The organism is Streptomyces sp. NPDC002467 (genome assembly GCF_042889825.1).
Lineage (GTDB): Bacteria > Actinomycetota > Actinomycetes > Streptomycetales > Streptomycetaceae > Streptomyces.
This window is the reverse complement of record NZ_JBIARJ010000009.1, coordinates 1-112732: the sequence shown is the minus strand read 5'-3', so window position 1 is coordinate 112732 and position 112732 is coordinate 1. Positions and strand designations below refer to the sequence as shown.

Annotated in this window: 100 protein-coding genes and 1 riboswitch (1 of these 101 cut by a window edge); of the genes, 60 read left to right on the top strand and 40 right to left on the bottom strand. The window is 73.1% G+C overall.

All coding sequences use genetic code 11. The annotated features are described in order from the left end of the window. From ACFYYJ_RS20075 to ACFYYJ_RS19995, 17 genes are all read left to right on the top strand, one after another. Positions 1-306: the 3' portion of an ATP-binding protein gene (locus ACFYYJ_RS20075; protein ID WP_385128311.1), read on the top strand. 150 nt of this gene lie to the left of the window's left edge; 306 of the gene's 456 nt are visible here — the last part of the coding sequence; its start codon lies off the left edge, out of view; its stop codon occupies positions 304-306. Then, positions 288-1547, top strand: coding sequence for a PP2C family protein-serine/threonine phosphatase (locus ACFYYJ_RS20070; RefSeq protein ID WP_385128312.1), 1260 nt, complete (start codon positions 288-290; stop codon positions 1545-1547). Before ACFYYJ_RS20075 ends, ACFYYJ_RS20070 begins: the two co-directional genes overlap by 19 nt. Next, entirely contained in the window at positions 1547-2311 is a 765-nt protein-coding gene (locus ACFYYJ_RS20065) for a P-loop NTPase (protein WP_385361953.1), read from the top strand. The genes ACFYYJ_RS20070 and ACFYYJ_RS20065 overlap by 1 nt, the downstream gene beginning before the upstream one ends. Before the next feature lie 69 nt (positions 2312-2380). Next, the gene (locus tag ACFYYJ_RS20060) at positions 2381-3121 is read left to right on the top strand and encodes a type 1 glutamine amidotransferase domain-containing protein (protein ID WP_385361955.1); all 741 of its coding nucleotides are present in this window, start codon (positions 2381-2383) and stop codon (positions 3119-3121) included. 34 nt (positions 3122-3155) lie between these two features. After that, entirely contained in the window at positions 3156-4640 is a 1485-nt protein-coding gene (locus tag ACFYYJ_RS20055; protein ID WP_385128315.1) for an aldehyde dehydrogenase family protein, read from the top strand. A 38-nt stretch (positions 4641-4678) separates the two neighbouring features. Further along, positions 4679-5293 (top strand): NADPH-dependent F420 reductase, encoded by a 615-nt coding sequence (locus ACFYYJ_RS20050; RefSeq protein ID WP_389134147.1) that lies wholly within the window; start codon positions 4679-4681, stop codon positions 5291-5293. Next, entirely contained in the window at positions 5278-5799 is a 522-nt protein-coding gene (locus tag ACFYYJ_RS20045) for a (2Fe-2S)-binding protein (RefSeq protein ID WP_385361957.1), read from the top strand. Before ACFYYJ_RS20050 ends, ACFYYJ_RS20045 begins: the two co-directional genes overlap by 16 nt. A gap of 4 nt (positions 5800-5803) precedes the next feature. Next, positions 5804-8248, top strand: a complete 2445-nt coding sequence (locus ACFYYJ_RS20040; RefSeq protein WP_389134144.1) for a xanthine dehydrogenase family protein molybdopterin-binding subunit — start codon at positions 5804-5806, stop codon at positions 8246-8248. Further along, entirely contained in the window at positions 8245-9075 is an 831-nt protein-coding gene (locus ACFYYJ_RS20035; RefSeq protein WP_389134141.1) for an FAD binding domain-containing protein, read from the top strand. Before ACFYYJ_RS20040 ends, ACFYYJ_RS20035 begins: the two co-directional genes overlap by 4 nt. A gap of 26 nt (positions 9076-9101) precedes the next feature. Beyond that, positions 9102-10358 (top strand): MFS transporter, encoded by a 1257-nt coding sequence (locus ACFYYJ_RS20030; protein ID WP_389134139.1) that lies wholly within the window; start codon positions 9102-9104, stop codon positions 10356-10358. Then, on the top strand, positions 10355-11860 hold the full coding sequence (locus ACFYYJ_RS20025; protein WP_389134136.1) for an ATP-binding protein: 1506 nt from the start codon (positions 10355-10357) through the stop codon (positions 11858-11860). The genes ACFYYJ_RS20030 and ACFYYJ_RS20025 overlap by 4 nt, the downstream gene beginning before the upstream one ends. Positions 11861-11941: 81 nt before the next feature. Next, entirely contained in the window at positions 11942-12283 is a 342-nt protein-coding gene (locus ACFYYJ_RS20020) for a nuclear transport factor 2 family protein (RefSeq protein WP_030830361.1), read from the top strand. 104 nt (positions 12284-12387) lie between these two features. Continuing rightward, positions 12388-13038, top strand: coding sequence for a TMEM175 family protein (locus ACFYYJ_RS20015; RefSeq protein ID WP_385128322.1), 651 nt, complete (start codon positions 12388-12390; stop codon positions 13036-13038). Between the two features lie 72 nt (positions 13039-13110). After that, positions 13111-14427 carry an IS701 family transposase gene (locus ACFYYJ_RS20010; protein ID WP_389134132.1) on the top strand — a complete coding sequence of 439 codons (1317 nt, stop codon included), beginning with the start codon at positions 13111-13113 and terminating at the stop codon, positions 14425-14427. Then, positions 14427-15563 (top strand): XdhC family protein, encoded by a 1137-nt coding sequence (locus tag ACFYYJ_RS20005; protein ID WP_389134129.1) that lies wholly within the window; start codon positions 14427-14429, stop codon positions 15561-15563. The genes ACFYYJ_RS20010 and ACFYYJ_RS20005 overlap by 1 nt, the downstream gene beginning before the upstream one ends. A 137-nt stretch (positions 15564-15700) precedes the next feature. Continuing rightward, positions 15701-17143, top strand: a complete 1443-nt coding sequence (locus tag ACFYYJ_RS20000; RefSeq protein WP_384586073.1) for a GuaB1 family IMP dehydrogenase-related protein — start codon at positions 15701-15703, stop codon at positions 17141-17143. Between the two features lie 399 nt (positions 17144-17542). Beyond that, on the top strand, positions 17543-18088 hold the full coding sequence (locus ACFYYJ_RS19995) for a sigma-70 family RNA polymerase sigma factor (RefSeq protein ID WP_385365214.1): 546 nt from the start codon (positions 17543-17545) through the stop codon (positions 18086-18088). On the opposite strand, the gene ACFYYJ_RS19990 is transcribed toward ACFYYJ_RS19995, so the two are convergent. The 9 genes from ACFYYJ_RS19990 to ACFYYJ_RS19950 form a co-directional block, all read right to left on the bottom strand. Further along, positions 18040-20862, bottom strand: a complete 2823-nt coding sequence (locus tag ACFYYJ_RS19990) for an ATP-binding protein (protein WP_389134125.1) — start codon at positions 20860-20862, stop codon at positions 18040-18042. The genes ACFYYJ_RS19995 and ACFYYJ_RS19990 overlap by 49 nt on opposite strands. Positions 20863-20933: 71 nt before the next feature. Then, positions 20934-22169 (bottom strand): histidine kinase, encoded by a 1236-nt coding sequence (locus ACFYYJ_RS19985; protein WP_389134122.1) that lies wholly within the window; start codon positions 22167-22169, stop codon positions 20934-20936. Next, complete coding sequence (locus ACFYYJ_RS19980) at positions 22166-23896, bottom strand: cation acetate symporter (protein WP_389134119.1); 1731 nt, start codon at positions 23894-23896, stop codon at positions 22166-22168. The genes ACFYYJ_RS19985 and ACFYYJ_RS19980 overlap by 4 nt, the downstream gene beginning before the upstream one ends. A 241-nt stretch (positions 23897-24137) precedes the next feature. After that, entirely contained in the window at positions 24138-24413 is a 276-nt protein-coding gene (locus tag ACFYYJ_RS19975) for a hypothetical protein (RefSeq protein WP_385128751.1), read from the bottom strand. A gap of 142 nt (positions 24414-24555) precedes the next feature. Further along, complete coding sequence (locus ACFYYJ_RS19970) at positions 24556-25404, bottom strand: LytR/AlgR family response regulator transcription factor (RefSeq protein WP_385509129.1); 849 nt, start codon at positions 25402-25404, stop codon at positions 24556-24558. A gap of 108 nt (positions 25405-25512) precedes the next feature. Next, the gene (locus ACFYYJ_RS19965) at positions 25513-26430 is read right to left on the bottom strand and encodes an SCO0930 family lipoprotein (protein WP_385128788.1); all 918 of its coding nucleotides are present in this window, start codon (positions 26428-26430) and stop codon (positions 25513-25515) included. 127 nt (positions 26431-26557) lie between these two features. Further along, entirely contained in the window at positions 26558-27601 is a 1044-nt protein-coding gene (locus ACFYYJ_RS19960; RefSeq protein WP_389134117.1) for a GDSL-type esterase/lipase family protein, read from the bottom strand. Continuing rightward, a complete protein-coding gene (locus tag ACFYYJ_RS19955; protein ID WP_385365222.1) occupies positions 27598-28464 on the bottom strand; it encodes an SDR family NAD(P)-dependent oxidoreductase in 867 nt (288 codons plus the stop codon). Before ACFYYJ_RS19955 ends, ACFYYJ_RS19960 begins: the two co-directional genes overlap by 4 nt. Beyond that, positions 28461-29651, bottom strand: coding sequence for an LLM class flavin-dependent oxidoreductase (locus tag ACFYYJ_RS19950; RefSeq protein WP_389134114.1), 1191 nt, complete (start codon positions 29649-29651; stop codon positions 28461-28463). Before ACFYYJ_RS19950 ends, ACFYYJ_RS19955 begins: the two co-directional genes overlap by 4 nt. A 310-nt stretch (positions 29652-29961) precedes the next feature. On the opposite strand from ACFYYJ_RS19950, the gene ACFYYJ_RS19945 reads away from it, so the two are divergent. The 3 genes from ACFYYJ_RS19945 to ACFYYJ_RS19935 all read left to right on the top strand — a co-directional run bounded on the left by ACFYYJ_RS19945 (position 29962) and on the right by ACFYYJ_RS19935 (position 32474). After that, a complete protein-coding gene (locus tag ACFYYJ_RS19945) occupies positions 29962-31434 on the top strand; it encodes an amino acid permease (protein ID WP_385128755.1) in 1473 nt (490 codons plus the stop codon). Between the two features lie 10 nt (positions 31435-31444). Further along, positions 31445-31900 (top strand): Lrp/AsnC family transcriptional regulator, encoded by a 456-nt coding sequence (locus ACFYYJ_RS19940; protein ID WP_030027017.1) that lies wholly within the window; start codon positions 31445-31447, stop codon positions 31898-31900. A gap of 142 nt (positions 31901-32042) precedes the next feature. Next, positions 32043-32474 carry a hypothetical protein gene (locus ACFYYJ_RS19935; RefSeq protein WP_389134110.1) on the top strand — a complete coding sequence of 144 codons (432 nt, stop codon included), beginning with the start codon at positions 32043-32045 and terminating at the stop codon, positions 32472-32474. Between the two features lie 105 nt (positions 32475-32579). On the opposite strand, the gene ACFYYJ_RS19930 is transcribed toward ACFYYJ_RS19935, so the two are convergent. Both ACFYYJ_RS19930 and ACFYYJ_RS19925 read right to left on the bottom strand, forming a co-directional pair. Next, positions 32580-32882 (bottom strand): WhiB family transcriptional regulator, encoded by a 303-nt coding sequence (locus ACFYYJ_RS19930; RefSeq protein ID WP_385128757.1) that lies wholly within the window; start codon positions 32880-32882, stop codon positions 32580-32582. An 81-nt stretch (positions 32883-32963) separates the two neighbouring features. Further along, on the bottom strand, positions 32964-33680 hold the full coding sequence (locus tag ACFYYJ_RS19925) for a GNAT family N-acetyltransferase (RefSeq protein WP_385364055.1): 717 nt from the start codon (positions 33678-33680) through the stop codon (positions 32964-32966). Between the two features lie 425 nt (positions 33681-34105). On the opposite strand from ACFYYJ_RS19925, the gene ACFYYJ_RS19920 reads away from it, so the two are divergent. The 3 genes from ACFYYJ_RS19920 (at position 34106) to ACFYYJ_RS19910 (ending at position 37327) form a co-directional block, all read left to right on the top strand. After that, on the top strand, positions 34106-34585 hold the full coding sequence (locus ACFYYJ_RS19920; protein WP_389134106.1) for a hypothetical protein: 480 nt from the start codon (positions 34106-34108) through the stop codon (positions 34583-34585). Between the two features lie 189 nt (positions 34586-34774). Next, on the top strand, positions 34775-35575 hold the full coding sequence (locus ACFYYJ_RS19915) for a carbon-nitrogen hydrolase family protein (RefSeq protein WP_385128761.1): 801 nt from the start codon (positions 34775-34777) through the stop codon (positions 35573-35575). Between the two features lie 54 nt (positions 35576-35629). Then, the gene (locus tag ACFYYJ_RS19910; RefSeq protein WP_385128762.1) at positions 35630-37327 is read left to right on the top strand and encodes a flavin monoamine oxidase family protein; all 1698 of its coding nucleotides are present in this window, start codon (positions 35630-35632) and stop codon (positions 37325-37327) included. A 99-nt stretch (positions 37328-37426) separates the two neighbouring features. Here the strand turns inward: ACFYYJ_RS19910 and ACFYYJ_RS19905 are convergent, their stop codons facing one another. The 4 genes from ACFYYJ_RS19905 to ACFYYJ_RS19890 all read right to left on the bottom strand — a co-directional run bounded on the left by ACFYYJ_RS19905 (position 37427) and on the right by ACFYYJ_RS19890 (position 41513). Next, positions 37427-38011: a hypothetical protein gene (locus tag ACFYYJ_RS19905; RefSeq protein ID WP_385364057.1), complete on the bottom strand. Its 585-nt coding sequence runs from the start codon at positions 38009-38011 to the stop codon at positions 37427-37429. A 9-nt stretch (positions 38012-38020) separates the two neighbouring features. Beyond that, positions 38021-38695, bottom strand: coding sequence for a DUF5995 family protein (locus tag ACFYYJ_RS19900; protein ID WP_389134103.1), 675 nt, complete (start codon positions 38693-38695; stop codon positions 38021-38023). A 76-nt stretch (positions 38696-38771) separates the two neighbouring features. Then, entirely contained in the window at positions 38772-40172 is a 1401-nt protein-coding gene (locus ACFYYJ_RS19895; protein ID WP_385128765.1) for a uracil-xanthine permease family protein, read from the bottom strand. A 102-nt stretch (positions 40173-40274) separates the two neighbouring features. Beyond that, positions 40275-41513, bottom strand: a complete 1239-nt coding sequence (locus tag ACFYYJ_RS19890) for an MFS transporter (protein WP_389134100.1) — start codon at positions 41511-41513, stop codon at positions 40275-40277. A gap of 97 nt (positions 41514-41610) precedes the next feature. Between ACFYYJ_RS19890 and ACFYYJ_RS19885 the strand changes: the two genes are divergently transcribed. Further along, entirely contained in the window at positions 41611-42726 is a 1116-nt protein-coding gene (locus ACFYYJ_RS19885) for an ROK family transcriptional regulator (protein WP_389134420.1), read from the top strand. Between the two features lie 190 nt (positions 42727-42916). Here ACFYYJ_RS19885 and ACFYYJ_RS19880 read toward each other — a convergent pair whose 3' ends face one another. From ACFYYJ_RS19880 to ACFYYJ_RS19870, 3 genes are all read right to left on the bottom strand, one after another. After that, positions 42917-43699 (bottom strand): SDR family oxidoreductase, encoded by a 783-nt coding sequence (locus tag ACFYYJ_RS19880; RefSeq protein WP_389134098.1) that lies wholly within the window; start codon positions 43697-43699, stop codon positions 42917-42919. Positions 43700-43752: 53 nt separating this feature from the next. Then, a complete protein-coding gene (locus ACFYYJ_RS19875; RefSeq protein WP_385364061.1) occupies positions 43753-44637 on the bottom strand; it encodes an RNA polymerase sigma-70 factor in 885 nt (294 codons plus the stop codon). Positions 44638-44728: 91 nt separating this feature from the next. Next, positions 44729-47104 (bottom strand): chitinase C-terminal domain-containing protein, encoded by a 2376-nt coding sequence (locus ACFYYJ_RS19870; RefSeq protein WP_385364062.1) that lies wholly within the window; start codon positions 47102-47104, stop codon positions 44729-44731. Positions 47105-47488: 384 nt separating this feature from the next. After that, positions 47489-47619: riboswitch (FMN riboswitch) on the top strand. Positions 47620-47835: 216 nt separating this feature from the next. Here ACFYYJ_RS19870 and ribD point away from each other — a divergent pair. From ribD to ACFYYJ_RS19815, 11 genes are all read left to right on the top strand, one after another. After that, positions 47836-48918 carry a bifunctional diaminohydroxyphosphoribosylaminopyrimidine deaminase/5-amino-6-(5-phosphoribosylamino)uracil reductase RibD gene (ribD, locus tag ACFYYJ_RS19865; RefSeq protein WP_385128791.1) on the top strand — a complete coding sequence of 361 codons (1083 nt, stop codon included), beginning with the start codon at positions 47836-47838 and terminating at the stop codon, positions 48916-48918. Between the two features lies 1 nt (position 48919). After that, positions 48920-49531, top strand: a complete 612-nt coding sequence (locus ACFYYJ_RS19860; protein ID WP_385364063.1) for a riboflavin synthase — start codon at positions 48920-48922, stop codon at positions 49529-49531. A 5-nt stretch (positions 49532-49536) separates the two neighbouring features. Further along, a complete protein-coding gene (locus ACFYYJ_RS19855) occupies positions 49537-50181 on the top strand; it encodes a nicotinamide riboside transporter PnuC (RefSeq protein WP_385128792.1) in 645 nt (214 codons plus the stop codon). After that, positions 50178-51467, top strand: coding sequence for a bifunctional 3,4-dihydroxy-2-butanone-4-phosphate synthase/GTP cyclohydrolase II (locus ACFYYJ_RS19850; protein ID WP_385364064.1), 1290 nt, complete (start codon positions 50178-50180; stop codon positions 51465-51467). Before ACFYYJ_RS19855 ends, ACFYYJ_RS19850 begins: the two co-directional genes overlap by 4 nt. 51 nt (positions 51468-51518) lie before the next feature. After that, positions 51519-52004 (top strand): 6,7-dimethyl-8-ribityllumazine synthase, encoded by a 486-nt coding sequence (gene ribH, locus ACFYYJ_RS19845; protein ID WP_007262951.1) that lies wholly within the window; start codon positions 51519-51521, stop codon positions 52002-52004. Positions 52005-52062: 58 nt separating this feature from the next. Next, positions 52063-52344, top strand: coding sequence for a phosphoribosyl-ATP diphosphatase (locus ACFYYJ_RS19840; protein WP_365172582.1), 282 nt, complete (start codon positions 52063-52065; stop codon positions 52342-52344). A 56-nt stretch (positions 52345-52400) separates the two neighbouring features. Then, a complete protein-coding gene (gene hisG, locus ACFYYJ_RS19835; RefSeq protein WP_384589234.1) occupies positions 52401-53249 on the top strand; it encodes an ATP phosphoribosyltransferase in 849 nt (282 codons plus the stop codon). A 62-nt stretch (positions 53250-53311) separates the two neighbouring features. Then, entirely contained in the window at positions 53312-53776 is a 465-nt protein-coding gene (locus ACFYYJ_RS19830) for a PH domain-containing protein (protein ID WP_385128773.1), read from the top strand. A gap of 200 nt (positions 53777-53976) precedes the next feature. Continuing rightward, positions 53977-55437, top strand: a complete 1461-nt coding sequence (locus ACFYYJ_RS19825; protein WP_389134089.1) for a hemolysin family protein — start codon at positions 53977-53979, stop codon at positions 55435-55437. Further along, positions 55434-56477, top strand: a complete 1044-nt coding sequence (locus ACFYYJ_RS19820) for a hemolysin family protein (RefSeq protein ID WP_385128775.1) — start codon at positions 55434-55436, stop codon at positions 56475-56477. Before ACFYYJ_RS19825 ends, ACFYYJ_RS19820 begins: the two co-directional genes overlap by 4 nt. Before the next feature lie 162 nt (positions 56478-56639). Next, complete coding sequence (locus ACFYYJ_RS19815) at positions 56640-57047, top strand: hypothetical protein (protein WP_389134086.1); 408 nt, start codon at positions 56640-56642, stop codon at positions 57045-57047. A gap of 85 nt (positions 57048-57132) precedes the next feature. On the opposite strand, the gene ACFYYJ_RS19810 is transcribed toward ACFYYJ_RS19815, so the two are convergent. Together ACFYYJ_RS19810 and ACFYYJ_RS19805 are read right to left on the bottom strand one after the other, a co-directional pair. Next, positions 57133-59049, bottom strand: a complete 1917-nt coding sequence (locus tag ACFYYJ_RS19810; protein ID WP_385128777.1) for an AAA family ATPase — start codon at positions 59047-59049, stop codon at positions 57133-57135. 368 nt (positions 59050-59417) lie between these two features. After that, positions 59418-60068 (bottom strand): uridine kinase, encoded by a 651-nt coding sequence (locus tag ACFYYJ_RS19805; protein WP_385364781.1) that lies wholly within the window; start codon positions 60066-60068, stop codon positions 59418-59420. Between the two features lie 120 nt (positions 60069-60188). Between ACFYYJ_RS19805 and ACFYYJ_RS19800 the strand changes: the two genes are divergently transcribed. From ACFYYJ_RS19800 to ACFYYJ_RS19790, 3 genes are all read left to right on the top strand, one after another. Then, entirely contained in the window at positions 60189-61562 is a 1374-nt protein-coding gene (locus ACFYYJ_RS19800; protein ID WP_389134082.1) for a peptidase C39 family protein, read from the top strand. 84 nt (positions 61563-61646) lie between these two features. Next, positions 61647-62081 carry an SPW repeat protein gene (locus ACFYYJ_RS19795; protein WP_385364779.1) on the top strand — a complete coding sequence of 145 codons (435 nt, stop codon included), beginning with the start codon at positions 61647-61649 and terminating at the stop codon, positions 62079-62081. 188 nt (positions 62082-62269) lie between these two features. Next, a complete protein-coding gene (locus tag ACFYYJ_RS19790; protein WP_384581230.1) occupies positions 62270-62422 on the top strand; it encodes an SCO1431 family membrane protein in 153 nt (50 codons plus the stop codon). A gap of 15 nt (positions 62423-62437) precedes the next feature. On the opposite strand, the gene ACFYYJ_RS19785 is transcribed toward ACFYYJ_RS19790, so the two are convergent. Both ACFYYJ_RS19785 and ACFYYJ_RS19780 read right to left on the bottom strand, forming a co-directional pair. Beyond that, positions 62438-63424 (bottom strand): DUF6114 domain-containing protein, encoded by a 987-nt coding sequence (locus ACFYYJ_RS19785; RefSeq protein WP_389134079.1) that lies wholly within the window; start codon positions 63422-63424, stop codon positions 62438-62440. Then, on the bottom strand, positions 63415-64059 hold the full coding sequence (locus ACFYYJ_RS19780) for a DUF6230 family protein (RefSeq protein ID WP_389134414.1): 645 nt from the start codon (positions 64057-64059) through the stop codon (positions 63415-63417). The genes ACFYYJ_RS19785 and ACFYYJ_RS19780 overlap by 10 nt, the downstream gene beginning before the upstream one ends. A gap of 88 nt (positions 64060-64147) precedes the next feature. On the opposite strand from ACFYYJ_RS19780, the gene ACFYYJ_RS19775 reads away from it, so the two are divergent. The 5 genes from ACFYYJ_RS19775 to ACFYYJ_RS19755 all read left to right on the top strand — a co-directional run bounded on the left by ACFYYJ_RS19775 (position 64148) and on the right by ACFYYJ_RS19755 (position 69814). After that, complete coding sequence (locus ACFYYJ_RS19775) at positions 64148-64816, top strand: TetR/AcrR family transcriptional regulator (protein ID WP_385364774.1); 669 nt, start codon at positions 64148-64150, stop codon at positions 64814-64816. A 190-nt stretch (positions 64817-65006) separates the two neighbouring features. Beyond that, positions 65007-66179 (top strand): acyl-CoA dehydrogenase, encoded by a 1173-nt coding sequence (locus ACFYYJ_RS19770; RefSeq protein ID WP_389134077.1) that lies wholly within the window; start codon positions 65007-65009, stop codon positions 66177-66179. Between the two features lie 96 nt (positions 66180-66275). Further along, positions 66276-66674 carry a GNAT family N-acetyltransferase gene (locus ACFYYJ_RS19765; RefSeq protein WP_389134076.1) on the top strand — a complete coding sequence of 133 codons (399 nt, stop codon included), beginning with the start codon at positions 66276-66278 and terminating at the stop codon, positions 66672-66674. An 838-nt stretch (positions 66675-67512) separates the two neighbouring features. Beyond that, complete coding sequence (locus ACFYYJ_RS19760) at positions 67513-68646, top strand: hypothetical protein (protein ID WP_385364770.1); 1134 nt, start codon at positions 67513-67515, stop codon at positions 68644-68646. Between the two features lie 76 nt (positions 68647-68722). Next, complete coding sequence (locus tag ACFYYJ_RS19755; RefSeq protein WP_385364768.1) at positions 68723-69814, top strand: phosphotransferase family protein; 1092 nt, start codon at positions 68723-68725, stop codon at positions 69812-69814. A gap of 37 nt (positions 69815-69851) precedes the next feature. Here the strand turns inward: ACFYYJ_RS19755 and ACFYYJ_RS19750 are convergent, their stop codons facing one another. Next, complete coding sequence (locus ACFYYJ_RS19750) at positions 69852-70310, bottom strand: hypothetical protein (RefSeq protein ID WP_385128787.1); 459 nt, start codon at positions 70308-70310, stop codon at positions 69852-69854. Positions 70311-70527: 217 nt separating this feature from the next. Here ACFYYJ_RS19750 and ACFYYJ_RS19745 point away from each other — a divergent pair, with 217 nt between their 5' ends. The 4 genes from ACFYYJ_RS19745 (at position 70528) to fxsA (ending at position 74554) form a co-directional block, all read left to right on the top strand. Further along, complete coding sequence (locus ACFYYJ_RS19745; protein WP_328303565.1) at positions 70528-70968, top strand: Lrp/AsnC family transcriptional regulator; 441 nt, start codon at positions 70528-70530, stop codon at positions 70966-70968. A gap of 131 nt (positions 70969-71099) precedes the next feature. Continuing rightward, positions 71100-72728 carry an amidohydrolase gene (locus ACFYYJ_RS19740; protein WP_389134072.1) on the top strand — a complete coding sequence of 543 codons (1629 nt, stop codon included), beginning with the start codon at positions 71100-71102 and terminating at the stop codon, positions 72726-72728. Between the two features lie 301 nt (positions 72729-73029). Continuing rightward, positions 73030-73842: a polyprenol monophosphomannose synthase gene (locus tag ACFYYJ_RS19735; protein WP_385129796.1), complete on the top strand. Its 813-nt coding sequence runs from the start codon at positions 73030-73032 to the stop codon at positions 73840-73842. Positions 73843-73957: 115 nt separating this feature from the next. After that, positions 73958-74554 carry an FxsA family membrane protein gene (fxsA, locus tag ACFYYJ_RS19730; protein ID WP_385129794.1) on the top strand — a complete coding sequence of 199 codons (597 nt, stop codon included), beginning with the start codon at positions 73958-73960 and terminating at the stop codon, positions 74552-74554. Positions 74555-74672: 118 nt separating this feature from the next. On the opposite strand, the gene ACFYYJ_RS19725 is transcribed toward fxsA, so the two are convergent. The 3 genes from ACFYYJ_RS19725 to ACFYYJ_RS19715 form a co-directional block, all read right to left on the bottom strand. Then, positions 74673-75047 carry an RNA polymerase-binding protein RbpA gene (locus ACFYYJ_RS19725; RefSeq protein ID WP_007262928.1) on the bottom strand — a complete coding sequence of 125 codons (375 nt, stop codon included), beginning with the start codon at positions 75045-75047 and terminating at the stop codon, positions 74673-74675. A gap of 312 nt (positions 75048-75359) precedes the next feature. Then, positions 75360-76769 (bottom strand): MFS transporter, encoded by a 1410-nt coding sequence (locus tag ACFYYJ_RS19720; protein ID WP_389134068.1) that lies wholly within the window; start codon positions 76767-76769, stop codon positions 75360-75362. Positions 76770-76837: 68 nt separating this feature from the next. Continuing rightward, entirely contained in the window at positions 76838-77608 is a 771-nt protein-coding gene (locus ACFYYJ_RS19715) for a glycerophosphodiester phosphodiesterase family protein (RefSeq protein ID WP_385365701.1), read from the bottom strand. Positions 77609-77800: 192 nt separating this feature from the next. Between ACFYYJ_RS19715 and ACFYYJ_RS19710 the strand changes: the two genes are divergently transcribed. After that, positions 77801-79303 carry a PLP-dependent aminotransferase family protein gene (locus tag ACFYYJ_RS19710; RefSeq protein WP_385365700.1) on the top strand — a complete coding sequence of 501 codons (1503 nt, stop codon included), beginning with the start codon at positions 77801-77803 and terminating at the stop codon, positions 79301-79303. Positions 79304-79364: 61 nt separating this feature from the next. Here ACFYYJ_RS19710 and ACFYYJ_RS19705 read toward each other — a convergent pair whose 3' ends face one another. Both ACFYYJ_RS19705 and ACFYYJ_RS19700 read right to left on the bottom strand, forming a co-directional pair. Beyond that, positions 79365-80996, bottom strand: a complete 1632-nt coding sequence (locus ACFYYJ_RS19705; RefSeq protein ID WP_389134065.1) for a hypothetical protein — start codon at positions 80994-80996, stop codon at positions 79365-79367. A 69-nt stretch (positions 80997-81065) separates the two neighbouring features. Beyond that, positions 81066-81260, bottom strand: a complete 195-nt coding sequence (locus ACFYYJ_RS19700; protein ID WP_136210723.1) for a hypothetical protein — start codon at positions 81258-81260, stop codon at positions 81066-81068. A 303-nt stretch (positions 81261-81563) separates the two neighbouring features. Here ACFYYJ_RS19700 and ACFYYJ_RS19695 point away from each other — a divergent pair, with 303 nt between their 5' ends. Both ACFYYJ_RS19695 and ACFYYJ_RS19690 read left to right on the top strand, forming a co-directional pair. Further along, entirely contained in the window at positions 81564-81980 is a 417-nt protein-coding gene (locus ACFYYJ_RS19695) for an ankyrin repeat domain-containing protein (RefSeq protein WP_385129785.1), read from the top strand. A 320-nt stretch (positions 81981-82300) separates the two neighbouring features. Next, positions 82301-83698 carry a HEAT repeat domain-containing protein gene (locus tag ACFYYJ_RS19690; protein ID WP_389134062.1) on the top strand — a complete coding sequence of 466 codons (1398 nt, stop codon included), beginning with the start codon at positions 82301-82303 and terminating at the stop codon, positions 83696-83698. Positions 83699-83879: 181 nt separating this feature from the next. Here ACFYYJ_RS19690 and ACFYYJ_RS19685 read toward each other — a convergent pair whose 3' ends face one another. From ACFYYJ_RS19685 to ACFYYJ_RS19675, 3 genes are read right to left on the bottom strand one after another with little or no spacing between them, the layout of a single operon-like run. Continuing rightward, entirely contained in the window at positions 83880-84743 is an 864-nt protein-coding gene (locus ACFYYJ_RS19685; RefSeq protein WP_389134059.1) for a biotin-dependent carboxyltransferase family protein, read from the bottom strand. Next, positions 84740-85357, bottom strand: a complete 618-nt coding sequence (locus ACFYYJ_RS19680) for an allophanate hydrolase subunit 1 (protein ID WP_389134057.1) — start codon at positions 85355-85357, stop codon at positions 84740-84742. The genes ACFYYJ_RS19685 and ACFYYJ_RS19680 overlap by 4 nt, the downstream gene beginning before the upstream one ends. Next, entirely contained in the window at positions 85354-86121 is a 768-nt protein-coding gene (locus ACFYYJ_RS19675) for a LamB/YcsF family protein (RefSeq protein WP_389134410.1), read from the bottom strand. Before ACFYYJ_RS19675 ends, ACFYYJ_RS19680 begins: the two co-directional genes overlap by 4 nt. A gap of 181 nt (positions 86122-86302) precedes the next feature. Here ACFYYJ_RS19675 and ACFYYJ_RS19670 point away from each other — a divergent pair, with 181 nt between their 5' ends. The 3 genes from ACFYYJ_RS19670 (at position 86303) to ACFYYJ_RS19660 (ending at position 93553) form a co-directional block, all read left to right on the top strand. Further along, on the top strand, positions 86303-87808 hold the full coding sequence (locus ACFYYJ_RS19670; RefSeq protein ID WP_389134054.1) for a hypothetical protein: 1506 nt from the start codon (positions 86303-86305) through the stop codon (positions 87806-87808). A 94-nt stretch (positions 87809-87902) separates the two neighbouring features. After that, positions 87903-88832: a hypothetical protein gene (locus ACFYYJ_RS19665; RefSeq protein WP_385129779.1), complete on the top strand. Its 930-nt coding sequence runs from the start codon at positions 87903-87905 to the stop codon at positions 88830-88832. 59 nt (positions 88833-88891) lie between these two features. Further along, positions 88892-93553: a hypothetical protein gene (locus ACFYYJ_RS19660; RefSeq protein WP_389134052.1), complete on the top strand. Its 4662-nt coding sequence runs from the start codon at positions 88892-88894 to the stop codon at positions 93551-93553. 373 nt (positions 93554-93926) lie between these two features. On the opposite strand, the gene ACFYYJ_RS19655 is transcribed toward ACFYYJ_RS19660, so the two are convergent. Next, positions 93927-94499 (bottom strand): hypothetical protein, encoded by a 573-nt coding sequence (locus ACFYYJ_RS19655; protein WP_389134048.1) that lies wholly within the window; start codon positions 94497-94499, stop codon positions 93927-93929. A 315-nt stretch (positions 94500-94814) separates the two neighbouring features. Here ACFYYJ_RS19655 and ACFYYJ_RS19650 point away from each other — a divergent pair, with 315 nt between their 5' ends. Genes ACFYYJ_RS19650 through ACFYYJ_RS19635 form a run of 4 tightly spaced genes read left to right on the top strand, consistent with a single transcriptional unit; the run spans position 94815 to position 99108 of the window. After that, positions 94815-97571 carry a nitrate- and nitrite sensing domain-containing protein gene (locus ACFYYJ_RS19650; RefSeq protein WP_389134045.1) on the top strand — a complete coding sequence of 919 codons (2757 nt, stop codon included), beginning with the start codon at positions 94815-94817 and terminating at the stop codon, positions 97569-97571. After that, positions 97568-98005, top strand: coding sequence for a roadblock/LC7 domain-containing protein (locus tag ACFYYJ_RS19645; RefSeq protein ID WP_384585812.1), 438 nt, complete (start codon positions 97568-97570; stop codon positions 98003-98005). Before ACFYYJ_RS19650 ends, ACFYYJ_RS19645 begins: the two co-directional genes overlap by 4 nt. Before the next feature lie 10 nt (positions 98006-98015). Next, positions 98016-98495: a DUF742 domain-containing protein gene (locus ACFYYJ_RS19640; protein ID WP_385129772.1), complete on the top strand. Its 480-nt coding sequence runs from the start codon at positions 98016-98018 to the stop codon at positions 98493-98495. After that, entirely contained in the window at positions 98476-99108 is a 633-nt protein-coding gene (locus ACFYYJ_RS19635) for an ATP/GTP-binding protein (protein WP_385129770.1), read from the top strand. The genes ACFYYJ_RS19640 and ACFYYJ_RS19635 overlap by 20 nt, the downstream gene beginning before the upstream one ends. A 480-nt stretch (positions 99109-99588) precedes the next feature. Here the strand turns inward: ACFYYJ_RS19635 and ACFYYJ_RS19630 are convergent, their stop codons facing one another. The 4 genes from ACFYYJ_RS19630 to ACFYYJ_RS19615 form a co-directional block, all read right to left on the bottom strand. Beyond that, positions 99589-100782, bottom strand: a complete 1194-nt coding sequence (locus ACFYYJ_RS19630) for a lipid-transfer protein (RefSeq protein ID WP_385129768.1) — start codon at positions 100780-100782, stop codon at positions 99589-99591. Then, a complete protein-coding gene (locus ACFYYJ_RS19625; protein ID WP_389134040.1) occupies positions 100779-101240 on the bottom strand; it encodes a Zn-ribbon domain-containing OB-fold protein in 462 nt (153 codons plus the stop codon). Before ACFYYJ_RS19625 ends, ACFYYJ_RS19630 begins: the two co-directional genes overlap by 4 nt. A 62-nt stretch (positions 101241-101302) precedes the next feature. Then, complete coding sequence (locus ACFYYJ_RS19620; RefSeq protein ID WP_385129766.1) at positions 101303-101641, bottom strand: Mpo1-like protein; 339 nt, start codon at positions 101639-101641, stop codon at positions 101303-101305. A gap of 13 nt (positions 101642-101654) precedes the next feature. Next, positions 101655-102344 carry a M15 family metallopeptidase gene (locus ACFYYJ_RS19615; RefSeq protein WP_389134036.1) on the bottom strand — a complete coding sequence of 230 codons (690 nt, stop codon included), beginning with the start codon at positions 102342-102344 and terminating at the stop codon, positions 101655-101657. Between the two features lie 29 nt (positions 102345-102373). Between ACFYYJ_RS19615 and ACFYYJ_RS19610 the strand changes: the two genes are divergently transcribed. Beyond that, positions 102374-102883 carry an NUDIX domain-containing protein gene (locus ACFYYJ_RS19610; RefSeq protein ID WP_385129762.1) on the top strand — a complete coding sequence of 170 codons (510 nt, stop codon included), beginning with the start codon at positions 102374-102376 and terminating at the stop codon, positions 102881-102883. Positions 102884-102896: 13 nt separating this feature from the next. Here ACFYYJ_RS19610 and ACFYYJ_RS19605 read toward each other — a convergent pair whose 3' ends face one another. Together ACFYYJ_RS19605 and ACFYYJ_RS19600 are read right to left on the bottom strand one after the other, a co-directional pair. Next, positions 102897-103487 (bottom strand): HAD family hydrolase, encoded by a 591-nt coding sequence (locus ACFYYJ_RS19605; RefSeq protein WP_385364705.1) that lies wholly within the window; start codon positions 103485-103487, stop codon positions 102897-102899. Between the two features lie 915 nt (positions 103488-104402). After that, positions 104403-106748 (bottom strand): glycoside hydrolase family 31 protein, encoded by a 2346-nt coding sequence (locus tag ACFYYJ_RS19600; protein WP_389134034.1) that lies wholly within the window; start codon positions 106746-106748, stop codon positions 104403-104405. Positions 106749-106960: 212 nt separating this feature from the next. Here ACFYYJ_RS19600 and ACFYYJ_RS19595 point away from each other — a divergent pair, with 212 nt between their 5' ends. Both ACFYYJ_RS19595 and ACFYYJ_RS19590 read left to right on the top strand, forming a co-directional pair. After that, the gene (locus ACFYYJ_RS19595; RefSeq protein ID WP_389134032.1) at positions 106961-108943 is read left to right on the top strand and encodes an acetoacetate--CoA ligase; all 1983 of its coding nucleotides are present in this window, start codon (positions 106961-106963) and stop codon (positions 108941-108943) included. 84 nt (positions 108944-109027) lie between these two features. Further along, the gene (locus ACFYYJ_RS19590; protein ID WP_389134029.1) at positions 109028-109924 is read left to right on the top strand and encodes a hypothetical protein; all 897 of its coding nucleotides are present in this window, start codon (positions 109028-109030) and stop codon (positions 109922-109924) included. A gap of 84 nt (positions 109925-110008) precedes the next feature. On the opposite strand, the gene ptsP is transcribed toward ACFYYJ_RS19590, so the two are convergent. Beyond that, positions 110009-111679, bottom strand: a complete 1671-nt coding sequence (gene ptsP / locus ACFYYJ_RS19585; protein ID WP_385364699.1) for a phosphoenolpyruvate--protein phosphotransferase — start codon at positions 111677-111679, stop codon at positions 110009-110011. A 74-nt stretch (positions 111680-111753) separates the two neighbouring features. After that, positions 111754-112203, bottom strand: coding sequence for a PTS glucose transporter subunit IIA (locus ACFYYJ_RS19580; protein ID WP_385129753.1), 450 nt, complete (start codon positions 112201-112203; stop codon positions 111754-111756). Positions 112204-112732: the final 529 nt, after the last annotated feature.

The window sequence follows — 112732 nt, the reverse complement described above, 5'->3', positions numbered from 1 at the left end:
CTGGCCACGAACATCGTGATGCACGGGTACCGGGGCGGCGACGGACGGATCACCGTCCGCGGCCGCTCCGGCCCGGGCGAGGTGCGCATCGTCATCGAGGACGGCGCACCCGCCTTCGACCCCGTCGAAGGCCGCCTCCCGCCCGCCCCCGGGGTCCGCCCCGAGGAACGGCGGATCGGCGGCCTCGGCATCCACCTGGCGCTGACCAGCGTGGACGGGTTCGCGTACCGACGCACGGACGGCCGCAACATCAGCACGCTGACCGTGAGAGCCGAGGGGACGGACCCATGCCCTCCACGACCGTGATCATCCTCGACGTGTACCCGCCGCCGCCGCCCGAACTGCGGGGCGCGCTGCGGACGATGGACGCGCACCTCGTCACCCGCTCCCTCGCGGAGCTCCGCGAAGGCCCGTTGGAACGGCTGCCCATCGCGGACGTACTGCTCGCCCCGGCCGAGGCCGACGGGGAGTCCGTACGGTTGGCCGTGCGCCGGCTGCGCCGCTGGGCCGGAGAACCCATCGTGGTCGTCTGGACCGTATCGGAGTTCGCCGCACTGGAGGAACACGTACGGCTCGGGCACGACTACCTCGTCCCGCCCTTCCTGCCCGCCCTCGTCGGGGCCCGCCTGCACAGCTGCTCGGAGCGCGCCGGACTCGGCCGCACCCTGCGCGAGGCCGACGCCCGCGCCGAACTCATGGGCTACGAGAAGGAACTGGAGATCGGCCGGGAGATCCAGGCCGGCTTCCTGCCCGAACGGCTGCCCGTCCCGGACGGCTGGGAGATCGACGTACGGTTCCGGCCGGCCCGCCAGGTCGCCGGGGACTTCTACGACGTCTTCGAGATATCCCGCGGCCGCCGGCTCGCCTTCGTCGTCGCCGACGTCTGCGACAAGGGGGTCGGCGCCGCGCTCTTCATGGCACTCATCCGGTCCCTGCTGCGGCACACCGCCGAGAACAGCGGACTCCAGCACCTGGTCGCCGCCGGACGCACCGGCGGCAGCCGCCGCATCCCGGTGGTCGGCGCCACCCCGCTGCTCAACGCGGTCACCGCCACCAACGGCTACCTCACCCGCAACCACCTGCGGCAGGGCTACTTCGCCACCCTGTTCTTCGGGGTGCTGGACCCGCTCACCGGCAGCCTCGTCTACATCAACGGTGGCCACAACCCGCCCCTGATGCTGCCGGCCGACGGCAGCCCGCCCGTCGCGCTGGAGATCACCGGACCGGCCGTCGGGGTCCTGCCCGACTGCGTCTACACCCTCGGCTACGCCCAGCTGGACCCGGGCGACACCCTCTTCGTCTTCACCGACGGAGTCCCCGAGGCACGCTGTCCCCAAGGCCGCTTCCTCGGAGACGAACGCGTGCTGGAACTGCTCACCGGCCCCCCGGTCAGCGGCCGGGAGGTCGTCGACCGCATGGACTGGGCGGTCCGCGAGCACACCGGCACCGCCGAACAGCACGACGACGTCACCATGCTGGCCCTGCACCGGCCACGTGCGGCGCGGGGGCCGCACGCGGACGGCACCGGCTACCGGGTGGTGGCCTGATGACCCGGACCATCGTGGTGCACTCGCACCGAGGTGGCACCGGCAAGTCCTCGGTACTGGCGAACCTCGCGCTGCTCCTGGCGGCCGAGGGGCGCCGCGTCGGGGTGGTGGACACCGACATCCAGTCGCCCACCCTCGACCTGCTCTTCCGGCTCGGTCCGGGTTTCTCCCTGGCCGACTACCTGCTCGGCCGCTGCGAGATCGAGGCCGCGGCCCAGCAGGTGGGCACCGACCGCGGCCCGGGCGGGGCGGGCGGGCTGTACGTCGTACCGGCCCGGACCGGAACGGCGGCCCTGCGCGAGATCATGACCAGCGGGTACGACGTGGGGATGCTCCCGGAGGGCTTCGACCGACTGGCCCGCCACCTCGCCCTCGACGTGCTGCTCCTCGACACCCACGCCGGGCTCAACAACGAGTCGGTGACGGCCATGGCCAGCGCCGACGTACTGATGATCATGGCGAGGGCCGACCGGATCGACCTCTCCGGCGTCGAGGAGACCATCGCCCTCGCCGGACGCCTGCCCTGCCGGCGGACCCTGGTGCTGAGCATGGCCCCCGCCGGCGTCGACCGGGAAGCGGCCCGGCAACGGGCGCGGGAGGTCTACGGGGCACCCCTGGCCGGAATCCTTCCGTACTCGCCGGAAATGGCGGCGCTGTACGGGGAGCGCATATTTGCAGAAGCCCATCCCGACCACCCCCTGGTCGGTGAATTCCGCACCATCATCTCGGCGTTGGACGCACGTGACGAAGTATCGCGGGCCTGACGTCGTCCCCTTACGCCCCCTGCGAGGGGCGTGTTGAATCGGCAGCGAATCCAGAACAAGGAGAGAATCATGAAGATTCTCGTCGTCATGACGGCCAAGGCCACCCTCCACCTGCTGGACGGCGAACAGCACCCCTCGGGATTCTGGGCCGAGGAATTCGTCGTCCCCTATCAGCTGTTCAAGGCCGCCGGGCACGCCGTGGACGTCGCGACCATCGGCGGTCAGGCGCCCACGGTCGACCAGACGAGCATCGACCCCCAGTTCCTGCAGTGGGTCCGCCCCCAGGGTTCGCCCGACGAGGACGCGGCCAACGCCGCCGAGTACGTCCGGGTCATCGGGAACACCCCCGGGCTGAAGGCCCCGATCGCCCTGGAGTCCCTCACCGAGAAGGACATCGCCGACTACGACGGCGTCTACGTCAGCGGCGGCCACGGTGCCATCGGCGACCTGCCCAAGTCCGACGAACTCGCCCAGATCCTGCGCTGGGTCATCGCCCAGGACAAGCCGCTGGCCACCGTCTGCCACGGTCACACCTCGCTGCTCGCCCTGCGCGACGGCGAAGGCCGCTGGCCCTTCGAGGGCTACCGGATGACGGCCTTCTCGCACAGCGAGGAACTGGTCACCAACATGGCCGGCCGGCTCCCGCTGATCCTCGAGGTCGAGCTCACCAGGCTCGGCGCCCGCTACGAGAAGGCCGAGGCGATCTGGGACTCGCACGTGGTCGTGGACCGAAAGTTGACGACAGGTCAGAACCCGTACTCCTCAAAGGCCCTCGCCGAGACGTTCCTGACACAGCTCGCGAAGGGCTGACAGCAGCCCCCGCACCCGAATCCGGAAGGCAGCCATGACACAGCGCGCGCTCAGCGACCAGCCCCTGGCCAACCCCGGGAAGTTGTTCATCGGCGGCAAATGGGTCCCGGCCCGGGACGGCCGGACCGAGCCGGACATCAGCCCCGTGGACGGCCAGGAGATCGTGCCGGTGGCCCAGGCCGCCGCCACCGACGCGGACGCGGCCGTGGCCGCTGCCCGCCGGGCGTACGAGGAAGGTCCGTGGAGCAGACTGTCGGCCCAGGAGCGCGCGCTGCGGCTGAACCGGGTCGGAGAGCTCATCGAGCGCGACCTGGAGGAGATCGCCCTGCTGGAGACCGTGGACATGGGCAAGCCGTTCGCCTTCTCCAGCACGGTCGACGCCCCCATGGCCGCCCAGCTCATGCACTACTACGCCGGCGCCGTGACCCGCGTCGACGGCTCCTCGCGGGCCCCGGCCGGCGGGCAGCTCGCCTACACCCTGCGCGAACCGCTGGGCGTGGTCTGCGCCATCACCCCGTTCAACTTCCCGCTGCTGCTGTCGATGACGAAGATCGCGCCGGCCCTCGCGGCCGGGAACACGGTCGTCCACAAGCCCTCCCCGGCCACCCCGCTCACCGCCCTGAAGATCGCGGAGCTCTTCCAGGAGGCGGAAATTCCCGACGGCGTGTTGAACGTCATCACCGGACCGGGCGTGGAACTGGGAGAGACCCTCACCGGCCACCCGGGCATCGACAAGATCGCGTTCACCGGCTCCACCGCCGTCGGCCAGTCCATCATCCGCAAGTCGGCCGGCACCCTGAAGAAGGTCACGATGGAGCTCGGCGGGAAGTCCGCCAACATCGTCTTCGCCGACGCGGACCTCGACGCCGCCGAGGAGCTCGCCTTCTTCGGCATCTACTACAACAAGGGCGAGATCTGCACCGCCGGCTCCCGCCTGCTGCTCCAGCGCCCCATCCACGACGAACTGGTCGAACGCCTCGTCCGCAGGGCCGCCGCACTCAAGCCCGGAGACCCGCGCGACCCGGCCACCCTGTTCGGCCCCCTGGCCCACCGCGGACAGTTCGACAAGGTCAGCTCGTACATCGAGGTGGGCGAGAAGGAAGGTGCGGTCCTGCGCACCGGCGGCGCCGGCTGGACCCCCGAGGGCGCCTCCAGCCAGGGCCTCTACTTCCTGCCGACCGTCTTCACCGGGGTCGACAACGGAATGCGGATCGCGCAGGAGGAGATCTTCGGCCCGGTCCTGTCGATCATCCCCTTCGACACCGAGGAGGACGCCGTGCGCATCGCCAACGACAGCGCGTACGGCCTCGCCGCCGGGGTCCACACCAAGGACCTGCGCCGGGCCCACCGGGTCGCCTCGCAGATCAAGGCCGGCACGGTCTGGGTGAATTGCTACAACCAGTACGACCCCTCCGTGCCCTACGGCGGCTACAAGGCCTCCGGTTACGGCCGCGAGTGCGGCCCGGAATCCCTGGAGAGCTACACCCAGACCAAGTCGGTCTGGATCGGCATGGACTGACACCGGCGTCGGCCCGGTCATCCCCTTCGAGGAGCGTCATGCGGACAGGCATCATCGGCACCGGCCGGATCGGCTCGACCCTCGCCAGGATCCTCGTGGCGGCGGGCCACGAGATCGTGGTCTCCAACGCCCGCGGCCCCGAGAGCCTCGGCCCGCTCCTGGCCGAACTGGGCCCGGCGGCCTCGGCGGCGCACCCCGCCGAGGCCGCCGCCCGGGCCGACCTCGTGGTGCTGATGGTGCCCTTCGACCGCGTACGGGGACTGCTCCCGCCGCACGCCGTCCAGGACAAGGTGCTCGTGGACGCCACCAACGCCTTCGGCGGCCCCGGAACCCCGGCCGACCTCGGCGGCCGCGGCTCCAGCGACCTCGTCGCCGAGTGGTACCCCGGCGCGCAGATCGTGAAATCCCTCAACACCATGCATTTCGAAACGCTCGCCGTCGCCGGCACCGCACCCGGAGAACGCCTGGCGCATTTCACCGCGGGCGACGACGTGAAAGCGAAGGAAATCGTCGCGGGAATCATCTCGGACCTGGGATTCGCACCCGTCGACACCGGCCCGCTGCACTCCGGAGGAATTCTCCAGCAGCCCGGCGGGCCCCTCTTCAACCGGCCGCTCACGGAAGCGCAGGCGCTGGCATGGACATCACACTGAATGTGAACGGCAGATCGGAGCAGTTCCCGGCACAGCCGAACGAACTCCTCGTGGAACGGCTCCGCGAAGGCCTCGGCCTCACCGGGACCAAGGTCGGCTGCGACACCGGCCAGTGCGGCACCTGCGTGGTCCGGCTCGACGGGAAGTCCGTCAAGAGCTGCCTGATCCTCACCGCCTCGGCCACCGGCTCCGAGGTCACCACCATCGAGGGCGTCACCACCCCCGGCGGCGAACTGAACGGCCTCCAGGAGGCGCTGCGCCAGGAGCACGGAACCCAGTGCGGGTTCTGCACCCCCGGCATGGTCATGGCACTCGGCGAACTCGTCGACTCCACCGCCGGCGGCGAGGCCCCGACCGAGCCCGAGATCCGCGAATGGCTGACCGGCAACCTCTGCCGGTGCACCGGCTACCACAGCGTCGTCCGCGGCGTACAGCGCGCCTGTGCCGCCGCCGGCGGCGAACAGCACGAGCAAGCCGTCGCCGCCGCGGCCGGCCAGGAGGTGTGAGGACATGACCGCAGAGACGGGGGAGCGGACTCAGGAGTCCGTCTCCACCGACAGACACGAGGTCCCGCCGGACCCGGGACACACCGTGCTCGGCAAGCCTCTGGACATCCGTGAGGATCCGCAGCTGCTGCGCGGCGAAGCGAAGTACGTGGCCGACATCGACCTGCCGGGGACCGCCCACATGGCGATCCTGGGCAGCACGGTCGCCCACGCGAAGATCCTGTCCATCGCGACCAAGGCGGCCGAGCAGATGCCCGGCGTCCTGAAGGTGGCCACGGCCGCGGACTTCACCGACGTGATGCCGCTGCCCTGCATCTGGATCCCCGGCGGCGTCGAGAGCCACTTCCCGCCCCACCCCTACGGACTTCCGGGTGCCCGCCCGGTGCTCACCGGCGACGCCGTGCGCCACGTCGGCGACCCCATCGCCGTGGTCGTCGCCGAGACCCCGCGCCAGGCCGCCGCCGCGCTCGCCGCCATCTCCGTCGAGTACGAGCCGCTGCCCGTGGTCACCCGCGCCGACGAGGCCCTCGCCGAGGGCGCGCCCCAGCTCCACGAGGCCGTCCCGGGCAATCTGAACGCGTACTGGACCTGCGGCGACAAGGACCGCACCGACGCGGCCATCGCCGGGGCCGAGGTCACCGTCGAGCTCGACCTGGTGAACCAGCGGACCATCAACAGCCCCATCGAGCCCCGCGGCGCGGTCGGCGACTACGACGCTGCCACCGGCGAGTACACGCTGTACGCCTCCACCCAGGGCCCGCACAACCACCGGTTCCTGCTCTCCGCGCTGGTCCTCGGCATCCCCTTCAACAAACTCCGGGTGATCGCCCCGACCGTCGGCGGCAGCTTCGGCACCAAGGGCTACCTCTACCCCGACATGGCACTGGTCCTGCTGCTCTCCAAGGCGCTCGGCCGGCCCGTGAAATGGGTCGACACCCGCACCGGCCTGATGAACTCCACCGTCCAGGGCCGCGACCACCGCCAGCACGTCACCCTCGCCGGCACCCGCGACGGCCGCATCACCGCCGTGCGCGCCACCAGCTACGCCAACCTCGGCGCGTACCCCTCCACCATCGGCCCCGGCGTCGCCACCGCCCTGATGGGACGCTCCATCAGCGGCATGTACGACATCCCCGCCGCCTTCTGCGAGGTCTACGCCGCCTTCACCAACACCGTCTCGCTCGGCGCCCAGCGCGGCAGCGGGCGAGCCGAGGCCGCCTTCCTGATGGAACGGCTCGTCGACCGGTACGCCTCCGAGATCGGCATGGACCCGGCGGAGGTCCGCCGCAGGAACCTGGTGCCGCAGGAGAAGTTCCCGTACGACAACGGCCTCGGTTGGACCTACGACTCCGGGAACTACCGGCCGAACTTCGACAAGGCCCTCGAACTAGCCGGCTACGCCGACATGCCCGCCCGCAAGGCGGAGGCCCGCACCCGCGGCAAGCGCCTCGGCGTCGGCCTCGCCACCTACGTCGCGATCTGCGGGGTCGGCCCCTCCACCCGGATGTCCCAGGAGGGCATGCTCGGCGGCACCTGGGAGAGCGCGAACATCCGCGTCCACCCCACCGGCGAGGTCACCGTCACCGTCGGCTCGGCCTCCACCGGCCAGAGCCACGCCACCGTCTTCGCCCAGGTCGCCGCCGACGAGCTCGGCATCGACCCCGAGAGCGTCCAGGTCTTCGAAGGCGACACCCAGAAGGCCCCGTACGGGCAGGGCACCTACGGCTCCCGCTCCTACAGCATGGCCGCGCCCGCCGTCGCCCTCACCGCCCGCAAGATCAAGGCCAAACTGGTCCGGGCCGGGGCCGTCTTCCTGGGCATCCCCGAGGAGAAGGTCGTCTACGAGGGCGGCGGCGTCCACGAAGAGGGCAACCCGGAGAACGCCAAGACCTTCGCCGAGCTCGCGATGGCCATGTGGTACGGCTGGGGGCTGCCCCCCGAGATCGAACCGGCCCTCGACGAGACCACCCACTTCGACCCGCCGGACTTCAACTACCCCTTCGGTACGCACGTCGCGGTCGTCGAGATCGACGAACTCACCGGCGAGACCGAGGTGGTGGCCTACACCGCCGTCGACGACGCCGGCCACATCGGCAACCCGAGGATCGTGCACGGCCAGATCGAGGGAAGCATCGTGCACGGCCTCGGCCAGGCCCTCATGGAGGCCGCCGAGTACGGCGAGGACGGGCGGTTGGTCAGCTCCGACCTGAACCACTACGCCCTGCCCCGCGCCGCCGACGTGCCGTTCTTCGCCATCGACAAGACCGTCACGCCCACCCCGCACAACCCGCTCGGCGCCAAGGGCGCCGGCGAGATCGCCACCGTCCCGCCCGCCGCGGCCGTCGTCAACGCGGTCGTCGACGCACTCGGCGACCTCGGCGTCCTCCACATCGACATGCCGCTCACCCCCGAGAAGGTCTGGCGCGCCCTGAGAGGAGAAGCCCGGTGATCCTCACCGCGTTCGACTACGTCCGGCCCGTCGGCCTCGACGAGGCGCTCACCCTGCTCTCCGGGAGCCGCGGCGCCCGGGTGCTCGCCGGCGGCCAGAGCCTCCTGCCCGACCTGCGCTCCGGCACGGAGCGGGCCCGGCTGCTGGTCGACGTACGGCACCTGGAGGAGCTGCGCGGCATCGACGGCGGCTCCGACGGCCGGCGGTTGCGGATCGGCGCGCTCACCACGCTCGCCGAACTCGCCGCGGACCCCCTCGTGCTCGCCGGGGCGCCCGAACTGGCCGCCGCGGCCCGCGCCAACGGCGACCCGCAGGTCCGCAACCTCGGCACCGTCGGCGGGAACCTCGCCGCCGGCGGACGGGCCACCGACCTCCCGGTCGCCGCCATCGCCGCCGACGCGGCCGTGGAACTGGCCGGGCGCGGCGGGCGCAGGACGGTGACCGCCGAGGAGTTCGCCGCCACCGGAGCGCCCGCCGCCACCGTCGTCACCGCGCTGCTGGTGCCCGCCGCCGGACGGGCCGCGGCCTTCGAGAAGACCGCCGACCGGGCCACCCGCTACCCGATCGCCGCCACCGCCGTACGGATCACCCCCGACGGGCCGCGCATCGCGGTCACCGGGGCCACCCCGCGCGCGCTGCGGCTGCGACGGGTCGAGGACCGGCTGCGCGGCGGCCCGTACACCACGGACGCGGTGCTCGCGGCCTTCCGCGCCGAGCCCCGGGAGCTCTTCGTCCCCGGACGCGGCACCTCGGCCGAGTACCTCGGCCATCTCGCGGGGGTCCTGACGGCCCGCGCCTTGCAGAGGGCGGAACAGGCCACCGCCTGACCGTCCGTCACGGGGGAGTTGAAGCAGTGGAACCGTACCGGACGACCACGGGGACGGCCGTGCAACCGGCCGCGCACGCGGCCGGAGCGCAGCCCGGGGGCTCGGGCTTCTGGGTGGTGGGGGCCGTCCTCGTCCTGCTCATGCTCTCCTCCTCCGTGCCCTCCGCCCTCTACGTGCTCTACCAGCAGAGATGGGGGCTGTCCTCCGGCACGATCACTGTGGTCTTCGCCCTGTACGCCGTCACCGTGCTCGCCGGACTCCTGCTGTTCGGGTCCCTGTCCGACACCCTCGGCCGGCGCCCCGTCCTCGGCGCCGGCCTGGTCCTGGCGATCGTCTCGATGGGACTGTTCGCCGGGGCGCAGGGGCTCGGGCTGCTGCTCGCCGCACGCGCCGTGCAGGGGCTCGCCGTGGGCCTCGCCACCGGGGCCATGGGCGCGGCCCTGCTGGAACTCACCCCGCGCACCCGGCCCGCGCTCGGCGCCCAGGTCAACAGCGCCGGGCCGACCGTGGGCATCGGGCTCGGCGGGATCGGGGCCGGACTCCTCGTCCAGTACGCGCCCGCGCCGACCGTCCTGAGCTACCTGCTGCTCGTGGTGGCCTTCGCCGTCACCCTGGTGGGCGTGGTCCGGATGCGTGAGAGCGCTCCCGGGACCGGCGGCCGGCCGCGGGTGGTCCCGCACCGCATACGAGTGCCGGCCGGAGCCCGCCGCCGGTTCGGCATCCTCGTCCTGACCATCGTCGCGGTGTGGTCCGTGGGCGGCTTCTACCTCTCCCTCGGCCCGCACCTGGCCCTCTCCCTGCTCCGCTCCACCAACTACCTCGTCGGCGGGGCCACCGTCGCCCTGCTCGCGGGCGCCGCCACCGTCGCCCAGCTGGTGCTCGGGCGCACCGAGGCGCTGCGCACCGCCGTCCTCGGACTGCTCGGGCTGCTCGCCGGGCTGGCCCTGGTCCTGTTGGCCCTCGGCACCGGCTCGGCCCCCGTCTTCCTGGTGGCCACCGCGGTGCTCGGCAGCGGGTGGGGCGCCGCGTTCCTCGGCTCCTTCCGGGCGCTGTCCGCGCTCGCCGACCCGGCGCACCGCGGCGAACTGACAGCCGCCGTATACGTCTTCGCGTACCTGGCCATGAGCGTGCCGGCGGTGCTCGCCGGGATGCTCACCAACATCCACGGGCTGCACCGCACCTCCGTCGGCTTCATGGCCGCCGTCGCCGCGGTGTGCGCACTGGCCCTGCTGGCCACCTCGCGGCTGGCCGCCCGCACCAGGTCCGAGGGGAGCACCGCATGAACGGCGCGGACGTCGGAGTGGCCGGCCTGAGGTCGGCCCTGCACGGACTGGAGATCTTCGCCGGACTCACCGGGGAGCAGCTGGACTGGCTCGTCTCGGTCTCCGAGCCGCGGGTCCTCGCCGACGGGGAGGTGCTCTTCCGGGACGGCGAGGCGGCGGACCGCTTCCACGTGCTGCTCGCGGGCGGGCTCGTCGTCACCAAGGTCGTCGACGGCCGGGAGGAGGTGCTGACCCGGCACTCCACCGAGGAGGAGAGCGCCGCGGCCGAGGACCACGACGGCAAACCCTCCGCCGCACACCGGTTCACCGGGGACCTGCCCCTGCTCACCGAGGGCTCCTACGTGGCCACCGCGGCCGCGAGCGGACCGTCGACCACCGTCGTGGCGTACGACAAACCCGTCTTCTTCGAGATGCTCTCCCGCTGCCACGGGGTCGCCGCCGTCCTGCTGCCCGTGCTGGCCTGGCGGATCAAGTCCTCCGAGGTCCAGGCCCGCAAGCGGGCCACCGTCGAGGCGCTCGGGACCCTCGCCGCCGGGCTCGCGCACGAGCTGAACAACCCGGCGGCCGCCGTGGCCCGCGCCGCCCAGGAACTGGCCCCCGCCCTGGACCGGCTCACCCGCACCGCCCACGCCTGGGGCGCCGCCGCCTCGGGCGCGGAGCGCTCGGTATTCGACCGGCTCGCCGAGGAACTGGACAAGTTGCCGCCGCCGGTGACCACCGACCCGCTCGCACAGGCCGACGCCGAGGAGGAGATCGCCGACTGGGCCGAGGAGGCCGGCACCGAACGGCCCGGCCTGCTCGGCTCGGGGGTCTCGGACCTCGGGCTCGAACTGGACTGGCTGCGGGAACGGCTGGAGGGGATCGGCGAACAGGCCCTCGCCCCGGCCCTGGACCACCTGGCCGCGCTGCTGGAGATCCGCTCCCTCGCCGCGGAGCTGCGGGCAGCCGGTCCGCGCATCTCCCAACTCGTCTCCGCCACCCGGGATTACGCCAATCTCGACCGGGCCCCCGAGCAGCGGTTCAAGGTGACCGACGGACTGGAGAACACCCTGGTCGTGCTGCGTGCGAAGCTCGCCGGCATCACCATCGTGCGCGCGTACGAAGAGGGCCTGCCCGAACTGACGGGCTACCCGAGCGAGTTGAACCAGGTGTGGACCAACCTGGTCGCGAACTCGGCCGAGGCCATGGAGGGCGCCGGGGTCCTCACCCTGCGCGCACGGGCCGAGGGCGTGTGCATGGTCGTGGAGATAGCCGACACCGGCGGCGGCATCCCCGAGGAATCCCTCCCGAGGATCTTCGAACCCTTCTACACCACCAAGGACGTGGGCAAGGGCACGGGCCTGGGACTGCACCTCAGCTACCGCATCGTGACCCAGCGCCACCACGGGTCCATCACCGCCCGCTCGCGCCCCGGCGAGACCCGCATGGTCGTCCGGCTGCCCTTCGCCGGCAGCGCGCAGGCCTGCGCCCCGGACACCGACGGCCCCGCAGACGGCCCCTGAGACGGCCCCTGAGACGGCCCCGAAGACGCACCACCCGCCGCCACAAGTCCCACCACCACCCGTTGAAGGAATGGAGTCGACATGGCCACGTACGACATCTCCAAGCTCCACCCGGTGTTCGTCCGCCAGATGGAAGCCCTCGCCGCCCTCGACATCGAGGCGGTGATGAAGAACTACACCGACGACGCCGTGCTGCTCCGCTTCGAGGGGGTCTCGGTCGGCATCGAAGCGGTTCGCGAGACGTTCACCGGCTATCTCACGGTGAAGCCCACCCTCGTCGAACTCCAGGAGTACATCGAGACCGAAGACACCATCTTCTACCGGGCGATCATGAACCTCAACGGTGAACCGGAGCACGCGTTCGGGACACTTGTGGTCCGCGATGGCCGAATCTGGCGGCAGACAGCCGGATTCGGCGGCTGAACTCCGAAATCTGGGTAGCGTGTGCGGGGAGGGCGGGGATGTGCGCGCCCTCCCCGTATGCGTAGGCAGCGTAGATATATGCACGGAGCGGAAATGGGGAGGTCATGGAACGCGAAACCGGGCGGGTCGAGGCTTTCAGCGACGGCGTATTCGCCATCATCATCACCATCCTCGTCCTGGAGCTGGAGGCTCCGGAAGAAAAGGGTTGGTCGGGATTCTGGCACGGTGTCCGGGAACAGTGGCCGCATTACGCCGCCTATGTCGTGAGTTTCCTCATCATCGGTGTGATGTGGGTGAACCACCACACCATCTTCAGCCACCTCAAGCGGGTCGACCGCCCCCTGCTCTTCCTGAATCTCCTGGTGCTGATGGTGGTGTCGGTGATCCCGTACACCACCAACGTCCTCGCCGAGCACCTCATGGACGACGGCGGGTCCGCCAGTGCCGCAGCGGTGCTGTACAGCGCCATCACCGTGGCCTATGCCCTCGCCTTCCTGCTCTTCTGGTGGTACGTCACCCGCGTCGGCCACCTCTTCCACGACCACGTGGACAAGGACGGCGCGCGCGCCACCCGGGTGCGATTCGGCCTCGGCGCCATCGCCTACCCGCTCACCGTGGCACTGGCCTTCTTCTCTGCGCCGCTCACACTCGTCGCCCACTTCCTGATCGCGCTCTACTATGCGGCGAACCAGATCCCCATCCCCCTCGTGGTAGAGGAAGAGCGGCTCGAAACCGCCGGCGACCTCAGGAAGTAGACGCCGGGGCCTACGGCCGTTCTGCACGGTCAAGTAGGGTATTGGATCTAGCTGGTCGCGGGGGAGGCCCGGATGGCTCGCGTAGTCCTGCCGGAGGAATCCACGAAGGAAATCTCCGAATTGATCGACGTACTGATCTCTCAGCTCTTCGAGTCCTTACCCCGGCGGGACCAGCGAAACTGGGCCCGCGTTTATCTGAACGGCCTCGTGCAGACCAGCGGGAAGAAAACAATCCGTAACATCGCCGGAACAGGGGCCAGTTCCGTCGAGCAGAGCCTCCAGCAGTTCATCAGCAAGTCCCCCTGGGACTGGACCCCGGTCCGCCGCTCCCTCGCCCAGCACCTCGAACGCACCGCACAGCGCCCCCTGGCCTGGGTGCTCCAGCCCATGGTCGTGGAGAAGGCCGGAGACCGCTCGGTCGGCGTCGGCCGGCAGTTCGTCCCCCAGTTGGGCCGCACCGCCAACTGCCAGCAGGCCGGCGGGATCTGGCTCGCCTCCAGCGAAGCCAGCTTCCCGGTCGAATGGACCCTCACCCTCCCCGGGCCCTGGACGACCGAACTCCTGCGCCGCCGCGCCGGCATCCCCGACACCGCCCGCTCCCTCACCCCCGCCCAGGACGCCGTGCACGCCGTCCAGCGGATGGCCGCCGGCTGGCAACTCCAGCGCCGGCCCGTGGTGATGGAGGTCGCCAACTCCGACCTGGCCCAGAGCGTCGAGTCCTTCGTCCTCCAGGACATCCCCTTCGTCTTCAAGGTCGACGGCTCCCTGCCCGTCTCCTTCGGCGGCGCCGGCCGGCACAAACCCGGACCGCACACCGCGCCCGCCCGCGAACTCATCGACTCCCTGCGCTCCCAGCGCCGCGTCGTCGAATGGACCAGGCACGGCGGCGCCGAGGGAGCGGTCACCCTGCTCACCTCCGCCTCCATCCTCGCCGCCCCCGCCGAGGACCGCCTCCTGCCCGCCCCGACGACCCCGCTGCTGCTCGTCGGCGCCTGGAGCGAAGCCGCCCTGCTGCCCACCGAGTTCTGGATCACCAACATCGGCGACCGGCCGCTCGCCCAGCTCTTCCTCCTCGCCAAACTCACCGACCGGGTCTCCCTCGACTTCACGGAGACCTGCGAGGCCGTGGGCATCCGCGACTTCGAAGGCCGCTCCTTCCGGGGCTGGCACCACCACGCCACCCTCGCCAGCGTCGCCCACGCCGCGAGACTCCTCGCCTCCCGGAGCCAGGAACCCGCTCCCCGCCCCACGGCCCCGCGGCCCGCCGCCGGCCGGGCACCCGCACCCCTCGCGGCCCGGCCCCCCGCCATCCGCCCGGGGCCCCCACCCGCACTGCCCGCACGCGCGTACACCCCCGGCCAGACCCCCCGCCGCGAATACATCCGCTGATGCTCGACATCGCCGACGAGCTACGCGCGTGGTACGCCGCGCAGCGGGAATTCGCCCTCGCCACCGTCGTCTCCGTCACCGGGAGCGCCCCGCGCGGCCCCGGCGCCTCGCTCGCCGTCGACGACCGCGGCACCGCACTCGGCTCGCTCTCCGGAGGCTGCGTCGAGTCCGCCGTCCACGAGCTCTGCCTCGACGCCATCGCCTCCGGCGAAGGCGGCCTGCACCGCTTCGGCTACAGCGACGACGACGCCTTCGCCGTCGGCCTGACCTGCGGAGGAGTCCTCGACGTACTGATCACCCCCGTCCGCGGGGCCGACCCCGTGCGGCCCGTCATCCACCGCGTGCTCGACGCCACCGCCGGCGGCGCCAGAGCGGCCCTCGCCCGGGTCGTCTCCGGCCCCCCGGCCCAGCTCGGCGGGGCACTGGCCGTCCACGCCGACGGCTCCTACGAGGGCGCGCTCGGCGCGGGCCCCGCACTGGACCGGGCCGCGGCCCTGCGCGTACGGGGACTGCTGGCCGCCGGGCGCACCGGCACCGCCGAGCTCGGCACGGCCGGCGGACTGTGCGGGGAGCCGCTGACCCTGCTCGTCGAGTCGGCCGCCGAACCGCCCCGGCTCCTCGTCTACGGGGCCATCGACTTCGCCGCCGCCCTGGCCCGGATCGGCACATTCCTCGGCCACCGGGTCACCGTGTGCGACGCCCGACCCGTCTTCGCGACCCCCGCCCGCTTCCCCGACGCCGACGAGGTCGTCGTCGACTGGCCGCACCGCCACCTGGCCGCGGAATGGGACGCCGGACGGCTGGATTCCCGCACCGCCGTCTGCGTCCTGACCCACGACGCCAAATTCGACGTACCGCTGCTGGAACTGGCGCTGCGGCTGCCCCTCTCCTACGTGGGCGCCATGGGGTCACGGCGCACCCACACCGAGCGGACCCGGCGGCTGCGGGAGGAGGGCGTCCCGGACCGGGCACTGGCCCGGCTGCGCTCGCCCATCGGCCTCGACCTGGGCGGCGCCACGCCCGAGGAGACGGCCCTGTCCATCGCCGCCGAACTCACCGCCGTCCGGCACGGCGGATCCGTCCGCCCACTGGCCCGGAGCGCCGGTCCGGTGCACCGGAGGACCAAAGTCCCGTAGGAAAGAACCACCCGGCCCGGAATGTCCTGGACGATCTACCCGGGCGGCATAAACGCCCGGCCATGGGAGAATGAAGTACGTGCGTTTCCTCGGCTGACAGGGTCGGGGCACCTCCGATCGACTGGGATGTTCAGCACGTGCGTTTCCTCAATGACTCGAAGCCGCCGTACGACCTGACGTACGACGATGTGTTCATGGTGCCGAGCCGCTCCGCGGTGGGTTCCCGCCAGGGCGTGGACCTCTCCTCGCCCGACGGCACCGGCACCACCATTCCGCTGGTCGTGGCGAACATGACCGCCATCGCGGGCCGCCGGATGGCCGAGACGGTCGCGCGCCGCGGCGGCATCGTCGTCATCCCGCAGGACATCCCGATCGAGGTCGTCACCGACGTCATCTCCTGGGTGAAGACCCGCCACCACGTGCTCGACACCCCGATCACGCTGGCGCCCACCCAGACCGTCGCCGACGCGCTGTCCCTGCTGCCCAAGCGCGCCCACGGCGCCGGCGTCGTCGTCGACGGCGAGGGCCGCCCGATCGGCGTCGTCACCGAGCACGACCTGACCGGCGTGGACCGCTTCACCCAGCTCTCCGAGGTCATGTCGAAGGAGCTGCTGCTCATCGACGCCGACATCGACCCCCGCGAGGCCTTCAACCAGCTCGACGCCGGCCACCGCAAGCTGGCCCCGGCCGTCGACAAGGACGGCAAGCTCGTCGGCATCCTCACCCGCAAGGGAGCCCTGCGCGCGACCCTCTACACCCCGGCGACCGACGCCAACGGCAAGCTGCGCATCGCGGCCGCCGTCGGCATCAACGGCGACTTCGTGCAGAAGGCCAAGCAGCTGCTCGACGCGGGCGTGGACACGCTCGTCATCGACACGGCCCACGGCCACCAGGAGTCGATGATCAACGCGATCAAGGCCGTCCGCGCGCTGGACCCGAAGGTCCCGATCGTCGCGGGCAACATCGTCGCCGCCGAGGGCGTGCGCGACCTGATCGAGGCCGGCGCGGACATCATCAAGGTCGGTGTGGGCCCCGGCGCCATGTGCACCACCCGCATGATGACCGGCGTGGGCCGCCCGCAGTTCTCCGCGGTGCTGGAGTGCGCGGCCGAGGCCAAGAAGTTCGGCAAGCACGTGTGGGCCGACGGCGGCGTCCGTCACCCGCGTGACGTGGCGATGGCGCTGGCCGCCGGCGCCTCGAACGTGATGATCGGCTCCTGGTTCGCCGGCACGTACGAGTCCCCGGGCGACCTGCAGCAGTCCGCCGAGGGCCGCCTGTACAAGGAGTCCTTCGGCATGGCGTCCGCGCGCGCGGTGCAGAACCGCACGTCGGACGAGGGCGCGTACGACCGGGCCCGCAAGGGCCTGTTCGAGGAGGGCATCTCCACCTCGCGCATGTTCCTCGACCCGGCCCGCCCGGGCGTCGAGGACCTGATCGACTCGATCATCGCGGGCGTGCGGTCCTCTTGCACGTACGCCGGTGCCGGCTCCCTCGCGGAGTTCGAGGAGAAGGCCGTGGTCGGCATCCAGTCCGCGGCGGGCTACGCCGAGGGCAAGCCGCTGCACGCCAGCTGGAGCTAGTTCCTTTTCCGTGGCCCCGGCCCGCCCCTTCCCGGGCGGGCCGGGGCCACGGTCGTATCCGGGTGCGGCGCAGTTGCCGGGGGCTCTGCCCCCGGACCCCCGGTCCTCACACGCCGGACGGGCTGGACGTGCCTCCGGCGGCGCCTCAAACGCCGGCGGGGCTGGATCTTCCGGCCTCGCCGGCGTTTGAGGCGCGGGGTCTGGGGCGGAGCCCCGGGGAACGGTGGAAGGGCGGGTGGGGGACCGGCTCCGCGCAGCGGCGGTGGGTGCGGGTCGGGGGACCGTTCGGCGTGCGAGGGGACCGTTCGGCGCAGGGGCCACGGGGATCGGCCAGGCGGCGGATAACTCGCGGAGCGGGCCGCGGGACGCTCGGGGGACCCGACCCCGAAGGGACACCCCGTGGAACGGACCGACGCGCACGCCCTCGCCCGGCTGCACAGCGAACACGGCAAGGCCCTCTACACCTTCCTCCTCGGCCTCACCTTCGGGGACCGGCACCGCGCCGAGGACCTCCTCCAGGAGACCCTCTTCCGGGCCTGGACCCACCCCGAGGCCCTGGAGAGCACGCACGCGTCCGTGCGGCCCTGGCTCTACACCGTCGCTCGGCGGATCGCCATCGACGCCCGGCGGGCCCGCATGGTGCGGCCCGCCGAGGTCGGGCCGGACGCCCTGGAGCACTCCCCGGCCGCCGACGACCGCACGGAGCAGGCCGTCGCCGCCCTCGACGTCCGCCACGCCCTGCGATTACTGAGCCCGGAGCACCGTGCCGTGCTCCACCAGATCTACTTCCGGGGGGCCTCCGTCGGCGAGGCCGCCGAGGCGCTCGGGGTGCCCGCCGGGACCGTGAAGTCCCGTACCCACTACGCGCTCCGGGCGCTGCGGGCGGCCATGCCGGGCTACGGACCCGGCGGCTCCCCGGGACCAGGCCCCCGCATCGCGGCCTGAGCGGCCACCGCCGCCCGGGAGCGGACCTGGAGCTTGGCCAGGATGTGCGAGACGTGCGTCTGCACCGTCCGGCGGGAGAGGAACAGCGCGCTCGCGATCTCCGGGTTGGAGCGGCCCTGCGCCACCAGCAGGGCCACCTTCAGCTCAGCCGGGGTCAGCGCCTCCCAGCCGTTCGACGCCCGCCGCCGCGCCGACCGGCTGCCCCGCCGCACGCCCAGGCTCCGCAGTCGGGCATCGGCCCGGGCGACGTCCCACCGGGCGCCCAGGTCCTCGTACACCTCCACCGCCCGGGTCAGCGCGGACCGCGAGCCGGCCAGGTCGCCCCGCCAGGCCCGGGCCACCGCCAGGTCCTCCAGGGTGTGGCCCAGCGGCAACGGCCACCCGGCGCGCTCGCCGCGGGCCACGGCCTCCGCCAGGGGCTCCGGATCCTGCGCGAACAGGCCCCGGCAGCGCAGCAGTGCCAGCGCCGGGCCCGGGTACTCCGCGAGCGCCGCGGCCGCGCGTTCGCACGCCGCGACCGCCGCCCGCGCCGTACCGGCCTCCCCGCTCTCCAGGGCGAGGCGGACGATCTCCGACAGCAACCAGGGCCGCTCGTACGCCACCGCCTCGTCCGCACCGTCCTCCAGTACGGGCAACAGCGCCCGCAGCGCGTCCCCGGGGCGGCCGTCCCGCTCCGCGAGCAGCGCCCGGGCCAGCAGCACGTGCGCGGCGTAGCGGCGCGCGGTCGGCCTCTCGAAGACATCGGTCGGCAGCGCGGCCAGCTCGGCGCCCGCCGCGGCGGGCTCGTCGCGGTGGCCCAGTACCAGCGCCCGCAGCCCGTGCACCACCACCGGCAGCCAGCCGTCCGACACGGGCATCGCGCACGCCCGGGCCGCTTCGGCGAGGGTCCGGTCCCAGTCGCCCAGCCGGTAGTGGAACTCGGCGAGCCGGGCCCGCGTCACCACCAGCCGCCCCGTCGAACCGGTCCGGGCCGCCAACTCCCGCGCCTCCCGCAGCGCGGCTTCCACGATCCCCGGCTCGTCGAACCGCAGGTGGCCCTCCGCCTGGTTCGCGAGCAGCAGCAGCCGCATGTCGTTCGCCTCCGGGCCGCGCCGCGCGCAGGCGATCCCCCGTGCGACGTGGCCCATCGCATCCCGCCCCCGGCCCAGGTGGAACAGGGCGTAGGACATGGCGTGATGGGCCTCCGCCCCGCACAACGGGTCTCCCAGCGCCCGCGCCGCCCGCACCACCGGCCCGGCCAGCGCGTACGCCTCTGCGGCCCGGCCCAGGTCGGCGAGGGCCAGCACCCGGCAGGCCTCCAGCCGCAGCCGCAGCACCGCCGAGGGGAACTCCTCCGCCAGCGCCCGCTCGGTCACCTCCAGGGAACGCGCCATGTCCCCCTGGATCATCAGCGCGGACACCAGCCTGAAGTCCACCGACGCCCGCCGGTCCGGGTCCGTGGTCCGGGCGCGCAGCGCGGCCAGCAACTCCACCGACTCGGGGCGGCGCAGCATCAGCGCCGCGTCCGCCAGCAGTTCCTCCAACGCGTCCCGCGTGTCCGGCTCCCACGCGTCGCCCTGCGCGATGGCCCGCTCCAGCAGTTCCGCCGCCGTCGCCGGCGCCCCGGAGATCAACGCGGGCGCCGACCGTGCCAGCCATCGCACCGCCCACGGGGTGAGGCGACCGCCGTCGAGCAGCCGGCCGGCGGTCCGCGCCGGGTCCAGCCCGGCCTCCGCGAAGGCCCGGGCGGCGTCCTGGTGCAGGGCCGCGCGCACGGCCCCCGGGGTCTCGTCGTGCAGGGCCCGGCGCAGCGCCGGATGGCGGAAGCGCAGGTTCTCCCCGGTGTCCTCCAGCAGCCCGGCCAACACCGGCTCCTCCAGCTCCGCGAGCAACTCCCTTACGGACCGCGACCGTACGAGGGCCAGTTCGCGCGCCGTGAACACCGGATCCAGCAGCGCCGCGTGCCGCGTGAGGGCCCGGGCCGGCCCGGAGAGCGCCGCCAGGGCCTGCGCGGCCGTGCCGGTCGGGGCCGACAACTCCGACTCCGGCACCACGAGTTCGGCCGCCGCGGGGGTGGCCTCCAGGGCCCCCGAGCGGGACCAGTGGTCGATCAGCCGCCGCAGGAGGGCGGGATTGCCGCCCGCCAGCGCGGTCGCCACCCGCAGTCGGGGTCCCGGCGCGGCCCCCAGCACCCCGCGCGCCAGCTCGGCCGCCTCCGCCGCCGACAACGGGCCCGGCCGGACCGTCCGCCCGCCCGCCGTCACGTACAGCGGATCCAGTTCCGGCCGCCGGGGCAGCGGCCGCCGGGTCACGGCCAGCCGCAACGGCAGCCCCCCGGCTACCGCCCGCCCGGCGAGGCGCTGCCACAGCAACAGGGTGGCCGGATCGGCCCAGTGCGCGTCGTCCAGGACGAGGAGCAGCGGCCGCTCGGCGCACCGGCGCTCGACCCCGGCGGTCAGCAGGTCCATCGCGGCGAGCAGCGCGCCGCCCGGTCGCGCCGCCTCCTCGGCCTCCCGCAGCAGGTCGACCACGGCCGCCCGGCCGGGGCCGCGGGGATGCAGGCAGTCCAGGGCCGAGTGCAGCGGAAGCCGTACCGCGAGCGCGTCGGCCGCCGCGTACCGCACGTCGAAGCCCAGGGCCACCGCATCGGCCAGCGCCCCCCGCACCAGGGTGGTCCGGCCGCAGCCGGGCTCTCCCTCCACCATCAACAGGGCGCTGTCGGCGTCGCCGCCCTCCGCGCCCGCGCGCACCCATTCCCGCAACTCGCCACGAAGCTGCTCTCGCCCGACCGTCACGTCGGCGATCCCTCCGGTCATTCGCGCCGGTCACAGGATGGCACGGAAGGGGCCGGTCGGAGAATGCCGCCTCAGGGCCGGGGCGGCTGCGGATCCGTCGGTGAACTGTGCACGCCCGCACGGAACTTGGGGATGCGGAGGGTGACCTTCATGCCCGCGCCGAGACCCGTCTCCATCACCGGACCGTACGCGTCCCCGTACACCTGGCGGATCCGCTCGTCGACATTGGGCAGCCCGATCCCCGAGGAGGAGCCGGCCCGCTCCCCGGCCAGGATCCGGCGCAGCCGGGCCGGATCCATCCCGATGCCGTTGTCCTCCACGGTGATCACCGCGTCGGGGCCCGCGTCCTGCGCCGTGATCGTGATCCGGCACTCCTGCGTGGAGTCCTCCACCCCGTGCTTGACGGCGTTCTCCACCAGCGGCTGCAGGCACAGGAACGGCAGCGCCACCGGCAGCACCTCCGGAGCCACCTGCAAGGTCACCTTCAGCCGGTCTCCGAACCGGGCGCCGGCCAGAGCCAAGTACTGCTCCACGGAACGCAGTTCATCGGCCAGGGTGGTGAAGTCGCCGTGTCGCCGGAAGGAGTAGCGGGTGAAGTCCGCGAACTCCAGCAGCAGGTCCCGGGCCCGCTCCGGATCGGTCCGTACGAACGACGCGATCGCCGCAAGGGAGTTGAAGATGAAGTGCGGGGATATCTGCGCGCGCAGCGCCTTGATCTCCGCCTCCATCAGCCGGGTCCGCGACCGGTCCAGCTCGGACAGCTCCAGCTGCACCGACACCCACCGCGCGACCTCCGTCGCCGCCCGGACCAGCACCGCCGACTCCCGCGAACCGTAGGCCACCAGCGCGCCCAGCATCCCGTCCTCACCGGTCAGCGGCGCCACCACCGCCCACTTCAGCGGGCAGCCGGGCCGCTGGCACTCCGTCCGCACGCTCTGGCTGCGCCCCGACTCCAGCAGCACCGCCACCCGGGCCATCGCCCGCCGCTCGTGGTGGTCGGCGCCCGGGCCGTCCCAGGCCAGCACCGACTCCCGGTCGGTCAGGCACAGTGCCTCCGTGCCCAGCAGGGAACGCAGTCGCTTGGCCGCCTTGCGGGCGGCGTCCTCCGTCAGCCCGGCCCGCAGCGGGGGAGCGGCCAGCGAAGCCGTGTGCAGGGTGTGGAACGTTGCCCGCTCCACCGGAGTGCCGAGATCCAGCCCCGCCGCGCGCTCCCCGCGCAGGGCGTGCAGACGGCCCGCCGCCCAGCCCGCCCCCATCAGCAGCGCCGCGCCGGCCACCGCGAGGACGGCGAGCGCCGTCGGGGTCACCGGGCACCCCCCGCCCGGTCGACGGCCAGGTTCTCGGGCAGGTGCAGCCGGGCCAGCGTGGCCGCCGTCCCGGCCGGTATCCGCGAGCGGGTGGCCAGCGACACCGCCACCATCGTCAGGAACCCGAGCGGCACCGACCACACCGCCGGCCAGGCCAACAGCGCGTGCGTCCAGCCGGCCGGGGCCAACCCGGTCCGCGTCGCCAGCACCGCGCTCAGCGCCGCCCCGCCCCCGGTGACCAGCCCCGCCACCGCACCCGGAGGGGTCAGACCACGCCACCAGATGCCGAGCACCAGCAACGGGCAGAAGGACGAGGCCGACACCGCGAAGGCCAGCCCCACCGCGTCCGCGACCGGCACGTCCCGGGCCGCCACGCTGCCCGCCAGCGGCACCAGGATCGCCACGAGCACCGCGACGCGGAAGCTGCGCACCCCGCGCGACGGCAGCAGGTCCTGGTGCAGCACCCCCGCCACCGCCATCGTCAGCCCCGAAGCCGTCGACAGGAACGCCGCGAACGCGCCCCCGGCCAGCAGCGCCCCCAGCAGGTCCCCGAGGAACCCGCCCAGCATCCGCTCCGGGAGCACCAGCACGACCGCGTCCGCGTCACCGGTCAGGGCGAGCTCGGGAGCGTAGATCCGGCCCAGCGCCCCGTACAGCGGCGGCAGCAGGTAGAAGGCCCCGACCAGCCCCAGCACCACCAGCGTGGTGCGGCGCGCGGCCCGCCCGTTGGGGCTCGTGTAGAAGCGCACCGCCACGTGCGGCAGGCCCATCGTCCCGAGGAACGTCGCCAGGATCAGCCCGTAGGTCGCGTACAGCCGGTACCCCTCGTGGTCCCCGGACAGCGGCTGCGACCAGCTGGACACGCCCATGCCCGCCTCCGCCCGGGTGTCGGGCACGGGCGTGTCCGGGGCGAACTCCAGCCGCGCGTGGGCCCGTACGGAATGCGGACCGGAGGCCAGGGTCACCGGCTCCCCGTCGTACGCGCGCCCGTCCACCTGCCCCGTCACCGACACGGTGAGCGGCGCCTCCAGCGACAGCCGTACGTCCTCGGCGACGGTGACGGCGGTGTGCTCGCGGAACACGGCCGGGGCGTCGAAGGAGACGCGCGGCGCGCCGTCCCCGACCCAGGCGGCGACCAGGAAGAAGGCCGGGACGAGCAGGGCGGTGAGCTTCAGCCAGTACTGGAAGGCCTGCACGAAGGTGATGCTCCGCATCCCGCCCGCCGCCACCGCCGCGGTCACCACGACGGCGACGACCACCCCGCCGACCCAGTGCGGGGCGCCGGTCAGGATCTCCAGCGTCAGCCCGGCGCCCTGCAACTGCGGCAGCAGGTACAGCCAGCCGACCCCGGCGACGAGGAGCACCGCGGTCCGGCGCACCGCCTGCGACTCCAGCCGGTCCTCGGCGAAGTCGGGCAGCGTGTACGCCCCGGAGCGGCGCAGCGGGGCCGCGACGAGGGCGAGGAGGACGACGTAGCCGGCCGTGTAGCCGACCGGGTACCAGAGCATCTCGGGCCCCTGCAAGAGCACCAGCCCTGCCACCCCGAGGAAGGACGCCGCGGACAGGTACTCCCCGCTGATGGCCGCGGCGTTCAGGCGGGGGCCGACGGTGCGGGAAGCCACGTAGAAGTCGGAGGTGGTCCGAGATATCCGCAGTCCGAGCGCGCCGAGCGTGACCGTGACCAGGACGACCGCGGTGACCGCGGTCAGCGCGTACGTCTGGTTCACGGGCGGATCCTTCGGCCGGGGGGTGGGGTGACCGGAGTCTATTTGCGGCCGTCGGTCGGGCAACAGGCGCGATCCGGCCCGTGCGGGTGGGTGGGCGTGGATGCCGCTGCGCGGCAATCCAGCCCGCGCCTGGCGGACTGCATCGGCCAAATCCAGCCCCGCCGGCGATTGAGGCGCGGGGTCCGGGGCGGAGCCCCGTGCCGCGGAGCCGGACCTTTCCATCGGCGGTGCGGACCGCAGGTCAGACGGCCGGGTCGTGGTGGTCGGCGCAGTCCCGCAGGGCGATCTCCAGTTCCACGTACGACTCCTCCGCCCGCCGGAACGCCAGCGTCAGAGCGGCCTCCGCCCGCGGCGGCACCTGCTCGCGCACGCCCTCGCGGGCCTCGTAGAGGACGTCGGCCCAACGGGCGGCCGCACTGCGCAGCCCGGCCAGCAGGCTCTCGGCCTCGGCGGGTCCGGCGGGCCTGGTGGGGGACAGTCCGGTCAGCGCGTCCAGCAGCGCCTGGATTTCGGACATCTCGCTCCTCCCGCGTCCCGCGCCGGAATATGCACGATACGCAGGGCCGGTGGCATCGGCGGGCCGTTCACTCCGCCCGATCGCCGTACGCCACTCGCCTTGCGACGAACGGCGGGTGCGGGCCGCCGGACGGTCGGACGGCTCAGCCCGTCGCCTGACGCATCAGCAGGTCCCGGAGCGCCCGCGCGTGCCTGCGGCTGACCTGGAGCTCCGCCGAGCCGACCCGGACGCTCGTGGCGCCCGCGTCCAGCCGCAGCTCGTCGATGCGGGCCAGCGCCACCAGGTGGCGGCGGTGGATGCGGACGAACCCGCGCGCCGCCCAGCGTTCCTCCAACGTGGACAGTGGGATCCGGACCAGGTGGCTGCCCTCGGCGGTGTGCAGGCGGGCGTAATCGCCCTGGGCCTCGACGTGCGCGATGTCGGCGATGGCCACGAACCGGGTGACCCCGCCCAGTTCGACGGCGATCTGGTCCGCGCCGCGTTCGGAGGAAGCCGGCGAGGCGGGCTCGGGCACCGACGGCCGCTGCGGCGCGGCCGCAGGAACCACCGGCGGTTGCGCCGCGGCGGCCGCCGGGGCCGACGGCGCGGGCTGCCGGTCCCGGTCCAACTGCGCGCAGGCCCGCCGGACGGCCTCGGCGAGCCGCTCCGGGCGCACGGGCTTCAGTACGTAGTCCACGGCCTTGAGGTCGAAGGCCTGTACGGCGAACCCCTCGTGCGCCGTGACGAACACGATCAGCGGCGGCCGCGCGAACCCGGCCAGCAGCCGTGCGATGTCCAGCCCGGTCAGCCCGGCCATGTGGATGTCGAGGAACACCACGTCGATGCCGTCGGCCCCGTCGGGCCCGGCCTCCAGCGCCCGGGTGATCCGGCGCAGGGCCTCGGTGGCGTCCGAGGCGCCCTCCGCGCTGCGCACCCGGGGATCGGAGCGCAGCAGGTAGAGGAGCTCCTCCAGGAGCGGCTTCTCGTCGTCGACGGCCAGTACGCGCAGCATGCGGCCGAGTGTAGAGAGCGGCCCGCCGGGGCGGAACGGTGCGCGGCCCCCGCCCCTGGGGAGGGGTGGGGGCGGAGGACCGCGCGGATCAGGCGGAGCGGAGGGCGGCTACTGGACGGTGATGAGCTTGCCCTCGGGCGAGACGGCGTACCAGGTGCCGCCGACGCCCTGGCCGTTGACGTCGCCGGGCTTCTTGTCACCGGTGAAGGTGTAGACGGGCCAGCAGTCGACGGCCTGCTGCTTCTTGCCGTCGGGGCGGTCCAGGACGGAGTAGCCCTTCTCCACGATGCCCTTGGCGTTCGCCTTGTCGACCGGCGGAACCACCGGCCACTTGGCGACGCAGTCGCCGGTGCACTTGGATTCCATCGGCCACGCGGTGTCCGGCTTGAACCGGTAGACCGTCATGCCCTTGCCGTCGACGATGTGGTCGCCCAGCTTCGGGTCCTTCGCCACCGACAGCCCCGCGTTCGCGTCGGCCTGGGACGGAGCACCCGCACCCGGCGCCGCCTTCGCGGCCTTCTTGCCGTCCGGTGCGAAGGCGAACCACACCCCGCCGACGCCCTGGCCGTTCACATCGCCGGCCTTGGCGTCCTTGTTGAACCGGTACGCGGGCCAGCCGGCCACCGTCAGCTGCTTCGTGCCGTCGCCGCGCACGACCTCGCCGAGCAGCGACGGGTCCATGCCCGCGGCCGCGGTGACGTCGCCCGCGGCGACCACCGGCCACGTCTTCGCGCAGTCCCCTTCGCAGTTCGACTTCGGCGGCTTCGCCGTGTCCTTGTCGAAGCGGTAGAGGGTCAGACCGGCGGCGTCGGTCAGCACCGGACCGAGCTGCGCGTTGTCGCCGATGGCCAGCTGCCCGGCCGACTTGGCGGCCGGCGCGCCTTCCGCCGCAGGGGCCGCGTAGGAATCGGCGCCGGCCGGCTTGACGTAGTCCGCGGCCTTGTCGTCGTTCGGGCCGCAGGCCGTCGCCGCGAGGGCGACGGCGATCACGGCCGCGGCCAGGGTGGTTCCGCGCTTGATGCCCATTTTGATCTCTCCCACATCGTGTCCGTCGTGTCCGCCGCCCGCGTTCTTTCCGAAGCGGCGGCAACTTGCCCAGGACACGCCCCGGAGGCGGCGAACCGTTCACCGGGACCGGTGTGGGCTGTTTCACCTACCCGGCGGCGAACCCGGCCCGCCGCAGAGCCGTGACCACAGCGAGGCCGAGGACCCGGTGTCCGGCGTCGTTGGGGTGCAGACCGTCCTCCAGGTGCTCCGGACCGAGCACGTCCCGCCCCGGGAGCACGGCCAGCCGCTCGTCCCCGGCGGCGATCCGGTCCCGCGCGGCCCGCTCCATCGCGTCGCGCAACGCGCCCAGGGTGGCGCCCAGCCGGTTCGGGGTGCGTTCGGCGTCGGGCCGCAGCACGGGGGAGACCAGCAGCAGCGGGGTCCTGGGGTGGCCCTGGCGGACCAGTTCGAGGAACGCCCGCGTGGTCTCGTACAACATCGGCGCCGAGAACGGCACCCGGGACCAGCAGTTGGTGCCGAAGGCGAGGGTCAGGACGTCGGCGGGCAGGCCCGCGAGCTGCTCGGCGGTGGCGAGCTCACCGCGCGCGGCGCCCGCATAGCCGAGGTTGACGGTGTCCCAGCCCAGCGCCCGGCCGGTGACCGCCGGCCAGCCGTGCGCGGGGCGGGTCGACCACCAGCCCTCGGTGATGGAGTCGCCGTGCACCACCCAGCGGGGGGCGGGCGGCGCCGGGTCCAGGTCGCCGCCGATCCCGCGCAGGCCGAGTACCAGGGGCGATTGGGCCTCGGGCGGGTGGATGGTGAACGGGCCGTGGCCGCCGCCCAGTTCGATCCGTACGACGGACTCCGCGGCCGGTTCGGTGAAGACTTCGGTCACCACCCCGTGCCGGTCCCACAGGGAGAAGAGGTGCGAGAGGTCGCGCAGCGAGTCGGTGGGGCCGGGCACCGTCGCCCGGTAGCGGATCTCGACCGCCGTCGCGGCCGCCGTGGTGAACTCCAGCCGGACCCCGATGGGCAGGGTGGCCCGCTCCCCGGTGTCCCAGGGCAGCCGCATGGTGTCCGCCGGGTCGGCGCGGACCGGACGCCCCTTGTCCAGCCAGGCCACCCCGCGCAGGAACGGCTGCGGGTCCTGCCACCGACCGTGGGTGCCGTCGTAGGTGCTCTCGGTGCTGCCGGCGCTGTGGGCGTTCACTGTTCGCCTCCGATCGTCGGGTACGGGAACTTCACACCGACCCCGCCGTCCACCACGAGCGTCTGGCCCGTCACGTACGAGGACAGCGGCGAGGCCAGGAAGTACAGGGCGGCCGCGATGTCCGAGGTCTCGGCCACCCGGCCCAGCGGGGCGTTCTCCGCGTTGCGCCGCCGCCCCTCGGCGCCCAGCAGGGCGGCGACCCGCGGGGTCCACACCACGCCCGGCGCCACCGCGTTCACCCGTACCCCGCGCGGGCCCAGTTCCACCGCCGCCGAGCGCACCAATGCCATCAGGCCGGCCTTGGCGGCCCCGTACGCGGCGTGCAGCGGGGCGGCCGTGAGCCCGGAGACGGAGGCGACGAAGACCAGCGGGCCGCCGCCGGCCGCCGCGACGGCCTCGCCGCCGTACTGCACGGCCAGCCAGGCGTGCCGCAGGACCAGGTCGAAGTGCCAGTCCCAGCCGGCGTCGTCCAGCTCGGGCAGCGCCGCGTACCGGGCCATGCCGACGATGTCGACCACCCCGCCGACCGGGCCGCCGAGCAGCTCCGGCGCCCGCGCGAACAAGGTGCGTACGGCCTCCCGGCGGGTCACGTCGCAGGCGTACGGGACGCCCCCGGTCTCGCGGGCGACGGCCGCGGCCCGCCCCTCGTCCACGTCCGCGCACAGCACCCGGGCGCCGGCGGCGGCCAGGGCGTGGGCGCTCTGCCGGCCGATGCCGTTGCCCGCGCCGAGCAGGACCAGGCGGCGGCCGTCGAGGCGGTGCAGGGCGGCGTAGTCGGGCACGGGGGAGGAGTCGAGGGGCTCGGCCGCAGCCGGGTCGAGGGGCTCGAACGCAGGCGGGTCGAGGGGCTCGGACGCGGTCACGAGGAGGCCCCGCGGGGCTCGTACCGGGCCAGTTCCGGGATGACTTCCTTCCCCAGGACCTCCAGGGTGCGCAGGATCTCCCGGTGCTCCAGGTACCCCCACTGCACGTAGCAGATCAACTGGTCCACCCCGAGGTCCGCGTACCGCTTGGCCTTGGCGACGATGGTCTCCGCGTCCCCGATGAGGATCATGTCCCCGTCGCTGAACTCCCGTACGGGCACCTCTCCTTCGAGGATCGGGTTCAGCAGGGGGAAGGCCCGTTCGCGCTCCTCCGGGGCCAGGTGCGGCAGCTCCCACTCCAGGGTGAAGCGGGCCAGGTTCGAGTACCACCAGGCCACCGAGTCCCACACCCGGGCGTCGGGCCGCGCGCGCGGGGCGGTCGCGTGGACGAGGGTGTAGGCGCTGACCCGGTTCGTGGTGACGTCGGTGAGCGGGCGGGGGTCGAGGGCGGCCGCCCGGTAGGCCGCCACCTGCCGGGCCATCGCCTCCAGCGGCTGCATGATCGAGAAGGAGAGCAGCCCGAGCCCGGCGGCCCCGGCCACCTCGGCCGAGCCGGGGGAGGTGGCCGCCATCCAGGCAATGGGGTCTCCCCTGCTCGAGCGAAGCCGAGAGCTTGGGGAAGGGTGGGGGTCCTGCACGGGCTTGGGCGTGACCATGCGGCGGGGGAAGCGGAACCGCTCGGACTCGTGGGCGAAGTACTCCTCGCGCCACATCCCGGTCACGATGCCGACAGCCTCGCGCCAGTCGTCGCGCGACCGCTCCCGGTCCACCCCGAAGGCGGCCTGCTCCATGGGGGTGGAGCGCCCGGTGCCCCACTCCACCCGGCCGCCGGACAGCACGTCCACGGTGGCCACCTTCTCCGCGATGCGCTGCGGCGGGGTGAAGCCGAAGGGGGTCAGGGTCACCCCGAAGCCGAGCCGGATCCTCCCCCAGACTTCGTCCGGGGGGACCCCCTTGGTCAGCCCCGCCAGGTGCCCGAGGAGGACCTCGGGGGCCGGGCAGTGCGAGCGGCCCTCGCGGAAGTGGTGCTCGACCGCCCACACGGTCCGGAACCCCATCCGGTCGGCGAGCCTGATCTGCTCGACGGCCTCCCGGTAGGCGCGCTGCTCGGCGGCCCGCTGGCCGTGCGGGTGGGTCCCCGGCCAGGGCTTGCGTACGTCGATCTCGTAGAGCACGTCCAGATCCATGGCGGCACGCTGCGGCAGATCTGACGAAGTGTCAAGAAAGGGGGTTCGGGTGGATTGCGCAGTGATCGATCGTCCGCGCGCAACAAAGGACCATTCCGGACGGATCCGCGCAACGATCGTTCGCCAATGTGCAAGGAAGGTGCATTACGGGCGGTATCGCTCAGCTCGTAGGCTCACCCCCTGTACGTGGAGTGGCGCGACCGCCTGCTCGGCGGTCCGCATGCCCGGGCAGAGTTCTGCCTGATCCTTGCTCCGGAACCGCTGCGGTCGACGCCGACAGTCCCCATCCGCAGTGAGAAGGAGTTCCCGAGTGCTCGACACCGGCCAGGCGCCCCCCGCCACGACCGAGCCCCGTAGGACCGTGAACCCGCTGATGCGGCGCAAGCCGGTCGAGCGGCTCGTCTCCGAGGGCGGGCAGGGCGAGGGCGGCACGCTGCGCCGCTCGCTCACCATGTGGCAGCTGACCATGATCAGCATCGGTGCCACCCTGGGTACCGGCATCTTCGTCGTCCTCGGCACCGCCGCCCCCAAGGCCGGCCCCGCCGTGACGATCTCCTTCATCCTCGCGGGCCTGACCGCCCTGTTCTCGGCCCTCTCCTACGCCGAGCTGGCCGGCTCCGTCCCCGTCTCCGGCTCCTCGTACTCCTACGCGTACGCCACCATGGGCGAGCTCATCGCCTGGATCTGCGGCTGGTGCCTGGTCCTGGAGTACGCCGTCTCCGTCGCGGCGGTCGCCGTCGGCTGGGGCCAGTACCTCAACGAGTTCCTCGACGGGACCATCGGCGTCACCATCCCCGAAGCCGTCTCCGCGCCCCTGGGCGAGGGCGGGTTCATCAACCTGCCGGCGCTGGTCGTCGTCCTGCTCTCCATGGTCTTCCTGATGCGCGGCGCCAAGGAGAGCGCCACCGTCAACTCGATCATGGTCGGCGTCAAGATCGTCACCCTGCTGCTCTTCATCGGCATCGGCGTCATGGGCATCAAGGCCGGCAACTACACCCCGCTCGCCCCGCTGGGCATGACCGGCATCGCCGCCGGCGCCTCGACCCTCTTCTTCTCCTACATCGGCTTCGACGCCGCCTCCACCGCCGGTGAAGAGGCCAAGAACCCGAAGAAGGACCTGCCGCGCGCGATCATGCTGTCGCTGGCCATCGTCACCGTCCTCTACGTGCTCGTCGCCTTCGTCGCCGTCGGCGCCATGCCGTGGCAGGACTTCGAGGGCACCGAGGCCGCGCTCGCCCAGATCATGACCGACGTGACCGGCAACAGCATCTGGGGCGTCGTCCTCGCCGCCGGCGCCATCGTCGCGATCTTCTCGGTCGTCTTCGCCGTCCTCTACGGCCAGACCCGCATCCTCTTCGCGATGTCCCGCGACGGCCTCGTCCCCAAGGTCTTCGCCAAGGTCGACGAGAAGACCGGCGCCCCCCGCGCCAACGTGGTGATCGTCTCCCTCTTCTGCGGCGTCCTCGCGGCCTTCATCCCGCTGGGCAAGCTCGCCGACGCCACCAGCATCGGCACCCTCTTCGCCTTCGGCCTGGTCAACGTCGCCGTGATCATCCTGCGCCGCACCAAGCCCGACATGCCGCGCACCTTCAAGGTGGCGCTCTTCCCCGTCACCCCGATCCTCGGCGCCATCGCCTGCGCCTACATGATGTTCGAGCTCGACAGCGCCACCTGGATGGTCTTCGGTGGCTGGATGGCCGTCGGCCTCGTGGTCTACTTCCTGTACGGCATCCGCCGCTCCCGCCTCGCCACGGAAGCAGAAGTGGCCACAGCAGAGAAGTGATCCACCCGCAGTGCGACTGAACGATCTCGACGAACGCATCGTGCACGCCCTCGCCGAGGACGCCCGCCGCTCCTACGCGGACATCGGCTCCGAGGTCGGGCTCTCCGCCCCCGCCGTGAAGCGGCGCGTGGACCGGTTGCGTGCGGAGGGGGCCATCACCGGCTTCACCGTCCGCGTCGACCCCGCCGCCATGGGCTGGGAGACCGAGGGCTTCATCGAGATCTACTGTCGCCACAACACCTCGCCGGACGACATCCGGCGAGGGTTGGAGCGGTACCCCGAGGTGGTGTCCGCGTCGACCGTCACCGGCGACGCGGACGCCCTCGTCCAGATCTTCGCCTCCGACATGCGCCACTTCGAGCGCGTACTGGAGCGCATCGCGGGAGAGCCCTTCGTGGAGCGCACGAAGTCCGTCCTGGTCCTCTCCCCGCTGCTGCGCCGCTTCACCTCGGGCGCCCCGGCGTAACGCGCCGCGGGCGCACCAGCGCGGCGCACCCGGGTGGCCGGAATGCCGACGCGTATCCCCCGTGCCACGCTGGGACGGGGGATCACGCGCCGGTCCGGCAAGGTCGACCGGCCGGACGGGCCCGTCGCCCGAGGAGGCCTGCATGGCCAGTGACACCACCCGCCCCAACGCGGCCGGGACCCAACCATGGCGAGTGCCGGTCTCCGGCACCACCGCCTTCGCCGCAGCACTGATGATCTTCGGTGGCGCGATGGCGGCCTTCGAAGGCATCGCGGCCATCGCCAAGGACGACATCTTCCTCAGGACCCGCCACTACGTTTTCGAGTTCAGCCTCACGGGCTGGGGCTGGGTCCACCTCATCCTGGGCGTCCTCATCGTCATCGCCGGCTGCGCCGTCCTCAGCGGAACCCTGTGGGCGCGGTACTTCGGCGTGGTCGTCGCAGGGCTGGGCGCCCTCGCCAACTTCCTGTCGATCCCGTACTACCCCTTCTGGGCGATGACGCTGGTCGTCGTCAACATCTTCATCATCTGGGCGCTGCTCCACGGCGCGCACCGCGAGATCGACATGACCTGACCCGCCTGTAACCGGCCCGGGGCGCACCCGACGCACGCCGCCGGGTGCGCCCCGGCACGTCCCGCACGAGCGGGCGCTGGTCAGGGAGGGTCCGGAAGAGACGGCCTAGCGGCCCGCCGATGCGCGAACCGCGGCCCCCGGGCGGACGAGGGGGCGGCGCTCCTCCTCCGTCAGCCCGCCCCAGACCCCGTACGGCTCCCGGGTCCGCAGCGCATGCTCCAGACAGGCCGCCCGGACGGGGCACCCTCCGCAGACCCGCTTGGCGGCCGCGTCCCGCTCCTCCCGGTCCTCGCCCCGCTCCCCGGCGGGATGGTAGAAGCGACCCGGGCCCAGATTCCGGCAGGCGGCGCGCAGCTGCCACTGCCAGTGATGGTGCGCGGATCCGGGCAGGCGCGAGACGTCGGTCATGGCTGTTCCTTTCCGTGGGTGTGCCACGCGTCTGACCGCGCAGCGCCCCGCGAAACCCCGCCGTGGCCGACGGATCCCGGATCAGGCCTCCTTGGCGGGCGTGCGCAGCCCCACGAAGTCCGGCCGGCGCCGCACCGTGAACCCCATCGACTCGTACAGCCGCACCGCCCCCGTGTTCTCCGCCGCCGCGTGCAGGAACGGGACGTCCCCGCGCTCCCGCACCGCCGCCGCGACCGCCCGGATCAGGGCGGCGGCCAGGCCGCGGCCCCGGAACTCCGGGTGCGTGCACACCGCGCTGATCTCCGACCAGCCCGTCGGCCGCATCCGCTCCCCGGCCATCGCCACGAGCCGGCCCTCCTCCCGGATCCCCAGGTACGTGCCCAGCTCGACGGTCCGGTCCATGAACGGGCCCGGCCGGGTCAGCTCCACCAACTCCAGCATCTCCGGCACGTCACCGTGGCCCAGCGGGACCGCCCCGGGCGCGGCCTCGGCCCGTACCGCCCGGCCGTCCATCTGTACGCCGGGAATGGTCATCACGGTCTCCCAGCCCGGCGGCGGGGTCAGCAGTCCGGTCACCCAGACGCCCTCGTCCGGCCCGACCAGCGCCGCCAGGTCCGCCCACGCGCGGGGGTCCGCCGGGTCGGCGAGGGCCGCGAACGGGCTCGCGTCCTGCGCGTACCGGGCGGCCAGACCCGAGGGCCCGTGCTCGGCGAAGGCGCGGTGCGGTCCGGTCAGCGCCGCCCAGACCGGATTGTCGAGCACTTCGTCGCCGGGTACGGGCCCGGTCTCGGGGGACATGGGTGCCGGATTCCTTCCGTAGGTGGCCGCGAACCGACCGTGACCGCCTTCTTGACGGCCCCGGGCGCCGCCACGAGACTGCGGGAGACGGGCGCATGGAGCGTGCCCGCCGCGGGAAGCCTAACCACCGCGAGACCGGCCGCCGCCGAAGAGACGACGAGTTCGGGACCGGTACGGCACGAGCGCGCGACGAGTACGGGACGGGGGGCGGGACCGTGGACACGGCCGGATCGGCGTACTCGCAGGACCGGACCCTCCGCCGCTGGTGGCTCACCCGGCGCCTCCACATCGACCTCCTGCGGGTCTGCAGCGCCTTCGGCCGCTGACTCCGCAGGGGAGGCCCCGACCGGCACCCCCTGGAAACGACCGGGCGTGCACCGCGCGACCCGGCAGCACGCCGTGCCCTCTTCCGCCCAGGGAGCGTCATGCCCTCCATCGCCGTGCCCGCCCCGCCCAACGCCGCCGCCGTACCGGCCGAGCTGGCCGTCGCCACCGCGCCCGCCCTGCCGCCCGTCGTCGCCGTACCGGCCCCGGCCGCCGGATCGCCCCATGCCGAGCTGCGCGGCCGCATCGGGACCGGCTTCTCGCCCGTCCCGCACCGCTACCACCTCTATCTCGGTCCTGACTGTCCCCGCTCCCTGCGGGTGGCCGGCGCCCTGGCCGCGCTCGGTCTGGAGGGCCGGGTCGCCGCCACCGTCCTCCCCGCGGCCCCCGGGCACACCGCGGGCGCCCACACCGCCCTGCGCCTGGCCTACGAGGCCACCGGCCACCACTTCGACGGCACGCTGACCGTTCCCGCCCTCGTCGACACCTGGAGCGGCCGCGTCGTCTCCAACCACACCCCCGGAATCCTCGACGACCTGCGCTTCCTCGGGGCCCACCCGGCCTTCCGGACGGCCCCGTAGGGCGGGCGCACGGTCTCGCTCAGGGGGGCGCCGAGGCAGCCGTACGGGGGGGTGCGCAACGAATCGCCGCCCACCCGGCGGAACGCGCAACGAATCGATGCTCCGAGCGCAACGGTCACGGCTTGTCCGGGTCGAACGTCCGAACGTACCGTTTTACGACCCCCACCCCTCCTGCCACAGAGGATATCCATGGCCCCGCTGCGCACCGCCCTCCTCCAGAGCTCCGGACGGCTCGGCGACACCGCCGAGAACCTGAAGGCGCTCGACGAGGCCGCGGCGCGCGCCGCACAGAGCGGGGCCGGGCTCCTCGTGACCTCGGAGATGTTCCTCACCGGCTACGCCCTGGACCCCCAGGACATCGCCGACCGCGCCGAACCGGCCGACGGCGAGTCCGCCCACGCCATCGGCGGCATCGCCCGCCGCCACGGGATCGCCGTCCTGTACGGCTACCCCGAGCGCTCGGGCGACGCCGTGTACAACTCGGCGCAGCTCATCGGCCCCGACGGCGCCCCGCTCGCGAACTACCGCAAGACCCACCTCTTCGGCTGCTTCGAGCAGGAGGCCTTCACCCCCGGCGACACCCCCGTCGTCCAGGCCGACCTCGGCGACCTCCGCATCGGCATCATGATCTGCTACGACGTGGAGTTCCCCGAGAACGTCAGGGCCCACGCGCTCGCCGGCACCGACCTCCTCCTGGTGCCGACCGCGCAGATGCACCCGTTCCAGTTCGTCGCCGAACAGCTCGTGCCCGTACGGGCCTTCGAGAACCAGATGTACATCGCGTACGTCAACCGCACCGGTCCGGAAGGCGAGTTCGAGTTCGTCGGACTCAGCTGCCTGGCGAGCCCCGACGGGGTCACCCGCACCCGGGCCGGCCGCGGCGAGGAGCTGGTGTTCGGCGAGGCCGATCCCGAGCTGCTCAGCGCGTCGCGCACGACCAACCCCTACCTGCGCGACCGCCGCCCCGGGCTCTACGCCTCGCTCGTCTGAGTCCCGCCCGCACCGCCCTCCCCCCTGCCCCACCCCCGCAAGGAGTCGTACCCCATGACGTCCACGGTGCCCACCACCGCCGTCCCGCACGGCGACGGACAGCCGCCGATCACCATGTTCGGCCCGGACTTCCCCTACGCGTACGACGACTTCCTGGCCCACCCGGCGGGGCTCGGCCAGATACCGGCGACCGAGTTCGGCACCGAGGTCGCCGTCATCGGCGGCGGGCTGTCCGGCATCATCTCGGCCTACGAGCTCATGAAGATGGGCCTCAAGCCCGTCGTCTACGAGGCCGACCAGATCGGCGGCCGGCTGCGCACCGTCGGCTTCGAGGGCGCCGAGACCGAGGGCCTCACCGCCGAGATGGGCGCCATGCGCTTCCCGCCCTCCTCCACGGCCCTCCAGCACTACATCGACCTGGTCGGCCTGGTCACCGAGCCGTTCCCGAACCCGCTCGCCGAGGCCACCCCCTCCACGGTCGTCGACCTCAAGGGCGAGACGCACTACGCCGAGACCATCGCCGACCTCCCGCAGATCTACCGCGACGTCGCCGACGCGTGGAACGCCTGCCTCGACGAGGGCGCCGACTTCTCCGACATGAACACCGCGATGCGCGAGCGGGACGTCCCGCGCATCCGCGAGATCTGGGCCAAGCTCGTCGAGAAGCTCGACGACGAGACCTTCTACGGGTTCCTCTGCAAGTCGGAGGCGTTCAAGTCCTTCCGCAAGCGCGAGATCTTCGGCCAGGTCGGTTTCGGCACGGGCGGCTGGGACACCGACTTCCCGAACTCCATCCTGGAGATCCTGCGCGTCGTCTACACCGAGGCCGACGACCACCACCGCGGCATCGTGGGCGGCTCGCAGCAGCTGCCGCTGCGCCTGTGGGAGCGCGAGCCCGAGAAGATCGTCCACTGGGCCCAGGGCACCTCCCTGTCCTCCCTGCACGACGGGACCCCGCGCCCGGCCGTCACCCGCCTGCACCGCACGGCCGGCAACCGCATCACGGTCACCGACTCCTCGGGCGACATCCGCACGTACCGCGCCGCGATCTTCACCGCGCAGTCCTGGATGCTCCTGTCCAAGATCGCGTGTGACGACACCCTCTTCCCGATCGACCACTGGACGGCGATCGAGCGCACCCACTACATGGAGAGCTCGAAGCTCTTCGTCCCCGTCGACCGCCCCTTCTGGCTGGACAAGGACGAGGAGACGGGCCGCGACGTCATGTCGATGACCCTGACCGACCGCATGACCCGCGGCACCTACCTGCTGGACAACGGCCCGGACAAGCCCGCCGTCATCTGCCTCTCGTACACGTGGTGCGACGACAGCCTGAAGTGGCTGCCGCTGTCCGCGAACGAGCGGATGGAGGTCATGCTGAAGTCCCTCGGCGAGATCTACCCGAAGGTCGACATCCGCCGTCACATCATCGGCAACCCGGTGACCGTGTCCTGGGAGGACGAGCCCTACTTCATGGGCGCGTTCAAGGCCAACCTGCCGGGCCACTACCGCTACCAGCGGCGCCTGTTCACCCACTTCATGCAGGACCGCCTCCCCGAGGACAAGCGCGGCATCTTCCTCGCGGGCGACGACATCTCCTGGACGGCCGGCTGGGCCGAGGGCGCCGTCCAGACCGCCCTCAACGCGGTCTGGGGCGTCATGCACCACCTCGGCGGCTCCACGGACGCCGTCAACCCGGGCCCGGGCGACGTGTACGACGAGATCGCCCCGGTCGAACTCCCGGAGGACTGACCTCCCCCGGCCACCAGGGACCCCCATCCGGGACCCCCGTGACCACGGGCCGCCCCCGCGCCACGAGCGCGGCGGCGGCCCGTTCTCATGCCGTCCCCTTCACACCGTCCGGCTCCACACGAGCTTCCAACGGGCCTTCTGTGCGTCCTGCACGGCCCGGGCATGGCCTTGCTCGCGCCGCCCCAGGCTCACCCCGCAGCCCGCGCACAGCCGATGGAGCCAGTACCCGTCGCGCAGTGGCGTCGTGCCCCGGTCCGTCTCGCACAGCGGGCAGACCGCGAGGTCACCGGCCCGCGGGGCGGACATCAGGCGGGGCATCACGGCGGGCAGCGGTGCGGCCGGGTGGAACTCGGGATCGGGGCACCACAGCCGGACCGTGGGCGCGGGTGGATCGGGAACACGGACACCGGCACCCTTCTGGGCACGGCGGCGCGACTCCCACCCGGCCTGCTCGGTCAGCCACAGCGCCCGGGCGGCGTGCAGTTCTTCCACCGCCCACACCAACGCTCCCGGATCCCGCTCCAGGTCCCGGGGGATCCCCGCGCTGCGGCACAGGTGGTGATAGGTCGCCCGGAACCCGTACGGGGCGAACTCGGTCAGGCAGGTGCGCAGCGCCGACAGCCGCCGGTACGGCGGGAGCCCGGTGTCGTGCACCCGTCGGCGGTGCGTGGCGAAGCTGGTCACGGCGTCAGGCTAGGGGGCGAAGGCCCAGGCCGCACGGGGTTTCGGCCCCGTCGGCGTGAGCAGGCAGCGGCCCACCAGGCCGACGCCCGAGTCCAGGGACTCGGCGAACTCCTCCGCCAGATCGGGGGAGCGGCGCAGGGTCCACAACAGGCGGGCCGCCGCCCAGGCGCCCGAACGGGCTCGCTCCAGGCTCCACGAGCCGAGCAAGTGGGTCAGCGGATCGGCGATCTCCAGCAGGTCCGGCCCCGGCATCAGGTCCTCGCGGATGCGCTCCTCCAGGGCGACGAGGGTGTCGCCGACCCGGTCGAAGTCCGCTTCCAAGGCCCGCGGTTCGCAGTCCAGCGCGTGGCAGGTGGCCACCACCGCCAGCGCCAGGTCGTGGCCGATGTGCGCGTTGATGCCGGCCAGCGCGTGCTGGAGCGGACGTACGCCCGGGTGGCGGCGGTACTGGAGCAGCGGCCGCCAGCAGGCCGGCGGCCGGTCCGCCTCCACCGCCGTCAGGTAGCGCTCCGCGAAGCGCGTGCTCAGCACGGCTGCCCTGCGAGGTGCGGGGAAACCCCCGTGGGAGATCCGCTCGTACAGGGTCTCCGTCACGGTCAGGTACACCCGGTTGAAGACGGCGACACCGTCCTGCGCGGGGAGCCGCTCGTCCAGGGCGCGCATCCGCGCCAGCACCGCTTCCATGTCAGGCAGCGTCGCAGCCGCCGCCCCGGATCCGGGGAACTTGGCCGTGCGCTTCCCCGGTTCGGGCGAAGAGGCGTCAACTCCGCTTGTCGTCGCCGTCGGTCGGGTCCTCGTCGTACGTCGAGGTGCCCTCGTCCAGCAGGGGCTCCTCGACCTTCATGTGCGCCGGGGCGAAGTACCGCAGCGTGTGGTAGCCCGTGATCACCACGATGGTGCCCAGCGCGATGCCGCCGAGCTCGAAGCTGTCGGTGATCTGCAGCTTCACTCCGCCGATGCCGATGATGATGCCCGCCGCGGCCGGCACCAGGTTCAGCGGATTGCGCAGGTCCACCCGGCCGTTGATCCAGATCTGCGCGCCGAGCAGGCCGATCATGCCGTACAGGATGACGGTGATGCCGCCGAGGACGCCGCCCGGGATCGCGGCCACGATCGCCCCGAACTTGGGGCACAGCCCGAAGAGCAGCGCGAAGAACGCCGCCGCCCAGTACGCCGCCGTGGAGTAGACCCGGGTGGCCGCCATCACGCCGATGTTCTCGGAGTACGTGGTGTTCGGCGGGCCGCCGACCCCCGTGGACAGCATCGACGCCGCGCCGTCGGCCGCGATGGCGGTGCCGAGCTTGTCGTCCAGCCGGTCGCCGGTCATCTCGGCGACGGCCTTGATGTGCCCGGCGTTCTCGGCGATCAGCGCGATCACCACGGGCAGCGCGATCAGGATCGCCGACCACTCGAAGACCGGGGCGTGGAAGGACGGCAGCCCGATCCAGTCGGCCTTCGAGACCCCGGAGAGGTCCAGGCGCCAGTGGTCCACGGCCTCGGCCCCGCCCGTCGTGGAGTGGATCTGCCCGAAGATCCGGTCCAGGACCCAGGAGAGCCCGTAGCCGAAGAGCAGCCCGAGGAAGATCGCGATGCGCGACCAGAAGCCGCGCAGGCACACCACCGCCAGGCCGGTGAACAGCATGGTCAGCAGCGCGGTCCACTGGTCCTGCGGCCAGTACGTCGAGGCCGTCACGGGCGCCAGGTTGAAGCCGATCAGCATCACGACCGCGCCCGTCACCACCGGCGGCATCGTGGCGTGGATGATGTGGGCGCCGAAGCGGTGCACGGCGAGACCCGCCAGGAACAGCGCCGCGCCGACGACGAAGACGGCGCCGGTGACCACCGCGCTGTCCCCGCCGCCCGCCCGGATCGCCGCCGCCACGCCCACGAACGAGAGCGAGCAGCCCAGGTAGGAGGGGACCCGGCCGCGGGTCGCGAGGAGGAAGATCATCGTCGCGATGCCGGACATCATGATGGCCAGGTTCGGATCCAGCCCCATCAGGACCGGGGCGACGAAACTCGCGCCGAACATCGCCACGACGTGCTGGGCGCCGAGCCCGGCGGTCCGCGGCCACGACAGCCGCTCGTCCGGCCGTACCACCGCGCCGGGGGCGGGCGTCCGCCCGTCACCGTGCAGGGTCCAGCGCACGCCGAGGCCCATGTTCCACTCCACTTCTCCGGCCGGCCGGAGGTCGCGCCCGACGCCGGTCACACATCGAGGCCGCAGCGCGAGGGGTGCCGCTGCGGCCGGTTGATCGATATGTTACGGCTGTATACGGGCTGGTTCGTCCCGATTGGGCCCGGGGGCCTTCTCGGCGGGTGTGGCCCCAGAGTGCCCCACCGTAGACCTCTGGCGCAGTACCGCGGCCCCGGCGATCAGCGCGAAGGCCAGTACGGTGACCAGCCCGAAGGACCACACCAGCGAGGTCGCGTCGGCCACCGCGCCGATCGCCGACGGCGCGATCAGGCCCGAGGTGTACGTGATCGTCGCCACGCCCGCGATGGCCTGCGCGGGGGCCGGCCCGCTGCGCCCCGCGGCCGCGAACGCGAGCGGGACCACCACCGCGATGCCGAGCCCGATCATCCCGAAACCGGCCAGGGCCGCCGCGGGGTGCTGGGCGAGGACCACCAACAGCCCGCCCGCCGTGGCCACGACACCACCCGCGCGGACCGTGCGCACCGGACCGAACCGGTCGACCACCCGGTCCCCGACGAGCCGGGCGACGGCCATGGTCAACGTGAAGGCCGTGGTGGAGGCCGCCGCGAGCCCGGCGTCCGTGTTCAAGGTGTCCTGGAGGTATACGGCCGACCAGTCCAGACTCGCCCCCTCCGCGAACACCGCGCAGAAGCCGATGGCGCCGATGAGCAGCGCGGACTTCGGAGGCAGCGCGAAATGCGGCGGCGCGTCCCCGTCCGGTTCGGCCCTCAGGTCCAGGACGCCCCGTACGGCGACCAAGCCGCCCGCGGTCAGCGCGAGCGCCGCGACCAGGTGGTGAAGCCGCGCGTCGGCGCCTGCGTGCGCGGCGAGCGTGCCGGCGGCGGAACCGATCAGGGCGCCCACGCTCCACATCCCGTGCAGCGAGGACATGATCGAGCGGCCCAGCCGGTTCTCGGTCTCCACGCCCAGCGCGTTCATCGCCACGTCCGACATGCCGGCCGCGACCCCGTAGAAGAAGAGCGCGAGGCACAGCGTCAACAGGTTCGGGGCGAGGCTCGGCAGGATGAGCGCCAGGGTCCACATCGCCAGCAGCCCGCGCAGCGCGGTACGCGCGCCGAACCGGTGGTTGACCCGCCCGGCCAGGGGCATCGCCAGCGCCGCGCCCACGGCTGGGAAGGCCAGGGCCAGCCCCAGGGTGCCGGCGCTCAGCTGGGCGTGCTCCTGGATCCAGGGGATGCGGGTGGCGAAGGAGCCGGTCACGGCGCCGTGCGTGCAGAAGACGGCGGCGATCGCGAAGCGGGCATGGCGCAGGCGCGCCGGGCTGAGGTCTGGTTCCCCGGTCATGGGCGTTAAACTATCAGGAACCCTGCCTGATAGATATCTCTCCCGATTGCCTAGGATGGGGGCCGTGACTTCTGCCATCGCCGCGACCCGGTCGCCCGTGCCCGCCTCGCCCAGCACGGCGCGGGCCATCAACGACCGCCTCGCGCTGCAACTCCTGCAGGACTCCGGGCCGCTGACGGCCACCCAGCTCAAGACCATGACCGGGCTCTCCCGCCCCTCGGTCGCCGACCTCGTCGACCGCCTCACCGGGGCCGGCCTCATCGAGGTCGTGGGGGAGTCCGGCGAACAGCGGCGCGGCCCCAACGCGAAGCTGTACGGGATCGTCGCCCACCGCGCCTACCTGGCCGCCCTGGACGTACGGACCGACAGCGTCACCGCCGTCGTCACCGACCTGCTCGGCACCCCGATCGCCCGGGCCGCCCTGCCCGTGGGCGCCCCCGAGGACGCGGTCGCGGCCCTGCTGCGCACGGCCCGCGAGGCCGGGGCCGAGGAGCTGCACACCGTCGTGATCGGCGCCCCCGGCCTGGTCGCCCCCGCGACGGGCGAACTCCGCGACACCTCGGGCCTGCCGGCCTGGCACCGGGAACTGGTCGCGGCCCTCCAGCGGAGCCTGCCGGCCGTGGTGCTGGTCGAGAACGAGACCAACCTGGCCGCCCTCGCCGAGCAGAGCCAGGGCGCGGCCCGCGACCTGGACTCCTTCGTCCTGCTGTGGCTCGGCGCGGGCGTGGGCGCCGCGGTCGTCCTGGACGGCCGGCTCCGCCGGGGCGCCTCGGGCGGGGCCGGGGAGATCGGCTTCCTCCCGGTCCCGGGCACCGGCGGCCTGCCGTCGGCCACGGGCTGCGCGGGCGGCTTCCACGCCTTGGTCGGCCGGGACGCCGTCGAGGCACTGGCGCGCGAACACGGCTTCGAGGGCCCGGTCGAGCAGGCGGTGGCGGGCGCCGCGGGCGAAGCCTTCCTCGACGCCTACGCGGAACGCCTGGCCCTGGGCGCGGCAGCCGCCGCGGCACTGCTGGACCCGGGCTGCGTGGTCCTGGCCGGCGAACTCGGCCGCGCCGGCGGCCCGCCCCTGGCAGCCCGAGTGTCCCACCGCCTGGCCACCCTGACCCCGGTCCCCACGGAAGTCCGAGCCACAACCCTGGGCGACCCGGCGGTCCTGGCGGGCGCCCAACTGGCGGCCAGGGAGGCGGCGCAGGAGGTGCTGTTCGGGGGGTGAGGGGGGGGCTCGTCCTGTCGGCCGGGGCACCGACCTCGCCCGGTGCCCCGTGCTGGGCTGCTCCCACCCGCCCCCACCCCCGTGAGGGGCGGGTGGGCAGCCACCGTTCCGGGGTGGGGGCCGAGGGGGTGGTGGGCCCGCAAGCGCGTGACCCCGTACCCCACCCCACCCCACCCCACCCCATCCCCGCCTACCGCCCCCGCCCCGCCGCGTATTCGGCGAACGTGGTGTGGCCCACCGCGTGGGACGGGGCCAGGTTGCCGCCGCGCTTGAAGGCCGCGTACGTCTTTCCCGCCAGCGGCACGGGGAGGACGCGGCGTCGGCGGTGCGTCGCCGCGAGGTAGGTGCGGGCCAGGTCGGGCAGGGTGTGGATCTCCGGGCCGCCCATGTCCGGGACCCGGCCGCCGGGGGTCGGGACCGCCAGGTCCGCCAGGCGGGCCGCTACCTCCTCGACCGCGATCGGCTGGACCCGTACCCCGCTCGGCACCGGCACCGGGACGGCCGGAAGCTTGGACGCGGTGTCCACGACCTGCGCCACCAGGTCGTGGAACTGGGTCGTGCGCAGGATCGTCACGCCCAGCCCGGACGCCTCCAGCATCCGCTCCACCTTCAGTTTCGTCTTGTAGTAGCCGAGGGGGACCACGTCCACACCGACGATGGAGATGTACACGAGGTTCCGCACGGTCCCCGCCCGGCGTGCGGCCTCGATCAGGTGGCCGGCGGCCACGTCGTCCCCTCCCCCCGGCGAGCTCGCGCAGTGCACCACCACCTCCACGCCCGCCATCGCCGCGTCGAGGCCGTCGCCGGTGCGCAGGTCGACGGGGAAGTCGGCCGAGCTCCGGCTCAGGACGCGGACCTCGTGGCCCGCCTCCCGGAGCCGGGCGACGAGCGGCTTGCCGAGGGTTCCGGTGCCTCCGGTGACGAGGACGGTGTTCGTGTTGTGCGTGTTGTGCGTGGGGTGCTTGGTGCTCATGGGGGACTGCCCTTCGCTGGAACGTCCATTGCCCAGCTTGGACCGGACAGGGCTCAGGAATGTGACAGCTGCCGGTGGAGGAATTCGAGCTTCTCCGGGTTCGTCACCGTGCGCAGGCCGCTGACCAGGCCGTCTTCGATCTCCACCTGGAAGATTCCCAGATCGCCGAAGAGCAGCGTGGGTGATCCGTTGACCTCCGCGAAGCGGATCGTGAGGTCGTCCCCGTACTTCGCCATGATGCCCACCGCGAAGCGGGCCACCTTGTCGCGGCCCAGGATCGGCCGCAGGGCCGCGCTGACCACTCCGCCGCCGTCCCCGACGTACTTCGCGTCCGCGGTCAGCATGGTCTCCAGTCGGGTCACGTCCCCGCCGCGCGCGGCCTCCAGGAAGGTCTCCACCAGGCTCTGCCACCGCGCGGGGTCCGGCTCGAAGCGCGGCTTCGGCGCGGCGACCCGGGTCGCCGCCCGGCGGTAGAGCTGCCGGCAGTTCGCCTCGGAGAGGTCCAGCAGCCCGGCGATCTCCCGGTGGGAGTACGCGAAGGCCTCGCGCAGGACGTACACGGCCCGCTCCACCGGCGTGAGCTGCTCCAGCAGCACCAGCACGGCCATGGACACGCTGTCCCGCTGCTCCGCCGACTCCAGGGGGCCGAGCGCCCCGCCCCCGGTGAGCACCGGCTCCGGGAGCCAGGGGCCGACGTACTCCTCGCGCCGGGCGCGCGCCGAGGTGAGGGCGTTGAGGCACAGGTTCGTGACGGCCTTGGCGAGCCAGGCACCCGGGTGCTCGACGTCCCCGCGGTCGGCCGCGGTCCAGCGCAGGTAGGCGTCCTGCACGATGTCCTCGGCCTCGGTGGCGGAACCGAGCATGCGGTAGGCGATGCCGAACATCCGGGGGCGGTGTTCCTCGAAGTCCGCGACCGACGCGGTGACATGGGTGGGCATCCGGCCAGCCTAACGAGCGAGGACCCGGTGGCCGCCGGGCCACCGGGTCCTCACGATCTACGGGGTGTCAGGGTGTCGGCGAGCCAGGGAGTCAGCAGGCGCCCTGGTCCTTCCAGACGCCCCATTCGCCCGTGGTACCGGGCTCCTCGTTCTGGGTCCACCACTGGGCCTTCCAGTTGTGGCCCTTGTGGGAGACGACGTTGCCGCTGTTGTAGACGGTGCCCGCGACGTACGCCGGGTTGGCGCACGTACCGCCCGTCGGCGGAGTCGTCGGAGGAGTCGTCGGCGGGGTGGTGGGAGGAGTGGTCGGCGGGGTCGTCGGAGGCGTGGTCGGGGGCGTCGAGCCGCCGCCCGGCTGGACCACCGTCGTGCCGCGGGCCAGGTCGCCGGCGAGGGCGTAGGTGGTGCCGGAGATGTTCACCGTCCAGTTGGAGGGCGTGGACACCGGCAGGTAGTAGTTGAACGCCAGGTCGACCGAGGCGCCCGGGGCCAGCGTCTGCCAGGCCGGGAGCTTCAGGGAGACCCGCTGGAAGTCGCCCTTGAGGCCGCCGACGTTGTTGCCGGTGTGGCCGCTGCTGATCACCGTCGTGCCGAAGCCGGACTGGTCCGAGGCGTTGTTCGGGGCCGAGGTGCCGTAGTCGAACTGGAACTCGGTGCCGCCGGGCAGCGTGGCGTTCGTGTTGTTGGTGATCTTGAGCTTCGGGGTGATCGGGTAGTTGGAGTCGCCCAGCTTGAACTCGGTGAACTCCGTCTTGATGTCCACGGCCTGGGTGGGCAGCGTGGCGCCCGCCTTCTTCGCCCCGTACGGGGAGGCGGCCTTGAACTTGTCGTACATCAGGGAGGTGAGCGTGTCGCCCATCTCGTACTGGCCCTTGGCCGAGTTGTACGCGTAGTCGCCCGCGAGCTCCCAGACCATCGTGCCGCCGATGCCCTTGTTCACCACGTAGTCGGCCTTGGCGGCCACCGACTGCTCGTCCTCGGTGGAGAGGAACACCTTCTTCTGGCTGTTCCACAGCCACGGCGCCACCAGGGTGGAGTCGTACTTGCGGGCGTAGGTGCCGGTCAGCGTGGTGTTCGCGGGGAAGCCGTACTTGGTGACGTAGTCGCCGACGACGCCCTTCTCCAGGTTCTTGGCGTGCCACATCGGGTTGGAGCCCGCCGGGGACTCGGCCCCGTTGGTGTCCTTGTCGTGCCACAGGTTGTCGATGCCGACCGCGCCGTCACCGCACTTGGTCAGGCCCGCGCCGGCCGGGCAGGTGGTCGCGGGGGCCTTGCCCCACAGACCGTCCGTGCCGCCCTGCACGTTCTTGAAGCCGCGGGTGTAGTACGGCAGGCCGATGTTGATGCGGCCCCCCGGCATCGAGCCGCGGAAGTAGTGGTAGGCCCAGTCGGTGTTGAGGTAGCCGACGCCGCCGTACTGGGAGGTGGAGTAGACGCTCGCGGCGGCGAGTTCGCCGTCCTTGCCGTCGTCGAAGAGCGAGGCGTTCGGGCCGACGAACTCGTTCCAGGCGCCGTGCAGGTCGTAGGACATGATGTTGACGTAGTCCAGGTACTTCTGCATCTGGAACGTCTCCATGCCCCGCAGCAGGTAGCCGGAGGAGGGGGCGGCGACGGAGAGCAGGTAGTGCTTGCCGTCGGCGGCGCCCGCGCGGTCGAGCTTCTCGCGCAGCGACTTCATCAGGGCCGCGTAGCCCTGGACCAGGCCGGCGCGGCGGGCGTTGGAGAGCTGCCAGTCCAGCGGGTTGCCGGAGTCCTTCATCGTGGTCGGGTACTCGTAGTCGATGTCGACGCCGTTGAACCCGTACTTGCGGATGAACTCGACGGAGGAGTCCGCGAAGGTGTCGATGCCGGCCTGGTTGACCGAGCCGTCGGCGTTGGTGGCCATCGAGTAGAAGCCGCCCGAGGCGACCCGGTTGCCGTCGTCGCCGAAGTAGCCGCCGGTCTCCGCCCAGCCGCCGACGGAGATCAGCGTCTTGACGTTCGGGTACTGCTTCTTGAATTTCGTCAGCTGGTTGAAGTGGCCCTTGTACGGGAGGGCCGGGTCCATCTCGGCGCCCGCGACGCCCGGCCAGGTCATGCCGGTGGCGGCGTTGTTCGCGTTGTCCGTGCCGACCGAGATCTTGTTGTCGGCGCCGACGTGGGCGAAGGCGTAGTTCAGGTGGGTGACCTTGGACCACGGGATGTTGTTGGCGAGGTAGGCGGGGGTGCCGTCCTTGCCGGTGCGCCAACCGGTGAAGTATCCGATGACGCGGCGCTGGTGGTCGGCGCCCATCTTCTCGCGGCCTTCGGAGTCGTAGACCGAGCAGTACGGGACGTCGACCCCGGCGGTCTTGTACAGCCCGTCGGGGCGACAGCTCTCGTTGTCGGCGGCGTGCGAGACGCCCGTCGAGAGGCCCGCGACCAGCAGTCCGGCGATTGCGGCGCCGGATGCCAGGAGCATCGCTCTCGTACGTGTGGGGGACAGCATGGTGCCTCCTGGGGAGGGGAGGATGGCAGGACACAACAGGCATGCGGGTACTGCGTGTTGGCCCGTGACGTGCGCACATCTGACGGGCTGTTCCCGGGTGAAGTTGAGGGGAACGTTAAGAGGACTAGACCAAACCGTCAATAGGTCTGGACCAACCTCGGGTCCGGTTCGTCCGCCGTGCCGGATCCGGTCCGTGCGTCATGCCGGATCCGGTCCGTTCGTCGCGCCGGAGTGGGAGCGGACGCGTGGCGGAGGGCGGCTCAGGGGGGTGTGGAGGTATGGTCGGAGTGAGATCCAGATCACTCTCCGTGTGACCCAGGCCACACCGCATCACCCGCATGGCCGCCGATCACCCGTGGCAGACTGGGCTGCAGTACCAGTAAGCAGCGCACTCCGGGGTCGGTGTAATTCCGAACCGGCGGTTATAGTCCGCGACCCGTCCGCAGCCAGCGGCCGGTTGACCAGGTGAGATTCCTGGACCGACGGTTAAAGTCCGGATGGGAGGCAGTGCGCGGCGGGCCAGTTTCCGGTACGCCGCCGTCGGCGGTTCGTCGGCGCATCCCTGTGGATGTGCCCGAGCGGACCGTTTTTCCGGCCTCGGCGTCCCCGTGTGAGCTGTTCCGCTCCATCTGTCGTATCCCGACAGGCCCCGGAGTCCGTGCCCGATGTGGCAGGAGGACCCGGTGGCGACACACGCCGCGCACGAAGCACCCGACACGGGCACCCGTGCCATGCGCCGAGCCGTCGAGCTCGCGTCCCGCGGCCTCGGCTCCACCAGCCCCAACCCCGTCGTCGGCTGCGTCATCACGGACGCCGCGGGCACGATCGTGGGCGAAGGCTGGCACCAGCGGGCCGGCGGACCCCACGCCGAGGTCCACGCCCTGCGCGAGGCGGGCGAGGCCGCCCGCGGCGGCACCGCCTACGTCACCCTCGAACCCTGCAACCACACCGGCCGCACGGGCCCCTGTGCCCAAGCGCTCGTCGACGCCGGGATCACCCGTGTGGTCTACGCCGTCTCCGACCCGAACCCGCAGGCCAGCGGTGGTGGCGCCACCCTGCGCGCCGCCGGGGTCGCCACAGAGTCCGGGCTGCTCGCCGAGGAAGCGGAGGCGGGCAACGCCGCCTGGCTGACCTCCGTGCGCCTGGGCCGCCCGTACGTCCTGTGGAAGTACGCAGCCACGCTCGACGGCCGCATCGCCGCCGCCGACGGCACCAGCCGGTGGATCAGCTCGGCCGAGTCCCGCGCCGACGTACACCGGCTGCGCGCCGAGGCCGACGCCGTGGTCGTCGGCTCCGGCACCCTGCGCGCCGACGACCCGCACCTCGCCGTCCGGGGAGTCGAGGGCGCCGTCCAGCCCCTGCGCGTCGTCCTGGACACCCACGCCACGATCCGGCCCACCGCCCGCGTCCTGGACGGGGCCGGCCCCACCCTCGTCGCCGTCGCCGAAGACGCCGAGGCCGGCCACCTCGCCGGGGTGGAGCTGGCCAGGCTCCCGTACGACGAGCACGGGATCTCCGTGGACGCCCTGCTCGGCGAGCTGTACGGGCGCGGCGTCCGCTCCGTCCTCCTCGAAGGCGGCCCGACCCTGGCCGGCGCCTTCGTCGCCGCCGGGGCCGTCGACAAGGTCGTCGGCTACCTCGCCCCGGTCCTCCTCGGCGCCGGCCCCGCCGCCCTCGGCGAAGCCGGCATCACCACGATCACCGACGCGCTGCGGCTCCGGATCACGGACACCGCCCGCATCGGCACCGACATCCGCATCACCGCAGAACCCGAAGTCGTCCCCGCCGCCCCCACTGCCCCCAAGGAGCACTGAAGTGTTCACCGGAATCGTCGAAGAACTGGGCGAGGTCGTCGCCGTCGAGGAGCTCCAGGAAGCCTCCCGCTTCCGCCTGCGCGGCCCCGTCGTCACCGAGGACGCCAAGCACGGCGACTCCATCGCCGTCAACGGCGTCTGCCTGACGGTCGTGGAGACGGGCGACGGCGAGTTCACCGCCGACGTCATGCAGGAGACCCTCAACCGCTCCAGCCTCGGCGCCCTGACCAAGGGCTCCCGGGTCAACCTGGAGCGCCCGATGGCACTCGGCGGACGGCTCGGCGGCCACCTGGTCCAGGGGCACGTGGACGGCACCGGCGAGATCCTCTCCCGGACGCCCTCGGAGCACTGGGAGATCGTCAAGGTCGCCCTCCCGGCGAACCTCTCGCGCTACGTCGTCGAGAAGGGCTCCATCACGGTCGACGGCGTCAGCCTCACCGTGGTCGAGGCCGCCGCCGACTGGTTCACCATCAGCCTCATCCCCACCACCCTCGCGCTGACCACCCTGGGCATCAAGCAGCCCGGTGACCCGGTCAACCTCGAGGTCGACGTCCTGGCGAAGTACGTCGAGCGCCTGCTCGGCAAGGACAAGGACCAGGAGGCGGGTCTGTGAACGCCGTGGACTGGCTGAACTCCGAGGCCTTCACCGCCTTCGACCAGCACATCAAGTGGTCCGACATGATCGGCAACACGATCGGTCTGATCGCCCTCGCCCTCGGCTGGCGGCGCTCCATATGGACCTGGCCCGCCCAGTTCCTCTCGGGCGTCATCCTCTTCGTCGCCTTCGCCGCCGGTCACCTGTCCGGCAGCGCCGGCAAGCAGGTCGTGGTCATGCTCGTCGCCGCCTGGGGCTGGATGCAGTGGAGCCGGGGCCGGCAGCAGGCGCAGGACGGCACGATCGCCGTCCGCTTCGCCACCTGGCGCGAGCGCGGCGTCCTCGTCGGCGCCGCTGCCGTCGGCACCGTCGCCGTCGCCCTGCTCTTCACCGCCTACCCGGCACTGTCCTGGGACCCCTGGCCCGACGCGTACATCTTCGTCGGCACCGTCGTCGCGATGTACGCCCAGTCCCGCGGCATGGTCGAGTTCTGGTTCGCCTGGCTCCTCGTCGACCTGGTCGGCGTGCCCCTGAACTTCGCCAACGGATACGCCTTCTCCGGCTTCGTCTACGTCATCTACGGCGCGCTCGTCCTGTGGGGCATGCGCGACTGGTGGCTCCGCTCTCGTACCGCCCCCGCCCCGGCCCTGGAAGGAGCAACGGCATGACCAGCCTCAAGCCCGTGCCCGACATCCCCGAAGAGACCTTCCGCCTCGACCCCGTCGAGCAGGCCATCCGCGACATCGCGGCGGGCCGCCCGGTCGTCGTCGTCGACGACGAGGACCGCGAGAACGAGGGCGACCTCGTCATCGCCGCCGAGAAGGCCACCCCCGAGATCATCGCCTTCATGATGAGCGAGTGCCGCGGCCTGATCTGCGCCCCCATGGAGGGCGACGAGCTGGAGCGCCTCGAACTCCCGCAGATGGTCCAGAACAACACCGAGTCGATGAAGACCGCCTTCACCGTCTCCGTCGACGCGAGCGCCGCCCACGGCGTCACCACCGGCATCTCGGCCGCCGACCGCGCCACCACCCTGCGGCTCCTCGCCGACGGCGTCTCCGGCCCCGGCGACTTCGTCCGCCCCGGCCACGTCTTCCCGCTGCGCGCCAAGCCCGGCGGTGTCCTGGTCCGCAACGGCCACACCGAGGCCGCCGTCGACCTCGCCCGCCTCGCGGGGCTGCGCCCGGCCGGCGCCATCGTGGAGATCGCCGGCGAGGACGGCGTCATGCTGCGCCTGCCCGAGCTGATCCCCTTCGCCCGCAAGCACGGCCTGACGATCATCTCCATCGAGGACCTGATCGCCTACCGCCGCTCCGCCGAGCCGACCGTGCGCCGCGAGGCCGAGGTCAGCCTGCCGACCTCCTTCGGCGAGTTCACCGCCTACGGCTACCGCTCCACCGTCGACGGGGTCGAGCACGTCGCCCTCGTCCACGGCGCGATCAGAGACGGCGAGGACGTCCTGGTCCGCATGCACTCCGAGTGCCTGACCGGCGACATCTTCTCCTCCCAGCGCTGCGACTGCGGCCCGCAGCTGCACGCCTCCATGCAACGGATCCAGGCCGAGGGCCGCGGGATCGTCGTCTACCTGCGGGGCCACGAGGGCCGCGGCATCGGACTGCTGTCCAAGCTGCGCGCGTACGAGCTCCAGGAGCGCGGCCGCGACACCCTCGACGCCAACCTGGAGCTCGGCCTGCCCGCCGACGCCCGCGACTACGGCTCCGGCGCGCAGATCCTCGCCGACCTCGGCGTCCACAGCGTCCGCCTGCTGACGAACAACCCCGACAAGGCCGACGCCCTCGTCCGGCACGGCATCACGGTCACCGACCGGGAGTCCATGCCGGTGGAGGCGGGCGAGCACAACCTGCGGTACCTGCGCACCAAGCGGGACCGGATGGGTCACGACCTGCCCTGGCTGGACGCGGCAGTGCCCGTGTCCACCTGCGGCAACCAGTAAGAACGCACCACCACCCGTACGTACATCCACGAACCACCGAGGAGCAGAGCTGTGAGCGGCAAGGGCGCACCCGAACTGAGCGTGAAGAACTGCGGAGACCTCCGAGTCGCCGTGATCGCGGCCCAGTGGCACGAGAAGGTCATGGACGGACTGGTCGACGGCGCCCTGCGGGCCCTGCACGAACTGGGCATCGACGAGCCCACCCTGCTGCGCGTCCCCGGCAGCTTCGAGCTCCCGGTCGTCGCCAAGGTGCTCGCGGGCCGCGGCTACGATGCCATCGTCGCCCTCGGCGTGGTCATCCGCGGCGGCACCCCGCACTTCGACTACGTCTGCCAGGGCGTCACCCAGGGCCTGGTGCAGGTGTCGATCGACACCGGAGTCCCCGTCGGCTTCGGCGTACTGACCTGCGACAACGACGAGCAGGCGCTGGACCGCGCCGGCCTCGAAGGGTCGAACGAGGACAAGGGGCACGAAGCGGTCACCGCCGCCGTCTCCACCGCCATGACCCTGCGGACCGTCAGCGAACCCTGGCGGTAGTCCACGGAGTGAACCCTGGCGCCGGGGGCGCCAGGTGAACCCGTACTCTAAGGGCATCATGGCGAACAAACCCCCTAAGAGCTTCGAAGAGCTCTTCACCGAGCTCCAGCTCAAGGCCGCCAACGGCGACCCCAGCACCTCCCGTACCGCCGAGCTCGTCGGCAAGGGCGTCCATGCCATCGGCAAGAAGGTCGTCGAAGAGGCCGCCGAGGTCTGGATGGCCGCGGAGTACGAGAGCAAGGACGCCGCCGCCGAGGAGATCTCCCAGCTGCTCTACCACGTCCAGGTGATGATGGTGGCGCGCGGGATCTCCCTCGACGACGTCTACGCGCACCTCTGAGCCAGGCACGCTCACCCCGCCCGCACCCACGTATCCCACGCACCAAAGGAAGCCCCATGCTGCGCATCGCCGTCCCCAACAAGGGTTCACTCTCCGGACCGGCGTCGGCGATGCTCCATGAGGCCGGCTACCGCCAGCGCAAGGAGTCCAAGGAGCTCGTGGTCGTCGACCCCGAGAACGGCGTGGAGTTCTTCTACCTCCGCCCCAAGGACATCGCGATCTACGTCTCCTCGGGCAAGCTCGACATCGGCATCACCGGCCGCGACCTGCTGCTCGACTCCGGCGCCAGCGCCGAGGAGATCCTGCCGCTGAACTTCGGCCGGTCCACCTTCCGCTACGCCACCAAGCCCGGCACCGCGAAGGGCCCCGAGGACTTCCACGGGATGACGATCGCGACCTCGTACGAGGGAATCGTCGCCAAGCACCTCGCCGAGAAGGGCATCGACGCCTCCGTCGTCCACCTCGACGGCGCGGTCGAGACCGCCATCCAGCTCGGCGTCGCCCAGATCATCGCGGACGTCGTCGAGACCGGCACCAGCCTGCGCAACGCCGGCCTGGAGGTCATCGGCGAGCCGATCATGACCTCCGAGGCCGTCGTGATCCGCGGCAACGGCACCGACCCGGAGAACCCGCAGGCCCAGCAGTTCCTGCGCCGCCTCCAGGGCGTCCTGGTGGCCCGCAGCTACGTGATGATGGACTACGACTGCCGCGCCGAGCACCTGGAGCGCGCGGTCGCCCTCACCCCGGGTCTGGAGTCGCCGACCGTCTCCCCGCTGCACAACGAGGGCTGGGTCGCGGTCCGTGCCATGGTCCCCGCCAAGGAAGCCCAGCGGATCATGGACGACCTGTACGAGCTCGGCGCGCGCGCGATCCTCACCACCTCGATCCACGCCTGCCGGCTCTGACGGCACGGCACCGCACCGCACCGCACCGCGATCCCGTAATTCCAGAAGGCGCTGAAGCACACATGAGCGAGCCCGCCGCCCAGCCCGTACCGCCCGTCCTGCCGGTCACCTTTCGGCCCAACCGCACCCGGGCGGTGCTGCTGAGCGTCGGGCTCGTCATGTTCACCACCATCTCGGCCATCGCCGTCCTGCTGGAGAAGCTCGGCCCGGGGGAGCGGATCAGCTTCGTCTTCACCGCCGCGCTGCTGAGTTCCGTACTCCTCCTGCTCAGCCGCCCCAAGGTGGTCGCCGACGAAGCCGGCGTCACCGTCGTCAACCTGACGACCAAGCGCCGCCTGGAGTGGGCGCAGATCCTGCGCGTCAACCTCCGCCCCGGCGACCCGTGGGTGTTCCTCGACCTCAGCGACGGCACCAGTCTGCCCGTCCTCGGCATCCAGCCCGGAGTGGCCAAGGCCAAGGCGATCGGCGACGCCCGCGCCCTGCGCGCCCTCGCCGAGACGCACGGAACCGGTACAAACGACCACTGAGCACACGAAGGCTCGTCGCTGCGTCCCATTGCGGCCAGGATCTCAATGACTACCCTGGTGGCGGGGCGCAGCCGTGCGCCCCGCCACCGGCCCCGGGACCCCGGGCCCGCCGGTCACCTGCGACTTGAGGAGTGACTCCCTCCAGCAATGGACGGATCGTCCGGTAGTACCCGCGCCGCCCTCCCCGCGGAGGCGGCGGCATGACCATCCCGCTACTCCTGCTCGTGGCGGCATTCGCCCTGATCCTCGCCAACGGTTTCTTCGTGGCGGCCGAGTTCGGCCTCGTCACCGTCGAGAAGCCCGAGGCCGAGCGCGCCGCAGCCGAAGGCGACCGCCGTGCCCGCACGGTGGTCGAGTCCCTGCGGGAGCTGTCCTTCCAGCTCTCCGGCACCCAGCTCGGCATCACCATCACCTCCCTCGTGGTCGGCATGCTCGCCGAGCCCGCCCTCGCCGCACTGCTGTCGGGGCCGCTCGGAGCGACCGGCCTGCCGCGGGGAGCCGTCTCCGGCGTCGCCGTCGTCATCGGCATGCTGCTCGCCTCCGCCGTCCAGATGGTCGTCGGCGAGCTCGTCCCGAAGAACTGGGCGGTCTCCCGGCCGCTCCAGGTCGCACGGTTCGTCGCCGGCCCCCAGAACACCTTCTCCCGCGCCTTCCGGCCGGTCATCGCAGGCCTCAACGCCGTCGCCAACCGGCTCGTACGGGCGCTGGGCGTGGAGCCCGCCGAGGAGATGGCCTCCGCCCGCACCCCGGGCGAACTGGTCTCCCTGGTACGCCATTCGGCCCAGGCCGGCGCCCTCGAACAGGACACCGCGGACCTCTTCGTACGGACCCTGTCGCTGGGCGAGCTCACGGCCCAGCACGTCATGACCCCCCGGGTGAAGGTCAGTGCCCTCCAGCACACCGCCACCGCGGCCGACGTGCTCAACCTGACCCGGGCCACGGGCCTGTCCCGCTTCCCGGTCTACCGCGAGCGCATCGACGAGATCACCGGCGTGGTCCACCTCAAGGACGCCCTCGCCGTGCCCGAGGCCGACCGCGCCCGCACCGTCGTCGCGCGGATCTGCGTCGCGCCGCTCCTGGTGCCGGGCTCCCTGCCCGTAGAGCCGCTGCTGGAAAGGCTGCGCAGCGAGCAGCCCATGGCCGTGGTCGTCGACGAGTACGGCGGCACGGCCGGCGTGGTCACCCTGGAGGACATCGTCGAGGAACTCGTCGGCGAGGTCCGCGACGAGCACGACCTCGCCGAGGACGACAGCCCCGAACTGGCCGCGGTACCCGCCGAGGACGGCCGCCCCTCCTGGGAGGCCGACGGCAGCTGCCGGGTCCACACCCTGCGCCGCATAGGCCTGGAGGTGCCCGAAGGCCCGTACGAGACCGTCGCCGGACTCGTCGCCGACCTCCTCGGCCGGATCCCCGCCCCCGGGGACCGTGCCGAGCTCCCCGGCTGGAAGCTGTCCGTCCGTCAGGTCGGCCGCAACCGCGCCGAGCGCGTGCGGATGGTCCGCGTCCTGCCGGCGCCCGTGCCCGCGGGTCGACCCAATCCGGCCGGAACCGGACCGGCGGCCCTCGCCGACCGGACCGTGGGAGTCGGGGCCGGACGCTCCGAGCTGGCCGCCGCCTACGCGGGCGGGCAGCCCGCCGAGGCAGAGGCGGCCGCCCGGTGAACGCGCTCCAACTCCTCTTCGCGCTGCTCCTGGTCCTCGCCAACGGCTTCTTCGTCGGCGCGGAGTTCGCACTCGTCTCCGTACGGCGCAGCCAGATCGAGCCGCTCGCTGCCGGCTCCAAGCGGGCCCGTCAGGTCCTCCACGGGCTGGAGAACCTGCCCCGCATGATGGCCGCCGCGCAGTTCGGCATCACGGTGTGCTCGCTCACCCTCGGCGCGGTCGCCGAGCCCACCGTGGCCCGGCTGCTGGAGCCCGTCTTCCACGCCGTCCACGTCCCGCAGGGCCTGATCCACCCCCTCGGCTACGCGTTCGCGCTCGCCGCGGTGGTCTTCCTGCACCTGGTCATCGGCGAGATGGTGCCGAAGAACCTGGCGATGGCCGCCCCGGAGAAGACCGCGCTCTGGTTCAGCCCCGGTCTGGTCGCCTTCGCGCGGCTGTGCGGCCCGGTCACGACCGCGCTGGGGGCCTGCGCGGCGCTCGTCCTGCGGTGGTTCGGCGTCGAACCGAAGGACGAGGTCGAGGCCGTCTACACCAGCGCCCAGCTCGGCCGGCTCGTCGAGGACTCCCGGCAGGCCGGGCTCCTCGAACCGGGCGAGCAGGAACGTCTGGAGGACGCCCTCGAACTGGGAAGCCGTCAGGTCACCGACGTCCTCCTGCCCCCGGGCAGACTCGTCACGGTCGGCCCGTCGGCCACCCCGCGCCAGATCGAGCAGCTGACGGTGCGCACCGGCTACTCCCGTTTCCCCGTCCGAGCGGACAGCGGCGCCTTCATGGGCTACCTGCACGTCAAGGACGTACTGGACCTGGAGGAACGGGAACGGGCCGTGCCGCAGCGGGTCTGGCGCCGGATGACCACCCTGTGCGCGACGCTCCCGCTGGACGACGCGCTCAGCGTCATGCGCCGCGACGCCACCCACCTGGCCCAGGTGGCCGACCCGTCCGGCCGCGTCCTGGGCCTGGTCGCCCTGGAGGACGTCCTGGAAATGTTGGTGGGCGAGGTCCGCGACCCGGCCCACCGCGTCCCGGCGGGCCGGGTCTGACCCCGCCGCGCGGGGCTTCCCGGGGCTTCCCGGGGCTCCGCGCGGAGGACCCACCGACCGGCCGGCCATCCGACGAACCCGCCGCCCCCCCCCCCAGTGGGGTCGGCGGGTTCGTCGTACCGGTGCCGGGGTACTGACCGTACGCGGGAGGGGGGTGGTCGGATGCCTGCGGAGCACGACGAGACCGCGGCCAGGATGGTGGCCCTGCTGAGCGAGGACGCGGCCGTGGCCTCACCGGTGGCGCGCCGGCTCCGCGCGCTGCTGCGCGACCGGCTGACGGAACAGGGCCTCGCGTTCCTGACCGACTTCGAGCGCGCTCCCTCCGCACCGGAAGCGGCCGACCGGCTCACGGCGGCGCTCGTCAACCTCGCCGAGGCCGATCCGGCGTTCGCGGAGGAGGCCGGCGCCCTGCTGCGGGGCAGCCTCGGCAGCCAAGCGGACGAGGTGTGGGCCACCGGCAGGGTAGGGCGCCCGCTCTCCGTCCTCTGGTTCGTGATCCCCCTGGCCGTCCTCTGGCTGGTCATCAGCGCCATCGCGGCGTTCTCCGGAGCACCCCCGGACATACCGTAGTGCTGCCGATCCCGGCCCCGCCGGGTGTCCGGGGCGCGGGGTCCGGGGCGGAGCCCCGCGCAGCGGCATGGCCCCGCCCCGCCCCCTACAGCGCCTCCGGCCGGTCCTGCGGCCCGCGCCCCGACAGGACCTCCCCGTACGCCTGCATCAGGTCCGGCAGCCGCAGCGTCGCCAGGTCGTCCCGCGACGGCTCCCCCGAGAAGCCCGCCAGCCGCAGGTCGCGGTAGGCGCAGCTCTTCTCGTACAGCGTCCGCAGGAACCGGCCGTTGCCGAGTTCGTCGATCCACCCCTGCTCCACCACGTGGCCGCTGATGCTGCTCAGCTCCTCCAGCGCCTCCTCGTCCCAGCGGTCCCCGTTGGCCTCCGCCAGCACCCCGCCGATCGCGGTCAGCTCCAGCGGCCGGTAGCTCGGGAAGTCCACCCGCGTCGTGAACCGCGACGACAGCCCCGGATTGGCCGCGAGCAGCCGGTCCATCCCGGCCGGATAGCCCGCGAGGATCACCACCAGGTGGTCCCGGTTGTCCTCGGCCCGCTTCAGCAGCACCTGGAGGGCCTCGTCGCCGTACGCGTCGCCCTTGCTGTAACCCGAATTGGACAGCGAGTACGCCTCGTCCACGAACAGCACCCCGCCGATCGCCGAATCGATCAGCTCGTTCGCCTTCACGGCCGTCTGCCCGAGGAACTCGCCCACCAGGTCCGCCCGTTGTGCCTCCACCAGATGGTCGCCGCCCAGCAGCCCCAGCGCGTAGAAGACCCGGCCCAGGATCCGGGCCACCGTCGTCTTGCCCGTGCCCGAGGGGCCGGAGAAGACGAAGTGCCGCTTCGGCGGCTGCACCGGCAGCCCCTGCCCCGCCCGCAGCCGTGCCATGTGCAACTGCGCCGAGAGTGCCTTCACCTGCCGCTTCACCGGCTCCAGGCCCACCATCCGCTCCAGCTCCGCCAGAGCCTGCGCGAGCGCCTCCGGGTCGGCCGGCCCCGCCGGAAGCCCCACGGGCGCGCCCTGGGCGGGGAACGAGACCTTGCGCCGGGAGCCCTCCACCCGGCTCCCCGGCGGCACCGGCGGAGCCGGCGGTTCCGGGGCGGCGGCCTGGCCGTCCGGAGCGACGTCCTGAATGGGCCCGCCGCCCAGCGCCACCTTCGCGAAGCCCCCGCCCGCCGGGGACGGGCCGTGCCCTCCGGAGCCGCCGTACGAGGCGTACCCGGCCGTGCCCGCCAGATCGGCCATGCCGTCGGTGTCGTCGCCGTCCTCGATCGCCGTCAGCCGCGCCGCGGTGTCCATGAAGGCCGGGTCCACCCGGTGCACGGCCCGGTACAGCGGCAGCGCGGCCGCGCTGCGCCCGGTGCCCTCGTGCGCCCGCGCCAGCCAGTACCGCAACTCCTTGCGCTGCGGCTGCTCGCTGCGACATCGCATCAGCGCCGCCGACAGCAGCGGTTCCGCCTGCCCGTACATCTCCAACCGGACCCGCGCCATCCCGCCGAACAGCCCCGCCTCGATGCCGAGCAGCGGATCGTCCACCAGCGGCTCGGTGTTGCGTACGAGCAACTCCCAGTCCTTGACCAGGTACGCCCGGCACGCGTGCAGGAAGCGCACCTGCGGATCGGTGTCGACCGGGGGCAGTGCGGCCAGCGCCTGGTCGAGTTCCGGCACGTGGCGGCCGTCCAGCCAGTGCGAGGCGTGGGCGAGCAGCAGGTCCCGCCGGCTCTCCAGCACCGGCTGCACCCACCAGCCCAGCCAGTACCAGGAGTTCAGTGTCCGCCGGTGACGGGCCCGCTGCTCGCCGAAGCGGTCCCGGTGCGCGTACATGCGCAATAACGCGTTCGTGGTGTCGACCCTCAACGCATGCAGCCCCAGCCAGGCGTCGGCCATCGTGGGATCGAGCCGTACGGCCGTCCGGAACTCCTCCTCGGCCTGCGGATAGGCGCCCATGGTGCAGGCGTCGACCCCGCGCAGCCAGGCGAGTTCGGCCGGGGCGTGCGCGCTGCCCGGCGTGCCGAAATCCATCACGTCCCCCACAAGCCTGCCCTCGTGGTGCGCGGCAACCCCCGCTTCGAGCGCGCGAGTTGTGCCGGTGCCCCGACTGGCGTCGCTGAAATCAGGGCTGCATCGTACCTGCGGTTTCGCACCTTACGTAGGGTGCGACGGGCCCTGGTCGTGTGTGCGCCCCCGGTGCGCCCGGTGACTCAGGGTGAAGGATCGGCGCCGATGCGTCCCGGCCGGAGGCAGAACGAAGCCCCCGATCACGGGGGAACGATCGGGGGCTTCGTGTCCGCGTCGGCCGGTGAAGGCCTCGCATTGAGAACGTAAGGCCGCCGCGGGCCCCAGGTCAAGCAGGTCGGAAGAGGCCCGCCGGAGCTGATTTCCAGGGCCGCTCAGGCCCGGGGGAGTCCGTCACCGTCGGTGACGAAAGCAGCCGTTCGCGGGGTCGCAGAGGTCCCGGAAGACCACTCGTATCCCGTACCGCTCTGGCGTACCAGGGTGTCGGCGAAGGGGCGCGAAGGGTCGTCCGAGAAGTGCGCGAGCTCGGCGCGCTCCCATCCGTCCCAGAAATCGGAGAGTTCACGCCCGTCCCTGTTCCGCCCGCGCCCCCAGGACGTGGCACGCGGGGTCTCCATCCACAGCAGCCGCGCCAGATGCGGGCGCAGCGCCCGCCGCCCGGCCCCGACCCCCTCGACGAGGAGCACCGGCCCGGGCTCCAGCACCCGCTGCGGCCCGAAGCGCCGCTCCACCCAGTCGTACGGGGCCCAGTGCGCGGGCCGGCCGGCGGCCAGCGGCTCCAGCACCTGGGTCCGCAGCCGCTCCTGCCAGCCGAAGAGCTCCTCGTGCGTGGCCACGTCGTCCAGGTGCAGTACGGGAGCCCCCAGCGCCTCCGCGAGCAGTCCCGCGAAGGTGCTCTTGCCGGACCCGGCGTGCCCGTCGATCCCGATCAGCCGCACCGGGCCGAGGGAGGGAGGCAGCGCGGCGAGCTCCCGCGCGAGCGATTCGAGGGACTGATGCGACTGCCGGTGCTGGTGCGACTCCACCCGACCAGCCTAGGTGCCGACCCGGGACCGCCGACACGGCCCGCCGCTTCGGCCCGCCGGCGCCGGGAACTGGAAGGGTGAAGCCCAGCCACGCACCGACCACCCCTGGGGGAGCCCGCGATGCCCGCATCCACACCGCGCAGGGCCGTACTCGTCGCCGCACTCGCGGTCGCCACCGCGGCCACCGCCGCCACCGTCCCCGGCGGCAGCGCCGAGGCCGCGGCGGCCCCTTCGGCCCCGCCCGCCCCGCGCGCCTCGGGCCGTACCGTCGACAACCACTTCTGGTACTCGTACGCGCACTGGCTGGCCGGCACCCACCAAGGCACCACAGCCGTCGGCGGAGCCCGGCCCGGACTGGAGATCGCGACGCCGGTCGGCCGCACCGAGTACGCCGACCCGCACACCGGCAGGAAGAGCACCTGGGAGTACGCGGCCTGGACCTCCCCGGTGCACCGCTCCGCCGTGCCCGCCACCGAGGCCATCGCCTCCTGGAACGCCCGCACCCCCGCGGGCACCTGGATCCAGGCCGAGCTGCGCGGCACCTACGGCGACGGCAGGTCCACCCCCTGGTACGTCATGGCCCGCTGGGCCTCCGGCGACCGGGACATCCGCCGCACCTCCGTCGACGGCCAGACCGACGGCCGCTCCACCGTCTGGACCGACACCCTGGCCGTGGACGCCCCCGCCGGCGGCCTGCGCATCACCGACTGGCGGCTGCGCCTGACCCTGTACCGCAAGCCCGGCGCCGACCGGGGGCCGACGGTGTGGCTGGCCGGAGCGATGCTCTCCGACGTCCCGGACCGCTTCACCGTGCCCGCCTCCACCCCCTCGGGGAAGGGCCACGAACTGAAGGTCCCGCGCTACTCGCAGGAGATCCACGCCGGTCAGTACCCCGAGTACGACAACGGCGGCGAGGCCTGGTGCAGCCCCACCTCCTCCCAGATGATCATCGAGTACTGGGGCCGCAAGGCGAGTGCCACCGCCCTGACCTGGGTCAACCCGAAGTACGCCGACCCGCAGGTCTGCCACGCCGCCCGTTCCACCTACGACGCCGCCTACAAGGGCTGCGGGAACTGGCCCTTCAATGCGGCCTACGCGGCCACCTACCGCGGCCTCGCCGGCGTCGTCACCCGCCTGACCTCGCTGACCGAGCTGGAAACCCTGGTCCGGGCCGGCATCCCGGTCATCACCTCCCAGTCGTTCACCGCCGACGAGCTCACGGGCGCCGGCTACGGCACCGCGGGGCACCTGATGACCGTCATCGGCTTCACAGCCGCCGGGGACGTGATCGCCAACGACCCCAACTCGCGCGACAACGCCGCCGTCCGCCGCGTCTACAAGCGCCGCCAGTGGGAGAACATCTGGCTGCGCACCAAGCGCCACAACGCCGCGGGCAAGGTCGCCTCGGGCAGCGGAGGCGTCTGCTACCTCTACGCCCCGGCCGCCCCGGACGCGGCGCAGCTGGGGGCCCTGCGGGCGGTCGGAGTGCTGTGAGTTCCCCCGTTTGAGCAGGTCGCACAAGCGGAACATAATGGAGTAAATGGCACATAAAGGCTTCTCAATAGGAGGCGGCCGGCCATGACCACCCATCCGAGCATCGAACACCACCCCGACCTCGCCGAGATGCGCTCTCGGTTCGAGCGGGTGACCAGCACCCCCGCGGCGCAGGCCGTCGAGGCGCTCGCCCTGATCACGGGCCTGTACCTGGCCGCGTCCCCGTGGATCGCCGGGTTCAGCATCCTGACCCCGCTGGCCGTCAACAACCTGATCGCCGGCCTGGCCTTCTGCCTGTGCATGGGCGGTCTGGGCTCCGCGTACGAGCGCACCCACGCGATGGCGTGGACGGCGGTCGTCCTCGGAGCGTGGACGATCATCGCCCCGTGGGCCATCAGAGGCGACATGGCCTTCACCCGTACGATCGTCAACAACGTGATCGTCGGAGGCGTCGCCCTGTGCCTCGGCCTCGCGATGGCCGGTATGGCCGGCCGCAACGAGACCCGCACCCGAAGCTGACCGCGACTACCGGCTGACCGCGATACCGAAGGAAGGCGACCCGCGCCGGACCGATGGACGCGCCGGGCCCCGACCGAACAGGCCGGGGCCCGGTGGCACGTCCACTGCCCGCGACGCCCGTGTGACCTGTGCCTCCAGTGACCGTCGTCTCTACCGCGAAAGCCGCGAACGCCGGCACATTGGACGGCATGACCACAGAAGCCGCCACCCTCACCGCCCGCGCCCGGAGCCTCGTCCGCACCGGAGGTCCCAAGGACGGACCCGCCTGGCTGGAGCACGTCCTCGGCTGGACCCTCGTGGTCGTCGTCGCCATGTTCGTCACCCAGGTCGGCTGGCTGTAACCGCCCGCACCGGGCTCACGACGCCTCCAGTCGGAGCCCGTCGGTGACGATCACGTCCGAGGTGACCAGGGCCTGCTCGGCCGTCACCTGGGTCATGAAGACGAACGGGGGGATCACCGGCGGCGCCGGCAGCCCCTGGGGGCTGAAGGTCACGCACAGCAGTCCCTCGATGCAGCCGCTGAACTTCGTGAGGTACAGGGTCACGTTGCCGCGCAGGTCGAGGGAGTCGGCAGCCAGCCCGTACTCCTGCCCGCCGTCGCGGGTCCGCAGCCGGTAGTCCCGCAGCGAGGCCCCGCGCATCCGCAGCACCAGCACCTTGAGCGGCCCGTCCACCGTGGGCACCTCGGTGACCCCCGCCAGCGCGAAACCCTGCGGAGCGAACCGCGACGTCGTCACCGTCGGGGGAGTCCGAGCGGCCATCGGAGCCCCGCCCGCCGGGGCAGCCTCCGCGTGCGGAGCGCCCGTGGCCAAGGCCGCGAGCAACACCACGGGCAGGGCGGCGGCCAGCGCCCGCGGCCCGCCGCCGGTCGGCCCGGGGACGTACGCACCTTCCTCGTCCGGCCCTTCCTCGTCCGGCCCCTCTCCGTCCCCCTCGCCCTCCTCCTCGTCGGGCAGCTGCGTCCAGCCGAACGCCAGCGCGCTCCCCGCGATGCCGAGCAGCATCCCGACCAGGAACCCGCCCAGGTTCGTGGCGACGAAGGACAGCACCGACAGCAGCAGGGCGTGCAGGGAGACGTACGCCTTGGCCCCCGGCAGGAACCACAGGAACAGCGCCGCCAGGATCAGCGCGACGCCGATCCCGATGGCCGCGATCCCGCCCAGCCCCAGGCTGACCAGCACCGTCAGCGGGGAGAGCGGGACGAGCAGCAGCTCGGCCCCGCCCAGCAGCACCAGCAGCCCGCCCCAGAACGGCCGGGTCCGGCGCCAGGTGCGCAGCCGCCGCCGCTGCTCCGGCAGCGGCAGCCGCAGGGCCGGCCACCCGCGCGGCGGGCTCAGAAGCACTTCTTGCCGTCCAGGCCGACGCTCAGGCTCAGGCCCCTGAGCCTGAAGTTCCCGCCGGTCGCCGACCAGGCGTGCGACTTCACGCCGACGACCTCGATGTTCCCGGCCTGCAGGCCGAACTTCCCCGCCGGTCCCCGGACCCCGTCCACCTGGTCGAGGGTCGAGGCGTCCCGGCCGATCTGCGCCGTGCCGAAGGTGGCGTCGCCGTTCAGGTCCTCGCCGTCGATCACCAGACTGGTGGCCGTGACGTCCCCGGCCGGGCCGCCCGCCGTCAGCTTGAAGACCACCTTGCCGACGGGAGTGTCGACCTCGGCGGACTGGCAGATGTCGGAGAGCGTGGCCTCGCCGATGCCGAGCAGCGCCACCGGATGCCCCTTGCCGTCGACGGAACGGTCCGTCTGCACGTACGAGGCCAGGCCCTTGCTGCTGAGTTTCGACGAGGCGACCTGGAAACTCGTCCCCGAGACGGCGAAGGAGGCGGCGAGCGCGCCCTGCGCCATGATCATGCCCACCGCGCCCACGGCCGCGACCGCGGGGACGGCGACGACCGCCGACTTCTTCCAGTGGACCCGGCCCTCGCGGAGCGGTCTTCCGCCCGCGCCTTTGCCCTTGCCGCCCTTGCCGCCCTTGCTCATGATCGTTCCTCCCGTACGTCGTCCGGTGCGCAGGGGAAGTGCTGCCATACTTCAGGCATCTTGTGGCAGTTCGAGGCTAGGGCTGAATTTGAATAATAGTCAACAGCGCGGAACGACCGAGCGTTCGCAGGTACGCAGGGCCGAACTCATGGCCATCGGACGGAAGTTGTTCGCCGGTACCTCGTACGACGCGCTCTCCATGGACGACATCGCCAAGCACGCGGGCGTCGCCAAGGGGCTGATCTACTACTACTTCAAGAGCAAGCGCGGCTACTACCTGGCCATCGTCGAGGACTCCGTCGCCGAACTGGTCGCCCGCGCGAGCGGCGAGACCGACCTGCCCAACGCCGAACGCGTCCGCCGCACCATCGACGGCTACCTGCACTACGCCGAACACCACCACGCCGCCTACCGCACCATCGTCACCGGCGGCGTCGGCTCCGACGCCGAGGTCCTCGCCATCCGCGACGCCGTCCGCGAGGAGCTCGTCGCCACCATCGCCGAAGGCGCCTACGGGCACCGCGCGCTCCCGCCGATCGCCCGGCTCGCCCTCGTCGGCTGGCTCTCCGGCGTCGAGGGCATCACCCTGGAATGGATCGGCGGGCCGGGCGTCGGCACGCCGGCGACCGACGCCCCCGCACGGCCCGGCCGGGACGAACTGGGAGCGCTGCTGGCGCGCCAGCTGCGCGCGACGCTGACGGTGATCGAGGAGTTCGTCCCGGAGTGTCCGGCACCTCCCGCCCCCGAAGTGCCGTAAGCGCAGCCCGGTGATCTTGCCCCGGTGACGGGAAGCCCCTGATCGGGCATACTCAAGCCGCCACAGCCGCTGAACAGCCCATTCCGTGATCCGGGACGGGCGGCATCGGCTGTAAGAGCACCGAGACCCGGTGGCGCGCACCACACCTTGCGCGTCGCCGCCGTGCCCGACGAGGGAGGAGAGCGCCGCCATGACCGACCGCGCCCCGCAGCCGGTGGACCGTCAGCTGCCCACCGAGGAGTCCCGGGACCTCCTCGCGCTCGTACGAGAGATCGCGCAGCGGGAGATCCGTCCCAAGGCCGCCGAGGAGGAGGACTCCGGGCGGTTCCCCCGGGAGGTCTTCACCCTCCTGTCCGACGCGGGCCTGCTCGGCCTCCCGTACGACGGTGAGTACGGCGGCGGCGAGCAGCCGTACGAGGTCTACCTCCAGGTGCTGGAGGAGCTGGCCGCGGCCCGCCTGACCGTCGGCCTCGGCGTCAGCGTGCACTCCCTGGCCTGCCACGGCCTCGCCGGCTACGGCACCAAGGAGCAGCGGGGCGCCCACCTGCCCGCGATGCTCGGCGGCGGCCTGCTCGGCGCCTACTGCCTCTCCGAGCCCGCCGCGGGCTCCGACGCCGCCTCGCTGAGCACCAAGGCGGTGCGCGACGGCGACGACTGGATCATCACCGGCACCAAGGCGTGGATCACCCACGGCGGCGTCGCAGACTTCTACACCGTCCTCGCCCGCACCGGCGTCGAGGGCCCCAAGGGCATCACCGCCTTCCTGGTGCCGGGCGACGCGGAGGGCCTGACGGCCGCCGTCCCCGAGAAGAAGATGGGCATGAAGGGCTCGCCCACCGCCCAGCTGCACTTCGACGGCGTACGGGTCCCGGACGCGCGCCGCATCGGCGAGGAGGGGCAGGGCTTCTCCATCGCCCTGGCAGCCCTGGACGCCGGCCGCCTCGGCATCGCGGCATGCGCCATAGGCGTCGCCCAGGCGGCGCTCGACGAGGCCCTGGCCTACGCCCTCGACCGCAAGCAGTTCGGGCACCCGATCGCGGACTTCCAGGGGCTGCGCTTCATGCTGGCCGACATGGCCACCAAGATAGAGGCGGGCCGGGCCCTCTACCTCGCGGCGGCGCGCCTCCGCGACGCGGGCAAGCCGTTCTCCCGGCAGGCGGCGATGGCCAAGCTGTTCTGCACCGACGCCGCGATGGCCGTCACCACGGACGCGGTCCAGATCCTGGGCGGCTACGGCTACACGGCGGACTTCCCCGTCGAGCGGCTGATGCGCGAGGCGAAGGTGCTCCAGATCGTGGAGGGCACGAACCAGATCCAGCGCATGGTCATCGCCCGCCACCTGGCGGGTCCGGAGACCCGGTAGACAGGGGTGGGGGAGCCCGCGGGGCCTGGGTCGGTGGCGCCTGGGTCGGCAGCGCCTGAGCTGGCAGCGCCTGAGCCGGCAGCGCCTGAGCCGGCGGTGCCCGAGCCGGCGGTGCCCGCACTGGCGGTGAGGCCCGTCCTCGCCGACACCGAGCTCAACGCCCTGTTCGCCGCGGCGTGGCCGGGGCACGCGGAGGTCTCCTTCGCCCCGGTCCTCAAGCGCAGCCTGGCCTGGGTCACCGCCCGCCGCGAGGGCCGTCTCGTGGGCTACGTCAACGTGGCCTGGGACGGCGGCGTGCACGCCTTCGTCCTGGACACCACCGTGCATCCGGACGAGCGGCGGGGCGGGCTCGGGGTGCGGCTCGTCCGGGCCGCGGCCGAGGCGGCGCGGGAGCGCGGGGCGCGGTGGCTGCACGTGGACTACGAGTCCCACCTGGAGCCCTTCTACGAGCAGTGCGGCTTCCGCCCGACGGCGGCCGGGCTGCTCGCGCTCTGAGCCGGCCGTCGAGCCGGTCCCCTCAGCCGCCGAAGAGCGGGCCGTTCGGCCAGATCGGCGCGGACGCGACGCGTGACCACTCGGGATCCCGCCGCCCGGGCACGGTCCGGCCGTCCGCCGTCCAGTGGGCGATGAGGGCGCTGTAGATGGGCGGATCGGGGTAGCGCTGACGGGGCCCGAGCCGAACCGATTCTTCGTAACCGGGCGGCGTCGGCCGCCGACGGCGTCCCGCCCGGGGCATGGAAGTCTCAACCGTGGTCATGCCGGGGCAACGCGACACCGAGCCCACGGGTAATCCCCTGCACACCCCGGGTATCCGTTCGAGGGTTCCCCGGGGTGGTATGAGGGGGCGGGGGCGGGGGCGGAGAGGGGGCGAGGGCGAGGGACGGGAACCCTTGTCCGACTGGCCGGGGCGCCGACCACCCCCGCTCCGGGCCTCGTGCCGCCCGGTCCTCCGTCTGCCTCCGTCGGCCCCTGCCCCACCCTTCGCCGACGCCGCTCGCCGACGCCGCTCGCCGACGCCGCTCGCCGGCGCCGTTCGCCGGCGCCGTTCGCTGACACCGCCCGCTGGCGCCGTTCGCTGACACCGCCCGCTGACACCGCCCGCCGACGCCTCCCGCCGGCGCCGCCCTGCGTCAACACCCTGCGGCGTGTAGTGCCGACATGTCAGAGCGTGCCAGAACTCTGGCCCACGGCGCACTTTCTGACGTACCGTCATATCCGCTTGAGGTGCACTCCCCGCACCGCACCGCACCACTCCACACCGCACCACTCCACACCGCATCACTCCACCGCACCCACACCACCGCAAGTCCCACCCCCGCGCAGGAGGTTCGCCATGCCCGCCGACCGGCCCATCGGACTGGACGAGTACCCGATCCACCAGGCTCCGCTGTCGATGAAGCACGTCGTCAGCGGTGACCGGAACGCCTACGACCGTTGCATCTTCCACGTCTTCGACCACGCCGGCCGCGCCGTTCTGATCCTCGGCCTCGGGGTGTACCCCAACACCGGGGTCATCGACGCCTACGCCACCCTCCGCATCGGCGACGAACTGCTCGCCGTCCGGGCCTCCGACGCGCTCACCGACGATCGGATGAACCTCGCCGTCGGGCCCCTCTCCATCACGGTCGACGTTCCGCTCAAGCAGCTCACGCTGCGCTGCGCCGCCGATCCGGACGACCCGGACGGGCTCTCGTACGACCTCACCTGGACCGCCGAGTTCCCCGCCGTCTGGGAGCCCCACCACACGCAGCGGCGCGGTGACCGGCTCATCCTCGAAGGCCGCCGGTTCGTCCAGGCCGGCAATGTCACCGGCACCATCCGTGCCAAGGGTGAGGAGTTCACCGTCACCCCGGGGGAGTGGACCGGTACGCGGGACCGGAGTTGGGGCGTGCGCCCGATACCCGGGGAGGAGGGCGGTCGCGCCGCCGAGGAGTACCGGCCCGAGGGCTTCCACTGGCTCTGGATCCCGGTCCGCTTCGAGGACCGCTTCGTCATGGTCATCGCCCAGGAAGACGCCGATGGCCACCGGGCGCTGAACGAGGCCGTACTCGTCTTCCCCGAAGGCAGCGGCCGCCACGACGTCCAACTCGGCTGGCCGCAGACCGAGATCCGCTACCGCCCCGGCAGCCGGCACCCCGAGAGCGCGGTGGTCCACCTCACCGATCCGGCCCGCAAGCCGCTCGAACTCGGCGTGGAGATCCTGAACTCATCCCCGCTCGCCGTCGGCGCCGGCTATCCGCCCGCCGGGGACTGGCAGCACGGCAGCTGGCAGGGCCGGGGCTGGACCGACCGGCGCGTCTACGACCTCTCCGACCCGAGCGCGCACCCGATGGCCGCCTTCGGGGTCACCGACCACTCGGCGCGCTTCGTCCTCGACGGACAGGTCGGCCACGGCATCTTCGAGCACGGCAGCTTCGGGCGCCACGACCCCAGCGGCTTCGCCGACTACTCGTCCGTCGCCCAGTAGGAGCAGGGGCCGGACCAGGGTCGGAAACAGGACCGGCATCAGCATCAGCATCAGAACAGGGAAGGGGCCCACCGCCATGGCAACCGCTCCACGTCCGCGCACCTCCACCCGCGAGCCCGAAGAGCTCGGCCGTCGCCTCGCCGCCTGGCTGGACACCCGGCTCCCCGGGGCGAAGGTCACCAACGTCTCCGTCCCCGGCTCCAACGGCATGTCCAGCGAGACCCTGCTCTTCGACATAGAGCACCCCGACACCCCGCTCCGCGCCTGCGCGCTGCGCCTCGCCGCGGATCCGGCCGCCTACACCGTCTTCCCGTCGTACGACATGCCGCGGCAGCACCGCGTGATGAGTCTGGTCTCCCGGCACACGGACCTGCCCGTCCCGTCCGTCCAGTGGCTGGAGGAGGATCCGGAGCCGCTCGGGGCGCCGTTCTTCGTGATGGCCCGGGCCGAGGGGAGGGTCCCGCCCGACGTCATGCCGTACACCTACGAGGGCAACTGGCTGCACGCCGCGACCGACGCCGAGCGCGCCGTGCTCCAGGAGGCGAGCATCTCGCTGCTGGCGCGCCTGCACGACCAGTTCCCGGCAAAGGAGGCGGAGTTCCTGCTCCCCGAGGGCGAGGGCAGCCCGCTGCGCCGTCACGTCGACGCCCAACGCGCCTACTACTCCTGGGTGGTGGAGGGCCTGGCCCCCTCACCGCTCATCGAGCGGGCGTTCGCCCGCCTGGAGGAGCTGTGGCCGCAGGACGAGGGTCCGGCGGTGCTGAACTGGGGTGACGCCCGCATCGGGAACGTCGTCTACGACGGGTTCACGCCGGCGGCCGTCCTGGACTGGGAGATGGCGGCGTACGCGCCGCGCGAGGTGGACCTCGGCTGGACGGTCTACCTGCACCGGTTCTTCCAGGACCTCACCGTGGGCTTCGGCCAGCCCGGCCTGCCGGACTTCCTGCGCCGTGAGGACCTGGAGCGCAGGTACGCCGAACTCACCGGGCACACGCCGCGGGACATGGAGTTCCACACCCTCTACGCGGCCCTGCGGCACGGGATCGTGATGCTGCGCATCGCCTACCGGCAGGCGCACTTCGGCGAGGTCGAGATCCCGGAGAACCCGGACGGCCTGATCCTGCACCATGCCAGTCTGGCCGCCATGGTGCAGGGAACGTACTGGTAGACCTGCGCCGGGGCGAGCGCGCAGGGGGCCGGTGCCCTCAGGCCGCCTGCGCGTGCTGCTGCTGCGTCTGCGGCGGGACCGGCCGCATCAGCCGGACGGGACGGGAGCCCGGACCGCCGACGTGCGAGAAGGGCTGCGTCCGCCAGTCCAGCCCCTGGGGCAGGGCCAGGAGCGCCACGGACTCGATCTCCTGCACGTCCAGCGACTGGAACGCGCCGACACTGGCCAGCGCGTCGGCGGCGGGCCGTCCGGTGCCGGCGCACACCGTGAGCCCGAAGGGGTTCCACGGGGTGAGGCAGAGCGCGTGCTGCGGCAGGTACTCCTCGTCCGCGACGAGGGCGATCGACTGGCCGCAGTCGGGGCAGATCGCGTGGCGGATCTCGAACCCCTCGCCGTCTTCGAGGTATTCGGCGTCTTCGGAGAACGCGCCCTCCTCGCCGTCGACCTGTTCGAGGGGCTCCGGTTCGGTGCGACCGGCGCGCGTGTTGTTCAGCATGGATGTACTCCCCCTTGGGTGGGCCGGGCGGGCAGGTTCTTCGGCCACGGCCACAGCAAGCACTTCCCGCCACGCGGCACGAGTAACCGCGACACGACCCCGTACGCCTGCGTGACCCTGTGGCCTTCGTCACATGCCCGCCGCAGATGCCTCCAGTGGGTGGACAGCACTGGGCCAGGAGCGCCCTTGGGCCTTAGGTTGAGCGGCTATGAGCGCAATGGAGGAGCTGGACCGCCAGATCGTTGATCTGCTCGTGCGGGACGGGCGGATGAGTTACACGGATCTGGGCAAGGCCACCGGACTGTCCACGTCGGCAGTCCATCAGCGAGTACGCCGGCTGGAACAGCGCGGGGTGATCCGCGGCTACGCGGCGGTCGTCGACCCCGAGGCCGTCGGCCTGCCGTTGACGGCCTTCATCTCGGTCAAGCCGTTCGACCCGAGCGCCCCGGACGACATCGCCGAACGGCTGTCCGGCGTACCCGAGATCGAGGCCTGCCACAGCGTCGCGGGCGACGAGAACTACATCCTCAAGGTCCGGGTGGCGACCCCCCTGGAACTGGAGGACCTCCTGGGCCGCCTGCGGGCCCTCGCGCACGTCTCGACGCGTACGACCGTGGTCCTCTCCACCCCGTACGAGGCCCGCCCGCCCCGCGTCTAGTCGCGCGGCCGGGGACCTCTTCCGCCCCACTCGCCTGCGCCCCCGCCCGTGCGGGTGGGGGAGCGCCGCCGCGGGCTCCCGCCGCGCACCCGCGTCCGGCCGGGCCCGGCGGAGGGGCGAGACTGTTCCCCATGACTGACCGCACCGCCAACTCCGTCGACGCCGCCGGAGCATCCCCCCGTACCGTCCTCCTGCGCGGGGGCGAGGTACACAGCCCCGCCGATCCCTTCGCCACCGCGATGGTCGTCGAGCAGGGCCGTGTGGCCTGGGTCGGCTCCGAGGGCGCGGCCGACGCCTTCGCCCAGGGCGTGGACGAGGTCGTCGACCTCGACGGCGCGCTCGTCACGCCCGCCTTCACCGACGCGCACGTCCACGCCACCTCCGCGGGGCTCGCCCTCACCGGACTGGACCTGACCGGCGCCCGGTCCCTGGCCGCCGCACTGGACCTCGTACGGGCCTACGCCGCGAGCCGCCCCGCGGACCGGGTGCTCCTCGGGCACGGCTGGGACGCCGCCCGCTGGCCCGAGCGCCGGGCGCCGCGCCGGGCCGAGCTCGACGAGGCCGCCGGGGGCCGCCCCCTCTACCTCAGCCGCATCGACGTCCACTCGGCCGTGGTCACCACCGCCCTGCTCGACCTCGTCCCCGGGGTGCGCCCCGCCGGCGACGAGCCGCTGACCCGCGACGACCACCACGCCGTACGGCGGGCCGCCCTCGCCGCCGTCACCCCGGCGCAGCGGGCGGAGGCCCAGGCGGCCGCCCTCGACCGGGCCGCGTCCCTCGGCATCGGCTCCCTGCACGAGTGCGGCGGGCCCGACATCTCCTCCCCCGAGGACTTCACCGCCCTGCTCGCCCTGGCCGCCGAGCGGCCCGGGCCGCGCGTCTTCGGGTACTGGGCCGACCGGGACCTCGCCCTGGCCAAGGAGCTCGGGGCGGTCGGTGCCGCCGGTGACCTCTTCGTGGACGGGGCCCTCGGTTCGCACACGGCCTGCCTGCACACCGCGTACGCCGACGCCCCGCACACCGGCACCGGCTACCTGGACGCCTCCGAGGTCGCCGAGCACGTGGCCGCCTGCACCGAGGCGGGCCTCCAGGCCGGTTTCCACGCCATCGGGGACGCCGCGATCACCGCCGTGGTCGAGGGGGTGCGGGCGGCTGCCGAGAAGGTCGGCCTGGCCCGCGTCCGCGCCGCCCGGCACCGGGTCGAGCACGCCGAGATGATGACCCCGGCCACCATCGCCGCCTTCGCGGAGCTCGGGCTGACCGCCTCCGTCCAGCCCGCCTTCGACGCGGCCTGGGGCGGCGAGGACGGCATGTACGCCGACCGCCTGGGGGCCGAGCGCGCCCGCACCCTGAACCCGTACGCGGCGATGCTCAAGGCGGGCGTCCCGCTGGCCTTCGGTTCGGACGCGCCGGTGACCCCGCTCGACCCGTGGGGCACCGTGCGCGCGGCCGCCTTCCACCGGACGCCCGAGCACCGGATCTCCGTACGGGCCGCGTTCACCGCCCACACCCGGGGCGGCTGGCGGGCGCTGGGCCGGGACGACGCGGGGGTGCTGGTCCCCGGCGCCCCGGCCGACTACGCCGTCTGGCAGAACGCCGCACTGGTCGTGCAGGCCCCCGACGACCGGGTCGCCCGCTGGTCCACCGACCCGCGCTCCGGGACCCCCGGGCTCCCCGACCTGAGCCCCGGATCGGAACTGCCGGTGTGCCTGGCCACGGTGGTCGGCGGACGTGAAGTATTCGTACGCCCACAGGGGTGATGCGGCGGTCCTCGGTTCGGTACGGGCGGTCCTACCCGGATAGGTTCGGCCGGGTCCACCACAAGGACGTCCGTGCCGGACGGAGCCGTCTGCTCAGCGCGCCCGCGCCTCGGGGGCGAGGGAAGGTTTCGCCGGCCGGGGGTCCCGCCCACTCCGACGGAGCCCGGGGGAGGGTGGTCCCGGTTCGGGGCCGCGCGGTCCAGTAGACAACGGTCACGGCGGCCCGCAGCCGGCGGGAGTCTGACCGGCCCGAAGGACCGCGTGCCCCGATCACTGTTCTAGAGTCGTTTCCTGCGACCGGATGTACAGGACGTGCGCGAGCACAAAAGGGGACTCAGTGAGCGACGGCGGACAGCGGACCTACGGACCGCTCGGTACGGCCTTGGTGATCATTCCGACCTACAACGAGGCGGAGAACATCGGGCTGATCGTCGGCCGCGTCCGCGCGGCGGTGCCCGAGGCCCACATCCTGGTCGCGGACGACAACAGCCCCGACGGCACCGGCAAGCTCGCCGACGAACTGGCGGCCGGCGACGACCACGTGCACGTGCTGCACCGCAAGGGCAAGGAGGGGCTCGGCGCCGCCTACCTCGCGGGCTTCGTCTGGGCCCTGGAAGAGGGCTACGGCGTCATCGTCGAGATGGACGCCGACGGCTCCCACCAGCCGGAGGAGCTGCCCCGCCTGCTCACCGCGCTCACCGGCGCCGACCTGGTCCTCGGCTCCCGCTGGGTGCCGGGCGGCCGCGTCGTGAACTGGCCCAAGAGCCGGGAGTTCCTCTCGCGGGGCGGTTCCACGTACTCCCGGCTGATGCTGGACGTCCCGATCCGCGACGTGACGGGCGGCTACCGCGCCTTCCGCCGCGAGACGCTGGAGGGGCTGGGCCTGGACGAGGTGGCCTCCGCGGGCTACTGCTTCCAGGTCGACCTGGCCCGCAGGGCCGTGCAGAAGGGTTTCCGCGTGGTGGAGGTTCCCATCACCTTCGTCGAGCGCGAGTTCGGCGACAGCAAGATGAGCAAGGACATCGTGGTGGAAGCCCTGTGGCGCGTCACACAGTGGGGCGTGAAGGCGCAGGCGGCCAAGCTCCTCGGCAAGGGGCACCACCCCAAGCCCTGACGGGCCCGCCCCGACCCGCCCGGTCCCGACGAGCTCGGCCCCGACCTGCCCCTAGGGGATGTCCGGTACCTCCGGCTGAGGACACTTTTACACCGGCCCAGGCACACTGGACGGTATGACGACCGGCACTGGATCCCTGCGGACGGGCACTTCGACGTCCCCCCGGCGGCGCTCGCCCGCCCGTACGTTCCTCCCCCTGGCGGTGGCCGCCTGGCTGATCCTGGAGATCTGGCTGCTCAGCCTGGTCGCGCAGGCCGGCGGCGGCCTGGCCGTCGCCTTGGTGCTCGCGGCCGGGATGGTCCTCGGCGCGGTGGTCATCAAGCGGGCCGGGCGGCGTGCGTTCAAGAACCTGGCGGACACCTTCCAGCAGGCTCAGCAGGGGCAGCAGCCCACCCCGCAGCAGCCCGGCCGGGGCAATGGCCTCACCATGGCCGCTGGACTGCTCCTGATGATGCCCGGCCTGATCTCGGACGCGGCCGGCCTGCTCCTCCTGCTGCCGCCCGTACGCTCCTTCGTCGCGCGCAGGGCGACCCGCTCGTTGGAGCGCAAGATGGCCTCGACGCAGGCCGGCGGCTTCGGTGACGCCTTCCAGCAGGCCCGCATCCACTACCCCGACGGCAAGATCGTCCAGGGCGAGGTCGTCCGAGAGGACCGGCCCGGCGACCGGGACCAGGGCCCGGACACCACCTACCGCCCGCCGATCGCCCCGTAGGGCGCCGCGGGGCCGTGAGAAGGCCGGACTGAGAGGGCGAGACGACGAAACGCCGAGGGGCCCGCCACACGATGTGTGGCGGGCCCCTCGGCGTTTTCCTTGGTACAGCGCCCGCAGACTACGCGGACTTGCGGCTGTCCCGCGGATGCACGGCAATGTTCATGGCGCCGGAACGAAGGACCGCAAGCCTCTCGGCCAGCACTTCCTCCAGCTCCTCGCGGGTGCGCCGCTCCATGAGCATGTCCCAGTGCGTTCGCGCGGGCTTGCCCTTCTTCTCTTCGGGCCCGTCCCCGTCCACCAGGAGTGCCATGGCGCCGCACGCCTTGCACTCCCACTCCGGCGGAATTTCTGCCTCAACCGAGAACGGCATCTCAAATCGATGTCCGTTCTGGCATGCGTACTCCACCGCCTGGCGCGGGGCCAGATCGATGCCGCGGTCCGTCTCGTAGCTGGTAACCACGAGGCGCGTACCGCGGAGAGCTCGCTCACTCATGAATCGTGCCTCCCGGGCTTGTCGCCCACAGGACAGGTGTCGCTGTCGTCGTCATCCGGTCAACGTCCGGTCGGCGGTATTGATTCCCGATCCGGGTCATGCGTCGCCCGTCGTGCCGCCCCTTGTTGTACCCACCAATGCCCGTTTTGTCACATCTGGCAGCAGATGTCACCCAACGTCCACGCTTCTTGAGCGCGCAGTAACGGTCCGCCTGGCAGGCCAAAGGCGTACACTACCGGCCCTTTGCTTCAACGTCTAAATTCGTTCGGAATTCGTTCGTGGATACGGGCCGTGCGCGCTCGCGGACCCCTCTCAGATCCGCTCGGGTACAGGATTGCCTGCCGCCTCCACCGCGCGCCGCACCGGCACCCTGGCGAGCAGCACGAAACCCAGTGCGAAGAAGACCACGAGCGAGATGATCGCGTCCCGGTAACTGCCCGTGAGCTGGTACGTCAGGCCGAAGACGAGGGGGCCGACCCAGCTCAGCCCGCGGTCGCTCATCTCGTACGCCGAGAAGTACTCGGCCTCCTTGCCCGCCGGCACCAGGTGCGAGAAGAGCGAGCGCGACAGCGCCTGGCTGCCGCCGAGCACCAGTCCGATCATCGCGGCGAGCGCGAAGAACCACACCGGGGTCCGGGCCGGGAGGAAGTAGCCGGCCGCCAGCGTCAGCGCCCACGCGGCCAGCGAGCCCAGGATCGTCCGCTTCGCGCCGTACGTGACCGCGAGCCGGCCCATGGCCAGCGCACCGGCCACCGCGAGGATCTGCACCAGCAGCACCGCCCCGATGAGGGTGGACTGGTCCAGCTTCAGCTCCTCCGAGCCGTAGATGGAGGCCTGGGAGATCACCGTCTGCACGCCGTCGTTGTAGATCAGGTACGCGAGCAGGAAGGACAGGGTCAGCGGGTAGCGCCGCATGTCCTTGAGGGTCGCGACGAGCTGCTTCCAGCCGCTGACCGCCGGGCCCTCGCCCGGCTCGCGGACCACCTTCCGGTCCCGCAGCCGGCGCAGCGGGATCAGCGCGAACGCCCCCCACCACAGTCCCGCGGAGGCCAGGCAGATCCGTACCGCCATGCCCTCGGTGAGGCCGAAGGAGTCGTGGCCCATGTAGAGCACCAGGTTCACCACGAGCATCACGGAGCCGGCGGTGTAGCCGAAGGCCCAGCCGCGCGAGGAGACCGTGTCGCGCTCGTCCGGGGTGGAGATCTGCGGCAGGTAGGCGTTGTACAGCACCATCGAGATGGACAGCGCGGCGTTCGCCACGACCAGCAGCAGGCCGCCGAGCAGATAGCGCTCACCGCCCAGGAAGAACATCCCGGTGGTCGCCGCGGCGCCGACGTAGGCCGCCACGGCCAGCATCGGCTTCTTGCGCCCGCTCCGGTCGGCGATCGCGCCCACCATCGGCATCAGCAGCACGGCCAGGATCACCGAGGCCGAGACCGCGTACGCGAAGAAGGAGCCGGCCCGCACCGGGACGCCCAGCGGGTGGACGAAGCCCTCGGCGTCGGCGGCGGCCCGGGCGATCGAGGTCAGGTAGGGCCCGAGGAACACCGTGAGCACGCTCGCCGAGTACACCGACACGGCGAAGTCGTAGAAGTACCAGCCGCGCTGCTCGCGCTTGCGCGCGGCCGCGTCGGCGAGCGCGACCGCGTCGGCCGTCGCCGTGGTGCCCGATCTGCCGTCGTCGGCCCCGGATTCCGCTTCGTCCTCGGTCTGCGCACTCATTCGGTGCCCCCTCGCTGGTCCCCGTACCGCACGGCCCGCCGGAGCCCGCTCGGGCACCTCGGGCCGTGTCAGGCCCAGGCCCCGCGCTCGTCCAGCACCGTGCGCAAGATGTCGATCCGGTCGGTCATGATGCCATCGACTCCCAGGTCCAGGAGAGCCTCCATGCGTTCCGGTTCGTTCACGGTCCACACGTGCACCTGGAGTCCCCGTTCGTGCGCGGTGCGTACGAACCTGCGGTCGACCACGCGGATGCCGGCCTGGGTCTCCGGAACCTGCGCGGCCACCGCCCCCACCCGCAGCGCCGCCGGGATGGCGAACGAGCGCAGCCGCAGGCCGAGCACCCCGCGCACGCCGTAGGAGGTCGCCAGCCGGGGGCCGGCGATCTTCGCGGCCCGGGCCACCCTGCTCTCGGAGAAGGAGCCCACGCACACCCGGTCCCAGAGGCCCTTGCGCGCTATCAGGTTCACGAGCGGGTGCAGGGCCGACTCGGCCTTGATGTCGATGTTCCAGCGGGCGTCCGGGAACTCCTCCAGCAGCTCCTCGAAGAGGGCGAGGGGTTCGGTGCCCCCCACCCGGGCCTCGCTGATCCGCTTCCAGGGCAGCTCGGCGATCCGGCCCGTCCCGTCGGTGACCCGGTCCAGCGTGGAGTCGTGGAAGGCGACGAGTTTCCCGTCGGCGCTGGCGTGCACATCGGTCTCGAAGTACCGGTAGCCCGCCTCGGCGGCCCGGCGGAAGGCGGCGGCGGTGTTCTCCAGCCCGTCCGCGGCGCCTCCCCGGTGGGCGAAGGGGATCGGAGCCGGGTGGTCCAGATACGGATGGCGAAGGCGTACGTGCGTCACGCGCGCAGTATCCCCCGCGCGGACCGCCCGGCGGTGACCGGAAGCGGTCGCGCAGCAGAAGATCGGCTCCGGGGAGGCTCTCCCCTGGTGTCGGTGGACTGGTCCGTGGCAGGCTGGGCCCGCAGTTCCCAATCCAATCCCGGCCCCGCTGACACCCGGCCGGGGCCAATCCGATGAAGGTGGACCGGACGCATGGCCGAATGGACCTCGGCGGTCGGCGCCGCACAGCTCGCCCGCCTGATCACCTCGCAGCAGGATCGGCCCGCCGCGCCGGGCGCCCGCAAGCTGCCCGCGTACCGCACCCTCGCGGACGGGATCCGGCTGCTGGTCCTGGAAGGCCGCGTTCCGGTCGCCGCCCGGCTGCCCGCCGAGCGGGAGCTGGCCGGCTCCCTCTCCCTGAGCCGCACCACCGTCGCCGCCGCGTACGAGGCCTTGCGCGGGGAGGGGTTCCTGGAGTCCCGCCGGGGTGCCGGGAGCTGGACCTCCGTCCCCGCCGGGAACCCGCTGCCCGCCCGCGGGTTGGAGCCGCTGCCGCCCGAATCGCTCGGCTCCATGATCGACCTCGGCTGCGCGGCCCTCCCGGCGCCCGAGCCGTGGCTGACCAAGGCCGTCCAGGGAGCCCTGGAGGAGTTGCCGCCGTACGCGCACACCCACGGGGACTACCCGGCGGGGCTGCCCGCGCTGCGGCGGATGCTCGCCGACCGCTACACCGAGCAGGGCATCCCCACCATGCCCGAGCAGATCATGGTCACCACCGGCGCGATGGGCGCCATCGACGCCATCTGCAGCCTCTTCGCCGGGCGCGGGGAGCGGATCGCCGTCGAGTCCCCGTCCTACGCGAACATCCTCCAGCTGATGCGCGCCGCCGGGGCCCGCCTCGTCCCCGTGGCCATGGCCGAGGGGCTGGCCGGCTGGGACATGGACGTCTGGCGCCAGGTGCTGCGCGACTCGGCTCCCCGCCTCGCGTACGTCGTCGCCGACTTCCACAACCCGACCGGCGCGCTGGCCTCCGAGGAGCAGCGCCGGGCGATGGTGGAGGCGGCCCGGTCGGCCGGCACCGTACTGGTCGCCGACGAGACGATGCTGGAGCTCAAGCTGGAGCCCGGTCTGGAGATGCCCCGCCCGGTCTGCTCGTTCGACCCGGCCGGCTCCACCGTGGTCACCGTGGGTTCGGCGAGCAAGGCCTTCTGGGCGGGCATGCGGATCGGCTGGGTCCGTGCGGCCCCCGACGTCATCCGCAGCCTGGTGGCCGCCCGCGCCTACGCCGACCTGGGCACTCCGGTGCTGGAGCAGCTCGCGGTGAACTGGCTGATGCGGACCGGCGGCTGGCAGGAGGCCGTGGGCATCCGCCGCGCGCAGGCCCGTGAGAACCGCGACGCCCTGGTGGCGGCGGTCCGCCGGGAGCTGCCGGACTGGGAGTTCGAGATCCCGCGGGGCGGGCTGACCCTGTGGGCCCGCGCGGGCGGGCTCTCCGGCTCCCGGCTGGCCGAGGTGGGGGAGCGGGTCGGCGTACGGGTTCCGTCGGGCCCGCGCTTCGGTGTGGACGGGGCCTTCGAGGGGTACGTGCGGCTGCCCTTCACGGTCGGCGGCCCGGTGGCCGAGGAGGCCGCCGGGCGCCTGGCCGCGGCGGCCCGCCTGGTCGGCACGGGCGCGGCCGGCGGCAGCGCGGAACCCCCGCGCACGTTCGTGGCGTAGGCCCTCCGGCCCCGTGCGGTACCGGCCGGCCCCGTCCGGCGCTGCGCGGTCCCGGCCCGGATCAGGGCGCCTCGGCCGCCACTTCCGGGATCTCCGCGGTGTCGACGGCCGGGCCCTGCTGCGCGGGCGGCTGCGCCCGGACCGCCTTCGTCAGCGTGACCCGGGCCTCGTCGGCGCCCTGTTCCGGGCGGCGTTCGGGGAGGAGCGCCAGCACCGCCTGGCGGTACGCGGGGTGCGTGGCGTCGTCGTACGGGTCCGGGGTGGAGGGCACCTGGAGCCGGTGGACGGGGCCCGTGCCGAGCCGGGCGTACCCGCGTCCCGGCGGCATCTGCGCGGGGGGCGTGGTGTGCGGCGGCAGGCCCAGTACGTCGGCGATCTGCTGGATCGCGGCGGGCCCGAGCACGATCCGGGCCCGGGTGTGCTGCCAGACGGCGTCGTTCAGCAGCTCCAGGTGGTCGAACTGTTCGGCCACGGCCACCGTGACGTGCGCGGCCCGGCCGTGTCGCAGTGGCACCTGGAGCCGGGCCAGCGGATCGGGGAGCCCTTCGGCGGCGGCGAGGTGGGTCGGCACGCTCGGCTGGTCCAGCAGGATCCACAGGGGGCGCCGCGTGTCCTCGGGCGCGGGACGGCCGGCCTCCCGGGCCCGGTGGGTGGCCACCAGCCGTCGCTCGGTCTCCTGGGCGGCCCATTCCAGGGTGGCCAGCGCCCCGGTGGGCCCGGACTCCACGGCGAGGACGCCGTCGCGGCCGGAGAGGCAGGCGTACTCGCCGCTGCCGCCGCCGTCGATGATCAGTACGTCGCCGCCGTGCCGCAGGGCCTGGACGGCGATCGAGCGCAGCAGGCTGGTGGTGCCGCTGCCGGGCTGGCCGACGGCCAGCAGGTGGGGCTCGGTGGAGCGGGGGCCGGTCCGCCAGATCACCGGCGGTACGTCCCGGGGCTCGTCCCCCTCCAGGACGGGCAGGGTGCGCTGCACGCTGCCGGGGTCGGTGAAGCCGAGGACGGTCTCCCCGGGGGAGGTCACGAAGGGCTGGGCGGCGATGCCCGTCGGCAGCGCCGCCAGCACGCGCAGGTCGAGCTGGTTGCCCTCCTCGTCCCAGTCGAAGAGATACTCCCGACCGCGCCCGGACTTGGCGTGCAGCAGTGCCTCGATCCGGGCCCGCGACGCGGCCTCGCCATCGGTGAAGTAGGCCGGGTAGCGGATGTGGAGCCGGGTGACGCGGCCCGCCTCGTCGAACTCGTAGCCGCTGAAGGCCTTGTCCCACTCCCCGCCGTGGGCGAAGAGCGGACTCGGGTCCTCCGGGATGGAGAAGTACGGCACGAGTGCTTCGTAGAGGGAGCCGAGCCGTTCGGTCTCGGCCTCGCTGGGCCCGGTCTTCACCGGATTGCGGTCGCGTCCCCGCCAGGCCGCCGCCGCCATGAGGGTGATCAGGGCGAGGAGCGGTCCGTAGGGGACGAGCGCGACCACGAGGACGCAGGCGGCTCCCAGGAACAGCGCGGGACCGCGCTTGTCCTTGGGGGTCTCGGCCCATTTGCGCCGCCCGGCCGAGGCCAGGATGCGCAGGCCGCGTCCGATGGTGAGGAGCGGGTGGAGGACGTCCGTGGCACTGTCGGCGGCCGTGCGAGCGAAGTCGCGGCCCCGGACCAGCGACGCGGTGCCGCCCTTGAGGATGCGGGGAAGTGGGCGCCGGGCCACGGGCGTCTCCTGGAGTTGTCGTGTGACGTGTGTTTCGGGTGTGGCTGGTGAAGCGGTGCGGTGGCCGGGCTAGAGCTTGATCCCGCCGAGCAGGCTCGCGAGGCTCGCCGTGGACGCCGTGATGCTCGGGGCGATGGCGGAACCGGCGAGGAAGAAGCCGAAGAGGGAGCAGACGAACGCGTGCGTCAGCTTCATCCCGTCCTTCTTGAAGAACAGGAAGGCGATGATGCCTAGCAGGACGACGCCCGAGATGGACAAGACCATGAGAGGTTCTCCTGGTGGGTGGGGACAGTCACCATCAGTTGTCCCAGGCTCACAGGAAGTATCAATGCGACAAAAGGTGCATACGGGTGAATCTGCGGGTTTTTCACTTGACCGGCTCATCCCGGCTGGCGCGTCCGGGAGGAATGGGGTCGAGGGTGATCATCGCCTCGGCCCGAGCCGTACGTGTGCAGGTCCGGGCGCTACCCTGACGATTCACCCGTACGGACGCAGCGCCGTGCGCCCCCCTGCCCGCACGGCCCGGGGAAGCTTCATGCCAGCAGCGAGTGAAAGGCGGTACGCACCATGAGCGAGCACACCGGAGGAACCTCCCCCGACGCGCCCGACGAGGACGTCATCGAACTGGCCACCAAGATCTTCGACCTCGCCCGTCAGGGTGAGGCCGCGCAGCTCACCGCGTACCTCGAAGCGGGCGTCCCGGCGAACCTCACCAACGACCGCGGGGACACCCTCGTCATGCTCGCCGCCTACCACGGCCACGCCGAGACCGTCGCGACCCTGCTGGCCCGCGGAGCCGAGGCCGACCGTGCCAACGACCGCGGCCAGACCCCGCTCGCCGGCGCCGTCTTCAAGGGCGAGGAGGACGTCATCCGCGCGCTGCTCGCGGGCGGGGCCGACCCGAACGCCGGAACCCCCTCCGCCGTGGACACGGCGCGCATGTTCGGCAAGGCCGACCTGCTGGAACTCTTCGGAGCCGAGTAGTCCGCTTTTTTGCCGCGTGCCGACCGGTACGGACCTCACGGGTTGATCACGGCAGCCGTAAATGTGGTCGCGGTGCACAAACCGGCTGGGTCATCATGGCGTCGGATTCGATTCGCGAGCACGGGGGACGGGCAGGACGGCATGACGCGAAGGGTGTCCCGGCCGAGTCCGGCCGCCATGGTCACGAAGCACCGACGAGAGTGAGAAGACAATGGTCTACATCGAGCGGAACACGACGGCGAACGCCCTCACATGCTGTTACGCGGCTCTGTGAATCACGATTCCCGGTTGCGTCCCCAGCTTGATTTGAGGCCATTCCCATGTTCGAACCAGTCATAGCGCCGAGCGGTACCCTGCTCGGGCTCCTCCAGCGCGGCCGCGGCGACGGCACGCTGCACGCGCTCGCGGCGCCCAGGGCCGAGGCCCTCGCGGCCCTGAACCAGTGCGTGCTCCGCGATCCGCGGCAGGACTGGCAGGTCGAGAACCGCTCCCTGTACTACGCCAGGCTCTACCTGGATCTCGACGGCCCCCTCGCCGAGATCGAGAGCCACCTCTTCAGCGCCGACGACCTCGTCGACGACGAGGACCACAGGACCGGCCTCGCCCTGTCCGTGCTCGGCCACCTGGCCTCGTACGGCCGTGACGACGCGCTCATGCTGCTGCGCCGTTACGCCCACTCCGGGGCGAACTGGGCCTGGGCCCTCGACGAGCTCGCCCTGCGCGACGACGACGAGGGACTGCGCTCGCTCGGCGCGTCCGTCCTCGCCCGCTTCCCCGCCACGGCGGAGGGCGAGGCGCGGCTGGCCGCCGCCGTCCGCGACGCGTACGAGCCCAGGCCGTGGTGCCTTTGGGAGGAGTCGCCGCTGTACGGGGACCGCTTGCGCGCCGCCCGTCAGCAGGGCTCCTTCGACCGCTGGCAGCGACAGATGACCCCAAGCGGGCCCCGTCCGGGCTGGGGCGTCCAGGCGGTCTTCGAATGGGCCGCCGACGGCCTGCGCCGCGGCACGCCGCTGCACGTGCCCGCGGCCCGCTGCCTGGCCGCCGTGGCCCAGCCCGAGGACCGCCCCGCCGTCTTCGAGGCCGCCGCCGGCCGGCAGGGCGAAGCCGCCAGGGCCACCGCCCTGCACCACCTGGTCCTCGCCGAGCCGGAGAACCCGGCCGTGCTGGACCTCATCGAAGCCGCCGCGGACGAACCGGCCGTGGCCGCCTACGAGCGCATGTGCGGCCCCGCGGCCGTCGAACGCGCCCGGCGTTGGGTCCACCGCCCGGACGCGCTGGGAGCGGCGGCAGGGGCCGTCCTGGCCGCCCGCGGCGACGCCGAGGACGCCGGACTGGTCCTGGGCGCCCTCCGCTCCACCGTCCGGGGCTCGGGCCCCGACACCCAGCGGCTCTTCGCCCTGCTGGACGGCGCCGGCCGGCTCGCCATCGGCTGCGCGGCCCCCGTGCTGCGTCACGTCTACCGCGAGACCGCCTCGTCCCACCTGCGCGGCCGCGCCGCCCGGGCCCTGGCCAGCACGGACCCCACCTTCGCGGCGGGCTTCGCCGTCGAATGCCTGTGGGACTGCGAGGAGACCACCCGCGAGGTGGCGGCCCTCCACGCCGAGACGGCCGACGCCCGGGTCGCCCCCCGCCTGCGCCGCCTGGCGGCGGACCCGGCGGAGGAGGAGGACGTCCAGTCCGCCGTCCGCAGCCGCATCGCCCCGGAGTCGGCCGTGTAGCACGCCATGGACCAGCGGGTCCACGGACGGGGGACGTGCGTGGACGAAAGCGGTGACCGGTGCTCGGCCGGTGGGGCGCCCTCGGGAGGTCGCGTCCCGCGGGCGTCGATCGTGACGTGGGGCCCGGGCTGGCCCGGATCCGCGCATCGGCTGCTCGACCACAGGAGCCCCCGGCGTCTCGTCACCCCCTGGTGAAGCGCACCGCGGTACCCGGACGGGCCTGGGCCGCCGCGTCCAGGGAAGGGCCCGGCGGGACCACGCCGACCACCGGGTAGCCGCCCGTCACCGGATGGTCGGCCAGGAAGACCACCGGCAGGCCGTCCGGCGGGACCTGCACCGCCCCCAGCACCATCCCCTCGCTCGGCAGCTCACCGGCACGCGCCCGCACCAGCGGGGAACCGGCCTCCGTGCGCAGCCCGATCCGGTTGGACATCGCCGACACGCGGAACACCGCCCGCCACAACCCGGCCACCGAGCCGGCGGTGAACCAGTCGGCCCGCGGCCCGAGCCGCAGCGGCAGCAACAGCTCCGAAGGGGCCCCCGGCAGCCCGCAGGCGTCCGCGCCGACCGCCGGTACCGGGCCCGCCGAGCCCACCGGCAGCACGGTCCCCGCCGTCAGGACGGGCGGGCCCAGCCCCGACAGCAGGTCCGTCGAGCGGCTGCCCAGGACCGGTGCGACGGCCAGCCCGCCCCGCACCGCGACGTAGCTGCGCAGCCCGGACTCCGCCCGGCCCACCTCCAGCTCCGCCCCCGACGCCAGCCGCACCGGCGCCCCCCAGGCCACCGGGCGCCCCGAGACCCGTACGGAACACGGCGCGCCCGTGACCGCCACCGTCGTCGGGGCGAGGGCCCGCAGGGCGACCCCGTCCAGGGTGGTCTCCAGCGCGGCCGCGCCCGCCGGGTTGCCCAGCAGCCGGTTGGCCAGCGCGTGCGCGGCCGTGTCCAGCGCGCCCGAGCGGGGGACGCCCAGGTGCGCGTGGCCCGGGCGGCCCCGGTCCTGGACCGTGGTCAGCGCCCCCGGCCGGATCACCAGCAGCCCGCTCATCCGTCCGCCTCCGTGAACCGCACCCGTACCCCCGGCGCGAACAGGGCCGCCGGATCCCGCTCCGGGTCCCAGAGCACCGCCTCCGTGGAGCCGATCAGCTGCCAGCCGCCGGGGGAGGAGCGCGGGTACACCCCCGCGTACTCGCCGGCCAGCGCCAGCGAGCCCGCCGGGACGGACTGCCGGGGCGTGTCCCTCCGGGGCGGGTGGAACCGTTCCGGCAGGCCCGTCAGATAGCCGAAGCCCGGCGCGAACCCGCAGAAGGCCACCCGGAACTCGGTGGCCCCGACGATCCCCGGCACCTCCCCGGGAGCCACCCCCCACAGCCGGGCCACCTCCGCCAGGTCCGGGCCGTCGTACCGCACCTCCACCGTGACCAGCGGGCCCTGCGAGGGCGCGAGCGGCGGCACCTCCCAGCGCGCGATCCGGGCGCCGAGCGCGGCCGGATCCCGTACGCCGTCCAGCAGCACGGTCCGCGCCGCGGGGACGACCTCCCGCACGGGCCCCAGCTCGCCCGCCTCCCGGCGGCGCAGCAGCTCGGCGTGGAGCGCGGCGACCTCCGCCGCCGAATCCAGCTCGATCAGCAGCGCCCCGTCGCCCACCACCAGGCTCCTCACGCGAAGGCCTCCACCCGCACCCCTGCCGCGCCCAGCGCGTCGCGGACCCGCAGGGCCAGCCCGGCGGCCCCCGGGGTGTCCCCGTGCAGGCACAGCGAGCGGGCCGCCACGGGCACGGGGGAGCCGTCGGCGGCCCGTACCGTCCTCTCGGCCGCCATCCGCACGGCCCGCTCCACCACCGCGTCCGGGTCGTGGACCACGGCCCCCGGCTCGCCGCGCGGCACCAGCGTCCCGGCGGGCGTGTAGGAGCGGTCGGCGAACGCCTCGGCCACGGGCGTCAGCCCGGCCTCCTCGGCGGCGCCGAGGAGCAGTGACCCGGGCAGCCCCAGCACCGGCAGGCCCCCGGTCGCCCCGGCCCCGGCGGCGAGCCGGACCCCGGCGACCACGGCGGCCGCCTGGTCGGCGTCGTACACGGTGCGGTTGTAGAGCGCACCGTGCGGTTTCACGTACGACACCCGGGAGCCGGCCGCCCGCGCGAACACCTCCAGCGCCCCGATCTGGTAGGCCACCTCGTCGGCGAGTTCGCCGGGCGGCACGTCCATGGAACGCCTGCCGAAGCCGGCCAGGTCGCGGTAGGAGACCTGGGCGCCGATCCGTACGCCCCGGGCCGCGGCCAGCTCGCAGACCCGGCGCATGATGGACGGGTCCCCGGCGTGGAAGCCGCAGGCGACGTTGGCGCTCGTCACGACGGACAGCAGGGCCTCGTCGTCGGTGAGCGTCCAGCGCCCGAAACCCTCGCCCAGATCGGCGTTGAGGTCGATCACGGCAGCGGATGCGATCATGGAAGCCATGCGCCGAGGGTAGAGCAGGCCGCCCGGCGGGCAGCTCCGGACGATCCGAGCGGGCGGAACCGGCGGAACGGGCGGAACCGGCGGAACGATCAGAACGATCCGGCCGAACCCCCGCGTTTGGGATGTTGTCAGGGTCAGCGCCTAGTCTTTGTCCGTGACTCTCCCAGCCCCGGCGAAGACCCTTCCGTCCCCGGCGCCGGGCCCGGCCGCCGACGAGGGCCTGGCCCGGCGACTGCGCGCCCTCGCCTGCACCGCCCCGCTCCACGACCTCGACGTGCGCAAGGCCAATCTGGCCGGCGAGTACGGGGTCTACGCCATGGCCGAGGTGGCGCTCTCCGCGATCGACCTGGTCACGCTGAACATGGACTTCGACACGGGCGCCGACCACGAGCAGATAGTGGCCCGCCTGCTGCCGCGCGTCGCCGCACAGGCCCCGGCGCGCCCGGCGGCCGAGCACGAGCGGGTGGCCCGCTGGGTGCTGGAGAACCTGATCAACGTCGGCAGCGTCGACCGCGGCTTCCGCGCGATCTACGGCACCTTCGGCGCGGACGGCGTCTACGTGCGCCGCGACTACGACTTCAAGCTGATCGAAGAGGTCCCCGGGCACGGCGGCACGGTCTACCTGCGCACGACGGACGAGGCGGTCAACGTACTCGTCGGCGCCCTCGACACCGATGTCACCAGCGCACAGATCGCCGCCGAGGTGAAGCTGGAGGTGCTGATCAGCCGGGGCAGGCTGGCCGACGCCCAACTCGCCGCCGAGCAGGCCCGGTACCGCACCGTGCAGTACGCCGAGACCCTGCGCCGCACGCTGGACGCGACGCGGCGCAACGTCCGGGCGGTGGACTGGCTCCAGTCCGTGCCCGACATGATCGAGGAGGCCCTCGACCACGTCGCCGACCGCTACCGCCACGAGAACGCGATCCTCACCAACATCCGCAAGGCGCGCGACGAGGCGGAGGAACCCGACAACAAGCGGCGCGCCGCCGAGCTCGTCGACATCGTCAAGGACTGCATCCGGCGCCACACCCAGCTCCAGTCCCGGCTGCTGGACGCCGGACCGCTCTTCCGCGCCGAGCAGGACCGCCAGGCCTTCGCCGCGCCCGCGCCGCGCTCCGGCATCGACCTGTACGGGCAGCTCGTCGCCCCGATCCTGCCGCTGCCGGTGTCCGGGGCCCGCCGGGTCACCGACGCCTTCTTCGCCTCCGGGGCCGGTCTGCGCACCCCCGTCTCGGTACGGGTCGCCGACCTCGTCGACATCCTGCTGACCCCGCCCGTCGAGCGGGAGCACCTCGGCCTGGAGATGCCCGAGCCCGACCTGATCGCCACCCCGGACGACAGCCGCTTCAGCGAGGAGCAGCTCGCCGCCGCGACACGGCTCCTGGACCTGCCGCACGACGCGCCGCGCCGGCTGTCCGGCCTGCTGGCGGAGGCCCGCCGCAGCGACCCGGACCTCCCGTACCTGGTGGCCCTGTTGGCCGTCCACGCGGCGAGCCCCGCCGTCGGCACCGCGTACCGCCAGGGCGAGGAGCGGCTGCTCTTCGCCGTCGACGACGGGACCCAGCTGGACGACCCCGAGTTCGGCGGCGCCGACCTCATCGTGGGCACGGCCCTCCTGGACGCCGCCGGCATGGCCGCCGACCGCACGGAGGCGGCGTGACCCGCACCGCCGCCACCCGCAACGCCGGCATCACCCGCACTGCCGCCACCACCCGCACCGCCATCAGCATCCGTACCGCCGAGGAGACGTACCCGTGAGCGACAACCACGCCGAGCACCCCGCGTGGAGCGAGCGGCACACCCCGTGGAGCGAGACCGACGTGCCGTCGGCTCCCGTCGCGCCCGCGCCCGCCCCCACGGGCGGCGTCACCCCGGCCGACGCCGCCGACGCGGCCCGCCTCGTCGCCTTCGGGCTGCAGCCCAAGCTGCTGCCCGCCCGCGACGCCGAGTACGCCGAACTGCTGCGCCGCTACCGCGAGGACACCGCCTTCGGCCGTCTCGCGGACGCCGTCGCCACCGGCCTCGGCCTCGTCGTCCTGGAGGTGTCCACCCGCGCCGGCATGGCGGTCGCGGCCGGCGAGGACTCCGTCTTCGCCGTCCGCATGGGCGACTACGCCCGCCGTACCGCCGCCGACTCCGCCGACCGCTTCCTGCACGGCCTCGCCCACCTCGCCGTCGCCGCCCTCGCCTTCCCGCGCCCCGAGGACCTCGCCGACGACGCCTACATCGGCCGCATCACCGTCAACGGGGTCGACGCCTTCGTGCGGCAGACCTGCCGACGCCTCGAAGAGCGCGCCGAGGAGCTCGGCGAGAACACCGACCCGGCCACCGACGCCCCCGGCCTGGAGGCCGCCTGGCGCGTGTACGTCCGCCGCAGCGCGACCGGCGCCACCAAGGACGCCCGACGCCTCGCCGGTTCCACCACCGGCATCGTCGGCAAGGCCGCAGCCTTCCTCACCGACTCCGGCTTCCTCCAGCGCACCGGCGACGAGGCCGGCGGCACCTACCGCACCACCCCCCGCTACCAGCTCCAGGTCCGCGACATGGCGGGCAGCGCGGCCATGGCCGAGCTCCTGGAACTCGGCGTGGTCCCCGTCAGCGACGGCTCCGCCACCCTCCTGCCGCCGCCCGAGGGCGACGACCTGGACCTGGCGGCCGACGCCGGCCTGCCGTTCCACGCCTGAGCCACCCGCCCCGTACGTACGTACTGAGACCCACCGAGAAACAACGAGAGTCCGCCGCCATGTACGAGCTGTCCCGGATCCGCCTCTACTCCATCGGGCCCGCCGGCGCACGGTACGCCGACACCGTGCTCGACCTGCGCGGAGTCGGCGAGCCGGTGCCCCACCCGGCGCCGACGCAGGCGGAGTTCTTCGAGGACGAGCCCACCGGGCCGCCGCGCCGCCCCGCGCCCGCCGGCGTGCTGTTCCTGGAGAACGGCGGCGGCAAGTCGGTCCTGCTCAAGCTGATCTTCTCGGTGATGCTCCCCGGCCACCGCAACACCCTCGGCGGCGCCAGCTCGGGCGTCCTGCGCAAGTTCCTGCTCGCCGAAGACTGCGGCCACGTCGCCCTGGAATGGCAGCACACCCAGACCGGCGAATGCGTGGTCGTCGGCAAGGTCAGCGAATGGCGCGGCCGCCAGGTCTCCAACGACCCCCGCAAGTTCGCCGAGGCCTGGTACTCCTTCCGCCCCGGCCCCGGCCTCAGCCTCGACAACCTGCCCGTCGCCGAGGCCACCGCCGTGCGCCCGCCCGTCGAAGGGGCCTCCGGCGCCCAGGGCCGCCGCCGCACCATGAAGGGCTTCCGCGACGCCCTCACCGAGGCCGGCAAGGCGTACCCGCACCTGGAGGTCTCCTGGGAGGAGATCCACGACCGCTGGAACGAGCACCTCACCGAGCTCGGCCTCGACCCCGAACTCTTCCGCTACCAGCGCGAGATGAACGCCGACGAGGGCGAGGCCGCCGGCCTCTTCGCGGTCAAGAAGGACTCCGACTTCACCGACCTGCTGCTGCGGGCCGTCACCGACACCCGCGACACCGACGGCCTCGCCGACCTCGTCCACGGCTTCGGCAACAAGCTGGGCCGCCGCGCCGAGCTGATGGCCGAACGGGACTTCACCGCGGGCTCGGTGGACCTGCTCACCCGCATCGTCGAAGCCGCCGAGACCCGCACCCGGCTGCGCGACGTCCACGCCGGCGCCGAACGCCGTACGCGCACCCTCGCGCGGCGGCTCTCCGCCCGCGCCGCCGAGGAACGCGGCCGGGCCGCCGAACTCGCCCAGCGGGTCACCGGCGCCGCCCACGAGGTCACCGCCGCCGAGTCCGCCCGCGCCCGCAGCGCCGCCGTCTCCGCCGAACTCGCCTACCGGCACGCCTCGCTGGCCCTCACCGTCGCCGACAAGGCCGCCGCCGCCGGGCGCCGCGAACTCCTCGACGCCCGTACGCTGCACTCCGCCTGGCAGGCGGCCGAGAGCGTGCTGCGCCACCGCGCCGCCGCCGACCGCTCCGCCCGGGTCGCCTCCGCGATCCTGGAGGCCGAACGGGACGCGGCCCCGGCGCTGGCCGCCCGCGCGACCGCCGCGGCCGAGTTGGTACGGGCCCTGCACACGGCCGCCGAACAGGGCGAGCGGGCCGCGAACGAGGAGGAGGAGCGTTCCGCCGAGCTCCAGGCCGTCGGCGAGGCCGCCCACCGTGACGCCACCGCCGCCGCCACCGCCGCGCAGCGGGCCCGCAGCGAGGCCGAACACCTGCGCTCGCGGCTCGCCGAGGTCGAGCAGGAGACCGCCGAGGCCGTCCGCGCCGGCTGGCTCGACGACTCCGCCCCCGACGCCGACCCGGCCCGCGCGGCCCTCGCCGCGGCCGACGCCGAGAAGACCGCGGTGGCCGCCTGGGACGAGTCCCGCGAGGCAGCCCGCACCGCCGGCGAAGGCGCCCGGGAGGCCGCCGCCGCGGAATCCCGCGCCGAACTCACCGCCGCCCGAGCGGCGGACGCCGCCGACGCGGCCGAGGCCGCCCACGCCGCCGAACACCGGGCCGCCGCCTCCCTCGCCGAATCGCCCCGCCTTGCCGAACTCCTCGGCCTCCCGTCGGGCCCGGACGCGGCCCCCGCCCCCGTCTCCGGCTCCACCTCCGCCGAAGCCGGGGACGCCCGCGCCGCGGATGCCCCGGCCGACCCCGCCACCGCCGGACGGCTCACCGCCGAGGACCTCGACCGGAACGCCGAGGACCTCCACCGCCTGCTGACCGACGGGGTCGCCTCCGCCGAACGCCACCTGTTCGAACTCCGCACCGCCGCCGCCGACGACGCCCGCATCCTCGGCGCCCTCGGCGACGGAGGGTTGCTGCCGCCCGGCCCCGACGTCCTCGCCACGGTCGAGTACCTCGGCGAACACGGCATCCCGGCCCTGCCGGGCTGGCGCTACCTCGCCCAGTCCGTGGACCCGGCCGACCACGCCGCCGTCCTCGCCGCCCGCCCCGAACTCGTCGACGGCGTCGTCATCACCGACCCCGACACCCACGGGCGGGCCCGCGAGGTCCTCTCCGCCGCGGCCCTGCTGCCCCGCTCCACCGTCGCCGTCGGCACCGCCGCCGCCCTGCTGGCACCCGTACCGCCCACCGACGGCGCCGACACCGGGGTCTTCCTCGTCCCGCCGAACCCGGCCATGCACGACGAGCACGCCGCCGACGAGGAGCGCCAGGCGCTGCGCGCCCGCGCCACCGCCCGCGACACCGAGATCCGCGCCCTCGCCGCCCGGCTGTCCGGCGACCGTGAACTCGCCGCGCGCCTCGGCTCCTGGCGCACCGGCTGCCCGATCGGCCGGCTCGCCGAGCTCGCCCGGCACGCCGAGGCCGCCCGGGCGTTCGCCGAGGAGACCGACGCCGAACTCGCGGAGGCCCGTACCGTACGCGCCGAAGCCGACGAGGCCGCCGCCGACACCACCCGCGTACGCGACGAGCGCCAGGACACCGCCCAGCGCGCCCGCCGCGCCGCCGACGCCCTCGCGGGCCTCGCGTTCCGCCTGCGCGAGCGCGCCGGTTGGCAGGCCCGGCTGCGTGAACTCGCGGACGACTCGGCCGAGTCCGAAGCGCGCGCCGAGGTCTGCCTGGACCGCGCCCGCGCCGCGGACGAGGACCGCCGCGCCGCCCAGCGCGCCGCCGACGACGCCCGCCGCACCGCCCGCGCCCTGCGGGCGGAACGCGCCGAGATCGCCGGCGCCCCCGACCCCCTCCCCGAGGACGACGGCACCCGCAAGGCCCCCCTCCCCGACCTCCGCGAGGCCTACCGCGCCGCCTCGCAGCTCTACGAGAAGGTGGGCGTCGGCGCCGACCTGCGGGCCGAACAGGCCCGCGCCGAGAGCGACGAGAGCGCCGCCCTCGCCGAGCTCGACCGCCTCACCAACAAGGTCCGCACCCGCGCCGCCCAGCTCCTCGAAGGCACCGACGGCGCCGACGGCCCCTCCCGCCAGGCGGCGGCGGCCCGCGCCGAGGCCCTCGTACAGATGCTGGAGTCCCGGGCGTCCGCCGCCAGCGAGCAGCTGGGCCGACTGCGCGGCGAGGCCGAACGGCACGCCCCGGCCGACGGCGAGGCGCACACCGACCTCCCCGACGAGCTCGTCCCCGAGGACGTCGAACAGGCGGTGGCCCTGCTGCGGACCGCCACCGCCCAGCACGCAGCTCACAGCGCCGCCGTGGAGGCCGCCCGGGCCGCCCACGCGGACCTGCTGCGCGCCCACCGCACCGCCGAGGACGGCGCCGGTGGCTTCGACGAGACCGCCGCCCTCCTGCGGGACCTGCTGCGCGACCACGCCCACCAGGACGACGAGCAGGAACCGGCCCCGCACCCCGGCACCCTGGAGGAGGCCCGCCAGTCGGCCGCCGAGGCCAGGCGCTCCCTGCGGGGCTGCGCGGCCGACCTCTCGGCCGCCGAAGCCGCGGTGCGCGAGGCGAGCGACATCCTGGTCCGGCACGCCAACGCCACCCGCTACGAGCAGGTACGCACCCCCGCGCGCCAGCAGATCCGCGAACTGCCCGCCTCCGCGCTGCCCGAGCACGCGGCGGCCTGGGCCGCGGCCTTCGCACCCCGGCTCCGCGTCCTCACGGACGAGCTGGCGCAGCTGGAGCGCAACCGCGACAGCATCGTCGACCGCCTGCGGGGCCTCGTCGAGTCGGCCCTGGCCACCCTCCGCTCCGCCCAGCGCCTGTCCCAACTCCCCGAAGGCCTCGGGGAATGGTCCGGCCAGGAGTTCCTGCGGATCCGCTTCGAGGAGCCCGACCAGGCCACCCTCACCGAGCGGCTCGGCGAGGTGATCGACGAGGCGACCCGCTCGGCGCTGAAGAAGAACAGCACCGCCTCCTTCGGCGAAGGCCGCCGCGACGGCATGTCCCTGCTGCTGCGGGGCGTGCAGGCGGCCCTCGAACCCAAGGGCATCGCGGTCGAGATCCTCAAGCCGGACGCCGTCCTGCGAGCCGAACGCGTCCCGGTCGGCCAGATGGGCGACGTCTTCTCCGGCGGCCAGCTGCTCACCGCCGCCATCGCGCTCTACTGCACGATGGCGGCCCTCCGCAGCAACGACCGCGGCCGCGACAAGCACCGCCACGCGGGCACGCTGTTCCTCGACAACCCGATCGGCCGCGCCAATGCCACGTACCTGCTGGAGCTCCAGCGGGCGGTCTCGGACGCCCTCGGCGTCCAGCTCCTGTACACGACGGGCCTGTTCGACACCACGGCCCTGGCGGAGTTCCCCCTGGTCATCCGGCTGCGCAACGACGCGGACCTGAGGGCGGGCCTGAAGTACATCAGCGTGGAGGAACACCTCCGCCCGGGCCTGCCCCAGCAGTCCCCGGAGTCGGAGCCGATCCACGGCGAGATCACGGCCACCCGAATGTTCCGCCGCACGCCCTCCTGACGCGCCGCTCGCACGTCTCGGCGCCGGGGCGCCTCCCCGGCTTCGCGCCGCTGCGCCGGACTCCGTCCGTCGACCTGCCGGGCGAGGCCGTTGCCCTGGCCGGGGCCCGGCCTCTGTCCGAGGGAGGGCCGCTGCGCGGGGCCGTCCCCTACCCGCCCTTCCTCCGTTCCGCGGGGCTCCGCCCGGACCCGGTCCTCAAACCCCGGACGGGCTGAAATTGCCCTGCCGGGCGGAAATCCGGCCTCGCCGGCGTTTGAGGCGCGGGGTCCGGGGCGGAGCCCCGCGGAACGTGGGAAGGGCGGGTAGGGGAGCAGCTCCGCGCAGCGGCCGGGCACGCACCGGGCCACGGACGCCACCGCCCCACCCCGGCCGCCTACCGCCGAGCCGACGCCGCCAACGGCCCGTCCTCGCGGGACATCCGGCCCCGGACCCCGCCCGGCTCAGCCGCACCCCCGCCACCCCGCCACGTGCGCCGGGCCGTGCTGCTCGGTGCCGAGAGGACCCCGTGGCGCTGGTTCCACGCCTGCCGGGTGATCCACACGTCCAGCACGCCCCACGTGGCCACGATCGTCCCCGCGACCGCGCCGATCGCCATCGGGAAGGCCGCCCAGGCACCGGCCAGCGCGAGGTAGAAGGCGGTCGTGGCCAGGATCAGCGTCACGGCCACGATCAGTACCGCCCGTACCGCCGAAGCCCGCACGGGATCCGGCATCCGGCGGCGCCGTGCCGGCTCCTCCACCCACAGCCCGCGCCGCACCCCTTCGACCCCGGCGCCACCCGCCGCCGGGCCGTCGTCCTCGTATCCGTTCACGGTCCGCTCACTCCCCACCCGGCGGCCGGCGTCCTTCGTCGTTCCCACCGCAATGCCTACCCACGCCGCCAACCCGTCCACCTCGTACACCCCGCCCATGCCGACCACGACACCCGCGCCACTCGAATCGTCCACTTGTTCAGACGTTCGGCGCGGCCCTGAGATTCCCGAATCCCGGACGTATCCACCCGTCCCGAAGATCGCGGAACGAACAATTCCAGCCATCCATCATGTCGCGGACACCGAGGCCCCACCAGGTGTCATCTGTCACAAATCGGGCTGCACTTGACCGGAGGTATCGGACAACTCGTGATCTTCGTGCGGACGTTCGGCCGAAAACGTCCGGACACGCCTTCGAAGCTCCGCATCGTCAGTAGTAGGCTCGCGCCGTTTAAATGACGGAACACCGACCCCGACCAACGGGGTTGAGCTGGGGAGGCTGGGGAGGCCATGCGCTTTCGCGGGAAATCCATCCGCCGGAAGATCGTGGCGTTGCTGCTGGTACCGCTCGTCTCCCTGACTGCCCTCTGGGGCTTCGCCACGGTCATCACCGGCCGTGAAGCCGTCCAACTCTTTGACGTGGCCTACGTCATCGACAAGGTCGGCCTACCCGTCGAGGAAACCGCCCGAGTCATCCAGAAGGAACGCCGACAGTCCCTCGTGCTCCTCGGGGATCCCCGGGCGGCCGGGGCGATAGCCGAGCTCACCAAGAGCCGCGCCGCCACCGACGAGGCCGTCGAGCGGATCAGCGCCAGCGCCCGTGACCCCAAGGTCATGGACGAGCTGAGTCCGCAGAGCACCCATCAGCTGCAGAACATCGTCGACGCCTTCCACGGCATCGGCTCCGTACGCCGTTCCGTGGACCAGAATTCGGTCGACCCCACGCAGGCGCTCGAGCTCTTCAACCGGCTCATCGACCCCTGCTACGACTACCTGATGAACCTCCACGGCCTCGACGACGTGGAGGTCGACAAGGAGGGACGCGCGCTCGTCGGCGTCAGCCGCGCACGCGAGCTGTTCTCCCGCGAGGACGCCGTCATGGCCTCCGCCCTCATCGCCCGCAACGTCGAGGGCACGAGCGTGCGCCAGGTCTCCGACCTCGTCGCGAACCGCAAACTGCTCTACGAGTTCAACCTCGTGACGCTGCCCGCCGAAGACCGGGAGCGGTTCGAGCGGTACTGGACGGGGACCGACACCAAGGCACTGCGCGACGCCGAGGAACGCTTCATCACCGCCGGCGTCGGCAAGAACCCGCGCAGTGCAAGCCCCGCCCAGTGGGACGAGCTCGCGAGCAAGACGCTCGGCGACCTCGCGACCATGGACAACGAGGCCGGTGAGCGCTACCAGCAGCGCATCGAGCCGGTCGCCATGGACGTCATGATCCAGGCCGCCATCGCCGGTGTCCTCGGCTTCATCGCGCTGATCGTGTCGCTCATCCTCTCCGTCCGTATCGGCCGCGAACTCATCCGCGACCTCTCCCGCCTGCGCAAGGAGGCCCACGAGGCCTCCGGCGTCCGGCTGCCGAGCGTCATGCGCCGCCTCGCCGCCGGCGAGCACGTGGACGTGGAGACCGAGTCGCCCCACCTGGAGTACGAGAAGGACGAGGTCGGCCAGGTCGGCCAGGCCCTCAACAGCCTCCAGCGCGCCGCCGTCGAGGCCGCCGTCAAGCAGGCGGAGCTCCGTCGTGGGGTTTCCGAGGTATTCGTCAACCTGGCCCGCCGCAACCAGGTGCTGCTGCACCGTCAGCTGACGCTCCTCGACACCATGGAGCGCCGCACCGAGGACTCCGAAGAGCTCGCCGACCTCTTCCGCCTCGACCACATGACCACCCGCATGCGCCGCCACGCCGAGGGCCTGGTGATCCTCTCCGGCGCCGCGCCCTCCCGTCAGTGGCGCAAGCCCGTCCAGCTGATGGACGTCGTACGGGCCGCCGTAGCCGAGGTGGAGGACTACGAGCGCATCGAGGTCCGCCGCCTCAGCCGCCTGGGCATCGTCGGCCCGGCCGTCGCCGACGTCACCCACCTCATCGCCGAACTCCTGGAGAACGCCACCGTGTTCTCGCCGCCGCACACCGCGGTACAGGTGCTCGGCGAACGCGTGGCCAACGGCTTCACCCTGGAGATCCACGACCGCGGCCTCGGCATGACCCCGGAGGCCCTGCTCGACGCCAACCTCCGGCTCGCCGAGACCCCCGAGTTCGAGCTCTCCGACACCGACCGGCTCGGCCTCTTCGTTGTCAGCCGCCTCGCGCAGCGCCACAGCGTCAAGGTCGTCCTCCAGACCAGCCCGTACGGAGGCACCACCGCGGTGGTCTTCCTCCCGTCGTCCCTGCTGACCGAGGCCCCCGAGACCAACGGCGCCGGCGCCCGCCTGGACGGCTCGGGCAAGGCCGCCTCCGAGCGACGCGGTCCCGCCGCGGTCGACCGCGGGAAGACCGGCGGCCGCCAACTGGCCACCGCCGAACTGCGCGGACCGGTCGAACTGGAGGCCCCCCTCGACCTCAACGGGGCCGATGCCCTCGACGGCACCCTCGACGACACCATCGTCACCGGGATAGCCGGCCTCACCGGAGTCGGCGGCCGCCCCGCGATGGCCACCCTCGACGACGAGACCCCGCCGGGCGGCACCCCGCGCAGCGCCCTCCTGGGCCTGCGCCCGGCCGACCGGCCGCACGCCGAGCGCAACGGAACCCGCCAGGGCGCCGGCCGCGAGCCGCTCGCCCCCACCGGCCCGGTCCGGCTGGAGGCCCAGCGCGCCGACGCCGCCCCGCGCACCGACGGCCGCCGCGCCCCGGGAGCCGTGCCGTTGCCGCGCCGCCGCCCCGCCCCGACCCTGGTCGCCGAGCACGGCCGCCGGGTGGAACCCCGCGCCGTGTCCGGGACCGGGACCGGCACCGTCAAGCCCGCACAGGGCGCCGCACCCGCCACCGCCACCGACGACGCCGTCGCCGGGGGTGGGCTGCCCCGCCGCGTCCGCCAGGCCAGCCTGGCACCACAGCTCAAGAACGCCTCGGCACGGAAGGCCGCCGACAGCCCCGCCGAACCGGTTGACCACCGGGACGCGGACGACGTGCGTACGCGCATGTCCGCACTCCAGCGCGGCTGGACGGCGGGGCGCAACCACCACGCACAGCAGCAGTCCGAGACCGACGCCGGCACCTCCGCCGCCACCGGTCCCGCGAACGAGAACGAAGGGGACGGTCGATGACCGCACCGCAGACCGGCAACGACACCCGGGGCCGCGGCCCCGGCCCGCTCAACTGGCTTCTCGACGAGCTCGTCGACCGAGTCGGCTCCATCCGCAAGGCGGTCGTCCTCTCCGGCGACGGCCTGCCCACCGGCAGCTCCAACGACCTGACCCGCGAGGACAGCGAGCACCTGGCGGCCGTGGCCTCCGGTTTCCACAGCCTCGCCAAGGGCGTCGGCCGTCACTTCGACTCGGGCAAGGTCCGCCAGACCGTGGTCGAGCTCGACGAGGCCTTCCTCTTCGTGATGGCCGCCGGCGACGGCAGCTGTCTGGCGGTCCTCGCGGACGCCGACTCCGACGTCGGCCAGGTCGCCTACGAGATGACGCTCATGGTCAAGCGGGTCGGCGACCACCTGGCGACCGCCCCGCGCACCGGGCTGCCCGCCGGAGGGTGAGTCGGACCGCATGAGCGAACCAGGCCACGACCGCCGGCACCATCCCGGCGACAGAACGGTCGACAGCGGCAACGCCGACCCCGAGGTCGACCGGACCGATGCCCTCGACCCCGAGCACGACCACTGGTTCGACGACGACGCCGGTCCGGTCGTACGCCCGTACGCGATGACCCGCGGTCGGACCAGCCACGCCGGCCAGCACCGGCTGGACCTGATCGCACTCGTCGTCGCCGAACCGGCGGCCGACGATCCGGTCTGGGACCTGACCCTGTCGCCGGAACACGCGCACATCCTCGGAATGTGCCGTGACCGGCCCCAGTCGGTCGCCGAACTCGCGGCCGACGTCGACCTCGCGGTCGGGGTCGTACGCGTCCTCATCGGCGACCTGGTCGCCGACGAACTGGTCCACGTGACCAGGCCGGTACCCCCGGCCGAACTGCCCGACGAATCCATTTTGCGTGAGGTGATCGATGGCCTTCGGGCGCTCTAGCCGCACCGGTGCCATGCATGCAGTGTCACCGGTCGAGCCGCTGACCCTGAAGATCCTGGTCGCGGGCGGCTTCGGGGTGGGCAAGACCACCCTGGTCAGTGCGGTAAGCGAGATCAGACCCCTGCGGACCGAGGAACTGCTCTCCGAGCCGGGCATCGGTGTCGACGACACCGGGGGAGTGGAGGGCAAGAAGACCACGACCGTGGCGATGGACTTCGGGCGCATCACGCTCCGCGAGGACCTCGTCCTGTACCTGTTCGGCACTCCCGGCCAGGACCGTTTCTGGTTCCTGTGGGACGAGCTCGCCCAGGGCTCGCTCGGCGCGATCGTCCTCGCGGACACCCGCCGGCTCGCCGACTGCTTCGCCGCGGTCGACTACTTCGAACGGCGCGAGATCCCGTTCGTCGTGGCGGTCAACTGCTTCGACGGCGCCGACCGGCACCCCGTGGTGACCGTGCGGCAGGCACTCGACCTCGACGCCGAGGTGCCGGTGCTGCTGTGCGACGCGCGTGACCGCGAGTCCGTGAAGGACGTACTGGTCGGAGTCGTGGAGCACGCGATGGCGCTGGCCCGCGCCCGCCGGCTGAGCCTCACGGCGGATGCCGGCGCCTGACGTGGAGGCGGCCCGTACCCCCGCCGACTGGGGTACGGGCCGCAGCTCTCATGGGGGGTTCGCGGTCCCGGTCGCCGCGCGGGACTGTGGAGCGAGTGTGAACCCGCCACGGTCCACCGTCAAGCGTTGCCGCAACCCGGATCCGAGCCACCCCCGACACCCGGCCCGCCGGGGCTTCAACGGCCGCCCCGATCCGCCCTCGGCGCATGCCCCGCGTGGCCTCGACCCAGTGACCCGCTCCCGCCTCGGCGCCCGGCCCGCCGGGGCATCAACGGGCCGCTCCGCACACGCCCCGGCGCGACCGCGGCACCCGGCCCGCACGGGGCAGGACGGCCCGCCCCGCCCGGCCCGCACGGGGCCCGGCCCAGCACGGCCCGGCCCCGCACGGCATGGCCCGCCCGGCCCGGCACGGGGCAAGCAAGAAGGGGCAGCACGGCCCGCACGGGCCAGGACGCCCGTCCCGCCGAGCCGGCCGCAGCCTCACCGCACGGCGACCACCGCCGAGCCGTGCCCGAACAGCCCCTGGTTCGCCGTGATTCCGGCCCGAGCCCCCGGCACCTGCCGCTCTCCGGCCGTGCCGCGCAATTGCCACGTCAGCTCGCACACCTGCGCGATGGCCTGCGCCGGCACCGCCTCGCCGAAGGAGGCCAGCCCGCCGCTCGTGTTCACGGGGATCCGCCCGCCCAGCGCGGTCGCCCCCTCCCGTACGAGCTTCGCGCCCTCGCCCTCCCCGCACAGCCCGATGTCCTCGTACCACTCCAGTTCGAGGGCGGTGGAGAGGTCGTACACCTCCGCCAGCGAGAGGTCGTCCGGCCCGAGCCCCGCCTCCTCGTACGCGGCCCGCGCGATCGACGAGCGGAAGGAACCGGCCGCCGGCTCCACCGCCACCACCGAGTCGGTGGCGATGTCCGGCAGGTCCAGCACCGTCCGCGGATACGTCGGCGTCACCGTCGACACGGCCCGGATCCGCACCGGATCGACCACGCCCCGCGCGCGGGCGAACTCCATGCTGCTCAGCACCAGCGCCGCGCCGCCGTCCGAGGTGGCGCAGATGTCCAGCAGCCGCAGCGGATCGGCGACGATCGCCGAGGCCGCGACCTCCTCCGCGGTGACGGCCCGCCGGTAGCGGGCGTTCGGGTTGAGCACCCCGGCCGCCGCGTTCTTCACCTTGACCTGCGCGAAGTCCTCCGCGGTGTCCCCGTACACGGCCATCCGGCGGCGCGCGTACAGCGCGAAGTACGCCGGGTTCGTGGCGCCGAGCACCCGGAAGCGCAGCCAGTCCGGATCGTCCGGCCGGTCGCCCCCGGCCGGCGCGAAGAACCCCTTGGGCGCCGCGTCCGCGCCCACCACGAGGACCACGTCGGCCAGCCCGGCCAGGATCTGCGACCGGGCCGCCCCGATCGCCTGCGCCCCGGACGCGCAGGCCGCGTACACGCTGGTCACGCGCGCGCCCTGCCAGCCCAGCGCCCGGGCGAAGGTCGCTCCGGCCACGTAGCCCGGATAGCCGGACCGCACGGTGTCCGCGCCGACGATCGACTCCACGTCGGCCCAGTCCAGCCCGGCGTCGTCCAGCGCGGCCCGCGCGGCGGCCCGCCCGTACTCGACGAAACTCCGGCCCCACTTGCCCCAGGGGTGCATCCCAGCCCCGAGGACGGCCACATCGGCGACGCTCATGCGGCCCCTCCCACCGGCTTGAAGCGCCAGGTGGTCCACGTGGTGTCGGTGGCGGCGTCCTCGTTCAGCACGCCGCCCACCACCTCGACCTCCATCCCGACCGCCAGGTCGGCGACACCGACCCCCGGCGCGGCCTGTCCCAGCACGACCATCCCCTCGGCCTCCAGCTCCACGGCCACGAGCGTGTACGGCTCCCAGGGCGCGTCCGGATCGGACACGTACGGCGCGGGCGGCCGGTACCGCCCGTCCGTGTAGGACCAGACCCTGCCGCGGGCGGACAGCGGCACCTCGGCGAGCTCCCCGCCGCCCGGGCAGCGGGGATTGCGGCAGTACGCGTCCTCGCGCGGGAAGAACACCGCCGTGCAGGCCGAGCAGCGGGTGCCGAGCAGCCGGAAGCGGCCGCCCGCTGCGTCCTCGGTGAACCACCCGGTCACAACGGGTGTGCGTGTGCGTGCCAAGACCCCTCCCATGCAGAAGAACTGACGCATCGTCAGGAGTCTGTCACGGCGGGGCCACCCGGTCACCGGTTCTGGGCGAGCCACTTCCGCGCGATCTCGCCCAGCTCCGCGTCCCGCCCCGCCAGCATCATCCGGATCATCTGCGCGTCCCCGCGCAACGACCACAAGGGGTGTCCGAAGGTGGCCGGGTTGTTCTTCTCGATCAGGAAGTGCGCGGGCCAGGCCGTCCCGTACCCCAGGAGCGGCAGCGCGGCCAGGTACCGCCCGCGCCCGCGCGCCACCCCGTACGCGGTCAGGGCCAGCCCGGTGAGCGTGCCGGTGAGGTGGACCCAGCGGGTTGCGGAGCGGGAGTGCATGGCCACGTAGTACGGCCAGAATTCCTCGTACGAGCTGAAGGTCATGCGGGCACGGTACTCACGGCCGGACCGAGACGACAGCGACGGGGAAGTCGAAATGCGCGTCCGGGTAGGCCTCGGGCCGGTACGTGAAGTGCCACCACTCCTCAGGGAGGTTCACGAACCCCTCATCCGCCAGCACCCGCTCCAGCAGCCGCCGGTTCGCGCGGGCTGCCTCCGTGACCCCCGGGGCGTCCGTGTGCGACAGCGGATCGAAGAAGTCGAAGGCGGTGCCCATGTCCAGCTCCCGCCCCGAGGCGAGCCCCTGCAAGGTCACGTCGACCGTACTCCCGCGGCTGTGCCCGGACTTCTCGGCGATGTACCCCTCGGGAATCAGCCGCTCACGCCCCACCCGCGGATAGAACTCCGCCTTCCGCTCCCGGTCGCCGGGCCCGTCCGCCTCCCGCGCCCACCGCACGAACCGGTCCACCGCCCGCTGGGGCCGGTAGCAGTCGTACACCCGCAGCGAGTACCCCCGCCGCAGCAGTCCGCGCTGCGCCCGCCGCAAGGCCTCGGCGGCGGGCCGGGCCAGCAGGCAGACCGGCTCCTCGTACCCGTCCACCACCGCGCCGGTGAAATTGTGCGCCCCCGCGTACCGCATGTCCTGGCGTACGGTCGGATCCACCTCGCGCAACGCCACGAACCCGGGAGGCGCGGCCCCGGAGGGCCCACCCGCCAGCACCGCCAGCACACCCGCAACAGCCGTCATCCGCATGCCCCTTGGCATACCATCGCCGCATGTCGGCACAGCTGAGGGACTCGCACTGCTCCACCTGCGGAGCGACGTACTCCACCCGTACGTGGCCCCGTACATGCGACGCCTGCGGGGCCGTCGCCTACCGCAACCCGCTCCCGGTGGCCATCGCCCTGCTCCCCGTCGAGGACGCGGACGGCACCGGCCTGGTGGTCATCACCCGCACCATCGAACCGGCCCTCGGCGGCATCGCCCTCCCCGGCGGCTTCATCGACTTCGACGAGGACTGGCGCGAGGGGGTCGTCCGCGAACTCCGCGAGGAGACCGGCATCACGGTCCCCGCCGCCGAGGTCGCCCTGGCCGACGCCATGAGCTCGCCGGCGGGCCACCTGCTGCTCTTCGGCCTCCTCCCGCCCCGCCCGACCGCCGTCCTCCCCGACTCGAAGCCGACGGACGAGACCACGGGCTGGCACGTCCTGCGCGCCCCGGCGCAACTGGCCTTCCCCCTCCACACCCGGGCGGTGGCGTCCTGGTTCGAGGGCCGGTACGCCTGAGCCGGCGCGCCGCTCACCCCCGGCCGGGCTGCGGGACCCGCACGGAGGCCATGCCGGCCGCGGTGGCCGCCCGGATCCCGAGGTCGGTGTCCTCGAAGACGAGGCATTCCTCCGCCGGGACACCGAGGAGTTCGGCGGCCCGCAGGAACCCCTCGGGGTCGGGCTTCGCCTTCTCGTACTCGCCGGCGCAGACGAGCACGTCGAACCTGTCGAGGAGGCCGAGGACCGTCAGTGACGCGGTGACGGAATCGCGGGTGCTGCCGGAAACGACGGCCGTCGGTATGCGCCGGTGGGCGTCCTCGATGTGCGGCACGACCCCCGGAACGGCCGTGAGCCGGGGGAGGAGCTCCTGGTAGAGCGACTCCCTGCGCCGGGCGACCGCTTCGACCGGCATGGCCAGCCCCTGGCTCTCGTTGAGCGAGGCGATGATGTCCGCCACCGGTCGGCCTCCCCATGCGTAGAAGAGGTCCTCGGGGAACGAGCAGTTCCACTCGCCGAGGGCCTGCTCCCACGCGCGGTAGTGCAACGGCATGGAGTCGGCGATGGTGCCGTCGCAGTCGAACAGATAGGCACGGAACTCGCCGGGAGGCAGAGGAATGATCATCACCTGAGCGTATAGCGAGAGCCCGACCCACCCGTCGTCCGAGACACGAACGGCCCCCGCCAAGCCCCAGCCCCGGCCCCACCCCGCCCCCACTGGGCCGCGCCCTGCCGCGTCCTGCCCGGCGGGTGCCGCGTCCTGCCACGTACCGGCCCGGCCCCACCCCGCCCCCACTGGGCCGCGCCCTGCCGCGTCCTGCCCGGCGGGTGCCGCGTCCTGCCGCGTACCGGCCCGGCCCTGGCCCGGCCCCACCGGGCCGCGCCCTGCCGCGTCCTGCCACGTACCGGCCCTGGCCTGCCCAGGCCCTGGCCGGCTTTATCGGGCTGCGCCCTGCCGCGTACCAGCCGCGTCCTGCCCCGGCTCTGTCCTAGCCCTAGTCCTGCCCGGCCCTAGTCCTGCCCGGCCCTGGTCCTCCCCGGCCCTGGTCCTGCCCGGCCTCGGGCCCGGCTCTGGCCTTGGCCCCGCCGGGCTGCTTGCTGCCGTGTGCAGGCCGTTTCGTGTCCGGCCTCGCCGCGTACCGGCCCTACCGGGCTGCGCCCTGCCGCGTACCGGCCGGTCGTGCTCGGCCCCGCCGCGTCCTGCCCTGCCCCGGCCCTCCCCGGCCCCGGCCCCGGCCCCGGCCCTCCCCGGCCCCGGCCCCGGCCCTGGCCCTGGCCCGGCCCCGGCCCTGGCCCTGGCCCGGCCCCACCGGGCCGCGCCCTGCCCGGCCCCGGCGCGTCCTGCCCCCACCAGCCCAGGCCCGGTCCGCACCGACCCGTCCAGCCCCTGCGCTGGCCGGCCGCGGGCCCCGCGGGCCCAGCGCACAAGTCCAGCCCCGCGCCGGCCCCGCCCCGCGCCGGCCCCGCTCGTCCGCACCCGCCCCGCGCCGGCCCCGCTCGTCCGCACCCGCCCGCGCCGCCCCCGGCCTCGGCCCCCGACTCAGAGCCCCCGCACCACCACCCCCGGCACGGCCGCCCCCGTCTCGTCCTCCACCACCACCGCGTCGCCGACCCACCGGACGGTGTACCGCTCGACCTCCCCCGGCTCGAACCCCGGCCCCGGATCGCGGATCACCACCCCGCCACCCGTACGCCCCCGCGCCGGAGCCCACACCTCCAGCTCGACGCCACCGCCCGCACCCCGTACCGGAACCACCGCCCCAGCCCGCGCCAGCACCGGGATCCGCCCCCGCGGGGCGTCCAGCAGCACCTGGCCCGGACCCTCGTGCGCCGCCCCCGTCGCCGTGTCGTACCAGCGCCCCCGCGGCAACCGCACCGCCCGACGGTCCGCCCCGCACTCCAGCACCGGCGCCACCAGCAGCGCGTCGCCCAACAGGAACGCGTCCTCGCAGTTCCGCAGCCGCCGGTCCTCCGGATTCCCCCACCACAGCGGCCGCACGTACGGAGCCCCCGTCCGCCGCGCCAGGTGCGCCAGCGTCACGAAGTACGGCCGCAGCCGGTCCCGTTCCGCCAGCAGCGCCCGCGCGTGCTCCTCCACCTCCGCCCCGAACTCCCACGGCTCGCGCCGCCCCGCCCAGATCGCCGAATGGGTCCGGAACAGCGGTAGGTACGCGCCCAGTTGCAGCCACCGCACGTACAACTCGGGCGACGGCGAGCCCCCGAAACCGCCGACGTCCGGCCCCGAGTACGGCACCCCGCACAACCCCAGCCCCAACACCAGCGCCAGCGACGCCCGCAGCCCGTCCCAGCTGCTCTCCACGTCACCGGACCACGTGCCCCCGTACCGCTGCATCCCCGCCCACCCCGACCGGGAGAACAGGAACGGCCGCTCGGCCGGCCGCAGCCGCAGCAACCCCTCCCAGCCCGCCCGCGCCATCGCGAGGGCGTACACGTTGTGCCCCTCCCGGTGGTCGCCGCCCGCACCGTCCATCGCGTGCCGCGCCGACCTCGGCAGCGTGGTGTCCCCGAACGGTGCGAAGGACACCGGCTCGTTCATGTCGTGCCAGAACCCGGAGAAACCTCGCGCGAGCCTCTCCGCGTACATCCCGCCCCACCACTCCCGCACCGCCGGATCCGTGAAGTCCGGGTACGCGCACTCACCCGGCCACACCTCACCCCGCACCTCCTGACCCCGCGCGTCCCGTACGAACGCGCCCCCGGCCCCCACCGACAGCCCGGAGGCGTGCACCGGATCGCCCGCCTTCACCGCCGGATCCACGATCGACACGAGCCGCACCCCCTGATCCCGCAGCTCCTGGGCGAGCCCGGGCAGGTCCGGGAACCGCTCCTCGTCCACCGTGAACACCCGGTGCCCGTCGTAGTGGTCGATGTCCAGGTGCACCGCCGACAGCGGCAGCCCGCGCGACGCGTACCCGGACACCACCCGCCGCACCTCCGCCGTGCTCCCGAACCCCCACCGCGCGTGCTGGTACCCCAGCGCCCACTCCGGCGGCACCGCCGCGGAACCCGTCAGCCCCGACCAGCCCTGCGCCACCCGCGCCGGCGGCCCCACCAGCACCCAGCACCTGAGCGGCCCGCCCTCCATGCGCAGCTCGCTCGACCCGGGACGGTCCACCCCCGACCCCGCACCCTCCTCGCCCTCGCGCAGCAGCACCCGCCCGTCCCATGAGTTGTCGTGGAACACCAGGTGCGTGCCCGCGTCCGCGACCACCATCTGCACCGGCATCGTCAGGTACAGGGGATCCACCCCCGGACCGAAGCCGCCCTTCGGATCCGTGTTCCACAGCCGGTACGTCCCGTCGCGCAGCCGCGGCCCCGTCGCCCGCCCGCCCAGTCCGAAGAACCGCGCGTCCGCCGGCACCTCGCTGCGCTGCACCCACCTGGCCCCGCCCATCCGGGGGTCCACCGGCTCCCACCACCGGGGCGGCGACTCCCGGCGAAGCACCGTCCCGCCCGGAGTGCGCACCTCTATCGCCCCGTGCCGGGACACGGCCACCGTCACCCGCTCCGACACCACCCGCCAGCCGCCCCCGGTGTCCGGCTCCAGCACCGCCCTCGGATCGGGCTCCGGCCCGCTGCCGACCACCGCGTACGACGGCGTCGGCCCGGCACCGTCCCAGCTCCAGAACACCGTCCCGCCCACCATGACGCGTACCACCAGCTCCGAGCGCGCGAACCGCAGCACGCCCCCGCCCGGGAGCGGCTCCGTATCCGACAGCGACCCGGGTACCCGAGCCCGCTCCGCGCCCCGGGGCGGCAGGCCCACCGCGTCCGCCCGCCGGCGCCGCCAGGCCGCGAGCCAGGCGCGCCTCCCGCGCTCCGAACCGATGTCCTGCACCGCACGCACCAGATCACGACCGTTCATGCCGATCACCCTGCCACCGGCCCCCCGCCCAGGGGGCTGCGTTCAACTGCCGTTCACCCGGCGGGGAGGGCCGCGCCGCAGTTGACAGCCCTGGTGCGGATCTCGATCACGTGGCATCGTCCCTGTGGGCCGACGCGCACCCACCCCCGCGCGCAGGCACCGTACGCAACGCACACCACGCGCGAGCCGCAGACTTGACCGGGAGCCGACCCATGACTTCAGCCACGCAGCCGGAACCCCTCTGGGCCCCGGGCCCCGACCGGATCGCCGCGGCCCGGATCACCGCCTTCCAGGCCTGGGCCGCCGAGCGCCACGGAGCCCCCGCCGACGGCGGCTACCCGGCCCTGCACAGCTGGTCCGTCGACGAACTCGACACCTTCTGGCAGGCCGTCGCCGAGTGGTTCGACGTCCGCTTCACCACCCCGTACGAATCCGTGCTCGCCGACCGCTCCATGCCCGGCGCCCGCTGGTTCACCGGCGCCACCCTCAACTACGCCGAGCACGCCCTGCGCGCAGGCGAGGACCCGGCCCGCGCCGAGGACGCCGCGCTGCTGTACGTCGACGAGACCCACGAGCCCGTCCCCGTCACCTGGGCCGAGCTCCGCCGCCAGGTCGGCTCCCTCGCCGCCGAACTGCGCGCCCTCGGCGTCCGCCCCGGCGACCGGGTCAGCGGCTACCTGCCCAACATCCCCGAAGCGACCGTGGCCCTGCTCGCGACCGCCGCCGTCGGCGGGGTCTGGACCTCCTGCGCCCCCGACTTCGGCGCCCGCAGCGTCCTCGACCGCTTCCAGCAGGTCGAGCCCGTCGTCCTGTTCACCGTCGACGGCTACCGCTACGGCGGCAAGCAGCACGACCGCACCGAGACCGTCGCCGAGCTCCGCGCGGACCTGCCCTCCCTGCGCGCCGTCGTCCACATCCCGCTGCTCGGCACCCCGGCCCCCGAGGGCGCCCTCACCTGGTCGGACCTGACCTCCGCCGACACCGAGCCCGTCTTCGAAGCGGTCCCGTTCGACCACCCGCTCTGGGTCCTGTACTCCTCCGGCACGACCGGTCTCCCCAAGGCGATCGTCCAGTCCCAGGGCGGGATCCTCCTCGAACACCTCAAGCAGCTCGGCCTGCACTGCGACCTCGGCCCCGAGGACCGGTTCTTCTGGTACACCTCGACCGGCTGGATGATGTGGAACTTCCTCGTCTCCGGCCTGCTCACCGGTACGACGGTCGTCCTGTACGACGGCAGCCCGGGCTACCCCGACACCGCCGCCCAGTGGCGGATCGCGGAGCGCACCGGGGCCACCCTGTACGGCACCTCCGCCGCCTACGTGATGGCCTGCCGCAAGGCCGAGGTCCACCCGGGCCGGGACTTCGACCTCTCCGCCGTCAAGTGCGTGGCCACCACCGGCTCCCCGCTCCCGCCCGACGGCTTCCGCTGGCTCCACGACGAGGTGACCGAGGACCTGTGGATCGCCTCCGTCAGCGGCGGCACCGACGTCTGCAGCTGCTTCGCCGGAGCCGTCCCCACCCTCCCCGTCCACATCGGGGAGCTCCAGGCGGCCTGCCTCGGCACGGACCTCCAGGCCTGGGACCCGTCCGGCAAGCCCCTCCTCGGCGAGGTCGGCGAGCTCATCGTCACCAACCCCATGCCGTCCATGCCGATCCGGTTCTGGAACGACCCCGACGGCAGCCGCTACCGCGACAGCTACTTCGAGATGTTCCCGGGCGCCTGGCGGCACGGGGACTGGATCACCCTCACCGACCACGGCTCCGTGATCATCCACGGCCGTTCCGACTCCACCCTCAACCGGCAGGGCGTCCGGATGGGCTCCGCCGACATCTACGAGGCCGTCGAACGCCTCCCCGAGATCAAGGAGTCCCTGGTCATCGGCCTGGAGGAGCCGAACGGCGGCTACTGGATGCCGCTCTTCGTCCACCTCGCCCCCGGCGCCGCCCTCGACGACGACCTCCGCGCCCGGATCAAGCAGACCATCCGCGAGGAGCTCTCCCCGCGCCACGTCCCCGACGAGATCATCGAGGTCCCGGGCATCCCGCACACCCTCACCGGCAAGCGCATCGAGGTCCCCGTCAAGCGGCTGCTCCAGGGCACGCCCCTGGCGAAGGCGGTCAACCCGGGATCCGTCGACAACCTCGACCTCCTCCACTTCTACGAGGAGCTGGCCCGCACCCGCACCGGAGGCTGAGCCCGGAGCCAAGATCACGGCCACTGTCAGTGGCCGTGATTACTCTGAGTGAGCAAGCGATCGCACCACTCAGGGGAGCCGGCCATGCCACGCAAGAACGACACCCACCGCCGCCGCGCACTGCGCCGCGAAGCCCCCAGCACCGTCGGCCTCCTGGCCGACTCCGGGGACTTCGCGGCCATGAGCGGCTACCGCAGCTTCACCTTCGACCACCGCGACGACTACGCGGACTACCTACGCCACGTCGAGACCCTGCTCCGCTCCCTCGCGGCGCAGGGCATCCACACCACCGTGGCCCTCTTCGACCCCGAGGAGTACGCCGACTACTGCGAGGACAACGGCCTCGACCCGGACACGGCCGAGACGCGCACCCGCTTCACCGCGGAACTCGCCGGCCACGGCAGCGGACTGCCCTACACCGGGCAGCCCATCGACGAACTCGTCCCGCTCCTCGTCGACGAAGCCGTCCGGCAGGCCACCTGGGAGTACGCCACCACGCTCCTCGCCGAAGTCGGCGCCTGCGCGGACTGCGGCGAGGACATCGGCCGCGCCTCCTTCGACCGCGCGACGGACACGGTCAAACGCCTCGTGGCCGGCGCCGGGCCCGGCAGTCACCACTTCGTCTGCAGCGTCCCGACCGAGGCGGAACAACTCGTCGCCGTGCTCCACGCCCGATCCGCCGACGACCCGGGATCCACACCGCACATCGAGGGCCGCGAAGGCCTCGACTTCGTGACGGTCCTGGCGGCCGGCCTCGCGCTCGGCGGCCCCGGGGGACTGGTCCTGCGCAGCTCCGCCGAGGGACACCGGGACCGGGTCCACGGCTGGCGGCTGGACCGCGGCCGCCTCGTCGCCCTCTCGGCCGCGGCCGTCTTCAACGCCTACTGCACCGACGCCGACACCGGTGAACCCGTCGCACCCGAATCGGGCGTCGAGTACTGCCCGGGCTTCGAGGCGGACGCCCCGGGCCTCCACCACTAGCGCCCACGGGAACGGAAAACGCCGAGGGGCCCTCACCACCGGCGAAGGCCCCTCGACTCCCTACTGCCCACTCACCCCGACGGCCTACTCGCCGGAGAGCACCGCCTGCGCGGCCACACGGGCCTCCTCGGCGGTGTCCGCCGCACGCGCCGCGGCCGCCGCACGCTCGCACTGGGCGAGCGTGTACTTGGCGAGGGTCGCCCGCACGTACGGAATCGAAGCGGCACCCATCGAAAGAGAGGTGACACCCAGACCGGTCAGCACACAGGCCAGCAGCGGGTCCGAAGCGGCCTCGCCGCAGACACCGCAGCTCTTGCCCTCGGCCTTGGCCGCCTCGGCCGACATCGCGATCAGGTCGAGCAGCGCCGGCTGCCACGGGTCCTGCAGCCGCGACACCGCACCCACCTGGCGGTCGGCGGCGAAGGCGTACTGCGCGAGGTCGTTCGTGCCCAGCGAGAGGAACTCGACCTCCTGCAGGATCGAGCGCGCCCGCAGTGCGGCGGAGGGGATCTCCACCATCGCGCCGAACTTGGCCTTCAGACCGGCCTCACGACAGGCGTCCGCGAAAGCCTTCGCGTCGGTGCGGTCGGCCACCATCGGGGCCATGACCTCGAGGTAGACGGGCAGACCCTCGGCGGCCTTGGCCAGCGCGGTGAGCTGCGTGCGCAGCACGTCCGGGTGGTCGAGGAGCGAGCGCAGACCACGCACGCCCAGCGCCGGGTTCGGCTCGTCCCCCGGGGTCAGGAAGTCCAGCGGCTTGTCGGCGCCCGCGTCCAGCACGCGCACGACGACACGCCCCTCGGGGAAGGCTTCGAGCACCTTCCGGTAGGACTCGACCTGCTTCTCCTCGGACGGCGCCTTCTTGCTGTCGTCCAGGAAGAGGAACTCGGTGCGGAACAGGCCCACGCCCTCGGCCCCGGCCTCCACGGCCGCCGGCACGTCCGCCGGACCGCCGACATTCGCCAGCAGCGGCACCTTGTGCCCGTCGGAGGTCGCACCCGGACCGGACGACGCGGCCAGGGCCGCCTTCCGTTCGGCCGCGGCGGACTCCAACTCGGCGCGCTTCTCTTCACTCGGTTCGACGAACAGATCTCCGGTGCTGCCGTCCACCGCGATGACCGTGCCCTCGGCGATCTCACCGGCACCGGGCAGAGCCACGATCGCCGGCACGCCCAGTGCCCGGGCGAGGATGGCGCTGTGGCTGGTCGGCCCGCCCTCCTCGGTCACGAAGCCGAGTACCAGCGCCGGGTCGAGCAGAGCCGTGTCCGCGGGGGCGAGGTCCCGTGCGATGAGCACGTACGGCTCGTCGCTGTCCGGCACACCCGGCATCGGCACGCCGAGCAGGCGCGCCACGATGCGGTTGCGCACGTCGTCCAGGTCGGCCACTCGGCCGGCCATGTACTCGCCGGCCCCCGCGAGCAGGTCGCGGTAGGCGGCGAACGCGTCGTACACACCGCGCTCGGCGGTGCTGCCGACGGCGATCCGCCGGTCGACGTCCGCCATCAGCTCGGGGTCCTCGGCGATCATCGCCTGGGCCTCGAGCACGTGCTGGGCCTCGCCACCGGCCAGCTGGCCACGCGCGATAAGGTCGGCCGCCACGGCACTCACTGCCTTGCGGGCGCGCCCCTGTTCACGCTCCGCCTCATCCGCCGTGATCTGCCGGGCCGGCGGTTCCAGGACCGCCGTACCCATGTGCCGTACCTCGCCGATCGCCACACCGTGGCTCACGCCGACGCCTCGCAGCGTTGTCTCCATTTCACCCGTCTCCGATTGAGCGGCGGGCCGAGCCGCCGCGGTGGATGTCCGACCCGCCCGTGCGGGCGGACAGGTCACTTCCAGCTGAAGAGCGCGTCTCCGGCCTTGAGCTCCCCGTCCTCGACCACGCCGGCGAGGGACTCGACGGAGGCCTCCAGCGCCACGATCGGACAGATCGGAGACTTGCCGGCCTGCTCGACGGCCAGCGGGTTCCAACGGATGACGGCCTGACCACGGGTGACGGTGTCGCCCTTGTTCACGAGGAGCTCGAAGCCCTCGCCATTGAGCTGAACGGTATCGATCCCGAGGTGCGTCAGTACGCCGTGACCATCGCCGTCCACGACCACGTACGCGTGCGGGTGCAGGGAGACGACCACACCATCGACGGGGGACACCGCCTCCGAGGGCTCACGCACGGGATCGATGGCGGTGCCCGGTCCCACCATGGCGCCGGAGAACACCGGATCCGGCACTGCCGCGAGTCCGATGGCGCGCCCGGCAAGAGGGGACGTCACGTTGGTCATGGGGGCCTCCCAGGGGTGGGGCTTCTTCGTGTCGCCGTCACTACCTGTTGCGAACGGCGTACTCTTCAGAAGGATATGTCAGAGGATGTTCGGATTCGCCCGATGTTGGTCCCGATCCGGACTGGTCCTTGGGCCTGGAGACTAGTGGACTAGACCGGTGGACTAGACCATACGCCTGAACCGATTTGCTTGGCCACCACGGGCCCTGTACTGTCGGTTCTCCCGCCGGGACGCTCCGTGTGAACTTTTCACGAACGTCCGATGGACGGGACTCCTCCTCTTCAGTGCAATCTTGATCTCTTCCTTGCGTTCCCGTGTGCCTTTTTCGGCAAACGGCGAATGGTCAGGGAGACGGAGAATCGCTGATAGAGTCGGAATCGCCGGAAAGGAAAGCGCGAAAGCGGAGACCTGGAAAGCACCGAGGAAGTCGGACACGAAAGAGTCTGATAGAGTCGGAAACGCAAGACAGCAGAACGAAAGCCCGGAGGAAAGCCCGAGAGGGTGAGTACAAAGGAAGCGTCCGTTCCTT

Bases quoted from the DNA above. Each gene is read 5' to 3' on its own strand.
- ACFYYJ_RS20025 (WP_389134136.1), top strand. From the start codon at position 10,355: ATGAACGGCGCGGACGTCGGAGTGGCCGGCCTGAGGTCGGCCCTGCAC.
- hisG (WP_384589234.1), top strand. From the start codon at position 52,401: ATGCTGCGCATCGCCGTCCCCAACAAGGGTTCACTCTCCGGACCGGCG.
- ACFYYJ_RS19645 (WP_384585812.1), top strand. From the start codon at position 97,568: ATGACCGCACCGCAGACCGGCAACGACACCCGGGGCCGCGGCCCCGGC.
- ACFYYJ_RS19620 (WP_385129766.1), bottom strand. From the start codon at position 101,641: ATGACCTTCAGCTCGTACGAGGAATTCTGGCCGTACTACGTGGCCATG.
- ACFYYJ_RS19925 (WP_385364055.1), bottom strand. From the start codon at position 33,680: ATGTCCCCCGAGACCGGGCCCGTACCCGGCGACGAAGTGCTCGACAAT.
- ACFYYJ_RS19735 (WP_385129796.1), top strand. From the start codon at position 73,030: ATGTACAGGACGTGCGCGAGCACAAAAGGGGACTCAGTGAGCGACGGC.
- ptsP (WP_385364699.1), bottom strand. From the start codon at position 111,679: ATGGAGACAACGCTGCGAGGCGTCGGCGTGAGCCACGGTGTGGCGATC.
- ACFYYJ_RS19830 (WP_385128773.1), top strand. From the start codon at position 53,312: ATGAGCGAGCCCGCCGCCCAGCCCGTACCGCCCGTCCTGCCGGTCACC.
- ACFYYJ_RS20040 (WP_389134144.1), top strand. From the start codon at position 5,804: ATGACCGCAGAGACGGGGGAGCGGACTCAGGAGTCCGTCTCCACCGAC.
- ACFYYJ_RS19750 (WP_385128787.1), bottom strand. From the start codon at position 70,310: ATGCTGAACAACACGCGCGCCGGTCGCACCGAACCGGAGCCCCTCGAA.
- ACFYYJ_RS19850 (WP_385364064.1), top strand. From the start codon at position 50,178: ATGACCAGCCTCAAGCCCGTGCCCGACATCCCCGAAGAGACCTTCCGC.
- ACFYYJ_RS19790 (WP_384581230.1), top strand. From the start codon at position 62,270: ATGACCACAGAAGCCGCCACCCTCACCGCCCGCGCCCGGAGCCTCGTC.
- ACFYYJ_RS19660 (WP_389134052.1), top strand. From the start codon at position 88,892: ATGTACGAGCTGTCCCGGATCCGCCTCTACTCCATCGGGCCCGCCGGC.
- ACFYYJ_RS19880 (WP_389134098.1), bottom strand. From the start codon at position 43,699: ATGAGCACCAAGCACCCCACGCACAACACGCACAACACGAACACCGTC.
- ACFYYJ_RS19635 (WP_385129770.1), top strand. From the start codon at position 98,476: ATGGCCTTCGGGCGCTCTAGCCGCACCGGTGCCATGCATGCAGTGTCA.
- ACFYYJ_RS19600 (WP_389134034.1), bottom strand. From the start codon at position 106,748: ATGAACGGTCGTGATCTGGTGCGTGCGGTGCAGGACATCGGTTCGGAG.
- ACFYYJ_RS19800 (WP_389134082.1), top strand. From the start codon at position 60,189: ATGCCCGCATCCACACCGCGCAGGGCCGTACTCGTCGCCGCACTCGCG.
- ACFYYJ_RS19840 (WP_365172582.1), top strand. From the start codon at position 52,063: ATGGCGAACAAACCCCCTAAGAGCTTCGAAGAGCTCTTCACCGAGCTC.
- ACFYYJ_RS19630 (WP_385129768.1), bottom strand. From the start codon at position 100,782: ATGAGCGTCGCCGATGTGGCCGTCCTCGGGGCTGGGATGCACCCCTGG.
- ACFYYJ_RS19710 (WP_385365700.1), top strand. From the start codon at position 77,801: ATGGCCGAATGGACCTCGGCGGTCGGCGCCGCACAGCTCGCCCGCCTG.
- ACFYYJ_RS19615 (WP_389134036.1), bottom strand. From the start codon at position 102,344: ATGACGGCTGTTGCGGGTGTGCTGGCGGTGCTGGCGGGTGGGCCCTCC.
- ACFYYJ_RS19965 (WP_385128788.1), bottom strand. From the start codon at position 26,430: ATGGGCATCAAGCGCGGAACCACCCTGGCCGCGGCCGTGATCGCCGTC.
- ACFYYJ_RS20060 (WP_385361955.1), top strand. From the start codon at position 2,381: ATGAAGATTCTCGTCGTCATGACGGCCAAGGCCACCCTCCACCTGCTG.
- ACFYYJ_RS19915 (WP_385128761.1), top strand. From the start codon at position 34,775: ATGGCCCCGCTGCGCACCGCCCTCCTCCAGAGCTCCGGACGGCTCGGC.
- ACFYYJ_RS20070 (WP_385128312.1), top strand. From the start codon at position 288: ATGCCCTCCACGACCGTGATCATCCTCGACGTGTACCCGCCGCCGCCG.
- ACFYYJ_RS19700 (WP_136210723.1), bottom strand. From the start codon at position 81,260: ATGGTCTTGTCCATCTCGGGCGTCGTCCTGCTAGGCATCATCGCCTTC.
- ACFYYJ_RS19875 (WP_385364061.1), bottom strand. From the start codon at position 44,637: ATGCCCACCCATGTCACCGCGTCGGTCGCGGACTTCGAGGAACACCGC.
- ACFYYJ_RS19795 (WP_385364779.1), top strand. From the start codon at position 61,647: ATGACCACCCATCCGAGCATCGAACACCACCCCGACCTCGCCGAGATG.
- ACFYYJ_RS19910 (WP_385128762.1), top strand. From the start codon at position 35,630: ATGACGTCCACGGTGCCCACCACCGCCGTCCCGCACGGCGACGGACAG.
- ACFYYJ_RS20015 (WP_385128322.1), top strand. From the start codon at position 12,388: ATGGAACGCGAAACCGGGCGGGTCGAGGCTTTCAGCGACGGCGTATTC.
- ACFYYJ_RS19740 (WP_389134072.1), top strand. From the start codon at position 71,100: ATGACTGACCGCACCGCCAACTCCGTCGACGCCGCCGGAGCATCCCCC.
- ACFYYJ_RS19690 (WP_389134062.1), top strand. From the start codon at position 82,301: ATGTTCGAACCAGTCATAGCGCCGAGCGGTACCCTGCTCGGGCTCCTC.
- ribD (WP_385128791.1), top strand. From the start codon at position 47,836: ATGCGCCGAGCCGTCGAGCTCGCGTCCCGCGGCCTCGGCTCCACCAGC.
- ACFYYJ_RS19755 (WP_385364768.1), top strand. From the start codon at position 68,723: ATGGCAACCGCTCCACGTCCGCGCACCTCCACCCGCGAGCCCGAAGAG.
- ACFYYJ_RS19695 (WP_385129785.1), top strand. From the start codon at position 81,564: ATGAGCGAGCACACCGGAGGAACCTCCCCCGACGCGCCCGACGAGGAC.
- ACFYYJ_RS19870 (WP_385364062.1), bottom strand. From the start codon at position 47,104: ATGCTGTCCCCCACACGTACGAGAGCGATGCTCCTGGCATCCGGCGCC.
- ACFYYJ_RS19745 (WP_328303565.1), top strand. From the start codon at position 70,528: ATGGAGGAGCTGGACCGCCAGATCGTTGATCTGCTCGTGCGGGACGGG.
- ACFYYJ_RS19640 (WP_385129772.1), top strand. From the start codon at position 98,016: ATGAGCGAACCAGGCCACGACCGCCGGCACCATCCCGGCGACAGAACG.
- ACFYYJ_RS19590 (WP_389134029.1), top strand. From the start codon at position 109,028: ATGCCACGCAAGAACGACACCCACCGCCGCCGCGCACTGCGCCGCGAA.
- ACFYYJ_RS20010 (WP_389134132.1), top strand. From the start codon at position 13,111: ATGGCTCGCGTAGTCCTGCCGGAGGAATCCACGAAGGAAATCTCCGAA.
- ACFYYJ_RS19920 (WP_389134106.1), top strand. From the start codon at position 34,106: ATGCCCTCCATCGCCGTGCCCGCCCCGCCCAACGCCGCCGCCGTACCG.
- ACFYYJ_RS20005 (WP_389134129.1), top strand. From the start codon at position 14,427: ATGCTCGACATCGCCGACGAGCTACGCGCGTGGTACGCCGCGCAGCGG.
- ACFYYJ_RS19760 (WP_385364770.1), top strand. From the start codon at position 67,513: ATGCCCGCCGACCGGCCCATCGGACTGGACGAGTACCCGATCCACCAG.
- ACFYYJ_RS19685 (WP_389134059.1), bottom strand. From the start codon at position 84,743: ATGAGCGGGCTGCTGGTGATCCGGCCGGGGGCGCTGACCACGGTCCAG.
- ACFYYJ_RS19580 (WP_385129753.1), bottom strand. From the start codon at position 112,203: ATGACCAACGTGACGTCCCCTCTTGCCGGGCGCGCCATCGGACTCGCG.
- ACFYYJ_RS20020 (WP_030830361.1), top strand. From the start codon at position 11,942: ATGGCCACGTACGACATCTCCAAGCTCCACCCGGTGTTCGTCCGCCAG.
- ACFYYJ_RS19595 (WP_389134032.1), top strand. From the start codon at position 106,961: ATGACTTCAGCCACGCAGCCGGAACCCCTCTGGGCCCCGGGCCCCGAC.
- ACFYYJ_RS19970 (WP_385509129.1), bottom strand. From the start codon at position 25,404: ATGCTGCGCGTACTGGCCGTCGACGACGAGAAGCCGCTCCTGGAGGAG.
- ACFYYJ_RS19825 (WP_389134089.1), top strand. From the start codon at position 53,977: ATGACCATCCCGCTACTCCTGCTCGTGGCGGCATTCGCCCTGATCCTC.
- ACFYYJ_RS19900 (WP_389134103.1), bottom strand. From the start codon at position 38,695: ATGGAAGCGGTGCTGGCGCGGATGCGCGCCCTGGACGAGCGGCTCCCC.
- ACFYYJ_RS19975 (WP_385128751.1), bottom strand. From the start codon at position 24,413: ATGTCCGAAATCCAGGCGCTGCTGGACGCGCTGACCGGACTGTCCCCC.
- ACFYYJ_RS19780 (WP_389134414.1), bottom strand. From the start codon at position 64,059: ATGAGCAAGGGCGGCAAGGGCGGCAAGGGCAAAGGCGCGGGCGGAAGA.
- ACFYYJ_RS19890 (WP_389134100.1), bottom strand. From the start codon at position 41,513: ATGACCGGGGAACCAGACCTCAGCCCGGCGCGCCTGCGCCATGCCCGC.
- ACFYYJ_RS19950 (WP_389134114.1), bottom strand. From the start codon at position 29,651: ATGGATCTGGACGTGCTCTACGAGATCGACGTACGCAAGCCCTGGCCG.
- ACFYYJ_RS20055 (WP_385128315.1), top strand. From the start codon at position 3,156: ATGACACAGCGCGCGCTCAGCGACCAGCCCCTGGCCAACCCCGGGAAG.
- ACFYYJ_RS19720 (WP_389134068.1), bottom strand. From the start codon at position 76,769: ATGAGTGCGCAGACCGAGGACGAAGCGGAATCCGGGGCCGACGACGGC.
- ACFYYJ_RS19810 (WP_385128777.1), bottom strand. From the start codon at position 59,049: ATGGATTTCGGCACGCCGGGCAGCGCGCACGCCCCGGCCGAACTCGCC.
- ACFYYJ_RS19770 (WP_389134077.1), top strand. From the start codon at position 65,007: ATGACCGACCGCGCCCCGCAGCCGGTGGACCGTCAGCTGCCCACCGAG.
- ACFYYJ_RS19610 (WP_385129762.1), top strand. From the start codon at position 102,374: ATGTCGGCACAGCTGAGGGACTCGCACTGCTCCACCTGCGGAGCGACG.
- ACFYYJ_RS20065 (WP_385361953.1), top strand. From the start codon at position 1,547: ATGACCCGGACCATCGTGGTGCACTCGCACCGAGGTGGCACCGGCAAG.
- ACFYYJ_RS19930 (WP_385128757.1), bottom strand. From the start codon at position 32,882: ATGACCGACGTCTCGCGCCTGCCCGGATCCGCGCACCATCACTGGCAG.
- fxsA (WP_385129794.1), top strand. From the start codon at position 73,958: ATGACGACCGGCACTGGATCCCTGCGGACGGGCACTTCGACGTCCCCC.
- ACFYYJ_RS19895 (WP_385128765.1), bottom strand. From the start codon at position 40,172: ATGGGCCTCGGCGTGCGCTGGACCCTGCACGGTGACGGGCGGACGCCC.
- ACFYYJ_RS19605 (WP_385364705.1), bottom strand. From the start codon at position 103,487: ATGATCATTCCTCTGCCTCCCGGCGAGTTCCGTGCCTATCTGTTCGAC.
- ACFYYJ_RS19815 (WP_389134086.1), top strand. From the start codon at position 56,640: ATGCCTGCGGAGCACGACGAGACCGCGGCCAGGATGGTGGCCCTGCTG.
- ACFYYJ_RS20045 (WP_385361957.1), top strand. From the start codon at position 5,278: ATGGACATCACACTGAATGTGAACGGCAGATCGGAGCAGTTCCCGGCA.
- ACFYYJ_RS19725 (WP_007262928.1), bottom strand. From the start codon at position 75,047: ATGAGTGAGCGAGCTCTCCGCGGTACGCGCCTCGTGGTTACCAGCTAC.
- ACFYYJ_RS19935 (WP_389134110.1), top strand. From the start codon at position 32,043: ATGGCCAGTGACACCACCCGCCCCAACGCGGCCGGGACCCAACCATGG.
- ACFYYJ_RS20050 (WP_389134147.1), top strand. From the start codon at position 4,679: ATGCGGACAGGCATCATCGGCACCGGCCGGATCGGCTCGACCCTCGCC.
- ACFYYJ_RS19650 (WP_389134045.1), top strand. From the start codon at position 94,815: ATGCGCTTTCGCGGGAAATCCATCCGCCGGAAGATCGTGGCGTTGCTG.